This is a genomic window from Janibacter melonis (genome assembly GCF_020567375.1).
GTDB classification, from domain to species: domain Bacteria; phylum Actinomycetota; class Actinomycetes; order Actinomycetales; family Dermatophilaceae; genus Marihabitans; species Marihabitans melonis.
Map to the genome: position 1 here is coordinate 227038 of NZ_JAJBZM010000002.1, position 110405 is coordinate 337442.

Sequence of the window (110405 nt, forward strand, 5' to 3'; positions counted from 1 at the left end):
TGACCCCTTCGCCGAGCGCGTCGTCGAGGTGCTCTCCGCCTGACCGACGGCGGGTCAGCCCAGGCGAGCGGCGGACGTGTCCGCGACGACGACGCCGCGGTTGCCCTCCTGGTCGGCGACGACGGTCAGGCCGGGCGACTGGCTGTCGTCGACGACCGTGCCCCCGGCGGCCACCGCGGCGTCGACCCGGGCCTGGACCACCTCGGGGGCGACGTAGACCTCGACATGCACGCGCTGCGCCGGGGCTCCCCCTTCGTCGAGGTCGCCGAACCACAGGTTGGGCACCCGCACCGTGGCGTCGCGGATCTCGTCGCCGGGGGTGCCCCGGCCCTGGGCCCCGGGGTCACCGGTGAGCAGGGCAGCCCACACCGGGGCGACGACGTCGGAGGCGGCGACGTCGAGACCGAGCTCGACCTCGCTCACCGCGGTGGGATCGGCGCACAGGTCCTGCTCGGCGGCCAGGCGCTCGATCACTCGGGCGAGGTCGACGTCCTGCTGGGTCACCCACTCGACGACGAGCTCGCTGCCGTCGTCCTCGTCGCGGTAGACCGCATCGGTCGTGACGAGCTCGAGGTCGACGTGCCCGGCGCCGATCTGCACCCGGGGGTGGTGGCCCACGGCGTCGCCGGCCTCGCCGATGGCGGTGACGAGCCTCGCGGCGGCAGCGAAGTCCGCCGCGAGGTATCGGGCATGCAGCCCCTGCGCGAGCTTGCGCCAGTCGGTGAGTGCGGCCTCGGCGATCTGCTCGCCCCTGAGCATGTCCATGCCCGCGAACCTAGACCCGCCGTGGCGTCGGCGCAGCGTGTGGCGTCAGGCGGGCGGGGCGACGGTGACGTCCCCGCGCCCGGACCGCTCGAGCGCCTCGGCGACGAAGCCGCCGGCCTTGAGCTCCTCGACGACCCCGCTCAGCCAGTCGACAGTCTCGGGGCGGCGGCCCTTCGTCGTGCCGACCGCCTGCTGGATCTGCATGAAGCGCTCGGGCACCAGACGCGTCTGCGGGTGCGCCTCGACGAAGGCGGTCAACGGCTGGCGGATGCCGGCGGCGACGTCGAGCTCCTCGTCGACGAAGGCCTGCACGCCGTCCTCGCCGCGCACGAGCGTCGCGTGCTCGATCGTGCGGGTGAGGTAGAGGTCGTAGGCCGAGCCCTTCTTGACCCCGATGCGCACCCCGGGCCGGTCGACGTCCGCGGGGGTGGTGACGGGGGAGTCGACGGGGACGGCGAAGACCCCTTCGATGACGACGTAGGGCGCGGTGAAGGCGACCTCGTCCGCCCGGGCGGGCTCGACGGCCATGAAGCAGATGTCGGCAGCGTCGCTCGTCAGCGCCTCGAAGGACTTGCGGGCGGCGTCGAAGCAGACCAGCTCGACGGGCAGGTCGAGACGGGCGCCGATCTCGCGGGCGATGTCGACGGTGACCCCGCTCGGGTCCGTCGCCGTGCCCTGCGCGAGCACCGGGTTGCCGAGGTTGATCGAGGCGCGCAGGACGCCGGTCGGTGCGAGGTCGCTGGCCACGTCGGAGGTCATGGCGCGAGCGTAGCCAGGGTCAGCCGGGCCATCTCGTGCAGCGTGCGACCGAGCGCGCGCGCGTCGACCTCGCTCGTCGCGACGAGTGACTCGTAGCCCGCGACGAGCAGCTCGACGCGGCGCACCTGCTCCTCGAGGGCGACGGCGGTGCCGGCCCGCCCGGCCGCCCGCTCGGTCTCGAGCGCGGCGACGAGCCGTGCCCGGCGGCCGGTCTCCTCCGCCTCGAGCACCTCGGCCAGCCCGGGGACGTCCGCCAGGGTCGACACCTCGCGCACGAAGGCACGCACGACCGGGTCGGCGGCCTCGGCGACGACCTCGTCGAGGAACGCTCGCAGGTCCGGTGCGGCGGGCTGGTCCTCGCCCCGGTCGAGCAGGGCGAGCAGGAGGTCGGCCTTCGTCGGGAAGTAGTGGAAGAAAGTGCCGCTCGACACCCCCGCCCGCCGGCAAATCTCGCGGGTCGTGGCGTGCCGGTAGCCCCGGTCGCCGATCGTCGTCAGGCCGGCCCGCAGGATCGCCTCGCGCATCACCCCGGGGGCGCCTCGGGCTGTGCGAGGGGTGGGTCGGTCAGGGGTCACGAGACCCACACTAGAGCAGATGGCGTGATCTGCTCTAGTGTGTCGACTGCCGAGGACGAAGGGGGACGACGTGACCACCACCCGTGCCGACCGGGCCACCCGCCCGGTGGTCTCCCTGCCCGTGCTCGTGGGCGGGCTGCTCCTCGCCTACCTGCCCACCTACCTGCCGGCTCTCGCCCGGGTCGTCGGTCTCGAGGTCCCCCTGCCCGGCCCCTCGCGGGTGCTCGCGTGGAACTGGCTCGCGGTCGCCGCCCTCCTGCTCTACGTCGTGCGTGTCGAGCGTCTCGACCTCGCCTCCCTTCGCCTCGTGCGCCCCACCGAGCAGGACCTGTCGTGGGCGGGCTACCTCGGCGGCGCCGCCCTCGCGTGGCAGTGGGTCGCGTCGCTCCTGCTGCCCGCAGATCAGGCCGCGAGCGCCGAGGGCGAGCTCGTGCGGCTCGGCGTCGGGCTCTCCGTGGCCCTCGTCGTCACCGTGGCGATCACCGAGGAGGTGCTGTGGCGCGGCTACGTCGTCGAGCGGCTCGGCGCGCGGGTCGACCCGCGCCTGGCGGCGGCGGTCAGTCTCGCGGTCTTCGCCCTCCCGCACGTCGTCCACTTCGGCCCGACGTGGCTCGTCACGGGCCTGCCCGGCGCCGCGGCCCTGTACGCCCTCCTGCTGTGGCGGCGCACGCTGTGGGCGTGCGTGCTGTGTCATGCGGTCCTCGACGTCCCGGTCGTCGTGCTCGCCGTCGCCCAGGCCTGAGACCAGGCGAAGGGGGTCAGCGCAGGGTGGTCGTCATGAAGACGCTGTGCGGGTCCTCGACGTAGGAGGCGAAGGGGGCGCACTCGACGAACCCGGCCCGGCGGTAGAGCGCCCGGGCCGGCGCGAAGAAGTCGGCGCTGCCCGTCTCGAGCGAGACCCGCCCGACCCCGCGCTCCCGTGCGTCGTCGAGCGCGTGCCCGAGAAGGAGGCGGCCGATCCCTGACCCGCGGCGGTGCGGGGCGGTGCGCATGCTCTTCAGCTCGTCGTGCCCGAGGGCGAGCTCGGCGAGGGCGATCGTGCCGACGACGTCGCCGCCGTCCTGCGCGACCCACATGCGCACCCCGGGTCCGCGCAGCCCGTCGACGTCGAGGGCGTGCCGGCTCTCGGGCGGCGCGGTCGGGGCGAGGTCGTCGAGGTGCTCCTGGAGGAAGGTGAGCAGGCGGACGTCGTCGAGGTCGGCGCGGGTGATGACGGGCACGGGACCATCCAACACGGGCGGGCGGTCCGACCCGAGGTCGACCTGGACCGACGGGCAGAGGCCACCACCCGTCGTAGGGTCGCGAGATGGCGCACAGGAGCGAGTACCGCGTCGGCGAGGTCGAGATCTCTGTGGTGCGCCGAGGAGAGCCCGGCGACCTCCCTTCGCTCGTCCTGCTGCCCGGCACCGGGCTCACGGCGCAGGACTGGGGCGTCGTGGCCGATGACCTCGCCGGCGACCGGGTCGTCCACGCGGTCGACCTGCGCGGCCACGGTCGCAGCAGCTGGCCCGGCCGCTACTCGGTCGACCTCATGGCGCAGGACGTGCGCAGGCTCCTGCCCGCTCTCGGTGCGCCCGTCGACCTCGTCGGGCACTCGCTCGGGGGCCTCGTCGCCTGCCGGGTCGCTGCCGGCGACCCCGCCCTCGTGCGCCGGCTCGTCCTCGAGGACGTCGGTCTGCTGCGACCCCGCGAGCCGGCGACCCCGCAGCGCCCGGAGGGTGAGCTGGACCTCGACTGGCGGGTCGTCGAGCAAGTCCGCCCTGAGATCGACTCGCCCGCCGCGCACTGGCCGGCCACCGTCGCCGCGATCACCGCGCCGACTCTCGTCGTCGCGGGCGGCGCGACGAGCTTCGTCCCCCAGGACAGCATCATCGATCTCGTCGAGCTGCTGTCCGACGGCCGGGTCATGACGATCGACGCCGGTCACGAGGTCCACGCCGCCCGGCCCGCCGACTTCGTGAGCACGCTCCGCGCCTTCCTCGCGGGTCTAGCCTGACCTGCATGAGCTACGTCGTCGACTTCTCGGACGTCTCCACGGTCGGCCTGGAGTCCTCGCCGGTCGCCGACGCTCTCGCCGGGCTGAGGGCCAACGAGGCCCGGTACTTCTCGACGAAGTTCGGCCACACCTTCGTCACCGTGCCCGCCGCGCAGGCCCCGGAGGTCCTCGCCTGGGTCACCGAGCTGCTCGCACTGCGCGACGTCGTCGTCTCCTCGCCCGCCCTCGAGGTGAGCGACCTCGAGGTCGAGGGCATCCGCTGGGCTCACGTCTTCTACGAGAGCGGGCTCGCGGTGAACGCCCTGTGGACGCTGGCCGGGGGCGGCAAGCGCGCCGTCGGCCTCAAGCTCTCCGACGGGATGGAGGTGCCGGATGAGCTCGGCGCCTTCAAGTTCGCCCGTCAGCGCTCGAAGCTCGCCGGCACGATCCGCGGCTCGTACTTCGTCGTCAAGGGCGAGCACCCGCCGCCCCCGCTGGGCGCCTGGACGCACCCGCCGATGACGTAGACGGTCACGGCTGGCGGCGGTGCAGCCGCCAGGCCGCGGCGTCGTCGAGCGAGCCCTCGGCGACACGGGTGAGGACGAGGCGGTCGTGCAGCCGGTCTCGGCGCCCGCCCCACAGCTCGACCTCGTCGCACCGGATGCGGTACCCGCCCCAGAAGTCCGGGACCGGCACGTCGTCGCGGCTGCCCGTGTCGGGCCACCGTGCCGCCGCCTCGTCGTAGGCGCGCTGCAGCTCGGCGCGCGAGGCGGCGGGCTGCGACTGGTGCGAGGCCCACGCGGAGATGCGCGACCCCCAGGGGCGGCTGGTGAAGTAGTCCTCGACGAGGTCGCGCTCGAGCAGCTCGGCCCGGCCGCGGAAGCGGATCGCGCGGAACATCGCCGGCCAGACGAGGGAGGCGGCGACCTGCGGGTTGGCGGCGAGGTGCACCCCCTTCGTCGACGTCGTCCCGGTGTAGAAGCCCGGTCCGCGCTCGTCGAGGACGCGCATGAGCACGGTGCGCACGTCGGGCATGCCGTCGGCGTCGACCGTCGCGACGGACAGCGCGTGCGGCTCGGGGACGTCGGGCTGGGCCCGAGAGCGCTCGACGGCCTCGTCGACCCAGCGGCGCACCTGCTGCAACGGGGTCGGGGCGAGCTCGTCCTCGCTGATGCCGGTGCCGGTGTAGTCGGTGCGCGTGACGTCGTCCACCCGCCGACCCTATGCCGCGGGTGGGGCGCCGCGGGGTGACCGCGCGTCGGACTGCACCTGGACCTCACGGAGCGCTGGTAGCCCCGGCATCTCGTCCCCGTCGTCGCGAGGCGCCGTCCGACACGCAGGTCGGGACGGCGACCGCGCCGAGATGCGGGTGCTGCACGCGGCCGCAGAGCTGCCGCCGGGCAGGGCTCAGCCCGCCTCGTCCCCCGGGTCGACGACGTGGGGGTCGCCGATCGTCACGTCCTCGACGTGCACGTGGTGCACGACGACGGGCACGTCACCGGCGCCGAGCAGCCGCTCGAGCGAGCCCGCCATGACCACCCGTGCCTCGTCCGCGAGGTCGACGAGGGACGAGCCGTACTGGACGAGCAGGTCGAGGCGCACCGCCGCGAGGTAGCCGTCGGGGGAGATGTCGTAGTCGATCTGCTGCACGGCGGCGCCGGCGAGCGCGGTGTCGACGTCGGCGCGCATCGTCGCGGTGATGGCGGTCGTCGAGACCTGCAGCTCGTCGTCGTGGCGCGAGCGTGCCAGGCGCGCGCGCCGGGGGGCTGCCATGGCCCGGCGGAGGACGGCATCGGCGATCTCAACCGCCCGGCGCGGTGGCGGGGCGGAGCGCAGCTGCTCGGTGGCCCGGCGCAGGTCCTCGGCGCCGAGCTGGGCGGCCCGCTCGGCGGCCTCGTCGGGTGCCCCGTCGTCGGGGTGCGGGAGGGTCATCTCCACTGCTCCATCCTGATCGCGAGGGTGCGCCGGGCTCGGTGCAGCTGACCGCGCACGGACCCGGGTGTCGTGTCGAGGACCTGGGCGATCTCGTCGTACGACAGGCCCTCAAGCTCGTACAGCTGCCAGCTGGCTCGCTGCCTCCACGGTAGTTCGCCCAGCGCGACGGTCAACGTCTGCCACAGCTCGCCGGCCATCGCGGAGCGCTCCGGGTCGCCCTGCGCCGAGGGCTCGCCGTCGATCCCACGACGCCGCTGGGCGAGGGGCTCGAGGATCTCGTCGTCGACGGCGAGGGGACGTCTCCGGCGTCGTGCGTCGTACGCCTGCCGGGTGACGACCGAGAAGAGCCAGGTCTGCACCGCGGAGTCGCCCCGGAAGTCCGGCAGCGCGCGCCACACCTTGATCCACGCCTCCTGGGCGACGTCCTCGGCGAGCTGCTCGTCGTGGTCGAGCATCCGCAGCGCGAAGCGGTAGGTCCGCACGAAGTGCCGGGCGAAGAGCTCCTCGAAGGCCGCTCTGTCCCCGAGGCCAGCCCGCCGGGCGAGCGCGCGGTCGGTGCTCGCCGCGGTGTCGGGGGTGGTCACGGGCTCAACGTCCCGCGCCGGCGAGCGGGGGCCGTGCAGGCGCGGATGTGATGCGCGTCACATCGGCGCGATATCGCGTGAGGATCGGCGTGCTCGACCCGTCCAACTCTCACGAACGCATCACCGAGTTACGAACGGATGGGACAGATGACCGACACGACCACGACCAGCAAGAGCGTCGCCACGAGCGAGACGTCCAGCGCCCTCGTCAGCGAGCAGGGCCGCACGACGATCGCCGACACCGTGGTGTCGAAGATCGCCGGTATCGCCGCCCGTGAGGTGGCCGGGGTCTACGACCTCGGTGGGAGCACCGCCCGCGCCGTCGGCGCGCTGCGCGAGCGCATCCCCGGCAGCAGCACCAACCACGGCCAGGGCGTCACGGTCGAGGTCGGCGAGCGCCAGGCCGCCGTCGACATCCAGCTCATCGCCGAGTACGGCGTCTCGATCGCCGACCTCGCGACTGGGATCCGGCGCAACGTCGTCGACTCGATCGAGCGGATGACCGGTCTCGAGGTGACCGAGGTCAACGTCGAGGTCCAGGACGTCCACCTCGAGTCGGAGTCGGCCGAGCCGGCCGCCGACGAGGAGCCGCGAGTCCGGTGACCGCACCGGCGGAGTCGGCGGCAGACCGGGTGGCCGCTGCGGTCCTCGCGGTCCCGGGGGTCACCGGTCTGCACGCCGGCTCGTGGGGCGAGGTGGGCACCTACCTGCCCGGCCGCCGCGTCGACGGCGTGCGCCTGCGTGACGACAGCACGGACGTGCACATCACCGTCGCCATGGGCAGCGTCGTCGCCGACGTGGCCCGGGCCGTGCGAGCGGCCGTCGCCGATCTCGTCACGACACCGGTCGCCGTGGTCGTCGAGGACGTCACCTCGCCGACCCGGGACCCCGGGGGGAGCGTCGGGCCGTGAGCCCGGCGAAGGGGGCGCAGTGGCGGCGCGACCGACGCGCCGCCCTGCGTGCCCACCACCCCGACCTCGGGGGTGACGCGGACTCCCTTCGCGCCGCCCTCGCCGAGGTCGACCGCCGGCACACCCCGGCACCCGCGCCACGCAGCCGCCGGCGTCGGGCCCGGCTGCTCGTGCGGGCCCTGCGCGGACGACTCCCGCGCGGCTGGCCCGGAGCCCGTCGCTACCTCGACCTCTGACCGCACCTCTGACCAGCACGAAGAGCAGGAGCTCACCATGACCACCTCCACCGTCGGTCTCATCGCCGGACTGCTGCTGGCGATCGCCTTCGCCGCGGGCGGCCTCGTCGGCCTGCTCGTCGCCGTCATCCTCGGTGCCGCGGGCTATCTCGTCGGCGGTCACGTCGACGGCGAGATCGATCTCGCCGCGCTGCGAGGCCGTCGTGGCCGCGGCTGACCCCACGGCACGGCGCGAGCTGCCCCCGGTCGACGAGCGCGGACGCACCGTCGTCGCCGACGCCGTCGTGCGCCGGATCGCCACGATCGCCGCCCGCGAGGTCGACGACGTCGTCGTCGAGCGCACGGGCCTGGACCGGATCACCGGTCGCGGGCTGCCGCACGCCGACGTCGTCGTCGCCGGGCAGACCTCTCGGGTCAGCGTCGAGGTCGCCACCCGCTGGCCGGCGCCCCTGAGCACCGTGACCGCTGCTGTGCAGGACCACGTGCGCGAGCGCGTCTCGACCCTCACGGGCATGACGGTCACCGCCGTCGACGTGCGTGTCTCCTCCGTCTCCTACGGGCGCACCGCGCGCCGCCGCGTCGAATGACCGCCCGCGCCCCAGCCCCGCACGAGAACCCCCAGACGAGGAAGGAGAGCTCCGTGCCCCCTCAGACCATGCCCCCTCAGACCGCGCCCACTCACGCCGGACCCGGGCACGCCCGACCCGGGCAGGACGTCATGCGCGCCGCCAAGGCGCCTGTCGGCCGGGGCAGCCTGCCCCTCGTCGCCGGTCTCGTCGCTCTCGGGCTCGTGGCGCTCGGCGCCCTCGCGATCCACGACGCGCTGGCCGTGAGCGGCGCCGTCGGCCGCGACCCCGTGACCACCGGCGTCGTCGACGCCCTCGACGGGCTGGCCCACGACGCCCCCGTCGTGCTCGGCGCCGGCATCGCCGCCGTCGTCCTCGGCCTGCTCCTGCTGCCCGTCGCGCTGGGCCGCCGGCCCCGCACGAGCGTCGACCTCGACGCCGCCACGGGGGTGCACCTGCGCACCGGCGACCTCGAGCGCGTCGTCGCCGGCGCGGTCGAGGGCACCGACAGCGTCACCGACGTCTCGGTGCGCGCCACCCGGCGCAAGGTCGCGGTCCACGTCACCTCGCTCGCCCCGCGTGCGCAGCGCGACGAGGTCGTCCGGCGCACCCGGGAGCGGGTCGACCCCGTGCTCGCCGCCCTGGCCTCACCCCCGCGCACGTCCGTCACCGTCCGGCACGAGGAGCTCCGATGACCAGCCGTCGCACCGCCGTCTGGGACCGCACCGGCACGCTCGTGCTCTCCCTCGTGCTCCTCGTGAGCGGCGCAGCCCTCGTGTGGTGGTGGAGCGGCCGCAGCCCGGCCGCCGACACCCTCTCGACGCGCTCGGCCACGGAGCTCACCCAGGCGTCGTGGTGGCCGGCCGCGCTCGGGGCAGCCGGGGTGCTCCTCGTGCTCCTCGGCCTGGCCTGGCTGCTCGCCCACCTGCACCGCTCGACCGTCGACCGCCTCCACGTGAGCGGCAGCGGGCCGCAGGGTCGCCTCGACGCCGCGGCCGGCGAGGTCGTCGGTGCCGCCGCGGACGCCTTCGCCGACACCATCGGCGTACGCCGGGCGAGCGGCTCGCTCGTGCGAGACCGGGGGCAGCTCGTCGCGAGCATCACGGCCACGGTCGAGCGCGAGTGCGACCTCGCCGCCCTGGCGCAGCATGCCGACCTCGTGTCGGCACAGCTCCACGACGTGCTCGGCCGCGACGACATCCGCTGCCGGGTCCAGCTGAAGGTCGCCCGTCTGGGCGCCCGGATGCCGCGGGCTCTCTAGGACCCGCACCTCACCGCACCACCCACCACAGGAAGGACACCACCATGGGGATCGCAGACAAGGCCAAGAACGCTGCCGAGGAGGCCGTCGGCAAGGCCAAGGAGGTCGTCGGCGACGTGACGAACGACGACGAGCTCAAGGCCGAGGGCCAGGCCGAGCAGGCCAAGGCCGAGGTCAAGCAGACCGGCGAGGACGTCAAGGACGTCTTCAAGGGCTGATCGGCCCCGAGCCCCCCGGGCTCGCACGCGACACGGGCCTCGGTGGTCGTCAGGTGACGGCCGCCGGGGCCTCGTCGTGCCCGAGGGGATCAGGCGCCGCGCGGCGCGTACATGATGAGCCCGACCCCGACGAGGCACACGAGCGCGCCCGCGACGTCGAAGCGGTCGGGGCGGAAGCCGTCGACGACCATGCCCCACAGCAGCGACCCGGCGACGAAGATGCCGCCGTAGGCCGCGAGCACCCGCCCGAAGCTCGCGTCCGGCTGCAGCGTCGCGACGAGCCCGTAGAGACCGAGCGCGACGAACCCGGCGCCGACCCACAGCAGCCCGCGGTGCTCGCGGATGCCCTGCCAGACGAGCCAGGCGCCGCCGATCTCGGCGATCGCGGCGAGGACGAAGAGCAGGATCGAGCGCGCGACGGTCATGGGCCCATCCTCCCGGGGTCGAGGTGTCTCGGCGTGCCAGGGCTCGCGCGATCACCTCGACCCGGGTGGGACGAAGAGGGGTCAGCCCTCCGCGTCCTCCTCGCCCTCGCCCTCGGGCTGGTCGCCACGGGGACCTGCGGCGAAGGGGGCGGCCTGGGCCACGAGCTGCTCGCCGCGCTCGTAGTCGTCGTCGGCGTTGTAGGTGAGGACGCCGACGAGGGTGCCCTCGCGGCCGTACCAGACGGTCAGCCCACCGGGACGCTCCACGGCCTCGAGCTCGTCGTGGCCGTCGCCCCACGCGGCGTACTTGAGCCAGTGCTCGCCGATCTGGCTCCAGAAGCCGGGGACCGAGTCCCACGTCGCGTCCTGGCCCGCGGCGCCGGCACCCGCCACCGACCCCATCGTCTCGGCGTCGAACCAGTGCTCGACGGGGATCGGCCGGCCGGCGGTCGCGTTGTGCGCGCGGGCGGCGTCACCTGCGGCGAAGACCCCCTCCTCCGCCCGGAGGTGCTCGTCGACGACGACCCGGCCCTCGTGCAGCTGCAGACCGCTGCCCTCGAGCCAGCTCGTCGAGGGCTCGACGCCGACGGCGAGGAGGACGAGATCGGGCTCGATCGTCGTGCCGTCGTCGAGGTGCACGGTGCGCGGGGCGCGGATGCCGCTGATCTGGACCCCGCCGCGCAGCGTGATGCCGTGCCCGACGAGCAGGTCCTCGACGAGCGCGCCCGCGCGCTCGCCGAGCCGGTCGGCCTGGGGCGTCGCCTCGCTGGAGACGACGGTGACGTCGAGACCGCGCAGGGCGAGGGAGACGGCAGCCTCGCAGCCGATGAAGCCCGACCCGACGACGAGCGCGGTGCGGGCGTGACCGGCCGACTCGGCGAGCCGCTCGAGGTCGGCGTAGGTGCGCAGCACGCGCACCTCCGCGTCGGCGTCCACCCCGTCGAGGACCCGGGGGTGCGCGCCGGGCGCGAGCACGAGCGAGGCGAAGGGGATCTCCTCGCCCCCGGCCCGCACGGCACGGGCGTCGAGATCGACGGCGTCGACGGTCGTGCCGAGACGGATCTCGACCCCGTCGAGCCCGTCGGCCGAGGCGTTGGGGGTGAGCTCGGGCTCCCCGCCGCGCAGCGACTCCTTGCTCAGCGGAGGACGCTCGTAGGGCGGGTGCTCGTCGGCGGTGAGGAGCAGCACCGGCCCCTCGCCGTCGGCCTCGAGGTAGGACGCAGCGGCGGCGACCCCCGCCGGTCCGCTGCCGATGACGATGAGTCCGTAGGTGGTCATGAGCCCACTGTGGCGCACGGTGCGGTGCGGGGGACCCGATCGCGCCGGCCTCGTCCAGGGTCTGGCGGATCACCCCCCTTCGAAGGTCGTCGCGGCCCCCTCCGACCTGTAATCGTGGGGACCTCCCCAACCCCATGGAGGCATCTCATGGCCCGCATCTCCTTCCTCGCCGGTGTCGGCGTCGGATACGTCCTCGGTGCCCGCGCCGGGCGCCAGCGCTACGAGCAGATCAAGACCCAGGCCGGCCAGCTGTGGTCGAGCCCGAAGGTGCAGCGCACCGTCGACCAGGCCAAGGACACGGCGAAGACCCAGGCACCGGTCGTCGCCGACAAGGTGACCGGTGCGGCGAAGGACGCCGCCGGCACCGTCAAGGACAAGGCCGGCAGCGCTCACCTGCCCGGTCGCGGCGAGGACCTGCCCGACACGATCCACCGCGGCGACGACGGCGAGCTGCACGCCGACACGAGCGGCTTCGGCCCGGGCGGCGACAAGCTGCCGTGACCCCGGCCCACGGTCCTCTTGCGCGGTGACGCCCCGCAGGAGGACCGTGGGTGGGTGGCGCCCGAGCGCACGCCCGAGCTGACCGCGGCCCTGGATGCGGCCCGTCGTTGGCGTGCAGATCTCGCGACCCGGCCGATCCCGGCGACCCAGCCGGTCGGCGCGGGTCGCGCTCGTCTGCCCGAGTCCCTGCCCGAGCAGGGGATGCCCGCCGTCGACGTCGTCGAGGAGCTCGTCGACGTCGTCGAGCCGGGTCTGCTGACGATCGGCTCGCCCCGCTTCTTCGGGTGGGTCATGGGGGGCACCCTCCCCGCCGCGCTCGGGGCCGACTGGCTCGTCAGCGCGTGGGACCAGAACGCCGGCATGCGCGACGCGACCCCGGGCGTCGTCGCCGTCGAGGAGGTCGCGGGGCAGTGGCTCCTCGAGGCTCTCGACCTGCCGTCCTCGAGCGCCGTCGGCTTCGTCACCGGGTGCACGACGGCCAACCTCGCCGGGCTCACCGCCGCCCGGGACGCGCTGCTCGCCGCCCGGGGGTGGGACGTCGCGACGCAGGGCGTCCAGGGGGCACCTCGACTGCGAGTCCTCGTCGGTGCCGAGCGGCACGGGTCGGTCGACCTCGCCCTGCGCTACCTCGGGCTCGGGGCGCCGACCCCGGTCGCCGCCGACGCCCAGGGCCGGATGGACCCCGACGCCCTGCGCGCGGCACTCGGGCAGGACGACGCCCCGACGGTCGTCTGCGCCCAGGCCGGCAACATCCACTCCGGGGGCTTCGACCCCTTCGCCCCGATCTGCGCGGCGGCGCACGACGCCGGCGCCTGGGTGCACGTCGACGGCGCCTTCGGCCTGTGGGCCGCGGCCTCGCCCGCCCTGCGCCACCTCGTCGTCGGGCTGGCCGACGCCGACTCCTGGGCGACCGACGCCCACAAGACCCTGAGCACGCCCTACGACAGCGGCGTCGCCGTCGTCCGTGACGCGGGTGCCCTGCGCCGCGCCTTCGGCCACTCCGCCGACTACCTCCTGCACTCGCAGGAGCCCGACCCCCACGAGCTCGTCCCCGAGATGTCCCGCCGGGCCCGCGGCGTGCCCGTGTGGGCGGCCCTGCGCTCGCTCGGCAGGTCCGGTCTCGTCGACCTCGTCGACCGTCTCGTGCGCTCCGCCCGTGGCCTGGCGATGGGTCTGGCCGAGGTGCCGGGTCTCACCGTGCTCAACGACGTCGTCTACACCCAGGTCACCGTCGCGGCCGTCGACGACGAGACGACCCTGGCGGTCCTCGCCCGGCTGCACGAGGACGGGCTCGTCTACCCCAGCGCGAGCAGGTGGCACGACCGGGCGGTCATGCGCTTCTCGGTGAGCGGCTACACGACCGACGACGTCGCGGTCGCGCAGACCATCCGCACCGTGTGGGAGGCGGTCGAGGCGGTGACCGTCGGCGAGGGCTGACGACCGGCGACGCGAACTGACTCGGGGTCACGGGGCGCTCGGGTCGCCCCATCCCCACAGGCCCTCGAGGCTCACCCTCGCGGGCAGGTCGCGGAGCACCCCCGCGCCCGACCGGGCTGGCGGCGGGGGGAGGCCGAGGGCGCGGCTGCGGGTCTCGGTGACGACGAGCGCGTCGTCGTAGGCTGCCTCGCCGCGCGCGCACAGCGCGTGCACGTCGACGTCGAGCAGGACCGGGCGCGTCACCTGCACGTGCCAGGCCCGGCGCGCGGCTGTCGCCGCCGGCTCCGGGCCGATCACGACGCGGGGGTCCGAGACCGGCCACCCGGGGGTGGTGGTGCACTCGCCGGAGCGCAGGTGCACCCGGACGTCGGGCACGGCGAGCAGGTCGGCGCAGCAGGCGAGGACGGCGGCCGGGTCGCACCCGGTGTCGTCGAGCTCGACGCTCACGGCGGGGTGGGGCCACACGAGACCGGGGTGGCGCGCACCGGGCGCGGCGACCCGGGAGGCCACCCGCAGGGTCTCGACGGTCTTCGCGAGGTGGTCGGGGGCGCGGCCGCCGGCGTCAGGGCCGTCGTGCCAGGCGACGGCGCCGGGCACGTGCCGCAGGGCGGCGCCGGCGAGCCAGGCCCGGTGGCCCAGCTCCCAGTCCTCGCCGCCGTAGCCGACGAAGTCCTCGTCGAAGCCGCCGACCCGGGCGAAGAGCTCCGCGTCGCAGGCGAGGACCGCGGAGATGACGAGCCGGAAGCCGCCGGCATCCGCGCTCGCGAGGTCGTCGGTCTCGGCGTAGCCCCGGGCGAGCCACTGCGGGTCCGGCAGCGTCGTCACGTCGACCGGCTCGCCTGCCAGCCAGCGCACGACGTCCTCGGGGGCATGGCCGGAGAGCTCGGCGTGCCGGCGTCGCCCGACGGCGAGCACGCCGCGCTCGTCACCGGCCGCGACGACCGCGGCGAGCGCACCGAGGTAGCCCGGCGTCGGCAGGGTGTCGCCGTCGAGGAAGCACAGGACCGGGGCGTCGGTGTGCGCAGCGCCGAGGTTGCGCGCGGCGGCCGCGCGGAAGCCGGCGTCGGCCTGGCCCACGACGCGGACGGCGAAGGGGTGCTCGCCCACCGCCGGGGCGACCGGCGACCCGTCGTCGGCGACGACGACCTCGAAGCGGCCGGCGCAGTCCTGCTGGTCGAGGGCGGCGAGGAGCAGGTCGAGCCCGCGCTGGTCGTCGTAGTACGGGACGACGACCCCGATGTCGGGGGTCATCGTGCCCATCCGGCGAGCACGTCGGAGTAGGTCTGCGCGACCTCGGCGGTGCTCGGGCCGATCGGCACCGAGGGCTCGAGCCAGGTCGAGGTCGGGTCGGCGAGGGCCCGGGCGATCGCGGCGGGCAGGTCGTCGCGCTCGACGAGCGTCACCGAGCCGGGGCAGCGCCGGGCGAGCTCGACGACGTAGGGGTTCGTCGTCGCGAGCGGACGGCGACCGGCCGCGATCCAGGACCCGACCGAGCCGGAGGCGGAGACGTGCACCGGGGCGACGACGGGCACCGCGACCCGGCGGGCCTCCTCGTGCATCGCTGCGTCGGCGAGCCAGCCGGTGACGCGGGCGACGCGACCCTGGGCGCGCGCGGTGGCCACGACGGCGCCGACGAGGTCGTCATGACCGGGGGAGTGCGCGCCGAGCGCGGCGAAGCCGGTGCTCGGCGGCAGGCCCGCCATCGCGTCGAGGACGTCGAGATGCCCCTTGCCGGGGTAGAGGTAGCCGAGGACGGCGACCTCGCCGCTGCCGGGCGGCCGCGAGGGGCTGAGGTCCGGCGCGTCGAGCGGCAGCGGCACGACCTCGACCGGAGGCACCGGCCCGCCGTCGAGGCAGGCGAGGAGGAGCTCGCGCTCGTGCTCGGAGGCGACGACGACGCCGCGGGCAGCCGCGACCATCCGCCGGTACCCCGCCGCCCGGCGGGCGCGGCGCTCTGCCCCTTCGCCCTCCTGGGGCAGGTCGTGCAGGGTCAGGGAGACCGGGCAGCGCTGCGCCACCCGCTCGACCGCCGCCGCGGCGGCGTCGGGGCTCTCGCCCCAGAGGTGGTCGGTGACGTGGAGGTGCGCCAGGCGGGGGTGCAGACCGGGCGGCGAGCCGAGGTGCCGCCCGCGCACGACGGGGCTGCCCGTCAGGGGCGGCTGGGCGAGGAGGGTGAGCGCGTGCCGGACGACGCCGTGAGACCCCGGGCCGGGCACGAGGTGGACGACGCTCATGCCCCGCGCACGACGCGGTCCTCGGCGACGCCCAGGTAGACCTCGCGGTGCGCGGCCCGGGCGCTCTCGAGCTCCGCCGCGAGGACGCGGGCGTCGCCTCCCGGGGCCGGCTCGCCCTGCGCCCACCGGGCGTGGGCCTCGTGCACGGCGCGCTCGACGCTGGCGGTGAGGTCGTCGTGACGGTAGGTGAGGACGGGACGCTGCTGGGCGTAGAAGCCGAGGTCGGGCGCGAGCACCCGGGTGCCGAGGTCGTGGCACATCTCGAGCCAGCCCGAGTGGGTGCCGTCGGTGTAGGGCAGCACGGCGAGCGAGGTCTGGGCGAGGTCGCGCCACAGCTGGGCGTCGTCGAGCGGGGCGTGCACGCGCACGTCGGCACCGTCGGCGCGGGCCCGGGCGAGCCGCCGCAGCACCTCCGGGTCATGGCGCGGGTGGTCGGGTCGGGTGACGTCCTCGTGGAGGTGGACGCGCAGCTGCGCGTCGTCGAGGCCGGCGACGGCGTCGGCGCACGCGTCGAGGACCGGCAGGGCGGCGACGTTGGCGCGCAACGACTTCAGGTGCAGACCGACGACGAAGGGGGACCCGGTCCGGCGGGCCGGGAGCACCCCGGCGGGCACGAGCGGCGGGTGCGAGATGACCTGGGGCCGCCGGCCGAAGCGGCGCTCGACCTCGGCGGCCGCGCCCGGGGTGAGGGTCGTCAGGGCGTCGGCGGAGCCGACGAGCTCGCCGAGGACGCGCCCGTAGCGCTCGCCGGTGCCGTGCGGGTCGACGAGGTCGTGCACGGTGAGGACCAGCCGGATGTCATGGGCGCGCAGGCTCGCGACGAGGTGACGGACGTCGTCGACCCCGAGGTGCTCGAAGCCGAAGTGGACGTGCAGGACGTCGATCTCGTGCGCGTGGTCGGCGACCCAGCGCGGGGTGAGCGCCGGGTGGGGCCACCACTGACCGGCCGGGGCGCCGGGCACGGGCGGGTCCGCGGGGTGGAGGTGAGCGGGCTCGGCGCCGACGAGGGCGTCGACGTAGGCATGGCCCCGCGGCACGTGCCGCACGACCGGGCCGGTGGCGCGCAGCCGGTTGCTGCGCACCTCGCTCAGGACGATCTCGCTGATGACGTCGCCGCCTTCCGTGCGGGCGCCCCCGGGCGCCGGGTCGATGTGGGGCTGGTCCTAGGGTGAGTCGCGCCGACTCCGAGACGACAGGGGACCTGATCGTGGACCGACCGATGCTGCCCGAGAGCGTGCTCGAGCACGCGCCCGTGCACGTCCTCGACGTGGGGGCCAACCCCCTCGACGACGAGGTGCCGTACGTCGACCTGCTCGACGCGGGACTGGCGCGGGTCACCGGCTTCGAGCCGCTGCCCGAGGCCATGGAGCGGCTGCGCGGGCTGGCCGGTCCGCACGAGCGCTACCTGCCGCACGCCGTCGGCGACGGAGGTCGGCACGTGCTCCACGTGTGCGAGGAGCAGGGCTTCTCGAGCCTGCTGCGCCCCGACCCGATGCGGCTCGCGCACCTCGTCGACTTCGAGCGGCTGGGCCGCGTCGTCGACGAGGTCGAGATCGACACGGTGCGCCTCGACGACGTGCCCGACCTCGGGCCGGTCGACCTGCTCAAGGTCGACGTGCAGGGCAGCGAGCTCGCCGTGCTGCGCAGCGGCGAGCACGCCCTCGAGCGGGTCCTCGCGGTGCAGCTCGAGATGGGCTTCTGGCCGCTGTACGAGGGCCAGCCGACCGCCGGCGAGCTCGACGCCCAGCTGCGCTCGATGGGGCTGATGGCCCTGCAGGTCGTCCAGCACCGGACCTGGCCGCTCGCCCCGACCCAGTGGGCCGACCCGTGGGAGCACGACTCGCGCCAGATCGTCGAGTCCGACGTGCTGTACGTGCGAGACCCTGCCGGTCTGGCCGTGCGCGACCTCGCGGTGCTCGCGCTCGTCGCCGACATCGGCTACAGGCACCGGGGGCTGGCCCGGCGCTGCCTGCGTCTGCTCGACGAGTGCGGTCGTGGTGATCTCGAGGCGCAGTACGTCTCGCGGCTGGGTCGGCACTACGGCTGAGTCAGCGGCGACGGGTGTCGGCTGCGTAGGCGAGGGCGTTGAGGGCGGCCCACCCGAGGGTGACTGCGAGGACCTTCGTGCGGATCGACCCCTTCGTGCTCGCCCCGAGGACCAGGGCGTCGCCGACGTCGGAGGCCACCCGGCCGCCGACGGCCCACGGCAGGGCGGCGGGCGGGCCGGCGAGGGCGAGCGCGGCGATGGGGATGTCGCGGACGGCGAAGGTGCGGGCGAGCCGGTCGAGCGCGCGCTGGTTGCGCGGCTCGCGCAGGGCGCTCGCGAGGTGCGACGGCTTGGCCAGGCAGTACAGCCCGTAGCCGGCGCTCGCCGCCTGCATGGTCTTGGTCAGCTCGAAGCTCATCTGGCGACAGTAACCGCCGGACCAGCACCGACGGCCGGGGAGCGGGACCACCCCTTGGGGGGTACCGCGGGGGGTCTGAGCGGGGGCGTCAGGTGGGGGGCTCAGTTGACGAGCGGGACGAAGCGGTAGCGCCCGTGGGTCGTCACGAGCGGGTCGTCCTCGCCCCGGCGCTGCACGCGGAGCATCTCGCCGGCCACCGGCACGACCATGACGCCGTCCGGCGTCAGCTGCGCGAGCAGCTCCTCGGGCAGCCGCCCCGCCATCGCGGAGACGAGGACGCGGTCGAAGGGGGCGTCGCCTGGTGCTCCGAGGTGACGGGGGTCGGCCAGACGCACCCGGGCCTGCGGCAGGTCGGCGCGCTCGAGGGCGGCCCGGCCGAGCGCGAGCACCTCGGGCAGGCGCTCGACGCCGAGCACCCGGCCGTCGGGGCCGACGAGACGGGCGAGGATCGCCGTCGTCCAGCACGACCCCGCGCCGACGTCGAGGACGCGCTGGCCCGCACGGACGTCGAGAAGCACGAGCATGTCGCGCACGGTGCGCGGCTGAGAGCTCGTCTGCCCCGACCCGATGGCGAGCGGCGCGTCCACCGCGGCCCGGTCCCGCTCCGCCGGCCGCAGGTGAGCCGCCCGCGGGCTGGCCGCCATCGCCGCGTCGACCCGTCGGACGACCTCGTGCTCGCTCTCCTCGTCCACCCCACGAGGCTAGGCGGCGGTCCTAGGCTGGCGGGACGACGAAGGAGTGGGCGATGACGGCACATCTGCAGGCCCTGAGCATCGACGCAGCCGACCCCGAGCGGCTGGCCGCCTTCTGGGGCGCGGTCCTCGAGCGCGAGGTGCGCGGCGACCTGCTGCCCGCCGCCTGCCCGGGCGATCTCGCGATCCGCTTCCGGCGCAGCACCGAGCCCCGGCGCGGCCTCGACCGCACGCACCTCGACCTCACGAGCGACGTGCCCGGCGGGCAGGCCCATGTCGTCGAGCTCGCCCTGTCGCTCGGCGCGACCTATCTCGACGTCGGGCAGGGCGACGACGCGACGCACGTCGTGCTCGCCGACCCCGAAGGGGGAGAGCTGTGCGTCGTCGAGGAGGGCAACCGCTTCCTCGCCGGCACCGGCCGGGTGGGGGCGCTCTCCGGTGACGGTCGCCGGGTGACCGGGGTCTTCTGGAGTCAGGCGCTCGGCTGGCCCCTCGTGTGGGACGAGGACGACGAGACCGCCGTCCAGTCACCGCACGGCGGGCCGAAGATCACGTGGGGCGGGGCCCCGGTCGCCCCGAAGCACGGGCGCAACCGCCTGCGTCTCGACCTCGTCGCCGACGGCCCCCTCGAGGAGGAGGTCGAGCGGCTCGTGGGTCTCGGCGCCACCCGCGCAGGGGTCGCCGACGACCCCGAGGGGGTCGCCCTGACCGATCCCGACGACAACGAGCTGCAGCTGCTCCCGGGCCCGGGCTGACCCCTTCGCCGCTACCGTCGGCAGATGCCCAGCCCCGACGCAGGCCAGCCGATCCGTCTCGCGGTCCTCAACGACTTCGAGGTCGTCGCCCGCGGTGTGGCGGCGATGCTCGCCCCCTTCGCCGACCGCGTGCGTGTCGTCGAGGTCGACTGCGGGGTCCTCGTGTCGCAGCCGGTCGACGTCGCGTTGTACGACGCCTACGCGATCACCGGCTCGGGGCACCGCGACCTCGACCTCCTCGCCGCCGACGAGATGGTCGGGCACACCGTGATCTACACGTGGGAGGTCGGGCCCTGGGTCGACGCGGTCGCGCAGGACGCGCGCCTGTCGGGCGTCGTGCGCAAGTCCGCGTCGGCGCGCGAGCTCGTCGACGCGGTCGAGCGCGTCCAGGCCGGCGAGCGGGTCGTCCTCACCGCTGAGACCGAGCCCGTCGACGACCAGCCCCGCCCGGCCGAGTGGCCGGGACGCGCCGAGGGCCTCACCCCGCGCCAGTCGGAGGTCGTCGCGCTCATCACCGAGGGGCTGAGCAACCAGGAGATCGCCCGCGCCTGCTACCTCAGCATCAACTCGGTGAAGTCCTACATCCGCGCGGCCTACGCGACGATGGGGGTGACGTCGCGCAGCCAGGCCGTGCTCTGGGGCGTCGACCACGGCTTCCGCCGCGGCGGGCGGATGCGCGTGCTCGCCGACCGCGTGCCCCACGACGGGTCGTAAGGTCGGGGGGACGTCCCCGACCGAGCACGCAGGAGTCCTCATGGCCACCGTCCTCTTCGTCGTCACCGGCGCCCGCAGCTGGACCCTCGCCGACGGGTCGAGCGTGCCCACCGGCTACTGGGCCGAGGAGCTCGTCGCCCCCTTCGAGGTCCTCGCCGACGCCGGGCACACCGTCCGCTTCGCCACCCCGGGCGGGGTGCGACCGGTCGCCGACGAGCGCAGCCTCACCCCCGAGGCCACGGGCGGGCGCGACCTGCGCGAGGTCCTCGACGACCTCGAGGAGCTGAGCGCCCCCCTTCGCCTCGAGGACGTCGACCTCGCCGACTACGACGCGGTCTTCTACCCCGGCGGCCACGGCCCGATGGAGGACCTCGCCGTCGACGAGACCTCGGGCACCCTCATCACCGCGGCCGTCGAGCGCGACGTGCCGCTCGCCATCGTCTGCCACGGGCCGGCCGCGCTGCTCGCCAGCGACGTCACCGGGCGCACCGTCACCGGCTTCTCCAACGAGGAGGAGCGCGCCGGCGGCAAGGCCGACCAGGCGAGGTGGCTGCTCGAGGACCGGCTGCGCGAGGCCGGCTTCGAGGTCGAGACCGGGCCCGCCTTCGAGCCGAAGGTCGTCGTCGACGGCATGCTGCTCACCGGCCAGAACCCCGCCTCCTCACGCCCCCTCGCGCAGCGGCTGCTCGAGGTCCTGCCCTCGTGACCACCGCCCCGCCCACGGTCGAGGACGTCCGCGCGGCCGCCGCCCTCCTCGACGGCGTGGCCCACCGCACCCCCGTCCTGCGCTCGCACCGGCTCGACGCGCTCGCCGGGTGCGAGGTGCACCTGAAGTCCGAGCACCTCCAGCGCATCGGCGCCTTCAAGTTCCGGGGCGCGTACACCGCGCTCAGCGCCGTCGACCCCGACCGCCGCGCGGCCGGCGTCGTCGCCTACTCCTCGGGCAACCACGCCCAGGCCGTCGCCCTCGCCGGGCGCGAGCTCGGCATGCCGGTGACGATCGTCATGCCCCACGACGCCCCGCAGACGAAGGTCGAGGCGACGAAGGGGTACGGCGCCACCGTCGTCGGGTACGACCGCTACACCGAGGACCGCGAGGCCATCGGGGTAGCCATCGCCGAGCGCACCGGTGCCGCCGTCGTCCCGCCCTACGACCACCGGCACGTCATCGCCGGTCAGGGCACTGCCGTGCGCGAGCTGCTCGAGGAGGTGCCCGACCTCGACGTCGTCGTCACCCCGCTCGGCGGCGGCGGCATGCTCGCGGGCTCGATCCTCGCCGCCCAGGAGCTCGCGCCGACGGCGGCCGTCTGGGGCGTCGAGCCCGAGGCGGGCGACGACGGCCGGCGCTCGCTCGAGGCCGGCGAGGTCGTGCGCATCGAGCCTCCACGCACCATCGCCGACGGGGCGCAGACCGCCTACCTCGGGTCGCTGACCTTCCCGATCATCCGTGAGCACGTCGCCGGCATCGCGACCGTGAGCGACGCCGCGCTCGTCGACGCGATGCGGCACATGGCCGGGACGCTCAAGCAGGTCGTCGAGCCCACCGGTGTCCTCGGCCTGGCCGCGGTCCTCACCGGCGCCGTGCCGGTCTCGCCCGGGCAACGGGTCGGGGTGGTCCTCACCGGGGGCAACGTCGACCTCGCCCGGTACGCCGAGCTCCTCGCGACGGGGGTGTGATCGTGGCCCAGCGCACCGTCGGGGTCATCGGGGGCGGGATCGTCGGCCTGGCCGTCGCCCGCGAGCTGACCCGCCGCCGGCCCGACGACCGCGTCGTCGTGCTCGAGAAGGAGGAGCGGATCGCCGCTCACCAGACCGGGCACAACTCCGGGGTCGTCCACGCCGGTATCTACTATGCCCCCGGCTCGCTCAAGGCCCGCCTGTGCACGCGCGGTCGTCAGCTGCTCAAGGACTACTGCGCCGAGCACGGCATCGCCTACGACGAGTGCGGCAAGCTCGTCGTCGCCGTCGAGCCCGACGAGGTCGCGCGTCTCGACGCGCTCGAGCGCACGGCGAGCGCCAACGCCGTCCCGGGTCTGCGCCGGGTCGACGCCGCCGGCATCCGCGACGTCGAGCCGCACGCCCAGGGCCTGGCGGCCCTGCACTCGCCGGCCACCGCGATCACCGACTACGTCGGCATGGCCGAGGCGATGGCCGCCGAGGTCCGTGCGGCCGGCGGCGAGGTGCGCCTGGGTGCCGAGGTGTCTGACATCCGCCGCGAGCGGGGCCGCGTGCGTCTCGTCCTCGGGTCCGCTCAGGGCGCCGACGAGGTCGTCGTCGACGAGCTCGTCGTCTGCGCAGGGCTGCACGGCGACCGGCTCGCGCAGCGGGTCGACGGGCAGCGCGAGCTGCGGATCATCCCCTTCCGCGGCGAGTACATGGAGGTCACGCCCGCGAAGGCCGATCTCGTGCGCGGCATGGTCTACCCGGTGCCCGACCCCCGCTACCCCTTCCTCGGCGTGCACTTCACCCGCCGGGTCGGCGGCGGTCTCGAGGTCGGCCCCAACGCCGTCCTCGCGCTGCGGCGCGAGGGCTACGGGTGGCGGCAGGTCTCCCTTCGCGATCTCGCCGAGACGGCCACCTGGCCGGGCTTCTGGCAGCTGGCGCGGGCCAACTGGCGCACGGGGATCCAGGAGGTCCGCGGGTCCCTGTCGACGAGGGCCTACATGGCCGGGGCTCAGCGCTACGTGCCCGAGATCGGCGTCGACGACGTCGAGCGCGGGGGTGCGGGGGTGCGGGCGCAGGCGATCGAGCGCGACGGCTCGCTCGTCGACGACTTCCGGATCACGACGGTCGGCGAGGTGACGTGCGTGCTCAACGCGCCCTCGCCCGCGGCGACGTCGAGCCTGGCGATCGCCGAGCACGTCGTCGACGCGATGGCCGAGGCCTGACGCCCCACGAGATCCACGAAGGGGGCGCGGTTAGGCTGGCCTAACACCGTCACCGAGGAGCGCTCGTGCTCACCCATCTCACCGTCACCCGCACCGAGGACCTCACCGCGCACCTGCGCCGCGTGCACTTCCGCAGCGACGACCTGTCCGCCTTCGAGGGCAGCGTCCACACGGACCGCTACGTCAAGCTGATCTTCCCGAGGCCGGGCACGACCCTGCCGGCCGACTTCGACATGCGGTCAGCCCGCGCGAGCACGGACCCGCAGGACATGCCGGTCGTGCGCACGTACACGGCGCTGGAGCCCGACGTCGCCGCCGGCACGCTCGCCATCGACTTCGTCGTCCACGGCGACGAGGGCGTCGCCGGCCCGTGGGCCACCCGGGCCGAGCCCGGCGACACCCTGCTCGCCAACGGGCCCGGCGGGGCCTACGCACCCGACCCCGACGCCGACTGGCACCTGCTCGCCGGCGACGAGTCCGCCGTCCCGGCGATCTCCGCGGCGCTCGCGGCCCTGCCCGACGACGCGACGGGCGAGTGCGTCGTCGTCGTCGAGGGGCCCGACGCCCCGCCGCACCTCGAGGCGCCCGAGCACGTCCGGGTCACCGTCGTGCACCGGCAGGGGCCGGGCGAGCCCTTCGCCGAGGCGGTGCGCGCGCTGCCCTGGCGCGGGGGGCGCGTCCAGGTCTTCGTCCACGGCGAGGCGCACGAGGTCATGCACGGCATCCGGCCCTACCTCGTGCGCGAGCGCGAGGTGCCCCGCGCCGACCTGTCGATCTCCGGGTACTGGCGCCGGGGGCGCACCGAGGAGGGCTTCCGCGAGTGGAAGTCCGAGCTCGCGGCCACGGAGGGCTGACCCCCCCTTCGCCCGGAACATCCGGGGGCCGGGCCGGGTTGACCCCGGCATGGCCCTGCACATCGACATCTGGTCCGACATCGCCTGCCCGTGGTGCTACATCGGCAAGCGCCGCTTCGAGAGCGCGCTCGCCGGCTTCGCCCACAAGGACGACGTCACCGTCACCTGGCACAGCTACCAGCTCGACCCGAGCCTGCCGCGGCACTACGACGGCACCGAGGTCGACTACCTCGTGCAGCGCAAGGGCATGGCGGCCGAGCAGGTGCGCCAGATGACCGCGCACGTCGCCGAGCAGGCGGCCGGCGAGGGCCTGACCTACGACTTCGACTCCCTCGTCGTGGCCAACAGCCTGCGTGCCCACCACCTGCTGCACGTCGCCGCCCGCGCCGGTGTGCAGGACGAGGTCAAGGAGGCGCTGCTCGACGCCCACTTCGTGCGCGGTCTCGACATCGGTGACGACGACGTGCTCGTCGCGATCGGCGGCGCCGCGGGCGTCGACGAGGCGACCGTGCGGGCCGGTCTCGACGACCCCGAGGTCGGTCGCGAGGTGCAGGGCGACTTCGACACGGCGCGCTCGCTGGGCATCCAGGGCGTGCCCTTCTTCGTGCTCGACATGAAGTACGCGGTGTCCGGAGCCCAGCCCGCCGAGGTCTTCACCCAGGCCCTCGAGCAGGCCTGGCGCGAGAGCAACCCGCTGCAGCCGATCGGCGGCGACGCCGCCGCCTGCGGCCCCGACGGCTGCGCGATCTGACCCCTTCGCGCCCCCGTCGTCAGGCCGCGGCCGCCGAGGGGGGTGCCCCCCCCGACTTCGCAGATCGAGCCGGTGGTGGCATCGTGGAGAGAGTGCCAAGTCAGCAAGCAACCGTGACGGACCACCCCCGGGACACCCGCTTCTTCGGTCAGCCGGGAGTGCTGGCCAACCTCTTCGGGGTCGAGCTGTGGGAGCGCTTCAGCTTCTACGGCATGCAGGGCATCCTGCTCATCTACCTGTACTACTCGGCCGCCCAGGGCGGGCTCGGGATCGACGAGGGCACCGCGACGCAGATCGTCGGCGCCTACGGCGGTGCGGTCTACCTCTCGACCGTCCTCGCCGCGTGGCTCGCCGACCGCGTCCTCGGGCCGGAGCGCACGCTCTTCTACTCGGCCGTCGTCGTCATGCTCGGCCACATCGCGCTGTCGCTGCTGCCCGGTCTGCTCGGCGTCGGGGTGGGCCTCGTGCTCATCGCCATCGGCTCGGGCGGGGTCAAGGCCAACGCGAGCTCGCTCGTCGGGACCCTCTACGACGAGGGCGACACGCGCCGTGACGCCGGCTTCTCGCTCTTCTACATGGGCATCAACATCGGTGCGCTCATCGGGCCGCTGCTCACCGGCGTGCTGCAGAAGGAGTGGGGCTTCCACGCCGGCTTCCTCGCGGCCGCGGTCGGCATGGCGCTCGGTCTCGTGCAGTACACGATCGGCCGCCGCGGGCTGCCCGAGCACTCGCACCACGTCGCCAACCCCCTGCCCGCCGCCAAGCGGCGCGGCTACGTCGTCGGGGGCGTCGTCGCGCTCGTCGTCGTCGCCGCGCTCGTCGCGACCGGCGTCATCTCGGCGGAGCGCCTGGCCAACATCGTCATCGGCGCCGTCGTCGTCGCGACGGTCGCGTACTTCGCGATCATCCTGCGCGACAAGGACGTCACCGGGGTCGCGCGCACCCGCGTGCTCGCCTTCATCCCGCTCTTCGTGTGCAACGCGGTCTTCTGGTCGCTCTACCAGCAGCAGTTCACCGTCGTGACGATCTACTCGGACAAGCGGCTCGACCGCGACCTCTTCGGGTGGGAGATGCCGGTGTCGTGGGTCCAGTCGATCAACCCGGTCTTCATCATCGCGCTCGCGGGTGTCTTCGCCGCGCTGTGGACCCGGCTCGGCCGGCGCCAGCCGTCGACGCCGCTGAAGTTCGGCGTCGCCACGGTCGTCATGGGTCTGGCCTTCTTCCTCTTCCTGCTCATGCCCGCGGGTGCCGGCTCGGCCCCGCTGCTCGGCCTCGTCGGGATCCTGCTCGTCTTCACCATCGCCGAGCTGCTCATCTCGCCGGTGGGCCTGTCGATGACGACGAAGCTCGCGCCGCCGAAGTACACGACGCAGATGATGGCGCTCTTCTTCCTCTCGATCTCGCTGGGCACCGCGATGGCGGGCACGCTCGCCGGGTACTACGACGAGAGCTCGGAGGGACCCTTCTTCTTCTGGGTCGGGCTCGTCGCGGTCATCACCGGGCTCGTCGTCGTCGCGATCAGCAAGCCGATCAAGCGGCTCATGGCCGGGGTCGACTGACCCCGTCGTCCCTCGTCCACGCGCAGCGGCGCCGTCCGGGTCATCTGGGCGGCGCCGCTCGTGCGTGCGTGGGCGGGGTCAATCCCCAACCGGGTCGGCTCGTGACGGTCCTCGCGGCGGAGCTGTCGGGTCAGTCCTCGCGGCGGAGCCGTTCGTGCTGGTCGGAGCGGCGGAGCCGCTCGGTGACGAGGGGGACGAGGTCGGCGATGGAGTCGGCGACGCGGGTGGGGCGGTAGGGGAAGGTCTCGACCTGGTCGCGGCTCGTGGACCCGGTGAGGACGAGCACCGTGCGCATCCCGGCCTCCTGGCCGCCGATGACGTCGGTGTCCATGCGGTCGCCGACCATGACGGTGTGCTCGGAGTGCGCCTCGATCCGGTTGAGCGCGGTGCGCATCATCAGCGGGTTGGGCTTGCCGACGTAGTACGGCTGGCGGCCGGTGGCGGCGGTGATGAGCGCGGCGACGGAGCCGGTCGCGGGGAGGGTGCCCTGCGGCGAGGGCCCGGAGACGTCGGGGTTGGTCGCGATGAAACGGGCGCCCCGCTCGACGAGCCGGATCGCCGCCGTGATCGCCTCGAAGGAGTACGTGCGGGTCTCGCCGAGGACGACGTAGTCCGGGTCGCGCGGCGTCATCGTGTAGCCCGCCTCGTGCAGGGCCGTCGTCAGCCCCGCCTCGCCGACGACGAAGGCGGACCCGTGCGGGCGCTGCTCGGCGAGGAAGGTGGCCGTCGCGAGCGCCGAGGTCCAGATCGCCTCCTCGGGCACGTCGATGCCGCTGTGCAGCAGCCGCGCCCGCAGGTCGCGCGGGGTGTAGATCGAGTTGTTCGTCAGGACCTGGTAGCGCACGCCGCTGTCGCGCAGCGCGGCGATGAAGTCGGCCGCGCCGGGGATCGCCTGCTCCTCGTGGACGAGCACGCCGTCCATGTCGGTCAGCCAGGCGTCGACGAAGGGGGCATCGGCCGGGGGCTCGGAGATCGCCATGGGCCCAGTGTGCCCACCCCTGCTGCCCATCGCCGAGAGGCTGGCACGCGCGGGGGTTGTACCTGGGGCTGGTACCAGCTCCTCGGGAGATGGACGGGCATACGCTGGCGGCATGCCCGACCTGCGCAGCCTGCCCACCGCTCCTCTGCTCGCCGCCGGCCTCGCCGGGGGCTTCACGCTCGCCCAGCGCACCGGCGTGCGCCCGCTCGGCGGAGCCGTCATGGCGGCCGCGAACGTGCTCTCGGTGCCCGCCTGGCGGGCTGCCGGCGGCACCCCGCTCGCCGCCGGTCTCACCGCGGGCTACTGGGCCTCGATGGGCGTCTCGCACCCGCTCGCGAAGAAGATCGGCACCTGGCCCTCCGTCGCCGCCGTCTCCCTCGGCGCTGCCGCCACCGCCTACCTCCTCGCCGACCGGCGCTGAGGACCGTGGTGGTCGAGGTGCGAAGGCCCACTGGGCCTGACCCTCGACACCACCGCACCTACCCCCGCGCCCCGCTACTCCAGCACCTCGGTCGTCAGCACCCCGGAGGACGAGGTCGTGGCGCTGCCGCCGCGGCCGGGGTCGCTCCCGCCTCCCGCGCCCTGCCCGCCGACGCCGTGACCCGGCTCGGGGATGCCCAGGGTGACGTCGCCGACCGCGACCCAGTCACCGACCATCTCGCAGTCCACGACGTCGACGCCGTCGGCGTCCTGCGCCGCGTAGACCTGTCGCGAGCCCTCGACCGAGATCGGCTCGGGGCAGGGTCTGGAGCTGCCGCAGGCCGTGAGGAGCGGCAGCGTGAGGGCGCCCACGAGGACCACCCGCGTCCACGTCATGCCATCACCCCGCCCTCGACGACCCGGTGGGGAGACGCTAACGGGTGGGGCGGCCCGCCGGGGGTCCTTCGTCGCAGAGGACGAGACCGAGGGGCCCACACCCTGGACAGACCACCCGGCGCTCTTAGCGCTGTCGGATCCGCGGAGTAGCGTTCAAGAAGTGACGGACCCGCTCGAGATCGCGACGCCCCACCCCTTCGAGTCCGCCGGCACGACCCGGCCGGCACCCACGACCCTTGGCGAGCTGCGCCGCAGCGGCCATACGCTGCGCCCCCTTCGCCAGGAGATGCGGGACAACCTGCTCTCCGCGCTGCGCGAGGGGCGTGACCCCTGGCCCGGCATGCACGGCCTGCAGGACACGGTCATCCCCCAGCTCGAGCGCGCGGTTCTCGCCGGCCACGACGTCGTCCTCCTCGGCGAGCGCGGCCAGGGCAAGACCCGGCTGCTGCGCAGTGTCGTCGGGCTGCTCGACGAGTGGAGCCCCGTCGTCGAGGGCTCCGAGATCGGCGAGCACCCGTATCAGCCGATCGCCGTCGAGACCCAGCGCCGAGCCGCCGAGCTCGGCGACGACCTGCCCGTCGTGTGGCGCCACCGTGACGAGCGGTACGCGGAGAAGCTCGCGACGCCCGACACCTCCGTCGGCGACCTCATCGGTGACGTCGACCCGATGCGGGTGGCCGAGGGGCGCCGGCTCGGCGACCCCGAGACCATCCACTTCGGGCTCATCCCGCGCAGCCACCGCGGCATCGTCGCGATCAACGAGCTGCCCGACCTCGCCGAGCGCATCCAGGTCGCGATGCTCAACGTCATGGAGGAGCGCGACATCCAGATCCGCGGCTACCTCCTGCGGCTGCCGCTCGACGTCCTCGTCGTCGCCTCGGCCAACCCCGAGGACTACACGAACCGTGGGCGCATCATCACCCCGCTCAAGGACCGCTTCGGCGCCGAGATCCGCACGCACTACCCCGTCGAGCTCGAGGACGAGATGGCGGTCGTGCGCCAGGAGGCCGACCTCGTCGCGAGCGTCCCCGACGTCCTCGTCGAGATCCTCGCCCGCTTCACCCGCGCGCTGCGCGAGTCCTCCTCGGTCGACCAGCGCTCCGGCGTCTCGGCCCGCTTCTCCATCGCCGGCGCCGAGACCGTCGCGGCTGCGGCGCTGCACCGGGCGAGCGTGCGCGGCGAAGGGGAGCCGGTCGCCCGTCTCGTCGACATCGAGACCGCCGTCGACGTCCTCGGCGGCAAGATCGAGTTCGAGGCCGGTGAGGAGGGCCGCGAGGACGCGATCCTCACCCACCTGCTGCGCAGCGCGACCGTCGACGCCGTGCGCGAGCGGCTGCGCGGGGTCGACCTCGCCGCCCTCGTCGAGGCCATCGCCGATGGCGCGTCCGTGACCACGGGCGACCGGGTGACCGCGGACGAGCTGCTCTCCTCGCTGCCCGACCTCGACGACGACGACGCGCTCTACGACGAGATCGCCGACCGCTTCGCCGCCACCGACGCTGGGGAGCGCGCCGGTGCCGTCGAGCTCGCCCTCGAAGGGCTCTACCTCGCGCGCAAGGTCGACAAGGACAGCGACGGCTCGAGCGTCGTCTACGGGGCCTGACCGTGGCACGCCGGCACCGCTCTCGTTACGGCCGCTACACCGGCGGCCCGGACCCGCTCGCGCCACCGGTCGACCTCGGCGACGCGCTGCAGGCCATCGGCGAGGACGTCATGGCCGGCTCCTCGCCCGAGCGGGCGATGCGCGAGTACCTGCGTCGCGGCAGCGTCGACCAGCGAGGTCTCGACGACCTCGCCCGTCGGGTCGCCGAGCGCCGCCGCGAGCTGCTCGAGGAGACCGATCTCGGCGGCACCCTCGCCGAGATCTCCGAGCTGCTCGAGTCCGCGGTGCTCGCCGAGCGCGGGCAGCTCGCCCGTGACGTCGACATGGACGACACGGACCGGGCCTTCGCGCAGATGCGCCTCGACGGCCTGCCCGACTCGCCGGCCGCGGCCGTCAGCGAGCTCTCCGACTACGAGTGGCGCTCGCCGCAGGCGCGCGCCGACTTCGAGCGGATCAAGGACCTCCTCGGCCGCGAGATGCTCGACCAGCGCTTCGCCGGGATGAAGCAGGCGCTCGAGGGGGCGACCGAGCAGGACCGCCAGCAGGTCCAGGAGATGCTCGACGACCTCGGCGAGCTGCTCGACAAGCACGCGCAGGGTGCGGACACCGAGCAGGACTTCGCCGACTTCATGGCCAAGCACGGCGACTTCTTCCCCGAGGACCCGCAGGACGTCGACGAGCTGATCGACGCCCTCGCGGCGCGCTCTGCGGCGGCCGCCCGGATGATGGCGTCGATGACGCAGGAGCAGCGTGACGAGCTCATGCAGCTCTCCGCCCAGGCCTTCGGGTCGCCGCAGCTCGCGGAGAGCCTGCAGCGCATCGACGGGGCCCTGCAGTCGCTGCGACCGGGCGAGGACTGGTCGGGCTCGGAGCGCTTCAGCGGTGACCAGGGCGTCGGGCTCGGCGACGGCACCGGGGTGCTGCAGGACCTCGCCGACCTCGACGCCCTCGCCGACCAGCTGGCCCAGGCCCACGAGGGCGCCCGCCTCGACGACGTCGACCTCGACGCCCTCCAGCGCCAGCTCGGCGACGACTCCGTCGTCGACGCCCGGACCCTCGCCGAGCTCGAGCGCGCGTTGCGCGACAGCGGCTACCTGCGGCGTGGCGCCGACGGCGAGCTGCGCCTGTCGCCGACCGCGATGCGCCGGCTCGGGCAGAGCCTGCTCAAGGACGCGACCGAGCGGCTCTCGCGCCGCACCGGCCAGCACGACAACCGCACGTCCGGCGCGGCCGGCGAGCGCACCGGCGGCACCCGCGAGTGGCAGTTCGGCGACACCGAGCCGTGGGACGTCACCGCGACGGTGGGCAACGCCGTGCGCCGCACCGCGGGCGAAGGGGGTGACCTCACCTCCCTTCGCATCGACATCCGTGACGTCGAGGTCACCGAGACCGAGGCGCGGACCCGCTCGGCCGTGGCCCTGCTCGTCGACACGTCCTTCTCGATGGCGATGGACGGGCGCTGGGTGCCGATGAAGCGGACCGCGCTCGCGCTGCACCAGCTCGTGAGCACGCGCTTCCGCGGCGACGACCTGCAGCTCATCGGCTTCGGGCGGTACGCGCGCTCGATGGAGATCGAGGAGCTCACCGGGCTCGACGCGATGTACGACAAGGGCACGAACCTCCACCACGGGCTGCTCCTGGCCAACCGCTTCTTCCGCAAGCACCCGGCGAGCCAGCCGGTGCTGCTGGTCGTGACCGACGGCGAGCCCACCGCGCACCTCATGCCCCAGGGCGAGCCGTTCTTCGACTACCCGCCGCACCCGCTGACCCTCTCGCTGACGGTGACCGAGCTCGAGACGTCGCGCCGCCTCGGTGCGCAGACGACCTTCTTCCGCCTCGGCGAGGACCCGGGCCTGGCCCGCTTCGTCGACTCCATGGCCCGGCGGGTCGACGGCTCGGTCGTCGCCCCCGAGCTCGACGACCTCGGCGCGGCCGTCGTCGGGTCCTACCTGCGCTCGCGGACCGGCTTCTCGAACCTCGGCCCGGAGGACGACGGGTACGGCAGGTTCGGCGGCGGACGCTTCGGTGGCTGGTACGGCGACCGCGGCTCCTGGGCCACGGGGGAGTGAGCGCCGACCTCCTGTGGCTCGTCCTGGCCGGCGTCGGTGCCGGTCTCGTCGGGTCCATGACCGGGCTGGCCTCGCTCATCAGCTATCCCGCCCTGCTCGCCGCCGGGCTGCCGCCGCTCGTCGCCAACGTGACGAACACGGTCTCGCTCTTCGGCATCACCGTCGGGTCGGTCGCCGGGTCGCAGCGCGAGCTCGCCGGGCAGGGCGCCCGGCTCGTCCGGCTCATCCCGGTGACGGCGGTCGGTGGGGCGATCGGGGCGGCGCTGCTGCTCTCGGCGCCGGCCGGGGTCTTCGAGCTCGTCGTGCCGTGGATGGTGCTCCTCGGCGCGGTGCTGCTGCTTCTTCGAGACCGGATCCGGGTGTGGTCGGCCCGACACTCCGACCCGCACTCGCTGCAGCCCGACCCGCACGCGCGGCGTCGGCGCGGCGCGTGGTTCGTCGCCCTGCTCGCGATGGGGATCTACGGGGGGTACTTCGGGGCGGGTGCCGGGGTCATCGCGCTCGCGCTGCTCTCGCTCGAGCGGGTCGAGCCGCTCGCGGTGACCAACGCGGTGAAGAACGTCGCGACCGGTGCCGCCAACGCCGCCGGGTCCATCGGCTACGTCTTGCTCGCCCCCGTCGACTACCGCGCGGCCGTCGCCGTCATGGTCGGCTCGGTCATCGGCGCCTTCGTCGGGCCGGCGGTCGTGCGGGTCGTGCCGGAGACCCCGATGCGGTGGGCCGTCGGCGTGTGCGGCATGGGCCTCGCGCTCTACCTGGCCGCCGGCGCGCTGGGCTGAGGCGGACCCTGGCGGGGACGAAGCCCCCTCGGCAGACTGGTCCCGTGGCCTACGACGAGGTGCTCGCGCGACGGATCAGACAGCTGCTCGCGGACCAGCCCGGCACGACCGAGCGGGCGATGTTCGGGGGTCTCGGCTTCATGGTCGACGGGCACCTGGCGGTCGCCGCCGGCAGCCGCGGGGCGCTCATGGTGCGGGCCGACGCGACCGACGGCGCCCACCCGCTGCTCGCCCCGATGCAGATGCGCGGGCGCACGACGAGCGGCTGGTACGAGACCGCCCCCGATGCCGAGCTCACCGACGAGGACCTCGCCGAGCTCGTCGAGATGGGCCTGCGTCGGGTGGCCACCCTCCCGCCGAAGGGGTGGCGGGCTCCCCCTTCGCCTCCTCAGCAAGAGTTACCCCGGCTTCGCACCAGTACCGGACTCATGCGAAGCCGGGGTTTATCGGGTGACCCGAGAAACTTGGGACCGGTGGGGTGAGACGGCGGGGCGAAGGATCTGGACTCGATGGGAGGGGTGCCCGCGCTCCCGGCGAAGGGGTGACGAGCTCCCCCTTCGCCTGCTCAGCAAGAGTTACCCCGGCTTCGCACGAGTACCTGACTCATGCGAAGCCGGGGTTTATCGGGTGACCCGAGAAACTTGGGGCGGGTGGGGCGAGTAGGGCGGGTGGGGCGAGACGGCGGGTGAGGCGAGACGGCGGGGCGGGGGCGAAGGGGGTCAGGCCTCGGGGGGTGGGGGCGTGGTGAGCTTGGCCATCCGGGCGGACAGGGCGTCGCGGCGGTGGGCGTTGCCGGGCAGGTCGAGGTAGAGCCGGCCGAAGTGGTGGAGGAGGTCGTCGTCGAGACGGCGCACGGCGCCCGGCGGGTAGCGGTAGCCCATCTGCGCGGTGACGTCGTCGCTGTCGATGCCCTGGAGCAGCTCGCTCAGCTCGTCGAGCGAGGTGATGCCGAGCTCGAGGAGCAGCCCGCCGATCCACGCGTAGCGGTCGGTGCGCGACCAGCCGGCGGTCGAGTACCGGCCGGCGAGGAAGGCGGTGAGCTCGCTGGCGCCGATGCGCGGGTCATCGGTGACGGCCTCGGCCGGCTGCGAGCCGAGCTGGAGCTGGAGGCGGTCGCGGATCGCCGAGAACTCCTTGTCGGCGAGCTCGATGAGCCCGGCGGCGAGGGTGAAGCGGCGGTCGAGGTCGGCGACGAGCTGCTCGGGGACGCTGCCCTTGTAGCGGATGTCGTGCTCGAACTCGGCCCACGCGTGCTGCAGGACGGTGCGCAGCTGCACCGAGGCGCAGCGGGTCCGGTCGTAGCTCACGCCCTCGCCGGTGTCACGGGTGACGAGGACGTGCCGGCTCGCGTAGCCGAAGCGGCCCTCGCCGGCCGTCTCCAGACCGAGGTCGCGGTCGTCGAGGACGGTCAGCTGGTCGGCGAGCAGCTCGGCCACGGCGACGACGTCGCTCGCGACGTAGGTGATGACCCGCACCCCGACCTGGTCGGTGATGTCGACGAGCGGGTCGTCGTAGACGAGCTCGCCGTCCAGACGCCGGGCCGCCTTCGCCGAGAAGGACGCCACGGCCTTCGCCCGGCCGCTCACCGTGAGGTAGTTGATCCCGGCCTCGTCGAGCATCGCCGTCACGCGCGCGACCCACTCACCGGTGAGCACCTCGAGCTCGGGGTAGGTCTCGGCGTATCGGGTCACTGCTCGGCGGACGCTGTCGCTCATGCCCGAACCCTCCCACGCACGACCGTCAGCCTGCCTGCTTCTCGGCGGCGTCCACCGCCGCCTCGGCGTCGACGAGCCCCCGACCGAAGTAGCCGTTGAGGTCACGGTCGCCGACGCACGGACCGGCCGCGCTCGGGGTCGCCGGGCAGCGCTGCGAGCGGGCGGTCTCGCCGAGCACCTCGGCCACCTCGTCGGGGGTGAGGTCGGGGTCGGCGCTGATGACGAGGGCCGCGGCGCCCGCGACGTGCGGGCTCGCCATCGAGGTGCCGACGAGGCCCTGGTAGTAGCCGCACCGGGCGGAGGGGTCGGCGTCGTCGGCGCCGGTGCCGCGCGGGCAGGAGCGCTCGACGCCCATCTGGGCCCCGGCGTCGGTCACCCGGCCCTCGCCGTCGACGAGACCGCCGTCGCGCAGCGCGGCAGCCGGGTAGGTCGACAGCACCGCGTCCGGCCCGCCCGTCGCGGGACCGCCCGGGGCGGCGAGGTCGAGCGTGCCGCTGCTCGGGTCGCTCGTGATGTCGGAGTACTCGGCGAGCTCGCGGTCGGGGCCGACGGAGCTCACGGCGATGACCTGCTCGCCCTCCGTGGGCAGGCTGAGGCAGTCGTCCGCGTCGATGGTGCGCTCACGTGCCTCGCCGCCGTAGTTCGGGCTCGTCGTGTCCGTACCCGGGTCGCCGTGGTCGCCGCGCCCGTTGCCGGCCGCCGCGACGAGGGTGACGCCCCGGTCGTGGGCGTCGGCGAGGGCACGCCCGACGAGCTCGATCGTCAGGTCCTGCATCGCGGCCTGCGCGGGGGTGTCGCCCGGGGCACCACCGGCGCACGCGTAGCGCCATGGGTCGACGTAGAAGCTCATGTTCGCCACGTCGACGTCGAGGTCGGCCGCGGCCGTGATCGCGTTGACCGTGGGCGCGAGGTAGAACATGCCGGTGTCGGACCCGGCGCGCAGGTTGACCAGCCGCACACCGGGCGCGACACCCGTGACGCCGAGCCCGTTGCGCGCGGCCGCGATGGTGCCGGCGACGTGGGTGCCGTGACCGCTCGGGTCCTCCTCGACGGGGTCGACGCACGAGTCCTGCTCGCAGTCGCCGTCGATCTCCGGTCGGTCGACGACGAAGTTGCGGGACCGATCGACGTCGACGACGCCGGACAGGTCGGGGTGGGTGACGTCGACGCCCGAGTCGATGACGGCGACCGTCACGCCCTCGTCGCCGTCACCCGCGGCGGCCTGGGCCTGCGGCGCCCCGATGAGGCTCATGCCCCACAACCGGTCGTCGAGGGGGTCGGCCTTCGGCGCGGCCGACGCAGCCGACGGCCGGGCCGGGGCGGGGGTCGCGCGCCGGACGGCGGGCACGGAGGTGGCGGCCGGGAGCGACATCGCGCCCGAGCCGTCCTCCTCGGGTCCCTGCCACGCCGGGTCGCGGTCGGTCGCGACCGCGCTCACGCCGTCGACCTGCGCGGCCCGCTCCTCGAAGCCCTCGTCGCTCGTGCGCACCGCGACCATGCCGACAGCGGTGTTGACCGAGATGACCGGCTCGCCGGCGCCGAGCAGGCGGTCGGCGACCGCACGGGTCTGGGCGGGGTCGTCGACGAGCACCACCCACTCGAGCCCCTCGGGCTCGGTCACCGGGTAGGTCGTCACCGACGACGTGCTCTGGGTGCCCTGCGGCAGGGCCGCGGAGCTCGTCGGGCTCGACGAGCCGCTCGAGCTCGCCGATTCGCCCGAGGCCTCGGTCTCCTCACGTCCGATCGAGACCATCGAGCACGCCGACAGGCTCACCCCGACGACCACCCCGAGCGCCCCTGCCCGGCGCAGCGCGCCCCCCGCACCTGCACGTCTCGTCGACCGTCCCACGGTGACACCCCTTCGCTCGCTGACGGGACCACGATGCCTCACCGGGGCCCCGACGACGAAGGGGGACCCGCGGCGCTCGCCACGGGTCCCCCTTCGTCGGTGGGTCGGCTCAGAAGCGGCCGTAGCTCACCTGGTTGGTCCAGATGGCGCGCTTGCTCACGCTCGTGCCGCTGCGGCCCGAGTCGATGATCTTGCCGGCGCCGGCGTAGATGCCGACGTGGTAGGCGGGGGCGCCGAAGAAGACGAGGTCGCCGGGCTGGGGGTTGCTCGTCTTCCACGCGGCGCGGCGCTGGGCCTCGGCGGTGCGCGGCAGCGACTTGCCGTGCTGCTTGAGGACATAGCCGGTGAAGCCGGAGCAGTCGAAGCCGGTCGACGGCGAGGTGCCGCCGTAGCGGTAGGGGGTGCCGTAGTAGCGCGCGGCGGTCGCGACGATGCTCGAGGTGCGGGTGCTCGTGCGCGACGCGGTCTTCTTCTTCGCGGTCGTGGCGCGCAGACCCATCTTGGCGGCGGTGCGCGGGCCGACGACGCCGTCGGCGGTGAGGCCGTGACGCTTCTGCCAGCTCTTGACGGCGGTCTTCGTGCGGGGGCCGAAGACGCCGTCGGCGCTCACGCCGACCTTGCGCTGGACCTGCTTGACGAGACCGCCGCGGTGGCCCTGCCACAGCGTGCGGATGGTGGCGGTGCTCGTGCTCGACGCGGCGATGGCGGCCGGGGTGGCGACGCTCGCAGGGGCGGCGGACGCGGCGCCCGCGGCGGGCACCGCGACGGCGACGGCGGCCAGGGAGGTGGCGGCGGTGGCGCCCGCACGGGCGATGGACGGGGTGCTCTTGGGCGCGCGGTGGCGGCCGGCATATGTGTTCATGTGTCTCCAGCGCCTTCGAGGTGAGCTGTCGGATTAGGGTGGAGATGCACCCCGCCGGTCGTCACGGTGGACGACCCGGCTTCACCCCGAGACCGGCTGACCGGTCGGTAGAAGTTGGGTCCCCCGCTCCCGCCATGTCGCAAATCAGGGGGACCTCCGAGCTGGCGGGACTCGGCGTGCCTGGAGGCCTTCCTCCCGTCGTCAGGAGGTGCCTGAAGAGTAGGCCAGAGACGCCGCCTTTACCAGCCCGTGACCTTCTTTTCTCGCCCGCCGACGGCGGGACGGCCCGCGGCGACCGCGCAGGGCGCGCTCGATCCCCCTTCGCCGCCGTCCTCGCGTGCGTCATGATGAGCCCACCACGGCGGCCGTCGGCCGCCCCGTCAGGAGGCGATGACATGTCCGACGCGACCCCGACCCCGAGCTGGCCGGCCGCGGACCCGGCGGCTCGACGGGTGCTCCCGTCCAGCTCCACCCCGCTCGACCAGGACCGGGTCCAGGCCCTCCTCGTCCAGGAGTGGGAGCGCTTCACCAAGGACACCCCGGGGTCCGGTGAGCACAACGCCCGCGCGAGCAAGTCGCTCCCGCTCGGCGTCACCTCGTCCTTCCAGCACTGGGAGCCCTACCCGATCTCCATCACCTCGGCGCGCGGGGCGCACCTCACCGACGTCGACGGCCGTCAGCTGCTCGACCTGTCGATGGGCTTCGGCGCGATGCTCGTCGGGCACCTCAACCCCGTCGTCGTCGAGCGCGTCCAGCACGCCCTCGCCGAGGTCGGCACGCTCTTCGTCACCCCGTCGCCGACGGCGACGCGGGTCGCCGAGCGCTACCAGGAGCGCTTCGGTCTCGACATGCTGCGCTTCACGCAGTCGGGCACCGAGTCCCTCATGTACGCCGTCCGCGCGGCCCGCGCGTACACCGAGCGCAAGGCGATCATCAAGATCGAAGGGGGGTACCACGGCGGGTACGACGCCCTCCAGGTCTCCGTCAAGCCCGACCTCGCCGATGCCGGTCCCGCCGAGGCGCCGACGCCCGAGGTCCCCTTCGACGTCGAGGCCGGCACCGTCCACGTCGTGCCCTACAACGACCTGCCCTACCTGCAGCGCATCCTCGAGCAGCACGGCTCGCAGGTCGCGGCCGTCGTCATGGAGCCGGTCGTCGAGAACCTCGCGATCGTCCTGCCCGACGAGGGCTACCTCGCCGGTGTGCGCGCCGCGTGCGACGCCGCGGGCACCCTGCTGATCTTCGACGAGGTCAAGACCGGGCTCACCGCCGGCTACGGCGGCGCCTCGCAGCGCATCGGGGTCAAGCCCGACCTCGTCACCCTCGCCAAGAGCATCGGCGGCGGGCTCCCGCTCGCGGCCTTCGGCGGCACCGCCGAGGTCATGCAGGTCGTCGTCGACGGCCGGATGGCCCACTTCGGCACGTACAACGGCAACCCGCTCGTCATGGCGGCCGCCGAGGCCGTCGACGAGGTGTGCACCCACGAGGCGCTGCAGACCGCCGAGGACATCAACCTCGGCACGCTCGGCCGGATCGACGACGTCATCCGCGAGCTCGAGCTGCCCGCGCACACCGTCGGTATGGGTCTCAAGGGCTGCGTCACGTGGTCGAGCGGACCGGTGCGCAACTACCGCGACTACAAGGCGACCGACTTCGGCGTCGCCGAGCTGTCCTGGCTGTGGGGCGTCAACCGCGGCGTCCTCACCCCGCCCGGGCTCGACGAGCAGTGGCTCGTCTCGCTCGCGCACACGCAGGCCGACATGGATGGGCTCGTCGAGCAGTACACCGAGCTCGGGCGCGCGCTGCGCGGCTGACCTCCACCCGCCCGGCTCTCCCGCGAGCTACCACGCAGTACTGGTCGTGATCACGACCAGTACTGCGTGGTAGCTGGGGTCGCGGCGAGGGTCGGTGCGCGGGGTCCGGGTCAGATCTCGACGACCTCGTGGCTCACCAGCCGCCCGTCCTCGACGCGCAACCAGCCGTAGGTGGGGCGGGGCTGGCGGCGCTTGTCCGTCGGCGAGCCGGGGTTGAAGAGGTGCACCGCGCCGGTGTCGTCGTCCATCGGGATGTGCGAGTGCCCGAAGACGACGAGGTCGGCGGTCTCGAAGCGGCGCCGCATGCGGCGGTCGCGACCCCCCTTCGCCCCCGAGTCGTGGATCATCGCGACCCGTAAGCCGTCGAGGTCGAGCTCGAGGGTCTCGGGCACCCCGCCGCCCCACGCGGCGACCTCGGGACCGTCGTTGTTGCCGAGGACGACGTGCACCGGGGCGTGCTCGGCGAGGGTGTCGAGGACGCCCGGCGTGCACACGTCACCCGCGTGCAGGACGAGGTCGGCCCGCTCGAGCGGGGCGCGAAGGGGGCCTGGCAGCGCCTTCCAGAAGCGGGGGGCGTGGGTGTCGGAGACGACGAGGACGTCGAGCATGAGGCCAGCGTGCCATCGCCGGGACGAGACCCCCGGGCCGCGGCCTGCCGGGCCTGTCCGCTCTGACATCGTGGGATCCATGATCCTCATCAACGTCAAGTTCGCGATCAAGCCCGAGCACGCCGACGAGTGGCCGCAGATCAGCCGCGAGTTCACCGAGGCGACCCGCGCGGAGCCGGGCAACAAGTGGTTCGAGTGGTCCCGCAGCGTCGAGGACCCGACGACCTACGTCCTGCTCGAGGCCTTCGACGACGACGGCGCCGAGCCGCACGTGCGCTCCGAGCACTTCGCGAGGATGCGCGAGGTCTTCCCTCAGTACCTCGTCTCGACCCCGCTCATCGTCTCGCGGCAGGTCGACGGCGACGGCTGGGAGCCGATGGGCGAGATCAGCGTCGACTGACCGGGCGGGCGAAGGGGGGACCGGACCGGTCCCCCCTTCGCCGGCTACGCCTGCGCCGGGCGGGTCTCGCGCCCGCGTGCGGCCGACTCGACGAGGTTGTCCGCGGGCAACGTCTCGCCGGAGCGCAGCGCGTCCACCCAGGCGCTCGTCGTGGCAACGGCAGCCCAGCTCGAGGCGAGCAGCGCCATGAGGGTGTCGTGCACCTGCTGGGCCGGTGCCGACCCGGCGGCGTTGACGATGTCGATGGCCCCGGTGGCGTCCGAGAGCACCTCGACGCTCAGACCGAGCGGCTCGGCAGCGGCCGCGGACCCGAGGACGCAGTTGTTCGTCATGTAGCCGACGAGGGTGACGGTGTCGACGTCGTGCTCGCGCAGCCACTCCTCGAGCCCGGTGCCGGCGAAGACGCTGGCGAAGGACTTCGTGATCTGGAGCGTCGCGCCCTCCGCGAGGGCGGCGACGTCGGGGTGCAGCTCGAAGGTCGGGGTCGCGGGGTCGAAGACCGGCGAGCCGGCAGGTGCCGCGTGCCGCACGACGACGACGGGCACGCCTGCGTCTGCGGCCGCGGTCATCGCCTCGACGACGCGGGCGCGCGACTCCTCGCGCGGCGGGTGCTGGATCTGCAGCAGACCCTCGAAGTACTCCTGCTGGACGTCGATGACGACGAGAGCGCGGCGGGGTGCGGCCATGGGGGATCTCCTCGGGTGGGGGTGCCAGCGGGTCCGGGTCGGGTCAGTCCCGCAGGTGCTCCTCGACGCGCTGGACCTTCGCGTCGAGCATCCCGGTGTGGCCCTCGCGGATGTCGGCCTTGAGCACGAGCGAGACGCGCGGGCTGTGCGCCTGGACGGCCTCGCACGCGCGGCGCACGACGTCCATGCACTCCTGCCACTCGCCCTCGACGGTCGTGAACATCGCGTCGGTGCGGTGCGGCAGGCCCGAGTCGCGCACGACCCGGACGGCGGCGGCGACGGCCTCGCTCACCGAGCCCTCGGGGTCGGTCGTGGTGGACGGGGCGACGGAGAAGGCGACGAGCATGCCGCCACCGTAGCCAGGTCTGCTCGCCCAGGTCTGGTCAGCGTGCGGGCGTCGTGCCAGGCTCGGTCGATGGCCAGGACGATCCAGGTGACGATCGACGCCGACGACCCCGAGACGCTGAGCCGCTTCTGGGCGCAGGCCCTCGGCTACCGGATCCCGCCGCCGCCCGGGCACGAGCTCGCAGAGGGCGAGGACCCGCTCGAGGCGTGGCACGCCTTCCTCGCGGCGCGCGGCGTGCCGCAGGCCCGCTGGGGCGACGCGTCGGCGGTCGAGGACCCCGACGGGGTGGGTCCGCGGGTCTTCTTCCAGCGGGTCCCCGAGGCGAAGACGGTGAAGAACCGCGTGCACCTCGACGTGCGGGCCGCGCCGGGGCTCGAGGGGTCGGAGCGGATGTCGGCGCTCGAGGGCGAGTGCGAGCGGCTCGTCGCGCTCGGGGCGACCCGCGTGCGCCGCGAGGAGCCGGCCCCGCCGATGTCGGCCGGCTTCGTCGTCATGCAGGACCCCGAGGGCAACGAGTTCTGCCTCGACTGACGGGGCTGCGGTGGTCTCGAGGCTCGCTGGCGCTCGCACCTCGACCAGCGAAGGGCTGGCGGTGGTCTCGAGGCTCGCTGGCGCTCGCACCTCGACCAGCGAAAGGGGCTGGCCGGCGCTCGCACCTCCACCAGCGAAGAGCCCTACTCGTGGTCGCCGATGCCGGCGACCTCGTCGAGGTGCTGGAGGAGGTCGTGGGCGGCGAGCTCGACGGACTTGTGGTGCCACTCGGAGGCCCGGTAGACGCACGCGATGAGCGCCGAGCGGTGCACCCGACGCAGGTCGCCGTACGCGAAGGCGTACCTCCCCTTCGTCTCCTCGCCCGCGCCCTCGCACAGCCCGAGGTGCCACTGCGCGTACTCCTGCCACGAGTGCCGCTCGAGATAGGCGTTGCGACGCTCCGCACCTGGCTGGACCTCCGTCCAGGTGCTGTCGAGGACGTACTGGCGGGCCTCGATGCGCTCGTGAGCGCGTGCGACCCCCGCCTCGTGGACGCGGTACTTCGCCATGAGGTCAGTCAACCGCTCGCGGACCGCGCGTGGGGCCGCACGGCCCCCACCCCTGCGGGTGTGCTCAGACGTGCCCGCTCAGCTGTGCCATCCGGGTCTCGAGAGCGCTCAGCTGGCGCTCGGCGGCCGAGCCCTTGCCGAGCTTCGTCCCGTCGGGCGCGGCCATCGGCAGCACGTCGATCGACAGCTTCGCCCCGCCCGCGAGCGAGCGCAGCTCGTCGAGGCGCCGGGCGAAGGGGGACCCGCTGCCGGGGGAGTAGTAGCGCACCGCCCCGTCGAGCTCGTCCTCGAAGAGGTCGGTCTTCGTCACGACGACGACGAGCCAGATCGGGCGGTCGCGGCGCACGGCCATCGAGGCGATGCGGTGCGCGGTGATCGACCAGTCCTCGAGCTCGTCGGCGAGCAGCTCCTCGCGCGTCGCCTGCGCGACACCGGTGGTGCCGCCGGTGCGCCGCGGGGTCGCGTGCCCGTAGGCGACGACGTGGAGCACCCCGTCGACGGGGTCGTCGTGGAAGACCTCGTCGAGCGCGCTGAGCCGGGTCGCCGCGTTGTCGCCGGGCACGACGCGGAAGCGGAAGCCGCGCCCCTTCGCCGTCTTGCGGGTGCGCCGCTCCATCGTCGCCGACCCGACGTCGTCGCTGCCCAGGGTGGGGCTGCGCCGGGCGAGTGTGTCGGCGAGGCGGGTCTTGCCGACCCCGGTCATCCCGGTGACGGCGACGGTGGGGAAGCGGCCGCGGAAGAGGTGGGTGAGGTGGCCCGGCCCGTTGGTCAGCGCGCCGAGCGCACCGCCGGCGATGCTCGTGCCGATGGCGGTGCGGGCCGGGCCGCTGAGGCTGGAGCGCACGGATCGGCTCGAAGGGGTCATCGTCGTCACCTCGGGTGGTGGGGCGGGTCGGTCAGGACCCAGCCCATCACACCCGCGGGGGTTCTCCGGCCTCCGACCTGGGCGGTCATCACGCAACACCCGCGAAACACGTTCTCTCACAACGGGAAACACCGAGGGTGTGAGATCCCGTGCATGGCCAGGACACGCTCCGCACGATCGCTCCGCACCGCCCGCGCCGTCGCCTACCGCTGCCGGCGGCACACGACCTTCCGCGTCATCTGGCCGGAGGTCGACGCCCCGCTCGTGCACCCGTGCCCGTCGTGCGGCATGGCCTCCCTGCGGCTCATCGGCACCCGCCCGGACTCCGTCAGCGCCTGACGGCAGGCCCGGTCAGCGCCCGAGGAGCAGGAGCAGCAGCGGTGCCAGGTCGTCGGGCAGGGGCTCTCGCGGGTCGAGCCACCTGACCTGCTCGATCTCGGCCGCCGGGTGCACGACCGGGGCGCTCTGCCCCTCGAGCGCCGGGTGCTCGAAGACCGTCGCGAGCAGGTCCTGACCCGCCTCGTTGGCGGCGGCGGTCCGGTGCACGCCGACGAGCCGCAGCAGGTCCGGGTCCAGTCGCAGCCCGAGCTCCTCCTCGACCTCGCGCACCGCGCACGCGTGCGCGCTCTCGTCCGGCTCGGGCTTGCCACCCGGCTGCATGAAGAGCGAGGTGCCGCGCTTGCGCACGGTGAGGACCTGGCCGTCCGCGTCGCGCAGGGTCACCGCGCTGACGACGATCGCGCCGGCCCGCCGCGCCGCGTCGGCGCCGAGCGCCGCGTGGACGACGCTGTCGTGCCACCGCCCGCCGACCCACCGGTCGTGACGGGCCACCCCTTCGCGCCTCAGGCCGACCGCCTCGGCGACGTGGGCCGCCCGCTCGTCGCGCGGGTCGGTCCGCGCGACGACACGGTGCAGCCCGTGGTGGTCCAGGGCGAGGGAGAGCACGTCCGCGACGGCGCCGGTCACCTCGGTCTCGTCGACCCCGTCCGCGAAGGCCCAGGCCAGCTCGCCGGTCGCGCGGGCCTCGTCGAGGGCAAGCGCGAGCGACCCGACGACCTCGCCGGCACGCTCGGCCACGAGGTCGTACCGGGCGGCGAAGGGGGCGACCCATCCGTCCTCGTCGGGGCGGCGGTCACGCACGACGAGCGCGCCGACGCGCGAGGGGAGGGGGAGGGGCACGGCGCCAGTGTGTCGCACGGCTGCACGCGGGTGTAGCCAGGCTTCAGCCCGGTGATAGCCCGACCGGGCAGCGTCGTCCCCACGAGCACCGCCGGACCCCGGGGAGGACCACCCATGGAGCACATCGCACGCCGCACCGTCCTGAGCACGACGCTCGTCGGGGCCCTCGGCACCCTCGCCGTCGGGCCCGCCGCGGCCGCCGGCACCGTCGACATGGAGGCGCTCGTCCTCGCCGCGCAGCTCGACCCGGTGAAGACCGGGACGGGGCTGACGCCCGGCGCCGCGACGAGCGTGCGACTCGTCGAGCAGGCGCTCGCCGCGAAGGGGATGCTCGCCGCGAGCTACGTCGACGGGCACTTCGGCACCGCGACCCGCACCGCGTACGCCCGGTGGCAGCGCTCGCTGGGCCACTCGGGTCTCGGCGCCAACGGACTGCCCGGCCGCTCCTCGCTCGTGGCCCTCGGGTCCGGCCGCTTCACGGTGACCCGGCAGATCTCGCCCGGCGCCCGCACGAGGTACGACGGGCACCCCTTCGCCACGCGCACCGTCGCGATGCTCGTCGAGGCCAGCCGGCTCTCCGGGGTCGAGCCGCGCGTCGAGCAGGGCTCGTACTCGCCCGGCACCGACCCGACGTCGGCGGGCACCCACGACGGCGGCGGTGCCGTCGACCTCGACGCCGAGGCGCTCACCGCGACCCAGCGCACCCGGCACGTGCGCAGCCTGCGCCGTGTGGGCTTCGCCGCCTGGTTGCGAACCCCGTCGCAGGGCGACTGGCCGCTGCACATCCACGCAGTCGCGATCAACGACACCGACCTCTCGACGCCCGCCCAGACCCAGGTCGGCCGGTACTACCTCGGCCGCAACGGGCTGGCGAGCAACGCCCCCGACGACGGCCCGGCCGTCACGAAGGTCACCTGGGAGCAGTACCGACGCACCCGGTGACACCACGCACCTCCTCGCCGGGACAGGCCCGGCGGCGGACCACCGAAGACGCAGGGAAGGCAGCACGATGAGACGACCACACACCCGACACCTCTCGGTCCTCGCCGCGACGGGAGCCCTCGTGGCCCCGATGGCGCTCGCCCTCGCGCCGGCGCAGGCGGCGGGGCGTGACGGCACCTGCCAGAGCGGGGAGTTCTGCTACTACTACAACTCGGGCCAGGCCGGGTCGGTGTCGGACTTCACGACCTCGATTGGTGACTACGGCACGAGCCAGCCGGGCTGCTACGACTTCAAGGGCGCCGGGGCGGGCAAGGGCGTGTGCGTGAAGAACAACGCCGCGAGCGTGTGGAACCGCACGAGCAAGACGGTGACGGTCTACTACAACTCCAGCTACGGCGGTGCGACGCAGAAGATCGCGGCGGGCGGCAAGGCCAACCTCAACGCGACGCTGAAGAACAACAACGCCTCGCACCGCATCGGCTCCCCGCCGGCGGGCACCGGCAGCTTCCTGCTGCCCTTCCCCTGCGGCGAGACGTGGGCGGCCGGCACCCGGACCAACCACAGCCCCCAGCTGTCGGTCGACTTCAACCACTACCCCGACGACCTGGGCTGGAAGGTCTACTCCTCCGCCCCGGGCACCGTCTCGACGGTGCGCGACCTCGGCGGCAGCTCGTACGGCAAGTACGTCGTCATCACCCACTCCGGTGGCTGGCAGACGCTCTACGCCCACCTGCAGTCCTTCAACGTGAAGGTCGGCCAGAGCGTCTCGGCGAAGACGATGATCGGGCGCGTCGGGAGCACCGGTGGCTCCACCGGACCTCACCTGCACTACGAGCAGAAGCAGAACGGCGTCGTGAAGAAGGCGACCTTCAAGGACGGCAACCCGGTGTACTACGGGAGCAAGAACCTCGCGCGGAAGAGCTCGTGCCCGTGAGCGCCGTGACCCGTCGGGCCGGGGTGAGCGCCGCCGCGCTCGGGCTCCTCGTCGCACCGGCGCTCTCCGCCCCGACGGCGCAGGCGGCGGGGCGTGACGGCACCTGCCAGAGCGGGGAGTTCTGCTACTACTACAACTCGGGCCAGGCCGGGTCGGTGTCGGACTTCACGACCTCGGTCGGTGACTACGGCACGAGCCAGCCGGGCTGCTACGACTTCAAGGGCGCCGGGGCGGGCAAGGGCGTGTGCGTGAAGAACAACGCCGCGAGCGTGTGGAACCGCACGAGCAAGACGGTGACGGTCTACTACAACTCCAGCTACGGCGGTGCGACGCAGAAGATCGCCGCGGGCGGCAAGGCCAACCTCAACGCGACCCTGAAGAATAACAACGCCTCGCACCGCATCGGCAGCACGGGCGGGGTCAAGGCCGGCGACGACTACCCGTACAAGGGTCAGTCCAGCGGCATCGACCGGTGGAACTTCTACAAGGGCGAGTGCACGAGCTTCGCCGCGTGGGCGCTCAACTCCCGGATGGGCGTGAACTTCACCAACCAGTACAAGGGCGCCAGCCGCTGGGGCAACGCGAAGAACTGGGACAACACCGCCCGTGCGGTCGGGGTGCCGGTCTACTCGCGGCCCAAGGCCGGAGACGTCGCCGTGCGCGAGGGCGGCACCTTCGGTCACGTCGCCTTCGTCACGAAGGTCAACGCGAACGGCACCTTCGAGGTCGACGAGTACAACTACGGCGGCGGCTCGCGCTACAGCCACCGCACGACCTCGGTGGGGACGGCGAACAGCCAGTTCAGCTCCTTCATCCGCTTCCGCTGACGGCTCACGGCCACGGGCGTCCCGGCACCGCCGGGGCGCCCGTCGTCGTGCGTGGGGGCGAAGGGGGAGAGGCGACGGGATGAGAGAGGCGAAGGGGGCGACGGGGGAGAGAGGCGAAGGGTGCGACGGGGGAGCCGCGCGGCGCACGCCGTGCGGTCAGGCGCTCCGCGCGTCCAGCTCGTCGGCCCGCGCCTGCAGGGCCCGGGCCGCGGCGACCGACCCGCGGGCCAGCTCGACCCGGGCCAGCCCGCGCAGGCACTCGGCGGCGTCGGGCCGGGTCGACCCGCGGTCGAAGATGCTCGCCGCCCGCCCGAGCGCGAAGGCCGCGTGCTCGAGGTCCCCGCTGTCGCGGTCGGCGCGCTCGGCGAGGATCTGGCCCCGGACCCGGCTCACGTGCGCGAGGCAGCGCTCGTCGCCGAGCGCCTCGAAGACCTGCTCGGCCTCGCCCAGCACCGCAAGCGCTCGCGCCGGGCGCCCCTGCCGGCCGTGCACGACGGCCAGCTCGCGCAGTACGACCGCCTCGCGGTGGCTGTCGTCGACCTCGCGGGCCAGGCGTCGCGCGCGCTCGAGCTCGGCGACGGCGGCGTCGAGCTCGCCGAGGTCGGCGAGCGCCCGGGCGATGCCCCACCGCAGGTGCGCAGCGGCAGCCGGCGCGGTCGGGGTGACGATGCGCACCGCGCGCCGCAGGAGGGGCAGCGCGAGATCGGGTCGTCCGGTGAGGCGGTGGCACACGGCCCGGGCGCCGAGGGCCATCGCGACCCCCCGCTCGTGCCCGACGGACTCGAAGAGCTCGAGCGCCTCGTCCGCGCAGCGCGCCGCCTCGGGCATCCGCGAGTGGTAGAGGTGCAGCTGGGCCCGCGAGCGCAGCAGAGCGGCCCGGCCGAGCGGCTCGTCGGTGACGCCGTCGGCGACGTCGTGGCACTGCGCCCAGTCGACGAGGTGGGCCCGGGTGTCGAGATAGGGCACGAGCGCGACGGCCAGCTGCCAGCACGTGCTCCGGCGCTCGTGCCGGGCCGCGGTGCGCACGGCGGCGAGGAGCCCGGCCCGCTCGGCGTCGAACCAGCCGAGCGCACCCGCGGCGACCTGCTCCATGGCCTCGGCGGGCGCGCTGACCTCGACGAGGTCCTCGCCTCGCGGCGGGGCGAAGGGGTTCGGCGGCAGCGCCTGCGTCGCCTGGCGGGAGAGCTCGAGCCAGGTCCCGAGGAGCCGGTCGAGAGCCGGGTCGACGACCGTGGCGCCCAGACGGTCGCACCGCTGCGCCGCGTCGGGGAGCAGCACGTCGTCGAGGCGGAAGCGCGGCCGGCCCTCGGCGCACGACGTGGTGAGGAGGTGGGCGTCGACGAGCTCGTCGAGGTGCCCGTCCGCCACGGCCGGCGCGACGTCGAGGAGCGCGGCAGCCGCCCAGGCCGGCAGGTCGGCCGGCCCGCCGAGGGCGAGCAGGGCGTGCAGCCGGCGGGCGCCCGGTGTCAGGGGTCTCAGGGCCCGCTCCACGCATGCGCCGAGGTCGAGCGAGCCCAGCCGCATCCCCTCGACGAGCCGGTCGTCGTCGACGAGCCGGTCGAGCGCGGTCTGCACCGACCACCCGGGACGGGCCGCGAGCCGGCCGCCGACCGCCCGCACGGCCAGGGGCAGCCGGCCGCAGCGCTCGACGAGGTCGGCCGCCGCTCCGGGCTCGGCGCCGACGCGCCCGTCGCCGACGACCCGGTCGAGCAGCTCGACGGCGTCAGCGCGGCGCAGTGCCGACAGCGCGACCCGCGCGGTGGCCGGCGCGTCGGACAGGTGGTGCCGGGCGGTGACGAGGAGCGCGCTCGCGCCACCGGTGGGTGCGACGGCCCGGACCTGGTCGCCGTCCACCGCGTCGTCGAGGACGACGAGGACCCGCCGCTCGTGGAGATGGGCGCGCAGCAGGGCCGCTCGTGCCGGGGCCGACCCGGGCAGGTCGGGGATCGCGAGCTGGGCGAGCAGCTCGGCGACGAGCTCGGCCGGGGGCCGGGGGCTGCCGTCGGCGTCGCCGCCGAGCAGGTAGGCCTGACCGTCGGGGTGGCGATCGGCCACGGCAGAGGCGGCGCGCAGGGCCAGGGCGGTGCGTCCGGTCCCCGGGCCGCCGTGGACGACGACCACCGGGGCGGGTGCGCACACGCCGCGGGGCCGCAGCCGGCTCACGACCTCGGCGAGCTCCTCCTCGCGCCCGACGAGCGCCTCCGGTGCGCACGGGACCCGGGGCCGCGGGCGTGAGGTCGGGGGAGCGGGGACGTCCGGGGGAGGGGCCGCCGGAGCAGCGGCGGACGGGGCAGGGGCAGCCCCGGCCCGCCCGGGCGAGGGCCGGGCGGCCCGGGTCGCGCCCCGCAGGATCTCGTGGTGGAGCGCCTGCACCTCGGCGCACGGCTCGACCCCGAGCTCCTGGACGAGCACCCGGCGCAGCCGGCGGTAGACCTGGAGGGCCTCGGCCTGCCGCCCGGTGCGGTGCAGGGCGGTCATGAGCTGCGCGCACACGTGCTCGCGCACGGGGTGGGCCGCGAGATGACGGGTCAACGGGCCGACCGCCTCGGCGTGCCGGCCCTGGGCGAGCAGCGCCGCGAAGCCGGTCTCCTCGACCTCCCTTCGCAGCTCGGCGAGGTGCTCGACCCGGGCCCGGACGACCGGGGTGGCCACGACGTCCTCGAAGGGGTCGCCACGCCACAGCCCGCGTGCCCGGTCGACCACCTGGGCCGCGCCCACCGGGTCACCCGCGGCGAGGGCCGCCCGGGCGACGACGAGGCCTCGCTCGGCCCGGTCGGCGTCGGTGCGCAGGGACGCGACGTCGAGGCCGTAGCCCGCGGTCGTCGTCGTCAGCGCGTCGGCGGCGCCGGCCGGCAGGGCACGGCGCAGGTGCAGGACGTAGCCGTGGACCTGGGTGCGCGCCGAGGCGGGAGGGGCGTCGCCCCACACCTCGCGGATGAGGGTCTCGACGCTCACCGGGTGGGGTGCGCGGGCGACGAGGGCGGCGAGGACGGCCCGCCGCTTCGGCGAGCCGATGGCGCGCCAGCTGCTCCCGTCGTGGACCTGCAGCGGCCCGAGCACGCCGAGATGAGGTCGTGGGTCGTCGTCCGGCATGCATGCACTCCCCTGCGCGTGGCACCGAAGGCCCAGGATCCCAGCCCCACCACCGCGCGGGTCTACCTCGCCCCGGTCAAGAGATGACCAGCGCTTCGCAACCGGGCGGCCCGCCGACCCGGCAGCACCTCGTCGCGCGTGCCGCAGCACGAGGTGCTGCTGGCGCGTCGAGGTGCTGCCTGCAGCACCTTGTTCGGGGGAGGGTCAGGTGCCGCAGTAGGTGACGTAGTGGCGGGTGAAGCGGGGGGCGGGCTCGGCGAGGCGCTCGCGGCCCGGCCGCTCGACGAAGGGGTCGCGCAGCGCCGCATCGAGGGCGGCGAAGGGGGCGAGGTCTCCCCCTTCGGCCGCGGCGAGGGCCTCCTCGACGAGGTGGTTGCGCGGGATGTAGACGGGGTTGACCCGGTCCATCGCCTCGGCCGCCTCGTGCGTCCGGCCGGAGCTCGCGACCCGCTCGCGCCAGGTGCGCTCCCAGGCGGCCCAGCGCTCGCGGTCCTCCACCTCGTCGAGGTGGCGGGCCGGCTCACCGCGCAGGAGCCGGGCGAGGTCGCGGTGCAGGCCGGTGTGGTCGAGCTCCTCGTCACGGGCGATGCCCTGCAGCTCGGCGACGAGCTCGCCGTCGCGGTCCTCTGTGGAGCCCGGGAGGCCCAGCGCCGCGCGGGCGCGGTCCAGCCGGCTCGCCCGGTAGCGCGCGTCGAAGCCGTCGAGCAGGGACTGGGCCCGGGTGACCGCGTCGTCCGGGCTCTCCTGCGCGAGCGGCACGAGCGCCTCGGCGAGCCGCGCGAGGCCCCACGCCGCCATCGTCGGCTGCTGCGAGTACCGGTACCGACCGGTGTGGTCGATGCTGCTGAACCACTGCTCGGGGGCGTAGGTGTCGAGGAAGGCGCACGGCCCGTAGTCGATGGTCTCGCCGGAGAGGGTCATGTTGTCGGTGTTCATCACGCCGTGGACGAAGCCGAGCGACATCCACGCCGCGACGAGATCGGCCTGGCGCTCGAGCACCGAGGCGAAGAGGTCGAGGACGTCGCCCTCGGCGACGTGCGGGTGGTGCCGGGACCGGACGTGCTCGACGAGCGCGCCGAGCTGCTCGCGGCTGCCCTGGGTGGCGAGCAGGACGACGGTCCCGATGCGCAGGTGCGAGGCGGCGACCCGGGTGAGCACCGCGCCCGGCAGGGGGCGCTCGCGGCGGACCTGCTCGCCGGTCGCGACGGCCGCGAGGGAGCGCGTCGTCGGCACGCCGACGGCGTGCATGAAGCCGCTCACGAGGTACTCGCGCAGCACCGGGCCGAGGGCGGCACGGCCGTCGCCGCCGCGGGAGAAGGGGGTGCGTCCTGAACCCTTGAGGGCCACGTCGCGCCGCTGACCGGAGACGTCGACGACCTCGCCGAGCAGGTGCGCCCGGCCGTCGCCGAGGAGCGGGCTCAGCTGCCCGAACTGGTGGCCCGCGTACGCCTGGGCGATTGGCTGCGACCCCGTCGCCACACGGTTGCCGGCGAGCACCTCGACGCCCTCGACGGAGCGCAGCTGCTCCGGGTCGGCGCCGAGCTCGCGAGCGAGGTCCTCGTCGAGGGCGAGCAGGCGCGGGTCGGCGACGGGGACCGGGTCGACCCGGGCGCCGAGCCAGCCGAGGTCGCGGACGAAGGTGTTGTCCCACTGCATGTCCTCCAGCGTCGCACGCGGGCCCGGGGCGGGGCACCGCCCGGTCGGGGGTGACGCCGACGCCTCGGGGCCCGCCTCGAGATCGCGCACCACTTCTGCGGATTCGCCTCCCGGTTGCGGGCCCGGTCCCTACGATGTACAAGCCGGCCGGGGGATCCGTCGGCGGGGGCGAGCGTGTCGGGGACCCATGGGTCTGCGGTGCGCCGGCATCGGGGAGATGACATGCACGAGGACGACGTTCGGCCGCCAAGCGACACCGACACCGCGGGACGCAGCGGCTTCAGCCGTCGGCGCTTCTTCGCCTTCTCCGGGGCCGCCGGCGTCGGCGCCGCGCTCGTGCCCGACGTGGCCGCGGCGGCGACGAGCCCGACGATCTCGCAGGAGAACGCGCAGACCGGCGCGCTGCCGGAGCAGTGGGAGTCCGACGACAGCACCTCGATCGTCGGCTTCACCACCGAGTACAGCGTGCTGCCCGGGCAGCGGGTCGACTTCAAGATCAAGACCGACTCCCGCGACTACGTCGTGCGGATCTACCGGCTCGGCTGGTACGGCGGGCGCGGCGCGCGCTGGCTGCAGGACGTCAGCCCGACGGCGACCCTGCCCCAGAGCCAGCCCGAGCCGAGGACGGAGGCGTCGAGCGGGCTCGTCGACTGCGGCAACTGGGCGGTCTCGGCGAGCTGGACGGTGCCCACCGGCGCGGTCTCGGGGGTCTACTACGCGAAGATGCAGCGCCGCGACGGCGACGCCTCGAGCAGCCACACGATCTTCGTCGTCCGCCGCCAGGGCCCCTCCGACGTCCTCGTGCAGACCTCCGAGATGACGATGCACGCGTACAACCGCTACGGCGGCAACAGCCTGTACTTCGGCCAGCCCGTCGGCCGATCCTTCAAGGTCAGCTACAACCGCCCCTTCGGCGAGGGCGACGGCGTCGACAACGACTTCTTCAACGCCGAGTACCCGCTCGTGCGCTTCCTCGAGCGCAACGGCTACGACGTCGCCTACTGCGGCGGCATCGACGTGCACCGCGACGCCTCGGTCCTGCAGGGACGCAAGATCTTCGTCTCCTCCGGTCACGACGAGTACGTCACCGGGGCCCAGCGCACCAACGTCACCGCGGCCCGCGACGCCGGCACGCACCTGATCTTCATGACCGGCAACGAGTACTTCTGGCGGGTGCGCACCGCCCCGTCGATCGACGGCGCGAGCACCCCCGACCGCACGATCGTCTGCTACAAGGAGACGCTCGACGGGGCGAAGACCGACCCGAGCTCGGAGTGGACGGGCACGTGGCGCGACCCGCGCTTCACGACGAAGCCGAACGGCAACTTCCCCGAGAACGAGCTCACCGGACAGCTCTTCGTCGGCATCCTGCCCGGCGGCGAGGCGCCCAACCTCGCGCTGCGCGTCCCCCGGGACTACGCGCCGCTGCGCTTCTGGCGCGGCACCGACGTCGCCGCCCTCCAGGCCGGCCAGAGCGCGACCCTGGCCCAGGACAGCCTGGGCTACGAGTTCGACGTCGACGCGGACAACGGCTTCCGCCCCGGCGGCATCATCCACCTCTCGGAGACCTCGGCGAGCGCCCCGCAGATCCTGCGCGACCACGGCAAGACGTACACCGAGGGCGTCGTCGTGCACACGATGACGTTGTACCGGGCGCCGTCGAAGGCGCTCGTGTGGGGCACGGGCACCGTCCAGTGGGCCTACGGCCTCGACGAGTACCACGTCGCGCACACCGGCACCGCGACGAACAAGGCGATGCAGCAGGCGACGGTCAACGTGCTCGCCGACATGGGCGCGCAGCCGGTCACCCTCATGACCGGTCTCGTCCGCGCCGTCGAGTCCACCGACTCGGTACCGCCGACGGTGACGATCACCGCGCCTGCGTCGGGTACCCACGCCCCCGTCGGCTCGCCCGTGACGGTCACCGGCACGGCCGTCGACTCCGGCGGCGGCGTCGTCGCGGCCGTCGAGTACTCGACGGACGGCGGCACGACGTGGCGCCCGGCCACCGGGCGGGCGAGCTGGAGCGCCGTCGTCACCCCGATGGCGCTGGGCTCCCACGCGATCAAGGTCCGAGCGGTCGACGACAGCTGCAACATCGGCCAGCCGGCCACCGTGACCGTCCAGGGCGTCGCCCGCGCCTACCCGTGCTCGATCTGGCCCGAGGGCACCGTGCCCGCGACACCGGCGACGAACGAGACGACACCGCTCGAGGTCGGGGTGAAGTTCCGCGCGAGCGAGCCGGGCTTCGTGCGCGGCATCCGCTTCTACAAGGGCGCGGGCAACACCGGCACCCACGTCGGCCACCTGTGGACCGTCGACGGGCGCCAGCTCGCCGAGGTGACCTTCACCGGCGAGACCGCCTCGGGCTGGCAGACCGCCCCCATCACCCCGGTCGCCATCGAGGCCGACCAGACCTACGTCGTCTCGGTCTTCATGCCCAACGGCCACCCCGCCGGTGACACCGGGTACTTCTCCTCCCCCTTCGCCCTCCCGCCGCTGCGGGCGCTCGGCACGGGAGAGGACGGGGCGAACGGCGTCTTCCGCGACGGCCAGGGCATGCCCAACCAGACGTACGGCGCGTCGAACTACTGGGTCGACATCTCCTTCAGCGACGACGACGCGACCGCCCCGACCGTCATCTCGACGACGCCCTCGGACCAGGTGCAGGCCGTCGGCCTCGGGCAGCCGGTGCAAGCGCGCTTCAGCGAGGCGATGACCGGCTCGTCGGTGAAGATCAGCCTGCGCGACGCGGACGGGCAGGTGCTCACGGGGACGATGTCCTACGACGCGACGACCCGCACCGCGAGCCTCGCGCCGAGCCAGCCGCTGCGCCGCCGCACCTGGTACACCGCGCGCGTCGACGAGGCGAAGGACCGCTCCGGCGCGTCGATCACCGCGCCGGTGAGCTGGCGCTTCCAGACCGTGGCGGCCGACGACGACTCGCCGGCGACGCTGTGGGACTCCTCGGCGACGCCCGACCGCTTCGTCACCGAGCGCAGCGCGGTCGAGGTCGGCACGAAGATCACGACCTCCGTGGACGGCACGATCTCCTCGATCCGCTTCTACAAGGCGCCCGGCAGCGAGGGCACGCACGTCGGTCACCTGTGGACCCTCGACGGCCAGCTGCTCGGCTCGACGAGCTTCGACCCGAGCCTGCCGAGCGGGTGGCAGCAGGCCAGGCTCACCGCGCCGGTGGCAGTGCGCGCCGGCACGACCCTCGTGGCCTCGGTCTTCGCGCCGCAGGGCGTCTACGCGGCGAGCGGCGGGTACTTCACGACCGCGCGCACCCGCGGACCGCTCACCGCCCCCGTCGCCGGCAACGGCGTGTACCGCTACGGCGGCGGGGCCGTGCCGACCTCGACGTGGAACCAGACCTCGTACTGGGTCGACGTCGTCCTCGACCTGCCGGACGACACGACGGCGCCGAAGGTCGTCTCCGTCGAGCCGGCGAAGGGGGTCCACGCGGTCACCCCGGGGTCGGGCCTCGCGGCGACCTTCGACGAGGCGGTCGTCGAGAGCACGGTGCAGTGGAGCGTGCGGACCGCCGCCGGCGCGATCGCCGGGACGACGAGCTATGACGCGGCGACCCGCACCACGCGCTTCGCGCCGTCGTCGACCCTGCCCCGCGGGGCGACGGTGACGGCGAGCGTGCGCGGCGCCGACCGGGCGGGCAACCTCGGCGAGGCGCAGCAGTGGAGCTTCGTCGTCGACAGCGAGGTCGGGCGCACCCCGGCGACGCTGTGGACGAGCGCCGACGTGCCGACGACCCCGTCCGTCTCCGACACCGGCGCCATCGAGGTCGGGGTGCGCTTCCGCCCCGACGGCGACGGCACGATCACCTCGATCCGCTTCTACAAGGGGCCGGGCAACGGCGGCACGCACGTCGGGCACCTGTGGCGCACCGACGGCACCCTGCTCGCGACGGCCGTCTTCGCCGACGAGAGCGCGACCGGCTGGCAGGAGGCGGACTTCGCCACCCCGGTGCCCGTCACCGGCGGCACGGAGTACGTCGCGTCCTACCAGGCCCCCCAGGGCCGGTACGCGGCGAGCAGCGGCGCGCTGAAGACGGCGCGCACGCGCGGCCCGCTCACCGCGCCCGCCTCGGCGACCGGTCGCCCGAACGGCGTCTTCGCCTCGGGTGCCGCGACCTACCCGACGCAGACGTGGAACGCGACGAGCTACGGCGTCGACGTCGTCTTCGTCGACGCGACCGCGCCGGAGGTCTCCGGGCGCACCCCGGCGCCGGGCGACGAGGCGATCCCCGTAGCCGCGACCGTCACGGCGACCTTCTCCGAGCCGGTGGTGTCGAGCAGCATCGTCTTCGGGCTGCGCGACCCGGGCGGCGCGGCCGTGCCGGCGAGCGTGGCGTACGACGCGACGGAGCGCACAGCGACCCTCACCCCGAGCTCGCCGCTCGCCTCGGCGACGCGGTACACGGCGACGGTGAGCGGGGCGAAGGACGCGGACGGCAACGTGATGACGGCCCCGTCGACGTGGTCCTTCACGACGGCGACGGCCGGCGAGCAGACCGTCTGGCCCGACTCCGTCGTCCCGGCCAAGCTCGACTCCGGCGACACCGGCAGCGTCGAGCTCGGCATGAAGTTCCGCGTCACCGCCGCCGGCTCGGTCACCGCGCTGCGCTTCTACAAGGGCGGGTCGGGCAACGCCGGTCCGCACGTCGTCAACCTGTGGGGCCCCGACGGCACACGGCTGGCGACGGCGACCTCGAGCGCGGAGAGCGCCCGCGGGTGGCAGCGGGTCAAGCTCAGCACGCCCGTGACGCTCACCCCTGGGACGATCTACGTCGTGTCGTACTTCGCCCCGAGCGGCCGGTACAGCGTCGACGGCGGGTACTTCAACGCCGGCACGCGCACGAGCGGGGCGATCGAGGCGCTCGGCAACGGCGTGAGCGGCGGCAACGGCCTCTACCGCTACGGCACGTCGAGCACGGCGATGCCGACGGGCAGCTACAACGGCGCCAACTACTGGGTCGACGTCGTCTTCGTCGTGGGAGCGTGAGCCGGTGAGCAGCGACGGGGTCTTCGTCCACCCGGACGGGCGCTGCCTGTCCGACCGCGTCGGTGACGGCACCCGGGTGTGGGGCTTCGCCCAGGTGCTCGAGGGCGCGGTGGTCGGGCGGGACTGCAACATCTGCGGCGGAGCCTTCGTCGAGGGCGGGGTCGTCATCGGCGACCGCGTCACGGTGAAGAACTCGGTGCTCCTCTTCGAGGGGGTGAGCGTCGGCGACGACGTCTTCCTCGGCCCGGGGGTCGTCTTCACCAACGACATGCGCCCCCGCGCCCACGTCAAGCGCTCCGGTGACGCGCTCCTGCCGACGACGGTCGAGCAGGGCGCGACCCTGGGCGCAGGGGTCGTCGTCGTGTGCGGCACCGTCATCGGCCACGACGCCTTCGTCGGCGCCGGCGCGGTCGTCACCGCCGACGTCGCGCCCCACGCCTTCGTCGTCGGCAGCCCCGCCCGCCAGATCGGCTGGGTCTGCCGCTGCGGCGAGCGCCTCCCCGCCGACCTCACCTGCCCCTGCGGCCGCTCCTACGAGGAGGCCGGGGTCGGCCTGCGCGAGCTGCCCTGACCCCCCTTCGCCCCGAACCTCACCCGTCACTGGTTTATCGGGTCACCCGATAAACCCCTGGTGAGCACGAGTTTCTTACTCATGCTGAGCCGGGGTTTCTCGGGTGACCCGAGAATCGTGGGGCTCGTGGGGTTCGCGAAGGGGGAGAGGGGGTCAGCCCTGGCGGCTGCTCTCGTCGCGCAGCCAGTGGTCGTGGCCCTTGCGGGCGCGGCGGCGCACGAGGAGGCGGGCGGCGAGGGTGACGGCGACGAAGACGGCGACGTCGGGCAGGCGGCGCAGGTCGCCGCGGGCGATCGTCACGAGGTCGGCCGGGGTGGTGCGTGCGGCCTCGGTGCGCAGACCGCGCTCGTCGGCCTCGGTGTTGCCCTCGACGACCCGGGCGCGACGGCGCAGCAGGTCGGCGACGGTGCGGGGGACGCGGACGACGACCTCAGCGGCGACGACGAGCCGCTCGTGCTCGGCGAAGGCCTCGGACAGCGCGAGGTCGTCGGAGAGCATCGCCTCCATCGCCCGGAAGCGGCGCATGCCCTCGGGGCCGAGCGCGATGACCCCGCGCCCGAAGAGCCCGCTGCGCACGCTCGGCAACGCCTCCCAGACGCGGTAGTAGGCCCGGACGAGCCCCGAGCACCCAGTGGTCTCGAGGACCCGCCGGGGTGCCGTCGCGAGCACCTCGCCGGCGAGGATCGGGGCGACGAGGGCGTCGATCATGCCCTCGCCGAGCTCGAGGTCGGCGTCGCAGATGATCCGCGGGTGGTGCGAGGCGATGTCGTCGGCGGCGAGGACCGCGCCGTGCTTCGAGGGGGTGGCCAGCTCGAGGACGTGGTGGGCCAGGCCGCTGCGCCGGGCGCCCTCGGCCGTGGAGTCGCTGCACCCGTTGGCCGCGACGACGACCTCGACCGCGGTCGTGCGGGCCGCGCGGGCCACCGAGGCGAGCAGGCGCGGCAGCACCCGCTCCTCGTCGTGCGCCGGCACGAGCAGGCTGGCGACCGCGGCCGGCACGGTCATCGTCGGTCCGCGGCGAGCTCGGCGCCCAGGGCGAGGAGGCGGTCGACCTTCGCCGGCCAGGTGGCGGTCGCGGCGACGTGACGTCGCCCGGCCTCGCCCATGGCCCGGCGCAGGGCGGCGTCGCCGCCGAGCCGGTCGAGCGCGGCCGTGATGTCGGTGCGGAAGCGCTCGGGCGAGATCACCGGGAGCCGGATCGCGCACTCGTCGGTCGTGAAGGCGCCGGGTCCGCCACGGGCGGCGACGACGAGCGGCAGCCCCCAGGACATCGCCTCGAGCGGGGCGTTGCCACCCGGCTCGCGATAGCTCGGGAAGGCGAAGATGTCGGCCCGCCGGTAGAGCTCGGCCATCGCCGGTCGCTCGACCCAGCCGTGGAAGGTCACGCGGTCCTCGAGACCGAGGGCGGCGACCTGACGCCGCAGCGACTCCTCCTCCGGACCGACCCCCGCGATCTCGAGGTCGACCGGCGCCGTCGTGGCGGCGAGCGCGTCGACGAGCTCGTGCACCCCCTTCGAGCGCACGAGACGACCGGCGAAGAGGGCGCGCACCCGCGGCCCGGCGACCCGCTCGACGGGCTCGGGGATCTGCGCGACCGCGGTCTCCGGCATCGTCTCGAAGCGCTTGAGCGTCAGCCCGGACAGCGCCTCGGCGACGTAGTCGGCGATGCCGAGCACGCAGTCGGCCTCCTCGAAGGTGCGTCGCAGCAGCCGGTCTCGCCGCAGCCGCATCCCGTCGAGCTCGCGCAGCCGGTAGTACCAGGGCTCGCTCGTGCCGTCGGCGCTGAATCCGGGCGGGTCGGCCAGGCCACCGCCCACCGGGCCGACGATCGTCGGGACCCCGAGCCCGACGACGGGGCTCGGGTAGCGCATCGCGACCGGGGTGGGCTGGAAGGCGAGGTCGAAGTGCTCGCCCGCGGCGAGGGCGTCGGCGACCCAGCGCCGCGCGCGCCGGTAGAAGGAGACGTAGCCCGGCTTGGCGATGCTGTTGAGCCGCTCGGCCCGGCCGAGCAGCGGGGGCTCGATCCACTCGACGACCCGCAGCCCGTCGAGCTGCTCGGCCGCCGGGGTCGCGGTGCGCTTGTGGTAGGTCACGAGCGTCGTGTCGCACCGCTGCGCGAGGTGTCGGGCCCACTGGGCGGACACCCAGGACTCGCCGACGTCCTGGCCGTCGCACGTCGGGGCGATGAGGAGCACTCGAGGCACAGCGTCAGCAAACCACGCACGGGCGGTGCCGCGTGGCCGCTACGGTGAAGCCGTGCCAGCCCGGGTCGGCCTCGTCGTCGTCAACTACAACAGCGCGCACCTCACCCGTGCGCTCCTCGACGGCGTGCCCGCCGCGCTCGCCGGGCTCGAGGCCGAGGTCGTCGTCGTCGACAACGGCTCGCAGGACGACTCGCTCGAGGTCCTCGCGACCCTCACCGGCGTCACCGTCGTGCCCTCGACGAACGAGGGCTACGCGGCCGGCCTCAACCGCGGGATCGCCGCGCTCGAGCGCGTCGACGCCTACGTCGCGCTCAACCCCGACCTGCGCCTCGCGCCGGGCAGCCTGCGCCGCCTCGTCGAGCGTCTCGGCGAGGGCCCGGACGGCGCCCGGGTCGGGATCACCGCACCCCTCGTGCGCGACGCGGACGGCTCGACGTCGTGGTCGCTGCGCCGGGACCCGAGCCTGCTGCGCTCGTGCGGGCTGGGCTCGACCGGCCGTCCCGCGCTCAGCGAGTACGTCCGGGACCCGCAGGCCTACAGCCACGCCCACGCGGTCGACTGGGCCCTCGGCGCCTGCCTCGCCGTCTCGTGGGAGTGCGCGCAGGACATCGGGCCGTGGGACGAGTCGTACTTCCTGTACTCCGAGGAGACCGACTACTGCATGCGCGCCCGCGACCTCGGCTGGCAGGTGTGGTTCGATCCGGCGGCGGAGGTCATTCACGAGGGCGGCGGTTCCGGCGTGAGCGACGCGCTGCACGAGATGCAGGTCCTCAACCGGGTCCGCCTCGTGCGCCGCCGACGCGGCACCGCGTACGGGTGGGCCTACCTCGGCGCGTCGACCGCGCAGGAGCTGTGGTGGGCGGCGAAGGGGAACCGGCGCAACCGTCGCGCGGCGCTCGCCCTCGTCGTGCCCTCCCGCAGATCGGCCAAGTCCTCCCGGGGGAGCGTGCTCCCGCAGTAGCCTCGGGGGTGCGCGTCCGGGGGGTCGGACGACGCACCGTCACGAAGGGGGCGCGATGCGCGTACTCGTCTACCCGCACGACCTCGCCATCGGCGGGAGCCAGCTCAACGCCATCGAGATCGCGGCCGCGATGCGCCCGGCCGGTGTCGAGCCGCTCGTCGTCGGGCGCACCGGCGCCCTCGTCGAGCGGATCGAGGAGCTCGGCCTGGAGTTCCTCGAGACGCCCGACCCGGGCCGTCGTCCGTCCGCGCGGGTCGCGGCGAGCGTGCGCCGGCTGGTCGACGAGCGCGGGCTGGACCTCCTCCACGGGTACGAGTGGCCCCCGACCCTCGAGCTCGTCGCCGCCGGCGGGCTGCGCGGGCGGCCCCCGGTCGTCTCGACGGTGATGTCGATGGCGGTCGCCCCCTTCGTCCCGCACGACGTGCACCTCGTCGTCGGCACCGAGCAGATCGCGGCGACCGAGCGCGCCCGCGGTCGTGACCGCGTGCACGTCATCGAGCCGCCCGTCGACCTCGCGCACAACGTGCACCCGGGGGACGAGGCGGTCGCCGCGCTGCGTGCCCGGCACGGCGTGACCGGAGACCGCCCTCTCGTCGTCGTCGTCAGCCGCCTCGCCGACCAGCTCAAGCTCGAGGGGCTGCTCCACGCGATGGCCCTCGCCGCCGACCTCGCCGCGACCGACGACGCCTTCGACCTGCTCGTCGTCGGCGACGGCCCGGCCCGCGACCGCGTCGCCGAGGGGGCCGAGGCCGCCAACCGCCGGGCCGAGCGCCGCGTCGTCGTGCTCGCGGGCGAGCTGCGCGACCCGCGCCCGGCCTACGCGGCAGCCGACGTGTGCATCGGCATGGGCGGGTCGGCGCTGCGGGCGCTCGCCTTCGCCAAGCCCCTCGTCGTCCAGGGCGAGTCCGGATTCTTCCTGCCGCTCAGCGAGGAGACGGCCGACGTCTTCTCCTGGCAGGGCTGGTACGGGACGGGGGCCGACCCCGAGCTCGGCGTCGCCGCCCTGCGCGAGGCGCTCGTGCCGTTGCTGCGCGACCCGGCGCTGCGCGAGCGCCGCGCCGCCCTCGGCCGCCGGCTCGTCGAGCGCTGCTCGGTCGAGGCGGCGGCGCAGCAGCAGCTGCGCATCTACGAGGAGGCGCTCGTCTCGGCGCCGGGGACCGCCCGTCACGCGGCCGACTCCGGTCGCGCGGCCGCACAGCTCGTGCGCTACAAGGTCGCCCGCAAGTCCGCCCGGCTCGTCGGACGCGGTGCGGCCGAGGACTTCAACGCGGTCCCGGTCGCGGCCGGCGGCACGACGGCCCGCGACCCCCGCCCCGCCCCGACGCGCCCGCGCGACCCCGTCCTCTGGTACGCCGGGGTGTCCTGGGAGGGCGTGCGCGGCACCGACCACCGGCTCGTCGACGAGGTCCTGCGCGAGCGCGAGGTCATCTGGGTCGACCCGCCGAAGCCGACCGGCCGCCCCTGGCGGCCGGGCAGCCTGCGCCACCGGGTGACCCGGCCGCTGCCCGGTCTGACCCGGATCAGCACCCCGGTGCTGCCCGGGGTCACCCGCCCCGTGATGCGCGAGCTCGCCCTGCTGTGGTCAGCCCGCGGCGTGCGCGCCGCCCTGGCCGGGCTCGGCACCGCCCCGCAGGTCGTCCTCGCGTCGTGCAGCGAACCGGTCCTGCGGCGCCACCCCGATCTGCCGAGCGTCCACTACGCCACCGACGACGTCGTCGCGGCTGCGCCGCTCTGGGGCGTCTCGCCCCGCCTCCTCCACCGCTGGCGCGAGTCCAACCTGCGCGGCGCGGGCACCGTCCTCGCCGTCTCGAGCCATCTCGCCGGCCTCCTGCGCCGTGAGGGCAAGACCCCGGTCGTGCTGCCCAACGGCTTCGCCGATGCGCAGGGCCGCGACGTGGCGGCTGTCGACCTCGACCTGCCCCAGCCGGTCGCCGCCGTTGTCGGCCAGCTCAACGAGCGCATCGACCTCGGGTGCCTCGAGGAGGTCCGCGACCAGGGCATGGGTCTGCTCGTCGTCGGACCGGCCTACTTCGCCACGAAGCAGGCCCGGGCCCGCTTCGACCGGCTCGTCGCCTCGCCCGGCGTGCACTGGACCGGTCGCGTCCCGAGCGAGGACCTCCCGGGCTACCTCGCCGCCGCCGACGTCGGGCTCAGCCCGTACGCCGACACGGCCTTCAACCGCAGCTGCTCGCCGCTGAAGACCCTCGACTACCTCGCGGCGGGCCTGCCCGTCGCGACGACCGCCGTCGCCACCGACCCCGCGGGGTCCCCCTTCGTCCTACCGGCGCACGACGCGCCGGGCCTGGCCCTGCGCGCGGCCGAGCTCGCGCACGCGGGGACCGGACCGGACGAGATCCGCCGCAGTGTCACGGGCCACGACTGGGCCAGCAGGGCCCGGGCGCTGCTCGTCGAGCTCGACCGCGCAGACAAGGGGACGTCATGAGACGTCGACGCACGACCTTCGCCCTGGGAGGGGTGGCCGTCGCCGCCGCCCTCGCCCTGTCCGTCCGCGGGGGCCTCGGCCCCTCGACCTCGCCGGCCACGGCGCCACCGACCGCGACGCCGACCGTCGCCGGCCCGTCGACCCATGACTGCGTCGACGAGCCCAGCCGCTGCGGGTATCCCGACGAGACGACGACCGGGGTGAGCGACGGGGTGACCCTGAAGAAGTCCGGCTCGGTGATGGCCGACGAGGACGGCCAGGTGGTCGAGGGCCTCGACATCACCGGCGAGATCAGCGTCAGCGCCGCCGACGTGACGATCCGCGACGTGCGGGTCACCGGCGGCCGTGGTGCCGGGGCGTCGGACTGGGTCGTCGTCGTGCGCCCGGGCGCCGAGCGTCTCGTCATCGAGGACAGCGTGCTGCGCACGCCCGAGGGCTCGGAGCAGGACATCGCCTGCGTGCTCAACATCGGCGACGCCGAGCCGACCGTGCGCCGCGTCGACATCTCCGGGTGCAGCGCGGGCATCTCCAGCGGCGGCGGTCTCGTCGAGGACACCTACATCCACGACCTCGCGATGATCCCGGGGCTCAGCCACGTCGTCGGGGTGGCCTCGAACGGCGGTGGCGGCATGACCGTGCGACGCAGCACGATCCTCAACGAGTACGCGCAGACCGCCGCGGTCGCCTTCTACCAGGACTTCAGCCAGCAGTCCGACAACCTCGTGCAGGACAACCTGCTCGCCGGCGGCGGCTACATCTTCTACGGCGGCAACGGCCGCTTCGGCCCGACCTCGAAGATCCGCTTCGTCGACAACCGGATCTCGCGGCTCTACTACCCGACCGGCGGCTCGCTCGGCCTCACCGCGAGCTTCGACGTCGACCTGCCGGGCAACGAGATGTCGGGGAACTTCTGGGACGACACGGGTGAGCCGGTCTGAGCCGCGGTGCGGACGAGGTGCACCACGTCGCGGCCGCCGCGCTCGTGCGTGACGGGACGGTCCTGCTCGGGCACCGCCACCCGGCCCGTCGGTACTACCCGGACTGCTGGGACCTCGTCGGGGGCCACGTGGAGCCGGGTGAGAGCCCGGTGGACGCCGTGCGTCGCGAGTGCCTCGAAGAGCTCGCCGTGGTCGTCGACGACCCGCGTCCGGTGCAGCTGACCTTCTCGGACCCCGCCGTGGAGATGCACGCCTTCGTCGTCACCTCGTGGTCGGGCGAGCCGCGCAACGCCGCCCCGGACGAGCACGACGAGCTGCGCTTCTTCGCCCGTGAGGAGCTGCTCGGTCTGGTCCTCGCAGACCCGGCCGCGCTGCCCGATCTGCTGGCCGTCCTCGACGCGAAGGGCTGACGGGCGAAGGGAGAGCCCCGTCGCCCTACAGGGTCGGCAGGAGGCGACGAGCCCCCTTCGGGCGCCGCGGTGCGTGGAGGTGACGAGCAGGACCGGGCACCGCCCGCTGGATCCGGCTGACCCGCAGCGACGCGCCGGCCAGCCCCATGAGGATGAACCACACGGCCGGCATCATCGGGAAGCTGAAGCCGTCGAAGAAGGCGAGCAGGATCGTGCCGACGGTCACCCCGGCGCCGATGCCGGCGACGAGCGGACGGACCCGCGGGTCGGTCGTGCGGTGGTAGGCGACGAGCGCGCAGCCGATGGCCGTCACGGCCATGAGCAGCAGCGAGCCCAGGCCGACGACCCCGATCTCGACCGATGAGAGCAGGTACTGGTTGTCGAAGATGCGGAACTGGGGCAAGAAGGTGCCGGGGCCGCGGCCGAGGAAGGTGTCTCGCGAGAGGTAGTCCCCGGCGACGGCGTAGCCGTCGACCCGGGACCGCACGCTCGTGTCCCCGTCGAGACCGGTGAAGAGGCCGAGCGTCGTGCCGACCATGCCGGGGACCGTGACGAAGACGACGGCGCTGCCGAGCAGGAGGGACAGGCCGATCCACAGCCGCTGCGCGCGCTGCCACGTGGGGAAGAGGATGACGAGGGCGACGAGCAGGCCGATGAGAGCCGAGCGCGTGCTCGACACCCCGATCGCGGTCGCGATCGCCAGGGCGGGCCACCAGCGGCGCAGCGCGCTGCTGTCGTCGTCGGGGTCGCGTGCGGCCATCGCGCTCGTCAGGGCGAGCGGCATGAGCATGCCGAGCACGGCCCCGAACTCGATGGGGTGGATGGCTGTGGCCGCCGGTCGGGTGAAGCCGTCGCGCACGTAGCCCTCGGAGATGGCCCGGATCGTCACCAGGCCGGGGATGCGCAGCTCGTCGACCCAGGACCGACCGGTGACGAACTGGACGATGCCGAGGACGGCGATGGCGCCGCCGGTCACGGACACGCGCCGCACGAGCGTGACGAGACGGCCCGGGTCCCACACCGCGTCGTGCGTGAGCAGCAGCCCGCCGCTCCACGCCGCGTAGAGCATGAGCGTCATCGTCGCCACGCCGATCTCGGTCGCCGCCGCCGGTCGCGCCATCGCGAGGCAGAAGGACAGCAGGACGACGCTGAGGAAGACGACGACCGCCGCGACGAGCGGGGTCGAGGGCTCGCTGCGCTCGCGGTGCACCCGGTCCCAGACCCACCACAGGCCGCACCCGAGCCAGAGCACCGTCGCCGGCGTGCCGACGCCCCCGAGACCGGGGACGACGAACTGCGAGGGGATCGCCAGGGTAGCGACGACGCCGATGGTGAGCACGGTGATGCCGTCGCCGACGACCTCCAGCCCCGTGCCCCCGTACCGCGGCCTCGTCACGGCTGCGGGACCCTCCCGTGGGGGTCGCGCAGGAGGTCCTCGTCCTGCGCCGTGAGCGTCTGGCCGCCGGGCACCGGCGGGGAGCGCCGGCCGTCGTGGCCGGGAGGTGCGTGGCCCTCGACCGGCGGGGGCAGCTCGGACGGCGCGGGCGGGACCTGCTGGCCCCGGCCCCGGCGGCCTCCGGTGCCATGACCACCCGCGCCACGGCGTCGCTCGGCACGACGGCGCAGCCCGCTGTCGACGAGCGCGAGGGCGATGACGGTGAGCACGCCCATCCCGACGAGCGCGACGAGCGCCGAGCGCAGCCGGTCACGGCCCACCGCCTCGGCGACCTTGTCGGAGCTGACGACGCGGCTCGTGATCTGCTGGTCCGAGCCGCTCGTGATCTTCGACTGCAGGCCTGAGAGGCTCGTCGGTGTCGCCGCGAGCAGCTCGTCGCGGACCGCGATGGCTCCCTCGCTCGTGACGTCGCGCGCGGTGACGAGCAGCACCGGGCTGCTCGTGCTCGGCTCGTTGACGACCTCGTAGGAGGCATCCGGCTGCAGCCCCTCGACCCGCTTGCGCACGTCCTGGCTGGAGAGCTCGAGGACGAGGACGTCCACCGCCTCGTTGAGACCGCCGAGCTGGAGGAGCGGGTTGTCGCCCTCCTCGACCGTCGCCCGTGGCGGCAGGAGGAGCACGGTCGCCGTGGCCTCGTAGGTCGGGGGCGTCGTCGAGTACGCCCCGAAGGCCGCGCCCACGGCGCACAGCGCACCGATGAGCACGACCCACCACCGTCGGCGCCCGGCCGACATCACCTCGCGCAGCTGCACGTCCCCACCTCTCTCCGGTGTGGCCCGACTCCCCTTCGCCCACACCTCGTCCGTGCCATATTAGGAACAGATCCGCTGTCGCCGTGGGGGTTTCGCAGCGATCGCAGCGGGTGGACCGTGACGAAGGGGGACGCGGGATGGGTGCGTGGGACGTGGCGGTGGCAGCACGGCGGCAGCTCGTCGTGCTGCTCGTCGGCCTGCTCGTCGCCGGCTGGGCCGCGCACGCGGTGACCCAGGAGCAGCCCGTGTACTGGGCTCGGGTGCGCGCGGTCCTCGTCGCCGACGGCGCCCTGCGCAACTGGCTGCTCCAGCCGGGCGAGAGCGCGATCCCCCTGGCGGGGCTGCTCGAGCGACGGATGAACGCCGAGGTCGACGCCGTCCCGACGAACTCGCCGGACATCACGATCATCGACCGGGGGATCACCCACGGCACGGTCGTCTTCCTGCCCGACCGCGGCGGCCAGTGGGCCCACAACTTCACCGAGCCGATCGTCGTCCTCGAGGCCGCCGGCCCGGACGAGACATCGGTGCACGAGCAGATGGACGGGCTCATCCGGCGCCTGCGCGGCGAGCTGACGACGCTGCAGCGCGACCTGCTCGTCCCGAGCTCTCCCCGGGTCGGCTTCAGCGACTCGACCCTCGACTACACCGTGCAGGCCGCGGCCGGGCGGCCGAAGGTCGCCGCGCTCGGCGTCCTCTTCGTCGGGGGGACCCTCACGCTCCTCGCGTGCGTCTGCGTCGAGCGCCTGCGCCGATCTGCGCGAAACCGGGACGACGCCACGTACCCCGGTGCCATCATGATCACCGCGGCGCCAGGGGGTCGGGTCTGACCGACCGCCATGGTGGGTCCGCTGACGAACACCGGGGGAAGGACGCCCATGACGGGCCACGAGGACCTGCAGGACCTGGCACTGAGGGGCCTGCGCACGATGTACGACGCGCGCACCGGTCGGGTGCCGCAGACGATGCGCCTGGTGCGCACGCCCGACGGCGTCCGGCTGCGGCCCGAGGGCGAGAACCTGCGCTACGACGGCATGGTCGCGCTCGGCCTGTCGCGCGCCGGGGACGAGGCGGCCCGGTCGGTCGTCGGCGAGGGCGGCGTCACGGCGTACGTGCGCACCGTCGTCGAGCGGGCGAAGGGGTCGGCCGAGCTCGGCGAGATCGCGCTCGCGGCCTGGTGCCTCGGCGAGATCTGCGGCGAGGAGGATCCCGTCCTCACCAGCCGCATGCTCACCCAGCTGGGCGCGCCGTCGGTGGCGACCGTCGCCACCTCGTGGGCGCTCACCGCCACGACGAGCGTGCCCCAGGGGTCGGCGGGGCTGCACGAGGTCCGCGACGCCGCCCTGGCCCGGCTGCTGCCCGCGCAGGGGCCCGGCGGCCTCTACCCGCACCTGCTCCCCGCGTCGGGGACGCTGCGCGCGCACGTCGGCTCCTTCGCCGACCAGGTCTACCCGGCGATCGCCCTCGCCCGTCTCTCGCGCGCCCGCGACGACGCCGACGCGCTGAGCCGGGCCACCCGGACCGTCGACGTCCTGTGCCGGCTCCAGGGCAGCGCCGGCCAGTGGTGGTGGCACTACGACTCGCGGGGCGCCGAGGTCGTCGAGCGCTTCCCCGTCTACAGCGTCCACCAGCACGCGATGGGCCCGATGACGCTGCGCGACCTGCGCGAGGCCGGGGGACCGGACCGCAGCGCGGAGGCCGAGGCCGGGGTGGCCTGGCTCGAGCACCACCCGGAGTCGCTCGAGGACCTCGTGAGCCCGCGCCACAGCATGATCTGGCGCAAGGTCGGCCGGACCGAGCCGCCGAAGGCCGCGCGTGCCATCGGGGCGGCCGTGACCTCCCTTCGCCCCGGCACCCAGGTGCCCGGCCTCGACGCCCTGCTGCCCCCGGGCGCGGTCGACCACGAGTGCCGCCCCTACGAGCTGGGGTGGCTGCTCTACGCGTGGGGCCGGTCGTGACCGGCCCCTTCGCGGGCCCGGTCTCGGACCACGAGGTCGACCTCTTCGGCCTCCCCGTCGCGGCCCTGACCTCCGAGCAGGTGGTTGCCCGGTGCGTCGCCGCCGTCGAGCGCCGCGAGGTGCTCGAGATCGGGGTGCTCAACGCGGCCAAGGTCGTGAGCATGCGTCGCGACGCGCGGCTGCGCGAGTCGCTCCTCGGCTGCGACCTCCTCGTCGCCGACGGCCAGGCCGTCGTGTGGGCGAGCCGGGCCCTGGGCCGCCCGCTGCCCGAACGGGTGGCCGGCATCGACCTCTTCACGAGCCTGCTCGAGGTCGCCTCCGAGCGCAGGCTGCGGGTCTACCTGCTGGGCGCGACGGCGGAGGTCCTCGCCGGGGTCGAGCAGGTGCTCGCGACGCGCTACCCGGGGGCGGTCCTCGCCGGATCCCACGACGGGTACTTCGCGCCGGAGCAGGACGACGAGGTCGCCCGGGAGATCGGGCGCGCGCATGCCGACCTGCTCTTCGTCGCCATGCCCTCGCCGCGCAAGGAGACCTTCGTCGACGCCCACCGCGACGTGCTCGCCGTGCCCGTCCTGCACGGCGTCGGCGGCTCCTTCGACGTCGTGTCCGGCCGCACCCGACGGGCCCCGGGCTGGATGCAGCGCGCGGGACTCGAGTGGGCCTACCGGCTGCTGCAAGAGCCGCGCCGCATGTGGCGCCGCTACCTCGTAACCAACACCCTCTTCGTGCTCCTCCTCCTGCGCGAGCGGGTCCGGCCGAGCGCGCCGTACCGAGACCCGCGTCGGGTCGCCTGAGTCGAAGAAGGAGCGTCACCTCGAGGTGACGCTCCTTCTTCGAACCGGCGAAGGGGGACCGCTCAGGCGGTGAGGGAGCGCAGCCGCTGCCAGTCGGCGAGCAGCTCGCGACGCCGCACGGCGAGCAGGACGAGCCCGACGACGCCGGCCAGGCCGAGGGCGGCCACCGAGGGCAGCGTCGTCGCCCCCACCGCGACGACCCCCGCGCCCACGACGCTCGCCCCGACGACCGGGGCCACCTGACCGCCGAGCGCCCGCACCGGCAGGTCCACGCGGTGCAGCTGCCACAGGTAGAGCGGCAGCACGACGACGAGGCCGACGACGAGCTGGGCGACCGCCACGGCCCACACCCGCCCGCTCTGCGCGGCGACGTACGCGCCGACCGCGAGGGCGAGCACCCACAGCAGCTGGGTGAGCAGCAGCAGGTGGGTCGAGCCGATGACGACGAGCAGGTCGTAGCAGAGCTCGGCGAGGATGCGCACGAGCGCGAAGACCGCGAGCCAGGCGAGCACGGGCGCGCTGCCGGCCCACTCCTGCCCGTAGACGAGGGCCACGAGCGGTCCGGCCGCAGCCGCGAGCACGAGGCACGCGGGCGCCGAGACGCCGAGCAGCAGGCGCACGAAGAGCGAGACCCCCGAGGCCATGACCTCGGGGCTCTCGCGCACGCGGGCGAAGAGGGCCGGTGCCACGCTGCGCAGCGGCTGCGAGAAGAGGCTGACCGGCCAGCTCGCGAGGTTGAAGGCGAGGACGTACAGGCCGAGCTGGACCGGGCCGAGCACCCCGCCGACGACGAGCTGGTCGAGGTAGCCGATGACGAAGACGAGCACGCTCGCCCCCGCCAGCGGCAGCCCGAAGCCGAGCAGCCGGCGCGCGACATCGCGGTCCCAGCCGAGCCGGTAGGGCAGCGGCGAGGCGACGACGAACATCACGGCGGAGACGACGCTCCCCGCCAGGCGCCCGATCGCCAGGCTCATCGCGCCCCAGCCGGTCAGCGCCAGGGCGAGGCTGGTGAAGGCGCCGAGCCAGACGTTGACCTGGTCGATGACCATCCGCTGCTTCTGCAGCATCTCGCGCTGCATGAGCGCGGCCGGGGTCGCGACGAGGCCGTTGACGAGGATCGCCATGCCGAGCCAGCGCACGGGGTCGGTCGCCGCGGGCGCCCCCATCGCCGTCGCGTAGTACGGCGCGCCGACCCACACGAGGCCGGTGAGCACCGCGCTCGTCAGCACGGTCACCGAGGTCACCGTCGGGGCGATGTCCGCCGGCTCGTCGGCCCACCGCACGATCGCCAGGCTCACGCCGAGGTCGTTGAAGGCGAGGATCGCGAGCAGCGCGACGACGGCGACGGCGAAGGTGCCGAACTCCTGCGGGCCAAGCACCCGCGCGAGGACGATGCCGATCGCGAGCGTGCCGAAGCGTGACGCCGCGGTGTTGACCAGGCTCCAGCCCAGGGCGTTCGCCGCCCGCGCCCCGAGCCCGCGGCTCTCGGTCTGCGGCGGGGTGCCCATCGGCTCAGGCGCCGAGCGCGTCGGCGAGCGACTGCGCGACGTGCTCCTGCTGCGCGGGGGTGATGTGCGGGTAGATCGGCAGCGACAGGATGCGGTCGGCGGCGGCCTCGGTCACCGGGAAGTCGCCCCGGCCGTACCCGAGGTCGGCGAAGGCCCGCGTGAGGTGGACCGGCTCGGGGTAGTGGATCCCCGCGCCGACCCCCGCCTCGTGCAGCGCCGAGAGCACGCGGTCGCGCTCGTCGACCTGGATGACGTAGAGGTGCCAGACGTGCTCGTTGCCCGGGGCGACCGCGGGCAGGGTGACGGGCAGCCCGTCGAGCAGGCTCGCGTAGCGCTCGGCCGCCTCGCGACGGCACGCGTTCCAGCGCTGGAGGCGGCGCAGCTTCGCACGCAGCACGACGGCCTGGATCGCGTCGAGCCGCGAGTTGAAGCCGACGACCTCGTGGACGTACTTCGTCAGGCTGCCGTGCGCGCCGAGGAGCCGGGCCGTGCGGGCGAGGTCGTCGTCGTCCGTCGTCACCGCGCCGGCGTCGCCGGCGGCGCCGAGGTTCTTGCCCGGGTAGAAGCTGGTCGCCGCCATCCGGCCGAGGCTGCCGGAGACCCGGCCGTCCTGGGTCGCGCCCTGCGACTGGGCGGCGTCCTCGACGACGGGCAGACCGAGCCGGTCGGCGTGCTCGAGCACCGCGCCCATCGGGGCGAGCTGGCCGTAGAGGTGCACGGGGGCGATCGCCCGCGTGCGCTCCGTCGTCACGGCCCCGAGCTGGGCGGGGTCGATCAGCAGGTGGTCGGGGTCGACGTCGACGAGCACCGAGCGCGCCCCGATCCGGGCGACGGCCTCGGCCGTGGCGACGAAGGTGTTGGCCGGCAGCACGACCTCGTCGCCGGGCCCGACGCCCACGGCGCGCAGCGCGATCTCGACGGCGTCGGTGCCGTTGGCGACCCCGACGCAGTGCTGCGTCCCGCACAGCTGCGCGTACTCCTCCTCGAAGCCCGCGACGTGCGGCCCGCCGACGAAGCCCGCGCTCGAGAGCACGTCGTCGACGTCGGCGCGGATCTCGTCGAGGATCTCGGCCTGCGCGGCGCGCAGGTCGACCAGGGGGACATGCATCAGGACTCCTTGCTCCGGGCCGGCACACCGACCCACGTCTGTCCCTGGGGCAGGTCGCCCAGCAGGGTCGCTCCCATGCCGAGGACCGCGTCGGGGCCGACACGGACCCCTTCGCGCACGCTCGAGCACATGCCGAGGTAGGCGGCGGCGCCCACGCGGACGCTCCCGCCGAGGACGACGCCGGCGCAGATCGTCGCGTAGTCCTCGACGACGTCGTCGTGCGTGAGGACCGCTCCCGGCATCGCGACGACGTGCGCGCCGACCTGCACGTCGGCGGTGAGCACGACCTCGGCGAGCAGCACGGCGCCGGGCGCCACGTGGCTGCCCTCGCCGACCGACGCCGCCGGGTGGATGACGGCGCGGTAGCGGGCCGGGTCGACGCCGAGCCCGTCGAGGCGCTGGGCCATCGCCCGGCGGGCAGCGCCGCGTCCGGCGCACAGCACCAGCCGGTCCTGCAGGTCGGCCGCCATCGCGGTCGGCCCGAGCACCGGGCTGCCGAGGAGCACCTCGCCGTGGCGGGCCTCGTCGTCGTCGAGGATGCCGACCGGGGTGCTCGTGCCGTCGCGCTCGTCGATCGCGCGGATCGCGGCGAGGGTCTCGCGGGCCAGCCCGCTCGCCGCGAGGAGGAGGACCGGCTCGGTCATGGCGTCGCGCCGGGGTCGCGCAGCACGGCGGCGACCCGGTCCACGTCGCTCTCCTGGAGCTGGTGGTACAGCGGGAGGATGAGCGTGGAGTCGGTGAGGGCCGCGGTCGCCGGCAGGGCGGCGTCGTCGAGGCCGAGGTGGGCGTAGGCCGGCTGCCGGTGGGCGGCCATGATCCCGCGACGGGCCGAGATCCCGTGCGCGGCGAGCGCGGCGAGGAGCCCCTCGCGGTCGGTCGGGTAGCCCTCGCCGACCTCGACCCACGCGGACTGGTAGTTCGTCGTGCCCCACGGCGGGTCCTCGACGAGCCGGAGCCCGGGCACGTCGGCGATCGCCGCCCGGTAGCGCGCGACGAGCTCGCGGCGGCGCTCGACGACACCGGGCAGGCGCTCGAGCTGGACGATCCCGACCGCCGCCTGGATGTCGGTCATCCGGTAGTTGAAGCCGATCTCGAGGTACTGCTCCGCCGGGGCCAGCACGCTCTGGTGACGGTCGGCGGCCGAGACGTCCATCGCGTGCTCGCGCAGCCGGCGCACGCGGGCGGCGCGCTCCGGGTCGTCGGTGGTCACCATGCCCCCTTCGCCCGTCGTCAGCAGCTTGCGGGGGTGGAAGGACCAGGCCGTCGCGTCCGCGCCGGACCCGACGGGCGCGCCGTCGTAGGTCGAGCCGGCCGCGCACGCCGCGTCCTCGACGAGAGCGAGACCGTGCTCGTCGGCGAGGGCGCGAAGGGGGGCGAGGTCGAGCGGCACCCCGCCCTGGTCGACGGCGATGATCGCCCGGGTCCGCCCGGTGATCGCCGGGGCGACCGTCTCGGGCGTGATGTTGCCGGTCTTCGCGTCGACGTCGACCATGACGGGCGTCGCGCCGAGGTAGGTCGGGGCGTTCGCCGTGGCGATGAAGGAGAAGGACGGGACGATGACCTCGTCGCCGGCCTCGACGCCCACGGCGACGAGGGCGAGGTGGAGGGCGGCCGTGCAGCTCGAGACCGCGACCGCGTGCTCGGCCTGGACGAGCTCGGCGAAGGCCCGCTCGAAGTCGGCGACCCGTGGCCCCTGGGCCACCCAGCCGGACTCGATGGTGGCCATCGCCGCCTCGGCCTCCTCGCGCCCCAGGTAGGGGCGCATGACGTTGATGCGCTCCATGGCTACGCGTCTGCCAGCACGCGCTCGGAGCGCCACCACGCGACGAGCTCGCGCAGCCCGTCGACGAGGTCGATCTGCGGGCGCCAGCCGAGGTCGTGCTCGGCGGCGGAGATGTCGGCCAGACGTCGGGTGACGCCGTTGACCGCGCGATCCGGGCCGTGCTCGACCTGCAGGTCGCTGTCCATCGCCGCGAGCATCGCCTGGGCGAGCTCGAGCAACGAGGTCTCCTTCGCGCTCGCGATGTTGTAGACGCCCTCGACGACGTCGCTGCCGGCGGCCAGTACGTTGGCCCGGGCGATGTCGACCGTGCTGACGAAGTCCATCGTCTGCTGCCCGTCGCCGAAGATCAGCGGCGGCTGGCCGGCGTCGATGCGCTCCATCCAGCGGATGAGGACCTCGGTGTAGAGACCGAAGATGTCCATCCGCGGGCCGTAGACGTTGAAGTAGCGCAGGAGCACGTAGTCCAGCCCCTGCATCGCGCGGAAGCTGCGGATCATGCCCTCGTTGTAGGACTTCGCCGCGCCGTAGAGCGTGTCGTTGTTGTGGTGGTGGTGCCGCTCCGTCGTCGGGAACTGCTCGGCGAGGCCGTAGACCGACGCCGACGAGGCGGCGACGAGCTTGGCGACCTTGTGCTGCGCGGCGGCCTCGACGACGTTGAAGGTGCCGTCCACGAGGACCTCGTTGGCCAGCCGCGGCTCCTCGGCGCACTGCGTGATCCGGATCGCCGCCTGGTGGAAGACGACTTCGCTGCCGGTGACGAGGTCGTGGACCAGGTCGCGGTCGCGGATGTCTCCCTCGACGAGGCTCACCCGGTCGTCGGCGAGCGCGTCGCGCAGGTTGCCCCGCCGGCCGCGCACGAGGTTGTCGAGGACGACGACGTCGCCCACCCCTTCGGCCAGGAGCTGGTCGACGATCGTCGAGCCGATCGTGCCCGCGCCCCCGGTGACGAGGACCTTCGCTCCGTGGAGGTCGCTCATGCCGCGCTCCTGCTGTCGTCGAGGCGCACGGGGGCGCCGGTGGCCAGGCTGCTGTCCGAGGCGGAGAGCAGCCGCAGCACGCGCATCGCGGCGTGCCCGTCGGTCAGGGGTGCGCGCTCCTCGCGGATCGCGGCGGCGAGCTCGCCGACCATGCTCGAGAGCGCCTCGCGCTCGGGCAGGGCGGGCACGACGACGTCGCCGAGGCGGTAGGAGATCGTGCTCGCGCGCCGGTCGCTCGCGTTCTCGCGCTGCGTCGGCAGGTCGACCCCGCGGTCGTAGATCGAGATGCGCTGGGCGGGGTTGACGTCGTCCCACACGAGGGTGCGCCGGCTGCCGCCGAAGATCATCTGGCGCACCTTGACCGGCGAGAGCCAGTTGACGTGCACGTGGGCGAGGACCTCGGGGGCGACCGGCATCGACAGGTGGCCGACGCACTCGGTGCCCGCGCCGAGAGGGTCGGTGCCGACGGCGCTCAGCGTCTCCGGGGCGAGCCCGCCGGGCAGGACGAAGTCGAGGATCGACAGGTCGTGCGGGGCGAGGTCCCAGAAGACGTTGACGTCGGGCTGCACGAGCCCGAGGTTGATGCGCACCGAGTCGACGTAGAGCAGGTCGCCGAGGTCGCCGGCCGCGAGCGCGTCGCGGATGTAGCGCACCGCCGGGGTGTAGCAGAAGGTGTGGTCGACCATGAGCACCCGGCCCGCCGCCTGGGCGGCCGCGATCATCTCCGCCGCCTGGTCGAGCGACTCGGCGATCGGCTTCTCGACGAGCACGTGCTTGCCGGCGGCGAGCGCACGCAGGGTGAGCGCGTGGTGCGTGCTCGCCGGCGTCGCGATGGCGACGGCCGTGACGTCGCTGCGAGCGAGGAGCTCGTCGACGTCGCTCAGCAGGTCGATGGTGCTGCGCTGCCCGACGACGCGGGCAGCCCGGGCCGGGTCGAGGTCGCACACGGCGACGAGATCCCAGTCCGGGTGGTTGCGGAAGTTGCGGACGAGGTTGGTCCCCCAGTACCCCGACCCGATGACGGCGACGCCCAGCTTGTCCACGCTGTCCCCCACGGTGCGTGATGATGATGAAGCCGACCAGGGTCTGATCGGCCTTCGTCACTGTAGACAGCGCCCGTGCACCCCCGCTGGGTTATCGCAGAAAGTCGCGCGGGACGCGAGATCCCCCGGGGCGAAGGGGGATTCGCGCCCGGGGGGATCTGCGCGGCGTCAGCCCGCGTGCCCTCCGTCGTGGCGCGCGACGCGCGCGAGGATCGCGTCGTGCAGCCACTGCGCGAGGCCGGGGCGGCGCTCGTCGTAGTGGCGCGTGAAGCGCTCGTCGCTCGCGTACAGCTCGGCGAGGTTCGCGTGCATCTCGTCCGAGCAGTCGTAGTAGACCTCGATGCTCGCGTGGTGGCGGTCGGCGAGGGCGACGCCCTCGTCCGACGCGGGGTCCACGCCGTCGGCGACGGCCTGCGCGAGCTCGGCCTCGAAGGCCTCCGTGCTCTCCTTGATCTGCACCCAGTCTGCGGGCGTGAAGCGCGCGGTGCGCGCCTGCGACTGCTCCCACTGCGGGGTCTGGCCCCAGCGCTCCTGCGCCTCGGCCTGGTACTCCTCGGAGTAGCCGTCGCCGAAGATCGCTCTGAGGTCCTCGGTGGTCGCGGGTCGGTCCTGCATCTCTGCCTCCAGTGCGTGCTCGATGGCCTCGGCGAGGTCGGCGGTCTGCGCCAGCCTCGCCCTGACCGCCGCCTGCTGCCGGCGCAGGTGCGCCAGCCGGCCCGGGCCGTCTGCCTCGAGCAGGTCCCGGACGTCCTCGAGCGCGAAGCCCAGCCGGCGGTAGCCGACGACGGTGCTCAGCCGCTCGAGGTCGCCGTGGTCGTAGAGCCGGTAGCCCGAGGCCGTGCGCCCCGACGGCACGACGAGACCCTGCTCGTCGTAGTGGTGCAGGGTCCGCACGGAGATCCCGAAGGTCCGCGCGACCTGCCCCACGGTCCACGTCCGGTCCACGGCTGCAGTCTGCCCGGGTGCGGTGGTCATGGATCCACCGTGGCGCCTCACGTCGCGTGAGGGTCAAGCCCGGCGAGGACCTCGGCGACCGGGCCGGTCGGCGCGTGACGCCACCCGGTGCCCGCCCACAGGTGCACCCCGTCGGGGTCACCGGCCGCGGCGGCGGCCTGGCGCATCGCGCGGGTGAGGTGGTGCACGGCGGGGTAGGCGGTGATCGCGTCGGCGTCGTGGGCCTCGACGAAGGCGTTGCGCAGCGCCCGGGCCGGACGACCGGTGAAGGCGCGGGTGAGGGCGGTCCGGGTGAAGCGGGGGTCGGCGAGCGCGGCCCGGTGCACGGCGGACGTGCCCGCCTCGTCGACGCGCAGGAGCATCGTGCCGACGGCGACCGTCTCGGCCCCGGCGTCGAGCAGCGCGGCGACGGCGCGGGGCCCGTCCACCCCGCCCGCGGCGACGACGGGCAGCGGGCAGGCCGCCCGCACCGCGCGCACGAGGTCGGCGGTCGGCACGTCCTCGACGACCCGGTCGGGGTCGAGGGTCGCGCTGTGCCCGCCGGCCCGCGGGCCCTGGACGACGAGCCCGTCGACACCGGTCGCGCGCGCCCGCTCGGCCTCCTCGGGTGTCGTCACGGAGGCGAGCACGGTCGTGCCGGCCGCCCGCAGCGCCGCGACCTCGTCCGCGGGCGGGAGGGCGAAGGTCAGCGACACGACGGGCACCGGGCGGTGGAGGAGCAGCGCGAGCTTCGCGTCCCACGCGTCGTCGTCGACGACCGGCGTCGGGTCGAGGGTCACGCCGTACCGGGCGGCGTCGGGGGCCAGCCGCTCGGCGTACCGGGCGAGGGCGTCGGCGTCGACGACCCGACGGTCGGGCACGAAGAGGTTGACGCCGAAGGGGTGACCACCCCTTCGCACCGTCTCGACCTCCTCGACCAGCGCGTCCGGGGTCTTGTACCCGCCGGCGACGAAGGGGAAGCCCCCCGCCGCGGCGACCGCGAGGCAGAGCCGTGCGGTCGTCGGGCCGCCGGCCATCGGGGCCGCGGCGAGCGGGCGCCGGCTGGCGAGGAGGGCCATCAGGCGTGCTCGGCGGTGTAGCTGAGCTTCAGCTGGCCCTTCTTCGTGCGCACGCGGGTGATCGCGATGCCGGCGAGGTCGGCGGTCGAGCGCACATGGGTGCCGCCGCAGGGGTCGGTCTGCAGGGTCTCGATGCTCACGCGCCGCACGCCCTCGTCGTCGACCTCGGCGGAGTACGCGAGCGAGGCGGCGACGTGCTCTCGGGCGCGCTCGAGCACCCGCTCGACGAGCGCGGCCTTCTCGTCCTCGCCCTCGGGCAACGACCCGCCGTCGAGGTCGTAGAGGAGGAAGGCCTGGCCGGGCGTGTGGCTCAGCCCGACGTTGCGGTACCCGAGCGGGGTGACGCACGCGTCGAGCAGGTGGCCGGCCGAGTGCAGCGCGGCGTGCCGCCGCCGCACGTCGGGGTCGATCGCGACGTCGACCTCGCTGCCCTCCTGCGCGACACCCGACTCGGGGTGCAGCCACACGACGCCGTCCGCGTCCTTGCTCACCGAGGCCGGGGACCCGTCGACGGTGACGACGTCGTCGGGCTGGCCACCCCCCTTCGGGTGGACGACGCCCTCGCGGACCGCGATGCCCGCGGGCTCGGTCGAGGTCGCGACGACCTCGGTCCGGGTCTGGAAGAGGTAGGTGTCCTGCCAGTACGCACGGCTCTGCTCGACGCTCATGCCCCGATCCAACCCCAGCGCCCGGCCCGCGGCCAGACCACCCCCCGCCCCTGGCAGGATGACCGCGTCATCGGGGTGTCGTCAGCAGCAGGGAGCGGTCATGGGTCTCTTCGTCCTCGCGGTGGTGCTCGCGGTGATCGCGGTCGTCGCCCTCGCCGTCGCGCGACGACGGCCGAAGGGGGAGCCCGCCGACCCGGCGTCGCTCACCCGCTACGGGCGGCCGGTCGGCTGGGCGAGCGCCGTGCTCGCCGCCGTCGTCCTCGCCATCTCGCTGACGACGATGGTGCCGACGCAGCAGGTCGGCATCCCCATCACCTTCGGCAAGCCCGGGACCCCGATCGGCAACGGGCTGCACCTCAAGGCGCCGTGGACCGACATCGCGCTCATGGACGCGACCGTGCAGATCGACAACAACCTCGGCGAGGAGCGCACGGAGATCCGGCTGAAGAACCAGTCCACCGCGTACGTGCAGAACTCCGTGCGCTGGCGGATCAAGCCCGAGGCGGCGGCCGAGCTGTACAAGGCGCACCGGGCCTTCGAGAACATCGGGCCGGCGCTGCAGGAGCAGGAGCTCGCGGCGGCGATGAACCAGGCGCTCGCCGACTACAACCCGCTCGCGCAGGCGAAGGCGGCCGCGACGGGCGACGCGACCGACAGCGCCGAGGCCAAGGACTTCGACGACCTCGCCGGGCAGGTCAAGGAGCGCATGGAGGAGTCGATCGGCGACCGGCTCATCATCGACTCGGTGATCATCACCAAGATCGACTTCGACGAGAAGACGCAGTCGCGCATCGACGCCTACCAGGTCGAGATCGGCAACACCCGCATCGCCGAGCAGCGCAAGGAGACGGCGAAGGCGGAGTCCGAGGCCAACCGGACGCTGTCGGCGTCGATCTCGAAGGACCCGAACGTCCTCGTGAGCAAGTGCCTCGACACCCTCGCCTCGATGGTCGAGAAGGGCCAGACCGTGCCGGTCGGCTTCAGCTGCTGGCCGGGCGCGTCCGGCGCCGACGGCGTGCTCGTCGACGGGACGTCGCGGGACCGCTGAGGGCGGGCCGACTCAGATCGGGCCCGTACCAGCCCGCTCGGGCCCGAGCGGGTCAGCTCGTCGTCGGACGGGCCGCGGTCGCGCGGCGGTAGGCCGTCGCGTGGCGGGGCTCGTACACGAGGACGGGGTCGGTGCCCGGCACGTCGACCTCGATGCCGATGCCGAAGCCGAGGTCGCGCGGCTCGCCGTCGCACACCGCGCCGCGCTCGCGCAGCTCGGCGACCGTCGCCGTGATGTCGTCGACCATGAGGCTGATCTGGTGGTGGCGCGGAGCCGTGAAGGCCTCGCCGGCGAACTCCCCCTTCGTCGGGTGGACACCCAGCTCGCTCGGCCCGGTGTCGAAGACCAGCCAGCCGGCCGGGTCGCCGGCGGCGACCGCGGGGTCGTCGGAGGACCCCGCGTCGGTGACGTGCGGCAGACCCAGGACGTCCTTGAAGAAGGTCCGCGTCGCGACCGCGTCGTCGCTGTAGATGAGGGTGTGCACTGCGGTGATCACACGACGAACCTAACGGCTGAGCGCGGCTAGGGTCGCCAGGGTGCAGCTACGTCATCACCACGAGGTCGACGCGAGCGTCGACCACCTCTGGGCCGCCTTCACCGACCTGCGCCGGGTCGGGCGCTGCTTCCCCGGGGCGCAGGTCACCGAGGTGACCGGCGACGACTTCGTCGGCGCCCTCAAGGTCAAGCTCGGGCCGGTCACCCTCACCTACGACGGCGACGGCACCCTCACGCAGGCCGACGAGTCGGCCCGCCACGCGCAGATCCGGGCGAAGGGGGCGGAGCGTCACGGCTTCGGCAAGGCCGACATCGTCATCGACCTCGAGCTCTCGGAGGTGGAGGGCGGCCGCACGGGCGTCGACCTCACGACGAGCCTCGACGTGCGCGGCGCCCCGACCAACCTCGGCGGCGGGATCGCCCAGCGCGCCTCCGACCCGCTCATCGAGCGCTTCGTCCACTGCCTCGCGGGACCGGCCTCGGCGAAGGAGGGCGGCCCGGACGACGAGCCGCTCGACGTCGGCCGCGCGGTGCTCCCCGGGCTCGTGGCGTCGTACGGCCGCTCGGTGCTGGGCCGCTTCGGACGCGGCCGATGAGGGTCCTCGTCACGGGGGCCCGCGGGTACGTCGGCTCCCGGCTCGTCCCCGCCCTGCTCGCCCGCGGTCACGAGGTCGTCGCGACGAGCTCCGACGGCAGCTCGCGCACCGGGTACCCCTGGCGCGACGCGGTGGAGTGGCGGCCGATGGACGTCTTCGACGCCGGGCAGGTCCGACGCGCCGTCGACGGGGTCGATGCCGTCGCCTACCTCATCCACGGCCTCGACGACCGCGACTACGTCGCGCGCGACCGGCAGGCCGCGCAGACGATGCGCGCCGCGGTCGACGCCGCCGGGGTCGAGCACCTCGTCTACCTCTCCGGGCTGGTGCCGCAGGGCACCCCCGACGAGCACCTCTCCGACCACCTGCGCTCGCGCCTCGAGGTCGAGGACGTGCTCACCGCGCGCGAGGGGAGCAGCCTGACGCTGCGTGCCGCGATCGTCATGGGGTCGGGGTCGTCGAGCTTCGAGGTCGTGCGCCAGGTCTCTCGGCGCATCCCGCTCGTGCGCCCGGTGCCCGTGTGGATGCGCGGCACCCGGGTGCAGCCGATCGCGGTGAGCGACACGGTCGAGTACCTCGTGCTCGCGCTCGAGTCGCCCGGGACCCGGGGCTACCTCGACATCGGCGGCCCCGACGTGCTCACCTACCCCGAGCTGCTGCGGGTCTACGCCGACGTCGTCTCGGCCACCCGGGTGCAGGTGCCCCTGCCGTGGATGCCCGCCGGGCTCATGGGCTCGATCGCCGGCGCCCTCACCGACGTGCCCACCGAGACGGTCGAGGCGCTCGTGCACTCGCTCGAGCACGACATGATCTGCCATCTCGACGCCCGTGACGTGCTCGGCGAGCCCGGGCGCACCCTCGTCGGGGTGCGCGAGTCGATGAGCCGCTCCCTGCTCCCCTTCGACCCCGCGCACGACGGCGCGGCGACGGGGGAGGACCCCCACCGGCCCTCGCTCGGCGACCCCGTCTGGTCGCGGTAGGCGCGCGCCCGCCGCAAACCCGGTGGTCGCTGTCGGCGGCCATCCCTAGCATGGCCGTCGTGACTGACTACGCCATCCAGGCCGAGGGCCTGCGCAAGACCTACGGCACGGTCGAGGCACTGCGGGGGGTCGACCTGGCGGCACCGACGGGCTCGGTCCTCGGGGTCCTCGGACCCAACGGCGCGGGCAAGACGACCGCCGTCCGCATCCTCTCCACGCTCATCCCGCCCGACGCCGGGCGGGCCACCATCGCCGGTCGCGACGTCGTCTCCGACCCCGTCGGCGTCCGCGAGTCGATCGGTGTCGCTGGGCAGTACGCCTCGGTCGACGAGTACCTCTCGGGCCGGGAGAACCTCGAGATGATCGGCCGGCTCTACCACCTGTCCCGGCGCGAGGCGCGGGCGAGGGCGGAGCAGCTGCTGCGCGACTTCCGCCTCGACGACGCCGCGGACCGTCCGGCGAAGACCTACTCGGGCGGCATGCGGCGGCGCCTCGACCTCGCCGGCGCGCTCGTCGTGCGACCGCCCGTCGTCTTCCTCGACGAGCCCACGACCGGGCTCGACCCACGCAGCCGCGGCGACATGTGGCAGGTCATCACCGACCTCGTGGCGGCCGGCACCACGGTGCTGCTCACGACGCAGTACCTCGAGGAGGCCGACCAGCTCGCCCACGACATCGTCGTCATCGACCAGGGCGAGGTCATCGCCCGCGGCACCTCCGACGAGCTCAAGGCCCAGGTGGGCGGCGAGCGTCTCTTCGTCACCATCGAGCAGGGTGACCGGCTGGGCGAGACCGCGACGACGCTGCGCCCGGTCGGGATCGGCGACGCCGCGGTCGACGAGCACACACGGACCCTCACCCTGCCCATCCAGACGGGCACGACCGCCCTCGTCGACGCCGTGCAGCGGCTGTCCGACGCGGGGGTCACCGTGCAGGACATCGGCATCCGGCGCCCGACCCTCGACGACGCCTTCCTCTCCCTGACCGGGCACCGCGCCGAGAGCGCCGAGCCCGACGAGACCACGCAGGAGCAGCACGCATGAGCGCCCTGGTCAGCGACTCCCTGACGATCGTCAGGCGCAACCTCATCAAGATCAAGCGGGTCCCCGACCTGCTCGTCTTCACCACCATGCAGCCGATCATGTTCGTGCTGCTCTTCGGCTTCGTCTTCGGCAGCATCGCCGGGGGCGACGGGGCCGGCTACCGCGAGTTCATGATGGCGGGCATCTTCGCCCAGACGGTCGTCTTCGGCGGCACGTTCACCGGCTTCGGCATGGCCGAGGACATGCAGAAGGGCGTCATCGACCGATTCCGCACCCTGCCGATGCACCCGAGTGCGGTGCTCGTCGGGCGCACCCTGTCCGACGTCGTCAACAACGTCATCTCGCTCGTCGTCATGGCGCTCACCGGTCTGCTCATCGGCTGGCGGCTGCGCGACGGCGTCGTCGGGGCGGTCATCGGCTTCCTCATCCTGCTGCTCTTCGCCTACGCGGTGAGCTGGATCATGGCGTGGGTGGGGCTGAAGGTCCGCACCCCCGAGGTCGTCGGCAACGCCTCCTTCCTCGTGATCTTCCCGCTGACCTTCATCGCCAACACCTTCGTGCCCAGCGAGAACCTCCCGTCGGTGCTGCGCACCTTCGCCGGGTGGAACCCCGTCTCGACGCTCACCCACGCGGCGCGCGACAACTTCGGCAACCTCGGCGCGCTCGGTGGTGGCGGCACCGGGATGAGCGAGGAGTCCGTGCGCTCCGCGGCCGAGTACACCTGGGCCCTGGAGAACGCCGAGATCTACACCCTCGTCTGGGTCGCCATCATCCTCGTGATCTTCGTGCCCCTCTCCACCCGCGAGTACAAGCGCGCCATGACGAAGTAGCCCCTGGCGGGCCGAGGGACGACGAAGGAGGGGCTCTTTCGCTGGTCGAGGTGCGACGAAGGAGCCTCGAGACCACCGCCCCCGAGGTCTCGAGGCTCAGGCCCTGGCGGGCCTTCGCACCTCGACCGTCGGGGATCTCTCGCTGATCGGGTGTGACGGACGGGTCGGGCAGCGGGGGTTGTGCTCGTCCGCCTTGACTGGGCCGCTACCCACTTGGGGTGCCGGTGGTGCTCATGGGGCGATCTTGGTCAAGTCCGGGCGGCGATCTTACGGTCCACGGCAGTCCCGCTGAGCAAGCGCTTCCTACGGTCGGTGGCACCCGGGACGCGATCAGCCGCCTCGGTCCACGTCACCCCAGGAGCTCCCATGAAGAGCATGACCACCCGCGTGCTGTCCGCGGCGGCTGTCGTCGGTCTGGCCGGCATCACCGGTGCCACGGCCAGCAACGCCCAGGACCCGGACGCCCCGTCCTACGGCGAGTTCAAGAGCTCGACCTACCAGGACGCCGATGGTCAGTACATCGTCAACGGCGACATCCCGCTGAGCGGCGAAAAAGCCCTGAAGACCTTCTACGAGGAGATCGCAGCGCCCACGCCGGAGAACGAGCTCATCGTCAACACGGTCTACGGCCGCGACGACGTGTGGAGCGCCAGCCAGGCCAAGGCCCTCACCTACTGCGTGAGCGACCGCTTCGGCAGCAACAAGGCGGCCGTCGTCTCGGCGATGAGCAGCGGTGGCAACCAGTGGGAGTCGGCCACCTCGGGCATCGACTTCACCTACGTCAGCGCCCAGGACTCCCGGTGCACGACGAGCAACAGCAACGTCACCTTCTCCGTCGAGCCGGTCACGGGCGCGAGCTACATCGCGCGCGCCTTCTTCCCCAGCACGAGCAAGTCGCAGCGCAACGTGCTCATCAACACCGACCAGTTCTTCTCCGCCGGCGGCTGGTCGCCCTCGAACATCGTCGCCCACGAGCTGGGCCACGCCCTGGGCTTCCGGCACGAGCACACCCGCCCCGAGGCCGGCACCTGCTTCGAGGACTCGAGCTGGCGCCCGCTGACCCCGTACGACTCGGCGTCGATCATGCACTACCCCCAGTGCAACGGCTCCTCGGCCGACCTCAGCATGACCTCCACCGACCGCGCCGGGGTGCAGTCGGTCTACCCGGGCTGACACCGCGCCCGAGCGAGCGGCCTGGTCAGCCTGCTCGTCGCACCACCCCCGCACGGGGCTGCCGTCTCCTCCTCCGGACGGCAGCCCCGTGCGGCGCGTCCGGCGGGTCGTGGTCCTCAGCGACGGGCGATGCGGTGGCGCAGCCCCGACGCCCGCGCGGTGCGTCGTGGCACCGCGGCGCGGATCGACTCCTCGGAGCCGACGACGGTCACCCGGCTCTGCGCCCGGGTGATGGCGGTGTAGAGCAGCTCGCGGGTGAGCAGGCGCGACTCGGCGTCGGGCAGCAGCACGCTGACGTGCGCGGCCTGGCTGCCCTGGCTCTTGTGGATCGTCATCGCGTGCGCGGTCTCCGCGTCGGCCAGCGTGCTCGCGCCGTAGAGCGTGGGGTCGTCGGGGTCGCCGAAGGCGGCGACCAGCCGGTGGGCCGGCCCGAGCACGACGACACCGGTGTCGCCGTTGGACAGGCCCAGCCGGTAGTCGTTGGCGGTGACGAGCAGGGGCCGGCCCGCGTACTGCCGGGCGTGATGCCCGGTCGCCTCGCTGAGCCAGCGCTCGACGCGGGCGTTCCACGACGACACGCCCCACGGGCCGTCGCGGTGCGCGCAGAGCAGGCGGTGCTCGTCGACCGCCGCGAGCGCCGCCCCGGGGTCGCCGCGGAGCGCGAGCGAGCGCAGCCGCTCGGCCCGGCCGAGGAGATGCCCGCGCAGGGCCTCCTCCGCGCCGGCGGGGTCGGCCACCTCGACGAAGTCGACGCTGTCGTCCTCGCTCTCGGGTCCCGCCGCCGTGCGCAGGAGGTGCATCACCTCGTCGGCATCGGCGTCGCGCACCGCGGCGGCCAGGCGTCCGATCCGGCTGCCGAAACGGCGCGAGGTGAGCAGCCGGGTCACCGGGCTCGCCGGGTGCTCCTCGTAGCCGGCGACGAGATCGGCCAGGACGGCACCCGCCTCGACGGAGGCCAGCTGGTCGGGGTCGCCGACGAGCACGAGACGCGCGCTCGGGCGCAGGGCGTCGAGCAGCCGGGCGGTCATCGTCAGCGACAGCATCGAGGCCTCGTCGACGACGACGACGTCGTGCGGCAGGGGGTTGGTGCGGTCGCGCAGGAATCGCGTGCTGCTGTCGCGGCGCCAGCCCAGGAGACGGTGCAGTGTCACCGCCTCGACCGTCCCGACGCGATCGCGGTCGGCCTCCTCGAACCCGGCGACGGACTCGAGGACGGACTCGCGCAGCCGGGCGGCAGCCTTGCCGGTCGGTGCCGCGAGGGCGATCGTCGGGCGACGGGTCACCCCTTCGCTCTGCTCGACGAGGAGCGCGAGCAGACCCGCGACGGTCGAGGTCTTGCCGGTCCCCGGACCGCCGACGAGGATGCTCGTGCGCCGCGCGGCGGCCGACCGGACCGCGTCGCGCTGCTCCTGCCAGGTCTCGCCGACGAAGACGCGGGTCAGCCCCGCCTCGAGCCGAGGCACGTCCACCTCGACAGGCGGCAGCTCGGCCCGACGGGCGAGGGCGTCGGCGACCTGCACCTCCTCGCGGTGGTAGCGGTCGAGGTAGACGAGGTCGTGGTCGACGTGGACGACGCCGGCCTCGGCGCACCGGCTCGAGGCGACCGCGTCGAGCCAGTCACGCGGGGTGGCCGGCAGCACGGCGCGCACGGCCGCGGACCGCTCGGGGTCCTCGACGTCGTCGGCCGGAGGTGCCGCGATGGCGTCGTGCAGGGCGGCGACGTCGAGACAGCTCGACCCCTCACGCACGGCACGCACGGTGAGCGCCAGCGCGAGCAGGACCGCGTCGTCATCACCGCCGACGAGCCCGGCGAGCCGGGTCGCGACGTGCACGTCGGGCGACTCGACCCATCCCGTCCGGTTGGCGTCGCCGAGCACACCGGTGGCGCGCGCCGCGAGCCGGCGGTCGTGCGGGCCGGTCGGGACGAAGGGGGTCGCGGCCGCCAGCGGGGCGTCGGCCGTGGGGTGCTCGGTGCTCATGGCGCCCTCCCGTCGAGCAGCTCTGAGACCGCCTCGACGAGCGCGACCGGCGGCAGCCACGAGAAGACCCCGGTGGGATGACCACCGACGAACGGTGTCGACGGCCCCGCCATGCCACGCACGTAGAGGTAGAGGACACCACCGAGGTGCGTCGTGGGGTCGTAGCCGGGCAGGCGCCAGCGCAGGAAGCGGTGGAGGACGACGGCGTAGAGCAGCGCCTGCAGCGGGTAGGAGCTGTGACCCATCGCCTCGTGCAGGGCCATCGCGCCGTAGTGGTCGGTGGTGAGCGGCTCGTCGACGGCGCCCAGCCAGTTCGTCTTGTAGTCGACGACGACGTAGCGACCCTCGTGGCGCAGCACGACGTCGACCGACCCGGTGAGGTACCCGCGCAGCGGCTGGTCGCCGACCGCGGGGTCGTCGAGGGTCTCGGCGAGACCACGCACGGGATCGCCCTCCGGCAGGTGGTGGCGCAGCAGGCGCGAGAGCTCGCCGAGGAGCACCCCGTCGCCGGCATGAGCGGCATCGCCCGACGCGAGCGGCAGCTCGAAGTCCATCTCGCACAAGCGGTCGCGCCCGACCGACCGCAGGGTCGCCCCGGGCAGGAGGGGTCCGAGGGGGGTCTCGCAGACGAGCTCGAGGGCCTCGGCGAGAGCGGGTCGCTCGAGCCCGGCGACGGGCCACCGCCCCGCCTGGTGCTCGACGTGCGCGAGCAGCTCGGCGCGCAGGTCGGGCGCCTGGGGGTCGGCCTCCTCGAGCACCGCGTGCACGAGGTTGCCGAAGGTCGCGCCGACCGGCAGGTCGGCCATCGGCGACGGCAGCACGGCGTGGGTCGAGGACCCGCCGACGGTGCCGTCACCCGGGCGGGCGAGCGGGCCGACCTCGTCCTCGCCCTCGCGCGGTCCGTGCTCGGGCTCGCTGCCGACGAGGTCGTCCGGGGCCGACGGGGTCGGCACGCCGACGGTGCCGGACTCCAGGGGCCGGGTGAGCCGGGTGTAGGAGGTGCGCATCCACCCGTCGTCGACGACGCGAGACCACGTGCGGGCCGTGAGCTCACGACGGACGGCCTCGGGGTCGGCGCGCTGCACGACCGCCTCGTCGACGACCTCGAGGGCGAAGGCGCCCTCGCGCTCCCACGCGCGCAGGCGGCCCGCGGCCTCGACGTCGGAGGGCACGGCGACCCGGGGCGGGAGCTGGCCCTGACCGGGCTCGCGCCCGAAGAGCATGCGGTGCAGCGCCGAGGGCGGGGTGTTCATCCCCGAGGGGAACCACCACGTGACGACCTGGCTCTGCGCCCGGGTGAGGGCGACGTAGAGCATGCGCAGCGCCTCGCCGTCCTCCTCGTCCTGGTGGCGGGTGACCCGCTCGCCGCGGTCGGGGTCCTCGGTGATGCCGATGTCGAGACAGCGCCGGCCCTCGTCGTCGTGGAAGCGCAGATGGGTGAGGCGGTTCGCGCGGGTGACGAAGCGGTCGGCGACGAAGGGGAGGAGGACGACGGGGTACTGCAGCCCCTTGCTCGCGTGGATCGTCGCCAGGGCGACCGCGTCGGCGTCGCTGTCGAGCCGGCGGGTGCGCTCCTCCTGCCGCACCGCCTGCATGCGCTCGCGCAGCCAGGTCGTGAGCGCGGCGAGACCGTCGCCCTCGACGACGGCGCGCTCGTGGAGGACCTCGCCGAGGTGCCGCAGGTCGGTGAGGCGGCGCTCGCCACCCTCGAGGCCCAGCGCACGGCTCTCCAGACCTCCGGTCGTCGCCGCGGCGAGCACGGCCGCGACCCCACGCCGGCCGAGGACCTCGGACCACGTGCGCAGCACCCGGGCGACCTCGTCGACGAGGTCGTCGCCGCCGGCGTCGAGATCGGCCGCCCGGTGCCCGACGAAGGTCGTCAGGGCCGCGGCGCGGACCCGGTCGGCGCGGTGCGACTGCGCCATCGCCTCGAGCAGGGTGAGCCAGTCGTCCGCGGCCGGGGTGGCGAAGATCGACTCGGAGGAGACGACGACCGAGGCGATGCCGATGTCGTGCAGGGCCCCCCGCACCTGCTCGAGCGAGTCGCGCTTGTGGGCGAGCACGGCGATGTCGCCGGCACGCAGCGGTCGCCCCTCGAAGGTCATGCCGGAGGCGAGCAGCCGCGCCACCTCGGCGGCGCAGTCGCGGGCCACGACCGGGCGCACCGAGCCGATGCTCACCTTGCCGTCGTCGCCGGCGACGAGGGCGGTGGGCACGGCGCGCAGCCGGACGGGGGAGAGGAGGGGGTCCTCGTCGGCGCCGGGCAGGGCGAGGCGGGACTCCCCCTTCGCCGGCTCGACGGGGTGGACGACGATCTCGGGTGACCCGAGGCGGGCGCCGCGCATCATCGTCGTCAGGGCGCCGACGAGGGCAGGGTCGGAGCGGTGGTTGCGCACGAGGGTGTGCCGGCGCGTGGCGGTGGCCGCCGCGGCGAGATAGGTGTGGACGTCGCCGCCGCGGAAGCCGTAGATCGCCTGCTTCGGGTCGCCGATGAGCACGAGCGCGCTGTGCCCGGCGAAGGCCCGCTCGAGGACCTGCCACTGCACCGGGTCGGTGTCCTGGAACTCGTCGACGAGCACGACCTGCCACCGGTCGCGCATGCGCTGCCGGGCCGGGCTCGTGTCGTCGGCGAGGGCGTCGGCGAGCTCGCTGAGCAGGTCGTCGAAGCTCAGCACGCCCAGTCGCCGCTTGCGTCGGGTCATCTCGTCGCGGACGAGATGGGCGAAGCGCAGCTTGCGGGCCGCGACGGTCGCACCGGGCAGCTCGTGCGGGCTGATCGCCGAGTGCGGGTGCTCGACGACGACCCGCGCGATGGCCCCGGCCTCCTCGCGGGAGAAGGCGGGCGGGCCATCGCTCGCCGCGAAACCGCGCAGGTAGAGGTCGTCGACCACCTCGTCGCGCAGGTCGGTGAGGTCCTCGACGAGCCGCGCCCGGGGGTCGGTGTCACCGGCCACGCCGAGGCCGCGCAGCACGAGCTGGCAGAACTGGTGGGTCGTCGCGATGGTCGCGCCGTCGAAGTGGGTGAGCGCCTCGCGCAGCCGGCGCTCGCGCAGGGCGACCTCGTCGGGAGCGCCCGAGCGCAGCAGCGCGACGACGGGGTCGCCGTCCGCGGTCTGCGGGTCGACCAGGCCGCGGTGGACGAGACGCAGGTGCTCGCGCACCCGCTCGCGCATCTCCTGGCTGGCCGCGCGGCCGAAGGTGATGACGAGCAGGGACTCGAGCGGCAGGCCCTCGGCGACGTAGCGGGCGACGAGCGCGCCGATGGTCCACGTCTTGCCGGTGCCCGCGCTCGCCTCGAGCAGGACGGTGTCGCCGGGCCCGGGGAGGTCACCCACGACGTCGAAGGCGCTGTCCTGAGGTGCGACGGAGGAGCCTCGAAGGGCGGTGTCCTGAGGTGCGACGGAGGCATCGTCCTGAGGTGCGACGGAGGAGCCTCGAAGGGCGTCGTCCTGAGGTGCGACGGTCGGCTCGCTCATCGCCCACCCCCGAGGTTGTCGAGCAGCGGGTCCCACAGCCGGCTCGCCAGCGCGGCGAGGTCGGTGCCGGGCCCGGCCGCGGGGACGAGGAGGTCGTCGATGCTCGAGCCGGCGCCGATCGCGAGGCGCCACCAGCGGTCGTCACGCTCGGCGCTGAAGCCGCGGTCACCGGGCTCCCACTCGCCCTTCGCCGCCTGCCGAGCCGCCCGTGCGCGCCGCGGGTCGTGGTGGACGGCCTGGGCGTAGACGTACCCGGTCTTCGGCGGCAGCGGCAGGGGCGCGGTGCGACCGAGGAGGTAGAGCTCGACGAGGTCGCCGAGACGGGCCAGCGCGAGCTGCGGCTCCAGCCGCCCGATCTCGCGGCTGTCGGTGCCGCGGGGGCGCGTGCCGAGCACGCTCGCCTGCCACCCGCCGTCGGGGTGGCCGGCGGTGAGGGCGAGCAGGTGCACCCACGCCCCGAGCAGCTGCTTCGCACCGACGCCGCTGTAGCCCGCGGCGACGAGCCGGTCGCCATGCACGGAGTCGACCGCACCCGTGACCCGGCGGCCACCGGGCAGCGAGATGTCGACGTGGACGGTACGGCCCGGCTGGGTGCCCCGCAGCTGCTCCACGCTCGTGACGAGCCCCTCGGCCCGCTCGCAGATCGCCCCGAGGGCGTGGCGCGCCAGACCGCTGGGGGGCAGCTCGCCACGCAGCAGCTCGGCGGTCCACACCTCCTCGGCGGTGCGCCCCGCGAGGCGCTCACGGACCCCGCGGTCGCCGATCGACCAACGCTCGAGGTTGTCGAGGTCGACGGGGATGCGGTCGCTCACCTCGTCGACCTCCCAGCTCGTGGCGACGCCGAGCCGGTCGTGGACGAAGGTGCGTGCGGGCGAGTGGACGAAGGAGACGAGCTGGGCCAGCGAGATCTCGCTCAGCGCCTCGGCCGGCAGGGGACCGTCCAGCAGGGGTGGCGGCTCGGGGCGCGGGCCGAGCATGGCCCGGGCGCCGCCGAGCGCGGCCTGGTCGAAGGAGAAGGAGCCGGTGGCGGTGAGCGCACCGGGCTCGAAGTTGCGCGGGTCGAAGGGCTGCAGCGGGTGGCGGACCTCGCCGACCGCGCTCGACGCCGCGACGGCAGCCCCCTCGGGGTCGTGCTCGGCGCCGGCATCTCGCTCGACCGGGGCCACGGTGTCGGCCGCCGCGTCGATGAGCTCGCCGAGCGGCACCGCGGGCGGGCGCCGCTCCCCGCTGCGCTCGTCGGCGCCCGTGTACGTGATGACGAGACGCTCCTGCGCGGCCATGACGGCATCGAGGAGCAGCTGGCGGTCCTCGCTGCGCGCGTCGCGCTCACCGGTCATCGGGGTGCGGGCGAGCACGTCGTCGCCGTCGACGGCCTGCGGCCGGGGGAAGGTGTCGTCGTCGAGCCCGACGAGGCAGATGACGCGGTGCGGGACGGAGCGCATCGGCACCATCGTGCACACGGTGATCCCGCCGGTGCGGAAGCTCGCGCGTCCCGGGCGGCCCGCGAGGGCGTCCGCGAGGAGGACGCGCACGTCGGCGATCCGCAGGGGCAGGTCCTCGGGGGCGTGGCGCGACGCCTCGGCGAGCACCCGCTCGAGCTCACCGACCTGCCAGGCGTCGGTCGTCGGCACGTCGGTGAGGTCGAGGACGGCCTCGCGCAGGGCGTCGGTCCACTGCGAGGCCGACCGGGCGACGCCGAGCGCCTCGGTCGCGGCACGGAGCCGGTCGACGACCTCGGCGAGGGTGCCGGCGAGCTCGATGCTGCCGCTGCCGACGTCGTCGTAGGGCAGGGTGTGCCCGCCGATCGACAGCGGCCCGTCGGCGGAGACGGCCACCCCGGCGAGCAGCCGGTCGAGCCCGAAGTCCCACGTGTTCTGCCGCTCCGCGGACAGGGCGAAGGGGGAGCGGCCCGCCGCGTCGAAGCCCCACCGCACCCCGGTGGCGCCGACCCACGAGGTGAGGGTCTCGAGGTCCTCGTCGTCGAGGCGGAAGCGGGCGCGCACGGGTGCGCTGGAGATGATGTCGAGGACCTCGCTGGCGCTGGCCCGGCCACCGACGAGGGCGACGAGCCGCTCGGCGACCTCGAGGAGGGGGTTGGTCGCCGCGAGCGAGCGGTCGGCGAGCGAGACGCGCATGCCGTGCGCGGGGTGCGCGTCCACCCCTTCGGCCTCGGTGCCGTGGTCGCCCAGCCCGAAGGCCGCCCCGACGAGAGGGGCGTAGACCTCGACGTCGGGGCACATGACGAGCACGTCGCGCGGCTCGAGGCTCGGGTCGTCCTCGAGCAGCCCGACGAGCACCTCGCGCAGCACCTCGACCTGGCGCGTCGGGCCGTGGCAGGCGTGGATGGACAGGCTGCGGTCGTCGGGGGCGGGGACACGGGCGGCCCGCTCCTGGGCGCTCGGCACGTGGTCGGCGGCGATGTCGGATTGCAACCAGGCGAGGACGGTGCCGGTCGGCGCGGGCCCGGCACCGCTGCCGTGGTCGACGTCGTCGACGCCGGGCCGCAGCACCCGGACGAGCTCGCGGCTGTCGCGGCCCAGCGAGGCGAGCAGCGGGTGGGCGGGGAGCAGCTCGGGGTCGTCCTGCGCGCGGGGCACGACGCCGGCCCCGGCGAGGGCGGCCGCCGTCGCCGACCAGGCGGTGGGGGAGGGCTGCGGGAGCCACACGTGCACCTCGCGGTGGGCGGCGAGCGCGCGGAGCAGCTCGACCTCGGTCAGCGCGAGGCGGGTGTGGCCGAAGAGCGAGAGCCGGTCGGGCAGGTCGAGCGAGCCGGGGTCGTCACGCAGCCGCTGGAGGGTCTGCGCGTGACGCACGTCCGGCGGCGGCTCGGTGACGACGTCGAGCAGCCGGCGGTAGAGCTCGGGCTGCCAGCGCAGGTCGTCGGACAGCGGCTGGCCGGCGCCGTCCTCGTCACGTCCTTCGCGCCACGCGGTGAGCACGGCCGGGCGCTGGACCCCGTAGCGGTGGAGGAGGCGGGCCAGGCGCAGGGCCAGGCCGTAGCGCCGACCGCGGCGCACGTCGTCCTCGTCCTGGCCGTGGCCGAGGTGACGGGCCAGCGCCGCCGCCCACGGCTCGTCGAGCGCGGCGTCGATGCTCGCGAGGAGCGGCCACACGAGGTGGGCGGGCAGCCAGGGGTCGTCGAGCTCGCGCCCGGTGAGCAGGGTGACGAGGGAGGCCGGCCGCACGAAGCGCACGCCCGCGCACACGCCGTCGGAGCCCGACTCGCCCGCGCCGAGGCGGTGCGAGAGCCGCTGCGCCAGCCACCGCTCGACGCCGTGCTCGGGCACGACGACGACCTCCTCGGCGAAGGGGTCGGGCAGCGGGTCCGCGAGGAGCGCGCCGAGGTCGTCGGCGAGCTCGGCGGTGCGGACCGCCCGGTGGAGGTGCAGGGTCACGAGAGCAACCTAGCCAGGAGGGCGGACACCGTGCGGGGGCGGTGTGGACGGCGGGTGGTCTCGAGGCTCGGGCGCTGCGCGCCCTCGCACCTCGACCAGCGAAGCGGCGCGGGTGCTACGCCCTTGCACCTCGACCAGCGACGGGTCTACGAGGACAGGGGCTTGGCCCCGCGCTCCTGGAGCATCTGGGTCATCGTCTCGGTCTCGAGGGTCTGGCTGTTGATGATCGACTGCGCGAGGCGGCGGACCTCGGGCTGGGAGGCGCCGTCGACGGCGGCCTGGGCCATCGGGACCCCGCCCTGGTGGTGACGGATCATCAGCTGGAGGTAGTAAACCTCCGCCTCCTTGCCGGACAGGCGGCCGAGCCGGTCGAGCTCGCTCTGCACGGCCATGCCGGGCATGAGCGCACCCTCCTGCGTCGCGGGCATCGTGTGGTCGTGGCTGTCGTCCATCCAGCCCATGACCGGCTGCGAGCTCGTCGGCGACAGCCCCCAGGCGGAGAGCCACCCGGCCATCTGGCCGGACTGGTGCGACTGGGTGCGGGCGATGTCGTAGGCCAGCGACCGCACGGACTCGTCGTCCGTGCGGTCACGGACGATGAAGGACATCTCCACGGCCTGGTCGTGGTGGGTCTGCATGTCACGGGCGAAGCCCGCGTCGATGCTCAGGTCCCCCGGGGCGTCACCGCTCGTCGAGCGGCCGACGAAGACCCCGGCCGCGACCCCGATCGCGAGAGCGACCAGGGCCGCGACGATGGCCCTCGGCGACATCAGGCGCCGACGCCGCCGGTGCAGGCGGCGCCGGGCTCCGGCGTCTGCGGGCCCTGGCGGTACTTCTTGATGAAGGGCTCGAGGCGCGGGTCGTCCGCGGAGTCGACCTTGAGCTGGGTGCCCCACGCGGAGATGGTGATCGGCGAGTCCATGCCCTCGAAGGGGGAGATGAGCCCGTAGGTCTTCGGGGTCATGTCGACGAGCTTGTCGACCTGGTCCTCCGCGAGGTCGGGCTGGTAGGTGATCCACACCGCGCCGTGCTCGAGGGAGTGCACGGCGTTCTCGTTCGGCACCGGCTTGTCGTAGACCCCGCAGTTGAGCCAGCGCTGGTTGTGCTCGCCGCCGACGGGCGGGGTCTCCTTGTAGTCGACCGTCCCCTCGACGTGGTTGCCGCCCGGGTAGTCGTAGGTCTCGACGCCCTCGATCTCGTCGGCCGCGGCGATCTTGCGCCCCTCGTCGTTGCTGATCGCCCAGAAGACCGCTCCGGCGATGAGCGCGACGGCCAGGCCTGCGGCGCCGTAGAGGATGCCGTTGCGCCGGCGTTCGGCGGCCTGCTGCTCCTTGCGGGCGGCCTCGAGACGCTCCTGGCGGGCGTTGGTCGTCGTCTTGTTCTTCTTGCTCATCGTTCCTCAGCGGCAGACGGGGCAGGACTGGCCCCATCATCGTGCACGGGCCACCTGAGAGCACCATGAGACCCGCCCTGGAGGACCGGGCGAAGGGGGGGGGACCCCCTTCGCTCAGTCCCTCGAGGTGCGTCCGAACATCCCCACCGCGATCCACGACAGGGCGACGACGACCCCGCCGACGGGGGCGACGACGTCCCGGGCGTCGGACAGCCCGACGGTGACCCCGTAGAGCATCGTGACGGCGAGGGCGACGAAGACGAGCACGCGGCGATCCATGTGTCCTACGGTGCCGCGGGGGCTCCCCCTTCGCCCATGACAGCGGGCCGGACCTGCCCATGACGGCTGTCACGGGGGCCCGTCGTCACCTGCGCGCCGTCTCCCGGTGATTGGATCGGTCCATGACGCAGAAGATGGGCCTACGCGAGTTCATCGACGACCTGCAGGCGAAGGGGTACACGGTCGGCGGCAGCAAGCAGGAGGACCCCGTGCTCCTCATGCCCGACGGCAAGGCCGTCGAGACGTGGAAGGAGGGCTACCCCTACGACGAGCTGATGCCGCGCGAGGAGTACGACGAGGAGAAGTACCGCCTCCAGGTCGAGCTGCTGAAGTTCCAGTACTGGGCGCAGGACGAGCGGCGCAAGTTCGTCGTGCTCTTCGAGGGCCGCGACGCGGCCGGCAAGGGCGGGACGATCAAGCGCTTCACCGAGCACCTCAACCCGCGCGGTGCCCGCGTCGTCGCGCTCAACAAGCCGACCGACCGCGAGGCCGGGCAGTGGTACTTCCAGCGCTACGTCCAGCACCTGCCGACCGACGGCGAGATCGTCCTCTTCGACCGGTCCTGGTACAACCGCGCCGGCGTCGAGCGGGTCATGGGCTTCTGCAGCGACGAGGAGTACGAGGTCTTCATGGACCAGGCCCCCAAGCTCGAGCGGCTGCTCAGCGAGTCCGGGGTCCACGTGACGAAGCTGTGGTTCTCCGTCACCCAGCAGGAGCAGCGCACCCGCTTCGCGATCCGCCAGCTCGACCCGGTGCGCCGGTGGAAGCTCTCGCCGATGGACCTCGAGTCCCTCGACAAGTGGGAGGCCTACACGTCGGCGAAGGAGGAGATGTTCGAGCGGACCGACACCAAGCACGCGCGGTGGACGACGGTGCGCTCCAACGACAAGAAGCGGGCCCGGGTCAACGCGCTGCGCTTCTTCCTCGACCAGTTCGACTACGAGGGCAAGGACACCGACGTCGTCCACCCCCCGGACAAGAAGATCGTCGGTCGCGGGAAGAAGACGGTCGGTGACTGAGGTTGGCACCCAGGTGACTGCCTCGAACCCGACCCGCCCCCTTCGCCTCTCCCTGCTCGACCTCGCCATGGTGCGATCCGGCCAGCCGATCAGCGAGGCGCTCGCCGACAGCGTCCACCTCGCGCAGGTGGCCGACGAGCTGGGGGTCTTCGAGCGGCTGTGGTTCGCCGAGCACCACAACATGCGCTCGATCAGCTCGTCCGCGACCGCGGTGCTCATCGCCCACGTCGCGGCCCGCACCGAGCGGATCCGCGTCGGCTCCGGCGGGATCATGCTCCCCAACCACGCCCCCCTCACCGTCGCCGAGGACTTCGGCACGCTCGCCGAGCTGCACGGCGACCGGATCGACCTCGGGCTGGGCCGAGCCCCCGGCACCGACCAGGTGACGATGCGCGCGATGCGCCGCTCGCCGGTCGCGTCCGACCAGTTCCCCCAGGACGTCCTCGAGCTGCAGGGCTACCTCTCCGAGCAGACCCGCATCGAGAGCATCCACGCCTACCCCGGCGAGGGCACGAAGGTCCCGCTCTACATCCTCGGCTCCTCGCTCTTCGGGGCCCAGCTCGCCGCGCAGCTCGGCCTGCCGTACGCCTTCGCCTCCCACTTCGCGCCGGACGCGCTGCAGGCGGCTGTCGCCGCCTACCGCGACGGCTTCCGCCCCTCCGAGCAGCTCGCCGAGCCCTACGTCATCGCCGCGCTCAACGTCGTCGCCGCCGACAGCACGCAGGAGGCCGACGAGCTGCGCGCCCAGGTGCTCTCCTCGCGGGTGCGCTCGCTCGCCGGTCGGATGCCGCAGCTCGCCGGGGTCGACATCGACGACGACATGGTCGCCGAGCTCATGGACACCCCCGTGGGCCATCAGGCGCTGCACATGGCGACGTACACGGTCCACGGCGACCGCGAGGCCGTCGCCGCCGGGCTCGCCGACTTCCAGCGGACCGCCGACGCCGACGAGCTCATCGTCGCCAACGTCGCGCCCGGGCGTGACGCCCGAGAGCGCACCCTGCGGGTCCTCGCGGACATCCGGGCGGCGGCGTGAGCGGCACGATCCTCCACCTCGCGCTGGCCTCCGAGTGGGAGAGCGCGACGGCGCGGGGCTCGTACGGCACCTCGACGCTCGGCGTGAGCATCGAGGAGGAGGGCTACCTCCACGCGTGCGAGGACCGCGCCCAGCTCGACGGGGTGGCGCAGCGGTACTACGCCGACGTCGACGCGCCCCTGGTCGTGCTGTCGATCTCCGAGGAGGCCGTCGCGGCTGCGGGCCTGACGGTGCGCCGCGAGCGCCCCGCCCCGGGCGCCGACCTCTTCCCGCATGTCTACGGCGGCCCGCTGCCGGTGAGCACGGTCGTCGACGTCTCCCCCTTCGAGCGCGGGGTCGCCGGGGCGTGAGCCGCGCCTACGTCGCGCTCGGAGACTCCTACGCCGCAGGCGTCGGGGCCGGTCGTCGCGAGCCGGGGCCGTACCGCACCGACGCCGGCTACCCGCTCGCCGTCGCCCGCGCGACCGGTCTCGACCTCGCCTACCAGGCAGTGCTCGGCGCGACCTGCGCCGACGTCCTGCGGGACCAGGTCGGCGCCGTCGGGGCGCAGACGCAGCTCGTCACGGTGACCGTGGGCGGGAACGACGCGGGCTTCGTGCCGGTGCTGCTCTCGGTCGCGCGGCCCGGATGGGCGGGCAGCTCCGACGGGGCGATCGACGACGCGCTCGGGGTGATCTCGGGGGTGCTCCCCGGCCGTCTGCGCGAGGTGCTCCGTGCGGTCCGGGGGCGCGCCCCCGACGCCCGCGTCGTCGTCACCGGCTACCCGCACCTCTTCAACGGCGTCTCCGACTGCTCCTGGATCACCTCGGTGTCCGTGCACGAGATGCGTCGCCTCGGCGACGCGGCCGACCGGCTCGCCGAGACGATCCTCGGCGTCGCCTCCGACGAGGGCTGCGAAGGGGTGGACGTCCGCGCCCCCTTCGACGGCCACCAGATCTGCGACCCGGACCCGTGGGTCCACGGGCTGTCGTGGCCGACGCAGGAGTCCTACCACCCGACGGCGGCGGGCCACGCCGCCTACGCGCGGGCCGTCTCGGCGCTCGCCGTGCCGGTCGAGGCCGAGGTCGTGGCCGGTGTCGCACCTCCGCAGGTGGAGCACGGGGCCTGCGTCGGCACGGCCCCGACCTTCGCCCTGCGCGACGTCCTGACCGGCCGTGCGATGCGGCGTCCCCCGCTCTAGCCCGAGAAGCCGGCACCCGCGCGGGTTACAACCCGCGCGGCTGCAAAGATCCCGGGCCTCTCTCCCGAGAAGCTGGCGCCGGCGCGGGTTGCACCCCGCGCGACTGCCAAGATCCCGGGCGGGTCGCCTAGCGGGCGACCTCGCGGAGGCGGGAGTCGAGGCGGCGGGTCCACCCCTTCGCGTCGAGGTGCTCGAGGAGCGGCACGGCGACCCGACGGGTCGTGCCGAGCGCCTGCCGGGCCTCGCTGAGGGTGAAGGGACCGCCTAGCCCGGCGAGCTCGCGCATCGCGCGGGCCGGCCCGTCGGGCAGGAGGACGACGTCGTCGGGCAGGCGGAGCAGCCGCCCGACCCGGGCGGCGGCGGCCAGCTCGCGCGCACCGAGACCGAGTGCGGAGAGGTCGTCGCGCTCCGGGGCGGCGAAGGGGGACTCCCTCAGCCTCCGCTCGACCTCCGCGACCCCCGCCTCGGCCGGGCCGAGCCCGGCGGGCCCCGCCCGGTGGACGCGGCCCTCCGTGACCTCCAGACCGGCAGCCGCGGCGACGGCGGCGACGAGGGTGTCGGCGTCGGCGGGCAGGCGCAGGCGGTGGGCGAGCTCGGCCACCGGCAGGCCGGCGCTCAGCGGGTCGCGGACGCGCAGCGCGTCGACGAACCGGGGAGCCTCGGCTCGCCACCCGGCCCAGGCGGCCGCGTCGACGACGTGGTCGCCGACGTGGACCTCGTCGGCGCCGGCGGTGCCCAGCCCGAGGCGACCCAGGTGGTCGGCGGGCTGCACGCGGCGCTCGGCGAGACGCAGCGCGCGGGGGTCCGTGGTCGAGAGCGCCTCGCCCCGGGCCATGGCCGCGCCGCGGCGACGCAGGGGGAGCGGGTCGACGTCACGCACCTGGGCGCCCCACGTCCGTCGGCTGCCCGGGTCGCGCAGGACGAGACGGTCGCCCACGCGCCACGGCAGCGCGGGCTCGACGCGCACGCGGGCGTGCTCAGTGCCGAGGGGGCGCACCACCCCTTCGTGATCGGCGGTGCCGACGTGCACCGTGAGCTGCTCGGGCAGGTCCGCGGACTCGACGGCCACGTCGACGGTGCGCGAGAGGACGAAGGCGTCGGGCGTGACGACGACCGCCCCGCGTCCCACCGCGTCGACGTCGACCCGGCGCAGGTTGACCGCCGCCCGGGTGATCCCGGTGAGGCTCTCGTGCCGGGTGTCCTCGCTGTGCAGCCCACGGACGGTGACGGCATGACGCCCCGTGCCCGGGTCGTGCACCTCGAGGTGGTCGCCGACCGAGAGCGTGCCGTGCCCGAGGGTGCCGGTGACGACGGTCCCCGCGCCGCCGATGGTGAAGGAGCGGTCGACCCACAGCCGCACGGGCGCCGCGGGGTCGGGCTCGGGGAGCGCGGTGACCAGGGTCGTCAGGGCGGCCCGCAGGTCCTCGACCCCGAGCCCCGTCGTCGCCGACACGACGACCGAGGGCACGTCCGGCCAGCCCAGCTCGGCGAGGCGGGCGAGCGCCTCGGTGCGCACCGGCTCGGGGTCGGCGAGGTCGCTGCGCGTCACGGCGAGCAGGACGTCGCGGATCCCGAGGGCGGCGACCGCCCCGACGTGCTCGCTCGTCTGCGCCTGCCAGCCCTGGTCGGCGGCGACGACGAGGAGCACCGCGGGGGCCGGCCCGAGCCCGGTGAGCATCGTGCCGATGAAACGTCGGTGCCCCGGCACGTCGACGATCGCGAGGTCGACGTCGTCGCCGAGGCGGGTCCAGGCGAAGCCGAGCTCGATGGTCAGACCGCGCTCGCGCTCCTCGGCGAGCCGGTCGGGGTCACGCCCGGTGAGGGCGCGCACGAGGGTGGATTTGCCGTGGTCGACGTGCCCGGCCGTCGCGAGGACGCGCCTCATCCGGCGAGCGCCTCACGAAGCGCGCGCAGCAGGTCCTCGTCCGCCTCGGACGGGACGCAGCGCAGGTCGACGAGGCCGCGGCCCCCGTCGACGCGGGCGACGACGGCGGGCACGTCGCCGCTCGGCCGGCGCAGCCCGGGCACGAGGTCCGCGGGGATCTCGACGGCGTGGCCGTCGAGCGGCACCCCGGGAGCGCCGCCACCGCCGACCCGCCCGTCGACCGGGACGACCTGCCGACCGAGGGCCTCGGCGAGACGCTCGGTGCGCACCCGCAGGTCGTCCGGGCTGGCGTGCAGGGCCTGCGCGGTCGGGGTGGGCGGGCCGGTGAGGGTCGCCTCGAGCGCGGCGAGGGTGAGCTTGTCGACCCGCACCGCGCGGGCCAGCGGGTGACGACGCAGCCGCTCGACGAGGTCGGCGCGGCCGAGGACGAGCCCGGCCTGCGGGCCGCCGAGGAGCTTGTCCCCGCTCGCGGTCACGAGATGGGCACCACGGCGAAGGGAGGTCGTCGCGTCCGGCTCGTCGGGCAGGGCCGCGTCGGGGGCGAGCAGGCCGGAGCCGATGTCCTCGACGACGGGCACGCCGAGGTCAGCGAGCTCGGCGACGCCGACCGAGCGGGTGAAGCCCTCGACGCGGAAGTTGCTCGGGTGCACCTTGAGGATGCAGCCCGTGTCAGGTCCGATCGCATCGACGTAGTCGCGCAGGTGGGTGCGGTTCGTCGTGCCGACCTCGCGCAGCCGGGCGCCAGTGCTCGCGACGAGGTCGGGCAGGCGGAAGCCGTCGCCGATCTCGACCATCTCGCCCCGGCTGACGACGACCTCGCGGCCGGCGGCGAGCGCGGTCGTGGCGAGGACGAGGGCGGCGGCCCCGTTGTTGACGACGAGCGCGTCACCGGCGTCGGGCACGGCCGAGCGCAGGGCGGCGAGGGCCTGGGCGCCGCGTCGCGAGCGCTGCCCGGTCCCGAGGTCCATCTCGACGTCGACGTACCCGGCGGCATCGACGACGGCCTCGACGGCGCGGGGCGACAGGGGGGCGCGGCCGAGGTTGGTGTGGATGACGACGCCGGTCGCGTTGAGCACGGGGGTCAGGCTGCTCGCCCGGCTCGGCAGCCCGGCGAGCGTCTCGTCGACGACGCGCTCGGGCTCGATCTCGCCGGAGCGGGCGCGCTGCTGGGCGGCGACGACCGCCGCCTTGACCCGCTCGCGGGAGTGCGTGCCCAGCGCGGTGACCACCCGTGGGTCGGCGAGGACGGCGTCGGTGCGCGGCACGCGCCGCCGGGGGTCCTGCGTCATGGTCTCGACCCTACGACGCGGCCCGAGGGCTCCCCCTTCGGGCGGGGTGGCTCACCGCCGCCGGAGGGAGACCCAGCCGTTGGGCTTGGTGCCCTCGCGCTCGTCGCTGTGCGGCACGGTCTCGACGACGGTGTAGCTGCGCCCGTCGAGCTCGACGGTGCCGTCGAGGTCGACCGAGACCCGGCCGTCGGGGGTCTGCAGCCCGGCCCCGTCGTCGGTGACGTTGTAGGCGACGACGCGGGTGCCGTCGACCTTCGTCGGGAGGTTCTGCTTGAGGACGATGGCGTCGGCCATGGGGCTCTCCTGCGGTGCGCTGGGGGTCGAGGTGCTTGTGCTGGTGGACGCGGGGTCCGGCCCGCTGCCGCAGGCGCTCGCCCCGACGAGGAGGGCGAGGCCGGTCGCGATCGCCGCCCACCTCATGGACGGCTCGTGCTGATGTGGCCGAAGTTGTCCTGGAACTCCTCGTAGGTGAGCACGATCGGGTCGTCTCCGGGGCTCCAGGGGTTGGTGAGCTCGAGGTCGCCGCTGTCGGTCACGCCGCTCACCCAGTAGAGGTGGTTCGTCGCGATCGTGTCGTCCTCGTACAGCGGGCGGCCGCCGACGTCGTCGTGCGAGGACAGGAGCACCTGCCCGCCGGTGTCGAGCACCTCGCGGATCTCGTCGGAGTCCGGCGGGGCGTTCCAGTCGAAGATCCCGCTGCTCGTGTTCTCGGTGTCGACGTCCTGGCCGGTGATCGCCTCGAGGGCGCGCTGGGCGGTGTCGTAGTCGAGGTCGCGCCAGTCGCCGCCCATGTGCTGGGCCATCGCCTTCTCGTAGAGCAGCGGCCACAGCTCGCGCTCCGAGGCGCTCGCGTTGTCGGCGAAGACCGGGTCGCCGTCGTCGGCGGGCACGACCGCGTCGACGCGGTAGACAACCGGCTCGCCGTCGACGTAGAGCGTGACGTCGTAGGTGCCGTCGCCGTTGTCGACGACGCCCTGCTCGAGGACCTCGGGGTGGGTCGCGGCGACCGCCTGGAGCGAGGCGATGAACCAGCAGTCGTTGAGGCTGCCCTGCTCGACGTCGGTCGGCGCCACCCCGTCGCGGAAGAGCGGGCCCTCGATCTCGGTGTCGACGGCGTCCTCGGCGTCGGGGTCGAAGTTCGGGTTGTCCTTCTCCTTCGTGCTCCCGCCGGCACCTGCGTCGTCGGCTCCGCCGGCGCCCCCGTCGCGGCCGCCCGGCCCGGCGGGTCCGCCCGGTCCGCCCGGTCCGCCCGGTCCGCGCCCACCGGGGGAGTCGGAGGCGGAGTCCTGCGCGTCGGCCTGGCGCTCGAGCTCGTCCGCGTACGCCCGCACCCGGTCGGCGGCGGCGTGGACGACCCGCTCGGCCGCCGACCACCGGTCGCCGAAAGACGCGAGATCCGGTCCCTGCCAGGCCTCGTCGAGCGTGGCCAGCCCGGCCCGCCCGGTGCGGCACACCTCGTCGAGCCGTTGCTCCGTCGCCCTCAGCTGCGCACCCACCTGGCGCACCCGGGCGACGTCCATCCCGTCGGTGAGCGTCATGACCGGCCTCCCTGCCCTCGTCCCTGCGCAGGCTAGTGGCGGCGTGGTGGGCGCGGCCAGGGCAGGACTCCCCTGCGATAGCGTGAGCGGCGGAGGCGTCTGGGCACCTGGTGGGCTCCCCGGTCTTCAACACCGGTGAGGCCGAGCATCTCGGTCTGGCGGGTTCGATTCCCGTCCGCCTCCGCCAGCCACCACCTGCGAAGGGGGCCCGCCGCCCCCTTCGCCGGAGGGCCCGACCTAGGGTGAGGGCATGGCGGAGCAGCTGCGACTGACCCAGTACGCCCACGGCGGAGGGTGCGCGTGCAAGATCCCGCCCGGTGAGCTCGAGCAGGTCGTCGCCGGCCTGCGCGGGGTGCGCACCGCCTCGACCGCCGAGGTGCTCGTCGGTCTCGACGACGGCGACGACGCGGCCGCCGTACGGGTCGCCGACGGTCTCGCCGCGATCTCCACCGCCGACTTCTTCACCCCCGTCGTCGACGACGCCTACGACTGGGGCCGGATCGCCGCGGCGAACGCGCTCTCCGACGTCTACGCCATGGGTGGCACGCCCGTCATGGCGATCAACCTCGTCGGCTGGCCGCGCGACGTCCTGCCGACCGACCTCCTGACCGAGGTGCTGCGCGGTGGTCTCGACGTCGCGACCCGGGCCGGCTGCCCGGTCATCGGCGGGCACAGCATCGACAACCCCGAGCCGATCTACGGCATGGCCGTCACCGGCACCGCCGACCCGGACCGCCTGCTGCGCAACGACGCCGCGCAGCCCGGGCTGCCGATCAGCCTCACCAAGCCCCTCGGCCTGGGCATCCTCAACAACCGGCACAAGGCGACCGGCGAGCTGAGCGCCGAGGCAGTCGAGGTGATGACGACCCTCAACCGCGAGGCGTCCGAGGCGGCGCTGGCGGCGGGGGTGCGCTCGGCGACCGATGTCACCGGCTTCGGTCTGCTGGGGCACCTCCACAAGCTGTGCCGCGCGAGCGGCGTCGCGGCCGAGATCGACGCGGCGGCGGTGCCGTACGTGAGCGGAGCGCGCGAGGCGCTCGCCGCCGGGCACGTCCCCGGCGGGTCACGGCGCAACCTCGACTGGGTGCGCCCCCACCTCAGCGCCGACGGGGTGAGCGAGGACGAGCTCGTCATGCTCGCCGACGCCCAGACCTCCGGCGGCCTGCTCGTCGTCGGCGAGATCCCCGGCGCCCCCGTCGTCGGCCGCACCGTCGCCGGCGGCGCGCTCGGCGAGGGGATCACCCTCCGGGTGCGCTGACCCCTTCGCGCTCGTCGGCTGGGGCTACGAAACCCTGCCAGCAGCCTTTCGACGTGGGGGGGGCCCCCCGCGCGGGGGGGGGGGCCGGCGCAGCCCGCCCCCCCCCCGGGGGGGGGTGGGGGGGCGGGGGGGGGGCCCGCCCCCCGGGGGGCGCCCGCGCCCCCCCCCCCCCCCCCCCCCCCCCCCCCCCCCCCCCGCCCCCCCCCCCGCGGGGGGGGCCCCCCCCACGTCAAGACCCAGCCAGCAGGGTTTTGTCGGACCGGGGCGAAGGGGGACCGAGCAACAGCTCGTGCAGGAGGGGTCAGGAGCGGGGGCGGGTGCCCGGGAGGTAGCCGACGTCGATGACGGCCTTGACGAAGGGGCGTGCCCGCCGCAGCGTCTCCTCGGCCTCCGGCACCCCGGCCCACAGGCCAGCGGCGGCGGTGTCGGTCTCGCGCTCGACCCGGTCGTAGAGCTCGGCGCCGGCAGCGGTCATCGCGCCGTCCGCGTCGAGCAGCCCGCGCGAGCGCAGCGACTGCGACGCGCTCTCCCAGTCCGAGTCCTCCCAGCCGCGCGTCGTGAGCAGCAGGGAGCGACCGAGCGTGCGCCGACGGATCGCCGGGTCGGGGTGGGGCGCCTCGTGCAGCACGAGGGCCTCGACGGGGGAGAGGTCTGCGAGGACGAGGGCCGCGATGTGCCCGTCGCCCCGGTGCTCGCGCACGACGGTGATCGCGTGCCAGAGCTGCAGGTGCGGCTCGTCCGGCCACGGGTGGGCGGCCCACGCGGCGGCGAGAGGCCGGCCCTCGAAGCGCGCGTCGACGACGCCCGCCCGCAGCGCGCCGACGACGGAGGCGATCTCGGGGTCGGACACGCGCTCGCCGAGGGCGTCGCGCAGCGAGGCGTCGACCGCGCGGGTCCGTCCGGCGTCGGTCTCGTCGAGACCGGTCGACAGCGCCTCGGACCAGCCGAAGGTGATGAGCGCGGGGTTGAAGTTGTAGAAGGTCGCCGCGACCGTCGCCGCCGAGGTCCGGCCCAGCGGTGCCGCCCGCCCCCCGACGTACATGCCGGCCCGCGACAGCCGCAGCGGCACCGACTCGGTCTTGAGGTGCGGGTTGAAGTACGCCAGGACGTGGTACGGCTCGAGCGTCTCGTAGGCAGTGCGGGCCAGCGTCGAAGTCACGTCTGGCACCTTACGGGTCACCCGGGCGGAGGGGGAGGCGGTGGTCTCGAGGCTCAGGCCCGGGGGGCCTTCGCACCTCGACCAGCGAGGAGTCGGGGGCCTTTGCGCTTCGACCACCATGCCCCCCTTCGCCACGTGACCAGCCCCGCCCCATGCCCAATGAGCGCGAATCGCCGCTGCGCGGGGTGCGTAGCGGCGATTCGCGCTCACTCGGGCGACGGGAGAGGGGGGTCAGGCGTCGGCGGTGCGGCCGGCGGGCTTCTTCGTGATGAGGGGGATGGCGGCACCGACGAGGGCGATGATGCCGACGACCGTGTAACCGACGGTGTACGCCTTGTCCTCGCCGACGAGCGCGGAGATGAGCAGCGGGCCGACGACGCCGCCGATGGACCAGCCGATGAGCATGAGGCCGTAGATCCCACCGGCGTTCTTCACGCCGAAGAAGCTGCCGGCGGTCGACGGCATCGTCCCGAAGGCGCCGCCGTAGCAGAGGTAGATGAGCGCGGCGAGGACGTAGAAGATGGCGACGTTGCCGGCGTGCGGGATCGCGATGAGCGCCAGGCCCTGGATCGCGAGGATCCCGACGAAGGCCGTCATCTTGCCGATCTTGTCCGACACGGCGGCCCAGGCGATGCGCCCGACGCCGTTGAAGAGCCCCATGACGCCGACGAGCGTCGCGGCGGCGCCGGCGCTGAAGCCGGCCACGTCGGTCGCGGTGCCCGCGGCGATCGAGATGAGCGAGATGCCCGCGGTGACCGAGATCGTGAGGATGAGGGTGAGGAGGTACCACTGCGGGGTCGACAGCGCCTCGGCCTGCGTGAAGTCGCGCGCCGCGGGGGCGGTGGTGTCCCCCTTCGCCGCGGTGCTCTGCGTCGCCCCGGCGACGGTGTAGCCCTCCGGCGGGTTGCGGAAGACGGAGGCGCCGATGACGCCCGCGACGAGGTAGGCCAGACCGAGCCAGAGGAAGACCTTCGTCGGGTAGCGCTGGTAGTCCTCGCTGCCGGCGATCATCCGCTGGGCGAGGGGGCTGGTGATGACCGCGCCGAAGCCGAAGCCGCCGACCGCGATGCCGGTGATGAGGCCCGTCTTGTCCGGGAACCACTTTTGCAGCATGGCGATCGGGACGATGTAGGCCAGGCCGAGACCGAAGCCGCCGAGCACGCCGTAGCCGAGCACGAGCAGCCACAGGTCGCTGCCGTCTCGCGCGAGGCTGGCCAGCATGATGCCGACCGAGTAGATCGCGACGCCGACGAGCGCCACGGTGCGCGGGCCCCGCTTGTCCTGGATTCGCCCGCCGAGGAAGGTCCCGACGAAGATCATGCCGATGGCGACCTCGAAGGGGATCGCGGCCTGCACCTTGGAGATGTCGAAGGCCGAGCCGTCCGCCTGGAGCGCCTTGGCGAAGGTGCTCCACGCGTAGACGGCGCCGATGGCGAGCTGGACGAGGACGCCTCCGACGAGGATGAGCCAGCGGTTGCCCCCTGCGCTCGTGGTGGTGGAGCGTGGCGTGGTGGCAGGGGTGCTCATGACGACTCCTTCTCAGGTGGCGGTGGCGCGCTCAGCGCGCCGTGGTGATGCTGTCGTGGACGACGCCGCGAGCGCGACGCTCCTCGAGGCGGGCCTTCTGCGTGGCGACCGTGTGGCGGGGGTCCTTCGCCGACTCGATCCCGGCCTCGACGACGGCGAAGCGGGTGAGCGCGGAGGCGGTGGCCAGGGCCAGCCCGCTCGCGACCGCGACGGTGCGCGAGCGGCGGGCGAGCAGCGAGCCGACGCCGCCGGCGATCGTGAGGACCTTCGCCGCGCGCATCATCGCGCCCGGTCGGCCGTGGTGGATCGTGTCGTCGATGTCGAGCTCGCGGAGCCGACGCTCGACGGCCTCGGTGGCGACGAGGTCGCCGACCGCGCCGAGCACCGCGAGGCGCTGGACCGGCCGGGTCTGGGAGGTCGGGGTGAGGACGAGCTGCAGGCCCGAGGAGGCCATCGCCGCGGAGGAGACGAAGACGAAGGGGAGGGTGCGCCGCGACTCGAGCCACACGGGCGTGGCGGTGTCGGAGAGCAGGACGGCGGTGTACGCCGCGAGCGGCGGCCCGAAGGCGAAGCTGCCGAGCGAGCCGATCGTCTCGAGCGGGCGCACGACGCCGCCGAGGACGGGCAGGCCGCGACCGCCGCTGCGCCCGCCGAGCATCCGGTCGACCTCGGCCGCGGTGCTCAGCGCCCCGAAGGCGGAGAAAGCCGAGAAGATCCACGTGCCGACCGACATCGGCGAGGTGAGCTTGACCGTGCGCAGCATGTTGATGAAGCGCTCGGGCCGGCCGAGGTCGGAGACGAGCAGCCCGCCGCTCACGGCGACGGCCGTCATCGAGGTGAGCCGCGCGTTGCGGCGCAGCGCCTCCAGCCCGACGGCGTGGGCCGCGGCGCCGATCATGCCCGAGCCGGCGGCGACGCCACCGGTGAAGAGGTAGGCGGGGATCTCGTGCTTCCACGGCACCGGCTTGATGACCGGCTGCCCGTAGTAGCTGCGGAACTCCGCGTCCGGCACGACCGCCTGCTCGCCGCGCCCGCGCTGCCGCCCGGAGAGCCAGTCGCTGCCGCGAGCCGCGAGACCGCGCGGGTCGCGGTGCTCGCCGGCCCGGCGGCGCTCGCGCCGGCCCTGGGTCTCCGGTGGGCGATAGCTGTCGAAGGCGCTCGTGCTCATCGGCGCGCCCCGACGAAGGACACGGCTGCGGCGCCGAGGAGCCCCAGCGCGGCCAGACCGGCCTTGCGGAACATCTCGGGCAGGTGCGCGGTCGGCACGACCGGGTCCGGCGGCAGGCCGTAGACCTCGGGCTCGTCGAGGAGCAGGAAGACCGAGCCGGTCCCGCCGACGCCGTCCTGGTCGTTGGCGCCGTACAGGCGTGCCTCGGTGAAGCCCTGGGAGTGCAGCTGGGTGACGCGCTCCTGGGCCGAGGCCACCATGTCGTCGTGGTCGCCGAACTTGATCGAGGTCGTCGGGCAGGTCTGCGCGCAGGCCGGGGTCTGGTCGTGACCGAGACGGTCGTAGCAGAGCGTGCACTTCTGGGCGACGCCGATGTTGGGCACGTGGTCGTGAGCGCCGCTGCCGCGCGGGTCCTCGACACCGCTCTCGTCACGGCGGCCGATGACCCCGAAGGGGCAGCCGCCGACGCAGTAGCCGCAGCCGTTGCAGACGTCGGGCTGGACGACGACGGTGCCGAACTCCGTGCGGAAGAGCGCTCCGGTCGGGCAGACGTCGAGGCAGCCGGCATGCGTGCAGTGCTTGCACACGTCGGAGGCCATGAGCCAGCGGAACTCCGGCAGCGGGCCGACCTTCGGCTGGCCGTCGACGGTGGTGCCGAAGGGGGACCCGCCGTTCGTCGACGGGGTGATGCCCTCCTGCGCCCCCTTCGCGGCGAGCATGTCCGACAGCGCCGGGCCGTGGTCCTCGACGGGCGCGGGCAGGCTGCCGTACCCGGCGGGGGTGCCGCCGCGGGCGGGCTGCGGGGCGGGGGCCCCGATGCTCGGCATGCCGAGGTCGACGAGCGCCTTGCCGGAGGCCCGGGCCGCCTCGATGCGCTCCTGGCCCTGCTCGACGAAGGCGACGTGGCGCCACGTGCTCGCGCCGAGGTCACCGGTGTTGTCGTAGGAGTTGCCGGACAGGCCCAGCCCGTCCATGGGCACGGCGTTCCACTCCTTGCACGCCACCTCGCAGGCCTTGCAGCCGATGCAGATGGAGGTGTCGGTGAAGAAGCCCTTGCGGGACGGCGGGTCCACCCAGCCGGCGTCCTGCGCGACGTCGGTGGCACCGGAGAGCTGCTCGGTCAACCAGGTCACGTGTCCTCCTGCTCGATGATCTCGACGACGTCCTCGGCGACCCGGGCGTTGCCGGTCTCGGTCGTGGCGCCGGCGAGCGACTGGTACTCCGCGACGAGCCGCAGCAGGTCGTCGCCCTGGGGGCGGCGACCGGGGCGGATGTCGCACGAGCCGACCTTGCTCTCCTGGATCTGGACGTTGGGGTCCAGGGCCAGGCCGAGCAGGTCGTTGGCGGCGTCGCCCTCGACGACGGCGTCACGGCCGACGCCCCAGTGGTAGGGCAGGCCGATCTGGTGCACGGTGCGCCCGCCGGCGAGCAGCGGTCGCATGCGGTCGGTGACGAGCACCCGGGCCTCGATGGCCGAGCGCGCGGAGATGATCGTCGCCCAGTCGCCGTTGGTCAGGCCCCGCTCCTGCGCCAACGCGGGGCTGACCTCGCAGAACATCTCCGGCTGGAGCTCGGAGAGGTAGGGCAGCCACCGGCTCATGCCGCCGGCCGTGTGATGCTCGGTGAGCCGGTAGGTCGTGAAGACGAAGGGGTAGACCCCGCTGCCCGGCTCGTCGCCCGAGGGCGCCCACAGGTTGTCCTTGCGCGGGAAGAGCACCCGCCCGGGGTTGCGCTGCTGGGGGTAGAGCGGGTTGACGACGGGTGACTCCTGCGCCTCGTAGTGCGTGGGGAGCGGGCCGTCGACCATCCCCTTCGGCGCGTAGAGCCAGCCCTTGCCGTCCGCCTGCATGATGAAGGGGTCGTCGCCGGCGATCGCCGCGGGACCACCGACGCCGGGGTCGGGCCGGAAGGACGGGTCGCGGTCGACGGGGAAGTCCGGGACGTCCTTGCCGACCCACCTGCCCTGCTCCGCGTCCCACCAGATGTACTTCTTGCGCTCGCTCCACGGACGACCCTCGGGGTCGGCGGAGGCGCGGTTGTAGAGGATGCGCCGGTTCATCGGCCAGGCCCAGCCCCAGTCCTTGGCGACCTCGTCCTGCTCCTGGCCCGGCACACGGTCCGCGGAGTGGTTGACGCCGCCGGCGTAGACGCCGGAGTAGATCCAGCAGCCGCCGGAGGTCGAGCCGTCGGCCTTCATCTCGTTGAAGGTCGACAGCGGCTGACCCGCCTTGTCGCCGGTGAGGTGCATGCCGTTGATCTCGCGCAGCACGGCCTCGCCGTCGATCTCGCCCTCCTCGTCCTTGGGGTAGTCCCAGGTGAGGTCGAGCAGCGGGCGGTCGCGCTCGTCGGTGGACCCAGCGAGACGCTCGCGGATGCGCACCCCGAGCTCGTAGAAGAACTCGAGCTCGCTCTGGCAGTCGCCCGGCGGCATGACCGCGCGGTGGCGCCACTGGAGCAGGCGCTGGGTCTGGGTGAAGGTGCCGGCCTTCTCGACGTGCGTGGCCGCGGGGAAGAAGAAGACCTCGGTGTCGATGTCCTCGGTGCGCAGCTCGCCGGTCGCGATCTCCGGCGCGTCCTTCCAGAAGGTCGCCGACTCGATCATCTGCAGGTCGCGCACGACGAGCCACTTCAGGTGCGACATCGCCAGGCGCTGCATCCGGCCGTGGGCGGACCCGACCGCGGGGTTCTGGCCGAGGAGGAAGTAGCCCTCG

The 110405-nt window shown here is 74.2% G+C and carries 111 protein-coding genes, 1 tRNA gene and 1 riboswitch (2 of these 113 only partly in view); of the genes, 56 read left to right on the top strand and 56 right to left on the bottom strand.

Going from position 1 to position 110405, the window contains the following annotated elements:
* Window positions 1-43 carry the final stretch of a serine hydrolase domain-containing protein gene (locus LIV55_RS07130; protein WP_229299750.1) on the top strand. 830 nt of this gene lie to the left of the window's left edge, so only the last 43 of its 873 coding nucleotides appear in the window; the start codon falls outside the window, past its left edge; the stop codon is at window positions 41-43.
* 11 nt (window positions 44-54) lie between these two features.
* On the opposite strand, the gene LIV55_RS07135 is transcribed toward LIV55_RS07130, so the two are convergent.
* The 3 genes from LIV55_RS07135 to LIV55_RS07145 are packed head-to-tail and all read right to left on the bottom strand — an operon-like array spanning window position 55 to window position 2099.
* Complete coding sequence (locus tag LIV55_RS07135; protein ID WP_229299751.1) at window positions 55-765, bottom strand: 4a-hydroxytetrahydrobiopterin dehydratase; 711 nt, start codon at window positions 763-765, stop codon at window positions 55-57.
* Between the two features lie 45 nt (window positions 766-810).
* The gene (locus tag LIV55_RS07140) at window positions 811-1524 is read right to left on the bottom strand and encodes a transporter substrate-binding domain-containing protein (protein ID WP_229299752.1); all 714 of its coding nucleotides are present in this window, start codon (window positions 1522-1524) and stop codon (window positions 811-813) included.
* Complete coding sequence (locus tag LIV55_RS07145) at window positions 1521-2099, bottom strand: TetR/AcrR family transcriptional regulator (RefSeq protein WP_229299753.1); 579 nt, start codon at window positions 2097-2099, stop codon at window positions 1521-1523. The genes LIV55_RS07140 and LIV55_RS07145 overlap by 4 nt, the downstream gene beginning before the upstream one ends.
* 70 nt (window positions 2100-2169) lie before the next feature.
* On the opposite strand from LIV55_RS07145, the gene LIV55_RS17130 reads away from it, so the two are divergent.
* On the top strand, window positions 2170-2841 hold the full coding sequence (locus tag LIV55_RS17130; protein ID WP_229299754.1) for a CPBP family intramembrane glutamic endopeptidase: 672 nt from the start codon (window positions 2170-2172) through the stop codon (window positions 2839-2841).
* A 16-nt stretch (window positions 2842-2857) separates the two neighbouring features.
* On the opposite strand, the gene LIV55_RS07155 is transcribed toward LIV55_RS17130, so the two are convergent.
* A complete protein-coding gene (locus LIV55_RS07155; RefSeq protein ID WP_229299755.1) occupies window positions 2858-3319 on the bottom strand; it encodes a GNAT family N-acetyltransferase in 462 nt (153 codons plus the stop codon).
* Between the two features lie 86 nt (window positions 3320-3405).
* Here LIV55_RS07155 and LIV55_RS07160 point away from each other — a divergent pair, with 86 nt between their 5' ends.
* Both LIV55_RS07160 and LIV55_RS07165 read left to right on the top strand, forming a co-directional pair.
* Complete coding sequence (locus LIV55_RS07160; RefSeq protein ID WP_229299756.1) at window positions 3406-4095, top strand: alpha/beta fold hydrolase; 690 nt, start codon at window positions 3406-3408, stop codon at window positions 4093-4095.
* Window positions 4096-4100: 5 nt separating this feature from the next.
* A complete protein-coding gene (locus tag LIV55_RS07165) occupies window positions 4101-4601 on the top strand; it encodes a DUF8821 family protein (RefSeq protein ID WP_229299757.1) in 501 nt (166 codons plus the stop codon).
* A 4-nt stretch (window positions 4602-4605) separates the two neighbouring features.
* Here the strand turns inward: LIV55_RS07165 and pdxH are convergent, their stop codons facing one another.
* The 3 genes from pdxH to LIV55_RS07180 form a co-directional block, all read right to left on the bottom strand.
* Window positions 4606-5286, bottom strand: coding sequence for a pyridoxamine 5'-phosphate oxidase (gene pdxH / locus LIV55_RS07170; protein WP_229299758.1), 681 nt, complete (start codon window positions 5284-5286; stop codon window positions 4606-4608).
* A gap of 195 nt (window positions 5287-5481) precedes the next feature.
* Window positions 5482-6006, bottom strand: coding sequence for a hypothetical protein (locus LIV55_RS07175; protein WP_229299759.1), 525 nt, complete (start codon window positions 6004-6006; stop codon window positions 5482-5484).
* Window positions 6003-6593: an RNA polymerase sigma factor gene (locus LIV55_RS07180; RefSeq protein ID WP_068270647.1), complete on the bottom strand. Its 591-nt coding sequence runs from the start codon at window positions 6591-6593 to the stop codon at window positions 6003-6005. Before LIV55_RS07180 ends, LIV55_RS07175 begins: the two co-directional genes overlap by 4 nt.
* A gap of 147 nt (window positions 6594-6740) precedes the next feature.
* Here LIV55_RS07180 and LIV55_RS07185 point away from each other — a divergent pair, with 147 nt between their 5' ends.
* The 8 genes from LIV55_RS07185 to LIV55_RS07220 are packed head-to-tail and all read left to right on the top strand — an operon-like array spanning window position 6741 to window position 9785.
* Window positions 6741-7196 carry an Asp23/Gls24 family envelope stress response protein gene (locus LIV55_RS07185; RefSeq protein WP_068270642.1) on the top strand — a complete coding sequence of 152 codons (456 nt, stop codon included), beginning with the start codon at window positions 6741-6743 and terminating at the stop codon, window positions 7194-7196.
* Window positions 7193-7504 (top strand): hypothetical protein, encoded by a 312-nt coding sequence (locus LIV55_RS07190; protein ID WP_201468033.1) that lies wholly within the window; start codon window positions 7193-7195, stop codon window positions 7502-7504. Before LIV55_RS07185 ends, LIV55_RS07190 begins: the two co-directional genes overlap by 4 nt.
* Complete coding sequence (locus LIV55_RS07195) at window positions 7501-7740, top strand: hypothetical protein (protein ID WP_229299760.1); 240 nt, start codon at window positions 7501-7503, stop codon at window positions 7738-7740. Before LIV55_RS07190 ends, LIV55_RS07195 begins: the two co-directional genes overlap by 4 nt.
* A 37-nt stretch (window positions 7741-7777) precedes the next feature.
* Window positions 7778-7957 (top strand): hypothetical protein, encoded by a 180-nt coding sequence (locus tag LIV55_RS07200; RefSeq protein ID WP_068270635.1) that lies wholly within the window; start codon window positions 7778-7780, stop codon window positions 7955-7957.
* Complete coding sequence (locus tag LIV55_RS07205; RefSeq protein WP_201468031.1) at window positions 7944-8327, top strand: Asp23/Gls24 family envelope stress response protein; 384 nt, start codon at window positions 7944-7946, stop codon at window positions 8325-8327. The genes LIV55_RS07200 and LIV55_RS07205 overlap by 14 nt, the downstream gene beginning before the upstream one ends.
* Window positions 8328-8380: 53 nt before the next feature.
* Complete coding sequence (locus LIV55_RS07210) at window positions 8381-9001, top strand: Asp23/Gls24 family envelope stress response protein (protein ID WP_229299761.1); 621 nt, start codon at window positions 8381-8383, stop codon at window positions 8999-9001.
* On the top strand, window positions 8998-9567 hold the full coding sequence (locus LIV55_RS07215) for a hypothetical protein (RefSeq protein WP_229299762.1): 570 nt from the start codon (window positions 8998-9000) through the stop codon (window positions 9565-9567). Before LIV55_RS07210 ends, LIV55_RS07215 begins: the two co-directional genes overlap by 4 nt.
* A 44-nt stretch (window positions 9568-9611) precedes the next feature.
* Window positions 9612-9785 (top strand): CsbD family protein, encoded by a 174-nt coding sequence (locus LIV55_RS07220; RefSeq protein ID WP_229299763.1) that lies wholly within the window; start codon window positions 9612-9614, stop codon window positions 9783-9785.
* 89 nt (window positions 9786-9874) lie between these two features.
* Here LIV55_RS07220 and LIV55_RS07225 read toward each other — a convergent pair whose 3' ends face one another.
* Both LIV55_RS07225 and LIV55_RS07230 read right to left on the bottom strand, forming a co-directional pair.
* Entirely contained in the window at window positions 9875-10210 is a 336-nt protein-coding gene (locus LIV55_RS07225) for a YnfA family protein (RefSeq protein ID WP_229299764.1), read from the bottom strand.
* 81 nt (window positions 10211-10291) lie between these two features.
* Entirely contained in the window at window positions 10292-11488 is a 1197-nt protein-coding gene (locus LIV55_RS07230) for an NAD(P)/FAD-dependent oxidoreductase (protein WP_229299765.1), read from the bottom strand.
* 147 nt (window positions 11489-11635) lie between these two features.
* Here LIV55_RS07230 and LIV55_RS07235 point away from each other — a divergent pair, with 147 nt between their 5' ends.
* Window positions 11636-11989 carry a hypothetical protein gene (locus LIV55_RS07235; RefSeq protein WP_123093450.1) on the top strand — a complete coding sequence of 118 codons (354 nt, stop codon included), beginning with the start codon at window positions 11636-11638 and terminating at the stop codon, window positions 11987-11989.
* Window positions 11990-12043: 54 nt separating this feature from the next.
* The gene (locus LIV55_RS07240) at window positions 12044-13426 is read left to right on the top strand and encodes a pyridoxal phosphate-dependent decarboxylase family protein (protein WP_229299766.1); all 1383 of its coding nucleotides are present in this window, start codon (window positions 12044-12046) and stop codon (window positions 13424-13426) included.
* 27 nt (window positions 13427-13453) lie between these two features.
* Here the strand turns inward: LIV55_RS07240 and LIV55_RS07245 are convergent, their stop codons facing one another.
* Genes LIV55_RS07245 through LIV55_RS07255 form a run of 3 tightly spaced genes read right to left on the bottom strand, consistent with a single transcriptional unit; the run spans window position 13454 to window position 16742 of the window.
* On the bottom strand, window positions 13454-14677 hold the full coding sequence (locus tag LIV55_RS07245; protein WP_229299767.1) for a glycosyltransferase family 2 protein: 1224 nt from the start codon (window positions 14675-14677) through the stop codon (window positions 13454-13456).
* On the bottom strand, window positions 14674-15660 hold the full coding sequence (locus LIV55_RS07250) for a glycosyltransferase (protein WP_123093447.1): 987 nt from the start codon (window positions 15658-15660) through the stop codon (window positions 14674-14676). Before LIV55_RS07250 ends, LIV55_RS07245 begins: the two co-directional genes overlap by 4 nt.
* A complete protein-coding gene (locus LIV55_RS07255) occupies window positions 15657-16742 on the bottom strand; it encodes a glycosyltransferase family protein (RefSeq protein ID WP_123093446.1) in 1086 nt (361 codons plus the stop codon). Before LIV55_RS07255 ends, LIV55_RS07250 begins: the two co-directional genes overlap by 4 nt.
* A gap of 125 nt (window positions 16743-16867) precedes the next feature.
* On the opposite strand from LIV55_RS07255, the gene LIV55_RS07260 reads away from it, so the two are divergent.
* Entirely contained in the window at window positions 16868-17707 is an 840-nt protein-coding gene (locus tag LIV55_RS07260) for an FkbM family methyltransferase (RefSeq protein ID WP_229299768.1), read from the top strand.
* Window position 17708: 1 nt separating this feature from the next.
* Here LIV55_RS07260 and LIV55_RS07265 read toward each other — a convergent pair whose 3' ends face one another.
* The gene (locus LIV55_RS07265; RefSeq protein WP_123093444.1) at window positions 17709-18065 is read right to left on the bottom strand and encodes a hypothetical protein; all 357 of its coding nucleotides are present in this window, start codon (window positions 18063-18065) and stop codon (window positions 17709-17711) included.
* 101 nt (window positions 18066-18166) lie between these two features.
* Window positions 18167-18757, bottom strand: a complete 591-nt coding sequence (locus LIV55_RS07270; protein ID WP_229299769.1) for a protein-L-isoaspartate O-methyltransferase family protein — start codon at window positions 18755-18757, stop codon at window positions 18167-18169.
* A gap of 53 nt (window positions 18758-18810) precedes the next feature.
* Between LIV55_RS07270 and LIV55_RS07275 the strand changes: the two genes are divergently transcribed.
* The 8 genes from LIV55_RS07275 (at window position 18811) to LIV55_RS07310 (ending at window position 26278) form a co-directional block, all read left to right on the top strand.
* Window positions 18811-19512 (top strand): VOC family protein, encoded by a 702-nt coding sequence (locus LIV55_RS07275; protein WP_229299770.1) that lies wholly within the window; start codon window positions 18811-18813, stop codon window positions 19510-19512.
* Between the two features lie 24 nt (window positions 19513-19536).
* Entirely contained in the window at window positions 19537-20226 is a 690-nt protein-coding gene (locus LIV55_RS07280; RefSeq protein WP_229299771.1) for a response regulator transcription factor, read from the top strand.
* Window positions 20227-20266: 40 nt separating this feature from the next.
* Complete coding sequence (locus LIV55_RS07285) at window positions 20267-20932, top strand: type 1 glutamine amidotransferase domain-containing protein (RefSeq protein WP_191564826.1); 666 nt, start codon at window positions 20267-20269, stop codon at window positions 20930-20932.
* On the top strand, window positions 20929-21903 hold the full coding sequence (locus LIV55_RS07290) for a threo-3-hydroxy-L-aspartate ammonia-lyase (RefSeq protein ID WP_229299772.1): 975 nt from the start codon (window positions 20929-20931) through the stop codon (window positions 21901-21903). Before LIV55_RS07285 ends, LIV55_RS07290 begins: the two co-directional genes overlap by 4 nt.
* Before the next feature lie 2 nt (window positions 21904-21905).
* Window positions 21906-23114: an L-2-hydroxyglutarate dehydrogenase gene (gene lhgD / locus LIV55_RS07295; protein ID WP_308012881.1), complete on the top strand. Its 1209-nt coding sequence runs from the start codon at window positions 21906-21908 to the stop codon at window positions 23112-23114.
* A gap of 65 nt (window positions 23115-23179) precedes the next feature.
* Window positions 23180-23968: a siderophore-interacting protein gene (locus LIV55_RS17135; protein ID WP_229299773.1), complete on the top strand. Its 789-nt coding sequence runs from the start codon at window positions 23180-23182 to the stop codon at window positions 23966-23968.
* A 55-nt stretch (window positions 23969-24023) separates the two neighbouring features.
* Complete coding sequence (locus LIV55_RS07305; protein WP_425551766.1) at window positions 24024-24719, top strand: DsbA family oxidoreductase; 696 nt, start codon at window positions 24024-24026, stop codon at window positions 24717-24719.
* Window positions 24720-24832: 113 nt separating this feature from the next.
* The gene (locus LIV55_RS07310; RefSeq protein WP_123093437.1) at window positions 24833-26278 is read left to right on the top strand and encodes a peptide MFS transporter; all 1446 of its coding nucleotides are present in this window, start codon (window positions 24833-24835) and stop codon (window positions 26276-26278) included.
* A gap of 130 nt (window positions 26279-26408) precedes the next feature.
* On the opposite strand, the gene LIV55_RS07315 is transcribed toward LIV55_RS07310, so the two are convergent.
* Window positions 26409-27257: an HAD-IIA family hydrolase gene (locus LIV55_RS07315; protein WP_229299775.1), complete on the bottom strand. Its 849-nt coding sequence runs from the start codon at window positions 27255-27257 to the stop codon at window positions 26409-26411.
* 112 nt (window positions 27258-27369) lie between these two features.
* Between LIV55_RS07315 and LIV55_RS07320 the strand changes: the two genes are divergently transcribed.
* Window positions 27370-27678: a hypothetical protein gene (locus LIV55_RS07320; protein WP_229299776.1), complete on the top strand. Its 309-nt coding sequence runs from the start codon at window positions 27370-27372 to the stop codon at window positions 27676-27678.
* Window positions 27679-27752: 74 nt separating this feature from the next.
* On the opposite strand, the gene LIV55_RS07325 is transcribed toward LIV55_RS07320, so the two are convergent.
* Window positions 27753-28073: a hypothetical protein gene (locus tag LIV55_RS07325; protein ID WP_229299777.1), complete on the bottom strand. Its 321-nt coding sequence runs from the start codon at window positions 28071-28073 to the stop codon at window positions 27753-27755.
* A gap of 160 nt (window positions 28074-28233) precedes the next feature.
* Between LIV55_RS07325 and LIV55_RS07330 the strand changes: the two genes are divergently transcribed.
* The 4 genes from LIV55_RS07330 to LIV55_RS07345 are packed head-to-tail and all read left to right on the top strand — an operon-like array spanning window position 28234 to window position 33006.
* Complete coding sequence (locus tag LIV55_RS07330; protein ID WP_372456512.1) at window positions 28234-29676, top strand: magnesium chelatase ATPase subunit I; 1443 nt, start codon at window positions 28234-28236, stop codon at window positions 29674-29676.
* A 2-nt stretch (window positions 29677-29678) separates the two neighbouring features.
* Complete coding sequence (locus tag LIV55_RS07335; RefSeq protein WP_068270561.1) at window positions 29679-31745, top strand: vWA domain-containing protein; 2067 nt, start codon at window positions 29679-29681, stop codon at window positions 31743-31745.
* On the top strand, window positions 31742-32524 hold the full coding sequence (locus LIV55_RS07340; RefSeq protein WP_229299778.1) for a sulfite exporter TauE/SafE family protein: 783 nt from the start codon (window positions 31742-31744) through the stop codon (window positions 32522-32524). The genes LIV55_RS07335 and LIV55_RS07340 overlap by 4 nt, the downstream gene beginning before the upstream one ends.
* A 44-nt stretch (window positions 32525-32568) precedes the next feature.
* Window positions 32569-33006, top strand: a complete 438-nt coding sequence (locus tag LIV55_RS07345) for a TfoX/Sxy family protein (protein WP_229299779.1) — start codon at window positions 32569-32571, stop codon at window positions 33004-33006.
* A gap of 237 nt (window positions 33007-33243) precedes the next feature.
* On the opposite strand, the gene LIV55_RS07350 is transcribed toward LIV55_RS07345, so the two are convergent.
* The 3 genes from LIV55_RS07350 to LIV55_RS17145 all read right to left on the bottom strand — a co-directional run bounded on the left by LIV55_RS07350 (window position 33244) and on the right by LIV55_RS17145 (window position 36950).
* The gene (locus tag LIV55_RS07350) at window positions 33244-34239 is read right to left on the bottom strand and encodes a GTP pyrophosphokinase (RefSeq protein ID WP_123093431.1); all 996 of its coding nucleotides are present in this window, start codon (window positions 34237-34239) and stop codon (window positions 33244-33246) included.
* Window positions 34240-34264: 25 nt separating this feature from the next.
* On the bottom strand, window positions 34265-36088 hold the full coding sequence (locus LIV55_RS17140) for a S8 family serine peptidase (RefSeq protein WP_308012882.1): 1824 nt from the start codon (window positions 36086-36088) through the stop codon (window positions 34265-34267).
* A 109-nt stretch (window positions 36089-36197) separates the two neighbouring features.
* Window positions 36198-36950, bottom strand: a complete 753-nt coding sequence (locus LIV55_RS17145; RefSeq protein ID WP_308012883.1) for a C40 family peptidase — start codon at window positions 36948-36950, stop codon at window positions 36198-36200.
* Window positions 36946-37111: riboswitch (cyclic di-AMP (ydaO/yuaA leader) on the bottom strand. Its footprint overlaps the gene before it by 5 nt.
* A gap of 234 nt (window positions 37112-37345) precedes the next feature.
* On the opposite strand from LIV55_RS17145, the gene LIV55_RS07370 reads away from it, so the two are divergent.
* The gene (locus LIV55_RS07370; protein WP_229299780.1) at window positions 37346-38764 is read left to right on the top strand and encodes an aspartate aminotransferase family protein; all 1419 of its coding nucleotides are present in this window, start codon (window positions 37346-37348) and stop codon (window positions 38762-38764) included.
* Between the two features lie 110 nt (window positions 38765-38874).
* On the opposite strand, the gene LIV55_RS07375 is transcribed toward LIV55_RS07370, so the two are convergent.
* The gene (locus tag LIV55_RS07375) at window positions 38875-39372 is read right to left on the bottom strand and encodes a metallophosphoesterase family protein (protein ID WP_229299781.1); all 498 of its coding nucleotides are present in this window, start codon (window positions 39370-39372) and stop codon (window positions 38875-38877) included.
* 79 nt (window positions 39373-39451) lie between these two features.
* Here LIV55_RS07375 and LIV55_RS07380 point away from each other — a divergent pair, with 79 nt between their 5' ends.
* The gene (locus LIV55_RS07380) at window positions 39452-39772 is read left to right on the top strand and encodes a putative quinol monooxygenase (protein WP_068270544.1); all 321 of its coding nucleotides are present in this window, start codon (window positions 39452-39454) and stop codon (window positions 39770-39772) included.
* Window positions 39773-39816: 44 nt separating this feature from the next.
* Here LIV55_RS07380 and LIV55_RS07385 read toward each other — a convergent pair whose 3' ends face one another.
* Both LIV55_RS07385 and LIV55_RS07390 read right to left on the bottom strand, forming a co-directional pair.
* Window positions 39817-40458, bottom strand: a complete 642-nt coding sequence (locus LIV55_RS07385) for an isochorismatase family protein (RefSeq protein WP_229299782.1) — start codon at window positions 40456-40458, stop codon at window positions 39817-39819.
* Between the two features lie 43 nt (window positions 40459-40501).
* Window positions 40502-40804, bottom strand: a complete 303-nt coding sequence (locus tag LIV55_RS07390; protein WP_068270538.1) for a thiamine-binding protein — start codon at window positions 40802-40804, stop codon at window positions 40502-40504.
* Window positions 40805-40873: 69 nt separating this feature from the next.
* Here LIV55_RS07390 and LIV55_RS07395 point away from each other — a divergent pair, with 69 nt between their 5' ends.
* Window positions 40874-41335: a VOC family protein gene (locus LIV55_RS07395; RefSeq protein ID WP_229299783.1), complete on the top strand. Its 462-nt coding sequence runs from the start codon at window positions 40874-40876 to the stop codon at window positions 41333-41335.
* A gap of 143 nt (window positions 41336-41478) precedes the next feature.
* On the opposite strand, the gene LIV55_RS07400 is transcribed toward LIV55_RS07395, so the two are convergent.
* Together LIV55_RS07400 and LIV55_RS07405 are read right to left on the bottom strand one after the other, a co-directional pair.
* Window positions 41479-41844 carry a hypothetical protein gene (locus tag LIV55_RS07400; protein ID WP_068270532.1) on the bottom strand — a complete coding sequence of 122 codons (366 nt, stop codon included), beginning with the start codon at window positions 41842-41844 and terminating at the stop codon, window positions 41479-41481.
* Between the two features lie 64 nt (window positions 41845-41908).
* Window positions 41909-42709, bottom strand: a complete 801-nt coding sequence (locus LIV55_RS07405) for a GTPase domain-containing protein (RefSeq protein WP_229299784.1) — start codon at window positions 42707-42709, stop codon at window positions 41909-41911.
* Window positions 42710-42862: 153 nt separating this feature from the next.
* Between LIV55_RS07405 and LIV55_RS07410 the strand changes: the two genes are divergently transcribed.
* Window positions 42863-43048: a hypothetical protein gene (locus tag LIV55_RS07410; protein ID WP_068270527.1), complete on the top strand. Its 186-nt coding sequence runs from the start codon at window positions 42863-42865 to the stop codon at window positions 43046-43048.
* Between the two features lie 12 nt (window positions 43049-43060).
* On the opposite strand, the gene LIV55_RS17150 is transcribed toward LIV55_RS07410, so the two are convergent.
* Entirely contained in the window at window positions 43061-43888 is an 828-nt protein-coding gene (locus LIV55_RS17150; protein ID WP_308012884.1) for a GNAT family N-acetyltransferase, read from the bottom strand.
* Window positions 43889-44002: 114 nt separating this feature from the next.
* Between LIV55_RS17150 and LIV55_RS07420 the strand changes: the two genes are divergently transcribed.
* The 3 genes from LIV55_RS07420 to LIV55_RS17155 all read left to right on the top strand — a co-directional run bounded on the left by LIV55_RS07420 (window position 44003) and on the right by LIV55_RS17155 (window position 46591).
* The gene (locus tag LIV55_RS07420) at window positions 44003-44830 is read left to right on the top strand and encodes a peptidoglycan-binding protein (RefSeq protein ID WP_191564850.1); all 828 of its coding nucleotides are present in this window, start codon (window positions 44003-44005) and stop codon (window positions 44828-44830) included.
* Window positions 44831-44897: 67 nt separating this feature from the next.
* The gene (locus LIV55_RS07425) at window positions 44898-45764 is read left to right on the top strand and encodes a peptidoglycan DD-metalloendopeptidase family protein (protein ID WP_229299785.1); all 867 of its coding nucleotides are present in this window, start codon (window positions 44898-44900) and stop codon (window positions 45762-45764) included.
* Window positions 45761-46591, top strand: a complete 831-nt coding sequence (locus LIV55_RS17155; protein ID WP_229299786.1) for a CHAP domain-containing protein — start codon at window positions 45761-45763, stop codon at window positions 46589-46591. Before LIV55_RS07425 ends, LIV55_RS17155 begins: the two co-directional genes overlap by 4 nt.
* Before the next feature lie 156 nt (window positions 46592-46747).
* Here the strand turns inward: LIV55_RS17155 and LIV55_RS07435 are convergent, their stop codons facing one another.
* Together LIV55_RS07435 and LIV55_RS07440 are read right to left on the bottom strand one after the other, a co-directional pair.
* On the bottom strand, window positions 46748-49684 hold the full coding sequence (locus tag LIV55_RS07435; protein WP_229299787.1) for an AfsR/SARP family transcriptional regulator: 2937 nt from the start codon (window positions 49682-49684) through the stop codon (window positions 46748-46750).
* Between the two features lie 204 nt (window positions 49685-49888).
* Window positions 49889-51340 carry a protein adenylyltransferase SelO gene (locus LIV55_RS07440; RefSeq protein ID WP_229299788.1) on the bottom strand — a complete coding sequence of 484 codons (1452 nt, stop codon included), beginning with the start codon at window positions 51338-51340 and terminating at the stop codon, window positions 49889-49891.
* Window positions 51341-51562: 222 nt separating this feature from the next.
* On the opposite strand from LIV55_RS07440, the gene LIV55_RS07445 reads away from it, so the two are divergent.
* The gene (locus LIV55_RS07445) at window positions 51563-56362 is read left to right on the top strand and encodes a DUF4082 domain-containing protein (RefSeq protein WP_229299789.1); all 4800 of its coding nucleotides are present in this window, start codon (window positions 51563-51565) and stop codon (window positions 56360-56362) included.
* Between the two features lie 4 nt (window positions 56363-56366).
* Complete coding sequence (locus tag LIV55_RS07450; protein ID WP_191565060.1) at window positions 56367-56933, top strand: acyltransferase; 567 nt, start codon at window positions 56367-56369, stop codon at window positions 56931-56933.
* Between the two features lie 153 nt (window positions 56934-57086).
* Here the strand turns inward: LIV55_RS07450 and LIV55_RS07455 are convergent, their stop codons facing one another.
* Together LIV55_RS07455 and LIV55_RS17160 are read right to left on the bottom strand one after the other, a co-directional pair.
* Complete coding sequence (locus LIV55_RS07455; protein WP_229299790.1) at window positions 57087-57938, bottom strand: glycosyltransferase family 2 protein; 852 nt, start codon at window positions 57936-57938, stop codon at window positions 57087-57089.
* On the bottom strand, window positions 57935-59137 hold the full coding sequence (locus LIV55_RS17160; RefSeq protein WP_229299791.1) for a glycosyltransferase family 4 protein: 1203 nt from the start codon (window positions 59135-59137) through the stop codon (window positions 57935-57937). Before LIV55_RS17160 ends, LIV55_RS07455 begins: the two co-directional genes overlap by 4 nt.
* 52 nt (window positions 59138-59189) lie before the next feature.
* Between LIV55_RS17160 and LIV55_RS07465 the strand changes: the two genes are divergently transcribed.
* Genes LIV55_RS07465 through LIV55_RS07480 form a run of 4 tightly spaced genes read left to right on the top strand, consistent with a single transcriptional unit; the run spans window position 59190 to window position 63889 of the window.
* Complete coding sequence (locus LIV55_RS07465) at window positions 59190-60098, top strand: glycosyltransferase family 2 protein (RefSeq protein WP_229299792.1); 909 nt, start codon at window positions 59190-59192, stop codon at window positions 60096-60098.
* Window positions 60099-60153: 55 nt separating this feature from the next.
* Window positions 60154-62541: a glycosyltransferase gene (locus LIV55_RS07470; protein WP_229299793.1), complete on the top strand. Its 2388-nt coding sequence runs from the start codon at window positions 60154-60156 to the stop codon at window positions 62539-62541.
* A complete protein-coding gene (locus LIV55_RS07475; protein WP_229299794.1) occupies window positions 62538-63479 on the top strand; it encodes a right-handed parallel beta-helix repeat-containing protein in 942 nt (313 codons plus the stop codon). The genes LIV55_RS07470 and LIV55_RS07475 overlap by 4 nt, the downstream gene beginning before the upstream one ends.
* A gap of 17 nt (window positions 63480-63496) precedes the next feature.
* Entirely contained in the window at window positions 63497-63889 is a 393-nt protein-coding gene (locus LIV55_RS07480; RefSeq protein ID WP_229299795.1) for an NUDIX domain-containing protein, read from the top strand.
* Window positions 63890-63914: 25 nt separating this feature from the next.
* Here the strand turns inward: LIV55_RS07480 and LIV55_RS07485 are convergent, their stop codons facing one another.
* Window positions 63915-65285, bottom strand: a complete 1371-nt coding sequence (locus LIV55_RS07485) for an O-antigen ligase family protein (RefSeq protein WP_229299796.1) — start codon at window positions 65283-65285, stop codon at window positions 63915-63917.
* Window positions 65282-66097 (bottom strand): YveK family protein, encoded by an 816-nt coding sequence (locus LIV55_RS07490; RefSeq protein ID WP_229299797.1) that lies wholly within the window; start codon window positions 66095-66097, stop codon window positions 65282-65284. The genes LIV55_RS07485 and LIV55_RS07490 overlap by 4 nt, the downstream gene beginning before the upstream one ends.
* A gap of 158 nt (window positions 66098-66255) precedes the next feature.
* Here LIV55_RS07490 and LIV55_RS07495 point away from each other — a divergent pair, with 158 nt between their 5' ends.
* The 3 genes from LIV55_RS07495 to LIV55_RS07505 are packed head-to-tail and all read left to right on the top strand — an operon-like array spanning window position 66256 to window position 68849.
* Window positions 66256-66927 (top strand): hypothetical protein, encoded by a 672-nt coding sequence (locus tag LIV55_RS07495; protein ID WP_229299798.1) that lies wholly within the window; start codon window positions 66256-66258, stop codon window positions 66925-66927.
* A gap of 48 nt (window positions 66928-66975) precedes the next feature.
* Complete coding sequence (locus LIV55_RS07500) at window positions 66976-68055, top strand: hypothetical protein (RefSeq protein ID WP_191563616.1); 1080 nt, start codon at window positions 66976-66978, stop codon at window positions 68053-68055.
* The gene (locus LIV55_RS07505; RefSeq protein WP_229299799.1) at window positions 68052-68849 is read left to right on the top strand and encodes a WecB/TagA/CpsF family glycosyltransferase; all 798 of its coding nucleotides are present in this window, start codon (window positions 68052-68054) and stop codon (window positions 68847-68849) included. The genes LIV55_RS07500 and LIV55_RS07505 overlap by 4 nt, the downstream gene beginning before the upstream one ends.
* 62 nt (window positions 68850-68911) lie before the next feature.
* On the opposite strand, the gene LIV55_RS07510 is transcribed toward LIV55_RS07505, so the two are convergent.
* The 9 genes from LIV55_RS07510 to LIV55_RS07550 form a co-directional block, all read right to left on the bottom strand.
* Complete coding sequence (locus LIV55_RS07510; protein WP_229299800.1) at window positions 68912-70357, bottom strand: oligosaccharide flippase family protein; 1446 nt, start codon at window positions 70355-70357, stop codon at window positions 68912-68914.
* Window positions 70358-70361: 4 nt separating this feature from the next.
* Window positions 70362-71465, bottom strand: coding sequence for a DegT/DnrJ/EryC1/StrS family aminotransferase (locus LIV55_RS07515; protein WP_229299801.1), 1104 nt, complete (start codon window positions 71463-71465; stop codon window positions 70362-70364).
* Entirely contained in the window at window positions 71465-72109 is a 645-nt protein-coding gene (locus tag LIV55_RS07520) for an LbetaH domain-containing protein (protein ID WP_191680418.1), read from the bottom strand. The genes LIV55_RS07515 and LIV55_RS07520 overlap by 1 nt, the downstream gene beginning before the upstream one ends.
* Complete coding sequence (locus LIV55_RS07525) at window positions 72106-73248, bottom strand: DegT/DnrJ/EryC1/StrS family aminotransferase (protein WP_229299802.1); 1143 nt, start codon at window positions 73246-73248, stop codon at window positions 72106-72108. The genes LIV55_RS07520 and LIV55_RS07525 overlap by 4 nt, the downstream gene beginning before the upstream one ends.
* 2 nt (window positions 73249-73250) lie before the next feature.
* Window positions 73251-74225, bottom strand: coding sequence for an NAD-dependent epimerase/dehydratase family protein (locus LIV55_RS07530; RefSeq protein WP_229299803.1), 975 nt, complete (start codon window positions 74223-74225; stop codon window positions 73251-73253).
* Window positions 74222-75268 (bottom strand): Gfo/Idh/MocA family protein, encoded by a 1047-nt coding sequence (locus LIV55_RS07535; protein ID WP_191680416.1) that lies wholly within the window; start codon window positions 75266-75268, stop codon window positions 74222-74224. The genes LIV55_RS07530 and LIV55_RS07535 overlap by 4 nt, the downstream gene beginning before the upstream one ends.
* A gap of 168 nt (window positions 75269-75436) precedes the next feature.
* Entirely contained in the window at window positions 75437-76243 is an 807-nt protein-coding gene (locus tag LIV55_RS07540; RefSeq protein WP_229299804.1) for a MerR family transcriptional regulator, read from the bottom strand.
* Between the two features lie 17 nt (window positions 76244-76260).
* Window positions 76261-77280 carry an NAD(P)H-dependent flavin oxidoreductase gene (locus LIV55_RS07545; RefSeq protein ID WP_229299805.1) on the bottom strand — a complete coding sequence of 340 codons (1020 nt, stop codon included), beginning with the start codon at window positions 77278-77280 and terminating at the stop codon, window positions 76261-76263.
* Window positions 77280-77948 carry an alanyl-tRNA editing protein gene (locus tag LIV55_RS07550; RefSeq protein ID WP_229299806.1) on the bottom strand — a complete coding sequence of 223 codons (669 nt, stop codon included), beginning with the start codon at window positions 77946-77948 and terminating at the stop codon, window positions 77280-77282. The genes LIV55_RS07545 and LIV55_RS07550 overlap by 1 nt, the downstream gene beginning before the upstream one ends.
* 100 nt (window positions 77949-78048) lie before the next feature.
* Here LIV55_RS07550 and LIV55_RS07555 point away from each other — a divergent pair, with 100 nt between their 5' ends.
* Complete coding sequence (locus LIV55_RS07555; RefSeq protein WP_163562433.1) at window positions 78049-78996, top strand: SPFH domain-containing protein; 948 nt, start codon at window positions 78049-78051, stop codon at window positions 78994-78996.
* A gap of 52 nt (window positions 78997-79048) precedes the next feature.
* On the opposite strand, the gene LIV55_RS07560 is transcribed toward LIV55_RS07555, so the two are convergent.
* On the bottom strand, window positions 79049-79492 hold the full coding sequence (locus tag LIV55_RS07560; RefSeq protein ID WP_201467941.1) for a VOC family protein: 444 nt from the start codon (window positions 79490-79492) through the stop codon (window positions 79049-79051).
* 40 nt (window positions 79493-79532) lie between these two features.
* On the opposite strand from LIV55_RS07560, the gene LIV55_RS07565 reads away from it, so the two are divergent.
* From LIV55_RS07565 to LIV55_RS07585, 5 genes are all read left to right on the top strand, one after another.
* The gene (locus tag LIV55_RS07565) at window positions 79533-80087 is read left to right on the top strand and encodes an SRPBCC family protein (protein WP_163562432.1); all 555 of its coding nucleotides are present in this window, start codon (window positions 79533-79535) and stop codon (window positions 80085-80087) included.
* Entirely contained in the window at window positions 80084-81067 is a 984-nt protein-coding gene (locus LIV55_RS07570) for an NAD(P)H-binding protein (protein ID WP_229299807.1), read from the top strand. The genes LIV55_RS07565 and LIV55_RS07570 overlap by 4 nt, the downstream gene beginning before the upstream one ends.
* 50 nt (window positions 81068-81117) lie before the next feature.
* Window positions 81118-82110, top strand: coding sequence for an ATP-binding cassette domain-containing protein (locus LIV55_RS07575; protein ID WP_229299808.1), 993 nt, complete (start codon window positions 81118-81120; stop codon window positions 82108-82110).
* The gene (locus LIV55_RS07580) at window positions 82107-82940 is read left to right on the top strand and encodes an ABC transporter permease (protein WP_191680411.1); all 834 of its coding nucleotides are present in this window, start codon (window positions 82107-82109) and stop codon (window positions 82938-82940) included. The genes LIV55_RS07575 and LIV55_RS07580 overlap by 4 nt, the downstream gene beginning before the upstream one ends.
* A gap of 366 nt (window positions 82941-83306) precedes the next feature.
* Entirely contained in the window at window positions 83307-84113 is an 807-nt protein-coding gene (locus LIV55_RS07585; RefSeq protein ID WP_123092959.1) for a M57 family metalloprotease, read from the top strand.
* A gap of 116 nt (window positions 84114-84229) precedes the next feature.
* Here LIV55_RS07585 and recD read toward each other — a convergent pair whose 3' ends face one another.
* From recD to LIV55_RS07615, 6 genes are all read right to left on the bottom strand, one after another.
* Entirely contained in the window at window positions 84230-86092 is a 1863-nt protein-coding gene (gene recD / locus LIV55_RS07590; RefSeq protein WP_229299809.1) for an exodeoxyribonuclease V subunit alpha, read from the bottom strand.
* Window positions 86089-89568: a UvrD-helicase domain-containing protein gene (locus LIV55_RS07595; RefSeq protein ID WP_229299810.1), complete on the bottom strand. Its 3480-nt coding sequence runs from the start codon at window positions 89566-89568 to the stop codon at window positions 86089-86091. The genes recD and LIV55_RS07595 overlap by 4 nt, the downstream gene beginning before the upstream one ends.
* The gene (gene recC / locus LIV55_RS07600) at window positions 89565-92963 is read right to left on the bottom strand and encodes an exodeoxyribonuclease V subunit gamma (protein WP_229299811.1); all 3399 of its coding nucleotides are present in this window, start codon (window positions 92961-92963) and stop codon (window positions 89565-89567) included. Before recC ends, LIV55_RS07595 begins: the two co-directional genes overlap by 4 nt.
* 146 nt (window positions 92964-93109) lie before the next feature.
* Window positions 93110-93733, bottom strand: a complete 624-nt coding sequence (locus tag LIV55_RS07605) for a DUF305 domain-containing protein (RefSeq protein ID WP_229299812.1) — start codon at window positions 93731-93733, stop codon at window positions 93110-93112.
* Complete coding sequence (locus tag LIV55_RS07610; protein ID WP_229299813.1) at window positions 93733-94356, bottom strand: thioredoxin-like domain-containing protein; 624 nt, start codon at window positions 94354-94356, stop codon at window positions 93733-93735. Before LIV55_RS07610 ends, LIV55_RS07605 begins: the two co-directional genes overlap by 1 nt.
* 114 nt (window positions 94357-94470) lie before the next feature.
* Window positions 94471-94635: a hypothetical protein gene (locus LIV55_RS07615; RefSeq protein WP_191563631.1), complete on the bottom strand. Its 165-nt coding sequence runs from the start codon at window positions 94633-94635 to the stop codon at window positions 94471-94473.
* A gap of 122 nt (window positions 94636-94757) precedes the next feature.
* Between LIV55_RS07615 and ppk2 the strand changes: the two genes are divergently transcribed.
* The 4 genes from ppk2 to LIV55_RS07635 are packed head-to-tail and all read left to right on the top strand — an operon-like array spanning window position 94758 to window position 97870.
* Complete coding sequence (gene ppk2 / locus LIV55_RS07620; protein ID WP_229299814.1) at window positions 94758-95654, top strand: polyphosphate kinase 2; 897 nt, start codon at window positions 94758-94760, stop codon at window positions 95652-95654.
* A complete protein-coding gene (locus LIV55_RS07625) occupies window positions 95647-96690 on the top strand; it encodes an LLM class flavin-dependent oxidoreductase (RefSeq protein WP_308012885.1) in 1044 nt (347 codons plus the stop codon). The genes ppk2 and LIV55_RS07625 overlap by 8 nt, the downstream gene beginning before the upstream one ends.
* Window positions 96687-97040: a DUF952 domain-containing protein gene (locus tag LIV55_RS07630; RefSeq protein WP_229299815.1), complete on the top strand. Its 354-nt coding sequence runs from the start codon at window positions 96687-96689 to the stop codon at window positions 97038-97040. Before LIV55_RS07625 ends, LIV55_RS07630 begins: the two co-directional genes overlap by 4 nt.
* On the top strand, window positions 97037-97870 hold the full coding sequence (locus LIV55_RS07635) for an SGNH/GDSL hydrolase family protein (RefSeq protein WP_229299816.1): 834 nt from the start codon (window positions 97037-97039) through the stop codon (window positions 97868-97870). Before LIV55_RS07630 ends, LIV55_RS07635 begins: the two co-directional genes overlap by 4 nt.
* Window positions 97871-97997: 127 nt before the next feature.
* On the opposite strand, the gene LIV55_RS07640 is transcribed toward LIV55_RS07635, so the two are convergent.
* Genes LIV55_RS07640 through LIV55_RS07655 form a run of 4 tightly spaced genes read right to left on the bottom strand, consistent with a single transcriptional unit; the run spans window position 97998 to window position 102582 of the window.
* Window positions 97998-99755 carry a SelB domain-containing protein gene (locus LIV55_RS07640; RefSeq protein ID WP_229299817.1) on the bottom strand — a complete coding sequence of 586 codons (1758 nt, stop codon included), beginning with the start codon at window positions 99753-99755 and terminating at the stop codon, window positions 97998-98000.
* Window positions 99752-101044 (bottom strand): L-seryl-tRNA(Sec) selenium transferase, encoded by a 1293-nt coding sequence (gene selA / locus LIV55_RS07645; protein WP_229299818.1) that lies wholly within the window; start codon window positions 101042-101044, stop codon window positions 99752-99754. The genes LIV55_RS07640 and selA overlap by 4 nt, the downstream gene beginning before the upstream one ends.
* Before the next feature lie 51 nt (window positions 101045-101095).
* Window positions 101096-101464, bottom strand: coding sequence for a hypothetical protein (locus tag LIV55_RS07650; RefSeq protein ID WP_229299819.1), 369 nt, complete (start codon window positions 101462-101464; stop codon window positions 101096-101098).
* The gene (locus tag LIV55_RS07655; protein WP_229299820.1) at window positions 101461-102582 is read right to left on the bottom strand and encodes a C2 family cysteine protease; all 1122 of its coding nucleotides are present in this window, start codon (window positions 102580-102582) and stop codon (window positions 101461-101463) included. Before LIV55_RS07655 ends, LIV55_RS07650 begins: the two co-directional genes overlap by 4 nt.
* Window positions 102583-102673: 91 nt before the next feature.
* Here LIV55_RS07655 and LIV55_RS07660 point away from each other — a divergent pair.
* Window positions 102674-102769 (top strand) — tRNA-Sec (locus tag LIV55_RS07660).
* 63 nt (window positions 102770-102832) lie between these two features.
* Window positions 102833-103840, top strand: coding sequence for a selenide, water dikinase SelD (gene selD, locus LIV55_RS07665; RefSeq protein ID WP_229299821.1), 1008 nt, complete (start codon window positions 102833-102835; stop codon window positions 103838-103840).
* A 301-nt stretch (window positions 103841-104141) separates the two neighbouring features.
* On the opposite strand, the gene LIV55_RS07670 is transcribed toward selD, so the two are convergent.
* The 5 genes from LIV55_RS07670 to fdh all read right to left on the bottom strand — a co-directional run.
* On the bottom strand, window positions 104142-104999 hold the full coding sequence (locus LIV55_RS07670; RefSeq protein ID WP_229299822.1) for an SCO6745 family protein: 858 nt from the start codon (window positions 104997-104999) through the stop codon (window positions 104142-104144).
* 231 nt (window positions 105000-105230) lie between these two features.
* On the bottom strand, window positions 105231-106526 hold the full coding sequence (locus LIV55_RS07675) for an L-lactate MFS transporter (protein WP_123092987.1): 1296 nt from the start codon (window positions 106524-106526) through the stop codon (window positions 105231-105233).
* A gap of 31 nt (window positions 106527-106557) precedes the next feature.
* Complete coding sequence (nrfD, locus tag LIV55_RS07680) at window positions 106558-107694, bottom strand: NrfD/PsrC family molybdoenzyme membrane anchor subunit (protein ID WP_229299823.1); 1137 nt, start codon at window positions 107692-107694, stop codon at window positions 106558-106560.
* The gene (locus LIV55_RS07685) at window positions 107691-108827 is read right to left on the bottom strand and encodes a 4Fe-4S dicluster domain-containing protein (RefSeq protein ID WP_229299824.1); all 1137 of its coding nucleotides are present in this window, start codon (window positions 108825-108827) and stop codon (window positions 107691-107693) included. The genes nrfD and LIV55_RS07685 overlap by 4 nt, the downstream gene beginning before the upstream one ends.
* Window positions 108824-110405, bottom strand: the end of a protein-coding gene (gene fdh, locus LIV55_RS07690; protein ID WP_229299825.1) for a formate dehydrogenase. Its footprint extends 1745 nt past the window's final position; only the last 1582 of its 3327 coding nucleotides appear in the window; its start codon lies off the right edge, out of view — the gene reads right to left on this strand; it ends in the stop codon at window positions 108824-108826. Before fdh ends, LIV55_RS07685 begins: the two co-directional genes overlap by 4 nt.

Excerpts from the sequence above, each read along its gene's own strand:
- LIV55_RS07135 (WP_229299751.1), bottom strand. The coding sequence starts at position 765 with ATGGACATGCTCAGGGGCGAGCAGATCGCCGAGGCCGCACTCACCGAC.
- LIV55_RS07140 (WP_229299752.1), bottom strand. The coding sequence starts at position 1,524 with ATGACCTCCGACGTGGCCAGCGACCTCGCACCGACCGGCGTCCTGCGC.
- LIV55_RS07160 (WP_229299756.1), top strand. The coding sequence starts at position 3,406 with ATGGCGCACAGGAGCGAGTACCGCGTCGGCGAGGTCGAGATCTCTGTG.
- LIV55_RS07165 (WP_229299757.1), top strand. The coding sequence starts at position 4,101 with ATGAGCTACGTCGTCGACTTCTCGGACGTCTCCACGGTCGGCCTGGAG.
- LIV55_RS07175 (WP_229299759.1), bottom strand. The coding sequence starts at position 6,006 with ATGACCCTCCCGCACCCCGACGACGGGGCACCCGACGAGGCCGCCGAG.
- LIV55_RS07185 (WP_068270642.1), top strand. The coding sequence starts at position 6,741 with ATGACCGACACGACCACGACCAGCAAGAGCGTCGCCACGAGCGAGACG.
- LIV55_RS07200 (WP_068270635.1), top strand. The coding sequence starts at position 7,778 with ATGACCACCTCCACCGTCGGTCTCATCGCCGGACTGCTGCTGGCGATC.
- LIV55_RS07215 (WP_229299762.1), top strand. The coding sequence starts at position 8,998 with ATGACCAGCCGTCGCACCGCCGTCTGGGACCGCACCGGCACGCTCGTG.
- LIV55_RS07220 (WP_229299763.1), top strand. The coding sequence starts at position 9,612 with ATGGGGATCGCAGACAAGGCCAAGAACGCTGCCGAGGAGGCCGTCGGC.
- LIV55_RS07225 (WP_229299764.1), bottom strand. The coding sequence starts at position 10,210 with ATGACCGTCGCGCGCTCGATCCTGCTCTTCGTCCTCGCCGCGATCGCC.
- LIV55_RS07230 (WP_229299765.1), bottom strand. The coding sequence starts at position 11,488 with ATGACCACCTACGGACTCATCGTCATCGGCAGCGGACCGGCGGGGGTC.
- LIV55_RS07235 (WP_123093450.1), top strand. The coding sequence starts at position 11,636 with ATGGCCCGCATCTCCTTCCTCGCCGGTGTCGGCGTCGGATACGTCCTC.
- LIV55_RS07245 (WP_229299767.1), bottom strand. The coding sequence starts at position 14,677 with ATGACCCCCGACATCGGGGTCGTCGTCCCGTACTACGACGACCAGCGC.
- LIV55_RS07250 (WP_123093447.1), bottom strand. The coding sequence starts at position 15,660 with ATGAGCGTCGTCCACCTCGTGCCCGGCCCGGGGTCTCACGGCGTCGTC.
- LIV55_RS07265 (WP_123093444.1), bottom strand. The coding sequence starts at position 18,065 with ATGAGCTTCGAGCTGACCAAGACCATGCAGGCGGCGAGCGCCGGCTAC.
- LIV55_RS07275 (WP_229299770.1), top strand. The coding sequence starts at position 18,811 with ATGACGGCACATCTGCAGGCCCTGAGCATCGACGCAGCCGACCCCGAG.
- LIV55_RS07280 (WP_229299771.1), top strand. The coding sequence starts at position 19,537 with ATGCCCAGCCCCGACGCAGGCCAGCCGATCCGTCTCGCGGTCCTCAAC.
- LIV55_RS07285 (WP_191564826.1), top strand. The coding sequence starts at position 20,267 with ATGGCCACCGTCCTCTTCGTCGTCACCGGCGCCCGCAGCTGGACCCTC.
- LIV55_RS07315 (WP_229299775.1), bottom strand. The coding sequence starts at position 27,257 with ATGGCGATCTCCGAGCCCCCGGCCGATGCCCCCTTCGTCGACGCCTGG.
- LIV55_RS07320 (WP_229299776.1), top strand. The coding sequence starts at position 27,370 with ATGCCCGACCTGCGCAGCCTGCCCACCGCTCCTCTGCTCGCCGCCGGC.
- LIV55_RS07325 (WP_229299777.1), bottom strand. The coding sequence starts at position 28,073 with ATGACGTGGACGCGGGTGGTCCTCGTGGGCGCCCTCACGCTGCCGCTC.
- LIV55_RS07350 (WP_123093431.1), bottom strand. The coding sequence starts at position 34,239 with ATGAGCGACAGCGTCCGCCGAGCAGTGACCCGATACGCCGAGACCTAC.
- LIV55_RS17145 (WP_308012883.1), bottom strand. The coding sequence starts at position 36,950 with ATGAACACATATGCCGGCCGCCACCGCGCGCCCAAGAGCACCCCGTCC.
- LIV55_RS07370 (WP_229299780.1), top strand. The coding sequence starts at position 37,346 with ATGTCCGACGCGACCCCGACCCCGAGCTGGCCGGCCGCGGACCCGGCG.
- LIV55_RS07375 (WP_229299781.1), bottom strand. The coding sequence starts at position 39,372 with ATGCTCGACGTCCTCGTCGTCTCCGACACCCACGCCCCCCGCTTCTGG.
- LIV55_RS07380 (WP_068270544.1), top strand. The coding sequence starts at position 39,452 with ATGATCCTCATCAACGTCAAGTTCGCGATCAAGCCCGAGCACGCCGAC.
- LIV55_RS07385 (WP_229299782.1), bottom strand. The coding sequence starts at position 40,458 with ATGGCCGCACCCCGCCGCGCTCTCGTCGTCATCGACGTCCAGCAGGAG.
- LIV55_RS07390 (WP_068270538.1), bottom strand. The coding sequence starts at position 40,804 with ATGCTCGTCGCCTTCTCCGTCGCCCCGTCCACCACGACCGACCCCGAG.
- LIV55_RS07395 (WP_229299783.1), top strand. The coding sequence starts at position 40,874 with ATGGCCAGGACGATCCAGGTGACGATCGACGCCGACGACCCCGAGACG.
- LIV55_RS07400 (WP_068270532.1), bottom strand. The coding sequence starts at position 41,844 with ATGGCGAAGTACCGCGTCCACGAGGCGGGGGTCGCACGCGCTCACGAG.
- LIV55_RS07405 (WP_229299784.1), bottom strand. The coding sequence starts at position 42,709 with ATGACCCCTTCGAGCCGATCCGTGCGCTCCAGCCTCAGCGGCCCGGCC.
- LIV55_RS07410 (WP_068270527.1), top strand. The coding sequence starts at position 42,863 with ATGGCCAGGACACGCTCCGCACGATCGCTCCGCACCGCCCGCGCCGTC.
- LIV55_RS07420 (WP_191564850.1), top strand. The coding sequence starts at position 44,003 with ATGGAGCACATCGCACGCCGCACCGTCCTGAGCACGACGCTCGTCGGG.
- LIV55_RS07425 (WP_229299785.1), top strand. The coding sequence starts at position 44,898 with ATGAGACGACCACACACCCGACACCTCTCGGTCCTCGCCGCGACGGGA.
- LIV55_RS07435 (WP_229299787.1), bottom strand. The coding sequence starts at position 49,684 with ATGCCGGACGACGACCCACGACCTCATCTCGGCGTGCTCGGGCCGCTG.
- LIV55_RS07440 (WP_229299788.1), bottom strand. The coding sequence starts at position 51,340 with ATGCAGTGGGACAACACCTTCGTCCGCGACCTCGGCTGGCTCGGCGCC.
- LIV55_RS07445 (WP_229299789.1), top strand. The coding sequence starts at position 51,563 with ATGCACGAGGACGACGTTCGGCCGCCAAGCGACACCGACACCGCGGGA.
- LIV55_RS07455 (WP_229299790.1), bottom strand. The coding sequence starts at position 57,938 with ATGACCGTGCCGGCCGCGGTCGCCAGCCTGCTCGTGCCGGCGCACGAC.
- LIV55_RS07470 (WP_229299793.1), top strand. The coding sequence starts at position 60,154 with ATGCGCGTACTCGTCTACCCGCACGACCTCGCCATCGGCGGGAGCCAG.
- LIV55_RS07475 (WP_229299794.1), top strand. The coding sequence starts at position 62,538 with ATGAGACGTCGACGCACGACCTTCGCCCTGGGAGGGGTGGCCGTCGCC.
- LIV55_RS07500 (WP_191563616.1), top strand. The coding sequence starts at position 66,976 with ATGACGGGCCACGAGGACCTGCAGGACCTGGCACTGAGGGGCCTGCGC.
- LIV55_RS07510 (WP_229299800.1), bottom strand. The coding sequence starts at position 70,357 with ATGGGCACCCCGCCGCAGACCGAGAGCCGCGGGCTCGGGGCGCGGGCG.
- LIV55_RS07515 (WP_229299801.1), bottom strand. The coding sequence starts at position 71,465 with ATGCATGTCCCCCTGGTCGACCTGCGCGCCGCGCAGGCCGAGATCCTC.
- LIV55_RS07520 (WP_191680418.1), bottom strand. The coding sequence starts at position 72,109 with ATGACCGAGCCGGTCCTCCTCCTCGCGGCGAGCGGGCTGGCCCGCGAG.
- LIV55_RS07525 (WP_229299802.1), bottom strand. The coding sequence starts at position 73,248 with ATGGAGCGCATCAACGTCATGCGCCCCTACCTGGGGCGCGAGGAGGCC.
- LIV55_RS07530 (WP_229299803.1), bottom strand. The coding sequence starts at position 74,225 with ATGAGCGACCTCCACGGAGCGAAGGTCCTCGTCACCGGGGGCGCGGGC.
- LIV55_RS07540 (WP_229299804.1), bottom strand. The coding sequence starts at position 76,243 with ATGACCACCGCACCCGGGCAGACTGCAGCCGTGGACCGGACGTGGACC.
- LIV55_RS07545 (WP_229299805.1), bottom strand. The coding sequence starts at position 77,280 with ATGGCCCTCCTCGCCAGCCGGCGCCCGCTCGCCGCGGCCCCGATGGCC.
- LIV55_RS07550 (WP_229299806.1), bottom strand. The coding sequence starts at position 77,948 with ATGAGCGTCGAGCAGAGCCGTGCGTACTGGCAGGACACCTACCTCTTC.
- LIV55_RS07555 (WP_163562433.1), top strand. The coding sequence starts at position 78,049 with ATGGGTCTCTTCGTCCTCGCGGTGGTGCTCGCGGTGATCGCGGTCGTC.
- LIV55_RS07570 (WP_229299807.1), top strand. The coding sequence starts at position 80,084 with ATGAGGGTCCTCGTCACGGGGGCCCGCGGGTACGTCGGCTCCCGGCTC.
- LIV55_RS07575 (WP_229299808.1), top strand. The coding sequence starts at position 81,118 with ATGGCCGTCGTGACTGACTACGCCATCCAGGCCGAGGGCCTGCGCAAG.
- LIV55_RS07580 (WP_191680411.1), top strand. The coding sequence starts at position 82,107 with ATGAGCGCCCTGGTCAGCGACTCCCTGACGATCGTCAGGCGCAACCTC.
- LIV55_RS07585 (WP_123092959.1), top strand. The coding sequence starts at position 83,307 with ATGAAGAGCATGACCACCCGCGTGCTGTCCGCGGCGGCTGTCGTCGGT.
- recD (WP_229299809.1), bottom strand. The coding sequence starts at position 86,092 with ATGAGCACCGAGCACCCCACGGCCGACGCCCCGCTGGCGGCCGCGACC.
- LIV55_RS07595 (WP_229299810.1), bottom strand. The coding sequence starts at position 89,568 with ATGAGCGAGCCGACCGTCGCACCTCAGGACGACGCCCTTCGAGGCTCC.
- LIV55_RS07605 (WP_229299812.1), bottom strand. The coding sequence starts at position 93,733 with ATGTCGCCGAGGGCCATCGTCGCGGCCCTGGTCGCTCTCGCGATCGGG.
- LIV55_RS07610 (WP_229299813.1), bottom strand. The coding sequence starts at position 94,356 with ATGAGCAAGAAGAACAAGACGACGACCAACGCCCGCCAGGAGCGTCTC.
- LIV55_RS07615 (WP_191563631.1), bottom strand. The coding sequence starts at position 94,635 with ATGGATCGCCGCGTGCTCGTCTTCGTCGCCCTCGCCGTCACGATGCTC.
- ppk2 (WP_229299814.1), top strand. The coding sequence starts at position 94,758 with ATGACGCAGAAGATGGGCCTACGCGAGTTCATCGACGACCTGCAGGCG.
- LIV55_RS07640 (WP_229299817.1), bottom strand. The coding sequence starts at position 99,755 with ATGAGGCGCGTCCTCGCGACGGCCGGGCACGTCGACCACGGCAAATCC.
- selA (WP_229299818.1), bottom strand. The coding sequence starts at position 101,044 with ATGACGCAGGACCCCCGGCGGCGCGTGCCGCGCACCGACGCCGTCCTC.
- LIV55_RS07650 (WP_229299819.1), bottom strand. The coding sequence starts at position 101,464 with ATGAGGTGGGCGGCGATCGCGACCGGCCTCGCCCTCCTCGTCGGGGCG.
- LIV55_RS07655 (WP_229299820.1), bottom strand. The coding sequence starts at position 102,582 with ATGACGCTCACCGACGGGATGGACGTCGCCCGGGTGCGCCAGGTGGGT.
- selD (WP_229299821.1), top strand. The coding sequence starts at position 102,833 with ATGGCGGAGCAGCTGCGACTGACCCAGTACGCCCACGGCGGAGGGTGC.
- LIV55_RS07675 (WP_123092987.1), bottom strand. The coding sequence starts at position 106,526 with ATGAGCACCCCTGCCACCACGCCACGCTCCACCACCACGAGCGCAGGG.
- nrfD (WP_229299823.1), bottom strand. The coding sequence starts at position 107,694 with ATGAGCACGAGCGCCTTCGACAGCTATCGCCCACCGGAGACCCAGGGC.